The organism is Kitasatospora sp. NPDC114501 (assembly GCF_055633695.1).
Genome location: NZ_JBVKDS010000004.1, coordinates 335,093 through 430,198, shown reverse-complemented (window position 1 = coordinate 430,198; position 95,106 = coordinate 335,093). Strand labels below are relative to the sequence as shown.

Below are 95,106 nucleotides of genomic sequence, written 5' to 3'. Positions count from 1 at the left end.
GATCAACAGGCTGAAAGCATGGCGAGGCATCGCCACCCGCTGCGACAAGACACCCGACAGCTACCTCGCCGGCCTCCACCTCCGCGCCGCGATGACCTGGATCGACGACCTCCTACGAACGACTCGTTGATCACAACCTCACACAGGCCCTAGTCCCAACGCCGTTCAGTTAGGCATGGGGCTTGCTTGTAAAGGCCGGTAGGCACGGCAGCGGCTGCCGTAGAAGAGGTCTGTCACTCCAAGTCATCCTCACTACGGGAGTTGCTGTTGGAACAGGTTGCCACAGCACGGACGGTCGAGGTGGTGGCTGGTGCGTTCGCGCCGGGCCATATTGTCGGCGATCGTGCAATTCCCCATGACCTGCGGTTTCGTGTCGGCGTAATTCCCCACCCCAGTGGTCACGAGTCCTCATGGGGACGGTGACCGACGCCAGGCGAGTCCCGAAGTCATCCCCCGCTTCGGCGCCCGAGTTTCTGGCCGGCAGCGTTGTCACGGAACCACTGATCCACGAACACGACCGCCTCAGTGGAGTCGGCGGTCGCCAGCAGCACACGGATGCCCCGCCAGGGGGACGCCAGAACGGAATACAGACCGGCCCGGCATGGATGCCGGGGAACCCCTCCGCACCCCAGTTGCGAAAGCTCTGTGACATGGAGAAATTCAGGCTGCTGTGCGAGGTCCACGGATATATCGAGCGAAGCCGGGGCGCGGAAGCCTCGGCCTCAAAGGTCTGGTTGCTCATGTGTCTCAAGGTGTCCTCGGGCCTCGGCGCCGTCAAGCCGTCGAAGTGGAACCGTCGGCGAAGTGGACGGTGATAGCGGCGATCGCGCTGCGGGCCGCGAGGAAGCCGGTCACCGTCTCGATGCAAGTCACTTCGGTGGGCGGCGCGGTGATCAGCGCACGGACCTGCCACCACGGCTAAGAAATAGCAAAGCCCTCGCATCACACCAGACTGCGAAGGAGTCCTCTCCGCATCCGCGGGGGCCAACCGTACGAGTGGTCCGACCCCCTGAGCCCGGATCAGTCTTCCCCGCACCCCCGGGGGCGGTGGGCTGGTCTGCTTGCCGGGAATCGGATCGCCATCAACGGGGTTGGTAGGGGCTGAGCCGTTATCGGAGGGGTCATGCGAGCGATTCAGGTGTACGAAGTGGGCGGTCCCGAGGTGCTGCAGGAGGCCGAGGTGGACCAGCCGCGGCCGGGTCCGGGCGAGGCGGTCGTGGAGGTCGCCGCATCCGGGGTCAACTTCCTCGACGTCTACCACCGCGAAGGCCGGTACAGCCTACCGCTGCCCTTCACCCCGGGCGCTGAGGGCGCCGGCACGGTCGTCGAAGTCGGACCCGGCGTCGCTGACGTCGCAGTCGGGGACCGGGTCGGTTGGGTGGAGATTCCCGGCACGTATGCCGAGCGGGCCGTCGTGGACTCCTCCCGGCTGGTGCCGCTGCCCGACGATATCGGCTTCGAGACAGCCGCAGCCGTGCTCCTCCAAGGCATGACCGCGCACTATCTCGTCAAGGACGCCTACCCGGTTCAGGGGGGCGACACGGTGCTCGTGCACGCGGCTGCTGGCGGCATGGGGCTGCTCTTGACCCAGCTCATCACCCATCTCGGCGGCAAGGTGATCGGCACCACGTCGACCACGGCCAAGGCCGAACTGGCGAAGCGTGCCGGGGCCGCCGAGGTGATCCTTTCCTCCGCGGTCGACGATCTCGCAGCCGAGGTGAGGCGGCTCAACGGCGGTCAGGGACTGCCGGCTGTCTTCGACGGCGTCGGCGCGCACACCTTCGACGCGAGCCTCGCCAGTCTGCGAACCCGCGGCCATCTCGTGCTCTTCGGCGCGGCAAGTGGTGCCGTGCCTCCGTTCGATCCGATGTGGCTCGCCCACGGCGGTTCGCTGACCCTGATCCGGCCCAGCCTCGGGGACTTCATCGCCGATCGGTCCGAACTGCTCCGACGCGCCGCCGATGTGTTCGCGTGGGTGCGCTGCAAGGCGCTCGCGGTCACCGTAACGGGCCGCTACGCATTGTCCGAGGCCGCCCAGGCCCACAGCGATCTGGAAGCTCGGCGTACCACCGGCAAGCTGCTCGTCATACCCGACGCGGCCGCTATCGGACACCGCGAGGAGACGCAGAGCTGATCGCGGATGACGAGGTCGGGGATCTTGAAGACTGAGATGCCGAGGGCATGGCCGACCGTCATCGCCAAGATCCCCGACAGCACCAGGCACCCAGCAGTCCAAGATCAAGTTCTGGCGGGCTTCTGGCGTATCTGGGTCACGCCCCTTCAAGATCCCTCAGCCGAGACCTGACTCACCCGTCCACAACCTCCCGGGACAGAACACCGCACGAGCGGGGATCAATCGGTGTGGATCATCGCGCCCGTGTTCGGATGGCTGTCCTCCCCGCACCCGCGGGGGTCAACCGTGCTTGATCTCGATCCAGTCCCGCGAGCGCGCGGTCCTCCCCGCATGCGCGGGGTCAGCCGTCGCTGCTGACCGCCCATCCGGGCGGGGCGCTGTCTCCCAGATGGCGGCCTCTCCCCTTGCCGTGCGGAGGCAGCCAACCGGCGCACACCGGCGAGGCGTCGTGGGAAGCGTCCGTCATGAGCGGGACGGGACGGCGGATGCGGCCGCGCGTCCACGTCGCTCCCGCTGCGCCGAACGGTAATTCCTTGTCTCTCCTGTCCGGCGCTGGGATACTCGGCGATCATTAAAGTTCGCCGTCGACCGATGCCTGCCAGTGTCGGGCTCGGCAGGAGTGCTTCGGCCGTGACGGGGTCCGGTCGGTCATCGGGGGAGTGGTTCGGAATGGCGACAGGCGGCGTGTGGGGGGACCTGGAGGCGTACTGGCCCGCCGAGGAGCTGGTGCGTAACCGGCTGGGGCTGGTCGAGAAGATCGAGCGGTGCTACCGGGAGGCTCATCCCGAGGGCAAGGACCCGTCGACGGGCGATGTGACGTCGTGGCGGGAGAGTCTCTACGAGCTGGCGACCGTCCTGACCGACCTCGGGCGCGGCCAGGTGTGGATGTTCGTCGAGTACCGCGTCGCCCCCGGGATGAGCCCGATCGACGTCGTGCTCGCCGGCGACCACCCGTCGGGCGGGTTGAGCTTCGCGGCGATCGAACTCAAGCAGTGGAACGTCGTCGAGCGTCCCCGGGCGGACAAGACCAAGGGTCTGTGCGCGTCGTGCCGGTCCGGTGGCGGGTCCGGGCTGTGTGGCGGGTGCGCGGTCGACCGCGTCTTCGTGCCGGGTTACGACAAGCACAAGAAGCATCCGGCCGTTCAGGTGCGGGACAACATGGTGGCACTCAGGAAGCACCACAGCATGTTCGACAGCCGCTACGTCAACCTCGCCGGCGCCTCCTACCTGCACAACCTCAAGCGCCCGGACGCGCAGTGGATCGGCAACGTGGCGCCGTGCCCGGGCATCCCGACGTTCACGGCCCGCAGGCCCGCCGACCTGCGGAAGTTCCTCGAGGCCACCTTCGCCCGGGAGTCCGGTGCCGAGGCGGCCCAGACTCTCCTGGACCGCCGCCGCTCGGAGACGCTCCTCACCGACGAGATCGGCGCGATCATCGACGGCCACACCCGCTTCAGCCTGGTGGAGAACCAGCTGCGCGCGATGAACGACGTGATGGAGTCCGTCCGCGCCACCTCCGCCCCTGGCACCAAGAAGGTCTACGTGGTGAGCGGCCGTGCGGGCAGCGGCAAGTCGCTGGTCGCGCTGACCCTGCTGGGAGACGCGCTGTCCGAGGGCTACCAGGCCGCCTTCGTTTCCGGGGGGATCGCCTCACGTGACACGTTCCGACGCGCGGCGCCGGGTCGGCGCGGCGCGTTCACGACGCTGAACAGGGTCGCCGACGACCGGGCGGTGGACGAGCTCGACGTCATCCTGTGCGACGAGGCGCACCGGTTGTCGGAGCGCCCGATGCGGGGCTCCTTCCACATGCGTCCCGGCGAGTCGTCGGTCGAGGTGATCGTCTCCCGTGCACGGGTGCCGGTGTTCTTCATCGACGGTGACCAGCGGCTGTTCGCCGAGGAGGTGTGGTCGCCGGAGGCGCTCGTCGAGGAGATCCAGCGTCTCGGGGCGGAGGTCGTCCCGATCACCCTCGACCGGGTCCTGCGTGCCGTGGGCAGTGCGACGTACGACGCCTGGGTCCAGCCGCTCATGGCCGGTGCGCCGATCGTGTGGAGCCCCGACGACGGTCCGGATCCGGAGCCGTTCCAGCTCTACTACGCCGAGAGTGCGGGCGAGATGGAGGGGTTCCTGCGTGAGCGGCAGGAAGCGGGTGCCAGCGCTCGGATGAGCGCCGGCATGTGCTGGCCGTGGACCGACTCGAGCGGCACGGTGCCGGACGTGGCGCCGGAGGAGGGGTGGGCCCGTCCGTGGAACGCCGGTGACGACCACAGGACTCCCGGTGTCCCGAAGCGGAAGTACTGGGCGACGGATCCGGGGGGCTTCGGGCAGATCGGCTGTGTCCACACCGCGCAGGGGCTGGAGTACGAGTGGGGCGGCGTGATCATGGGGCCTGACCTCACGTGGGAGCACGGCGCCTGGACCGTCCACCGCGAGCACGTGCTCAGCAAGGCCGACCGGATACGGTCCGACGAGGAGCTCTCGCGGGCGATCCGCAACGCCTACGGCGTCCTCATGACGCGTTCCATCCGCGGCACGGTCCTGTACTCGGTCGACCCGGCGACCAGGCGGCTGTTCGCCGATCTCGGTCTCCAGAAGATCTGAGCCCCGATGACCGACGGCGCCCGCCGGGCCGCCCCCGGACGGCCCACGACGGGAAGCGAGAACCGGTTGCCCCCCGATCCACCGCTGCCGCCCGGCTGGACCCTCCGCCGGGTGGACGCGATCGCCACGGTCCAGCCCGGCCGGGGCACCTCCCGTTCGCGGGTCCCCGGCGCGCTCACGCGGCGCTGGCTGAGGTGCTCCAACATCGGCTGGGGCGTCCTGGACCTCACGAAGGTCGCGACCACGGAACTGACCCGGGAACAGGCCCGCAGGTACGATCTGCGCCCGGGCGACATCCTCCTGGCCGAGGCCTCCGGGAGCGTCGGGCGCATCGGCCGTCCGGTGCTGTGGAACGGCGAGCTCGAGGACTGCTCGTTCCACAGCGGTCTCATCCGCGTCCGTCCGGTCCCCGGGGTGGACCCCCGCTACCTCTGCCACGCCCTCTCCTACGACGCGTTGCGCGGCGAGTTCGGCCGCCGTGCCAGGGGCGTCACCGGGCTCAAGCACCTGGGCTCCGCCGCCGTCCGGGAGTGGCGCGTCCCGGTGCCGCCGCCGGCCGAGCAGCGGCGCGTCGCCGACGCCCTGGACGAGCTGCTGGGCCGTCTCGACGCCGGCGAGGCGGCCCACGATGCCGCGTGCCAGGGCCTTCCCCGCCTGTGGGACAGCGTCCTGAACGCCGTGGTCAGCGGACGTCTCACCGACGACGTCACCGCCGACGGCCCGACCGAAGCTCCCGCCACCGGGCCGCTGTCGCCGATCGCCGAGGTCGCCGAGGTCACCGCGGGGCTGCGGACACCCAAAGCCGCGGACAGGGGCTCCTCGCATCCGTACCTCGGCGTCGCGAACATCGCGCGCGAGAACCTGACGCTCGGTGACGTCCGCCAGGTCACCATCCCCGAGCACACCCTCGACTCCGTACGCCGCCACCTCGTCGACGCCGGCGACCTCCTGGTCGTCCGGCAGAACGGCAGCCTCGAACGAATCGGCCAGGCCGCCCTTTGGCACGGCGAGCTCGACGGTGCCATGTACCAGAACCACCTCGCCCGCATCCGGCCCGGCCCGCGGCTCCTCCCGCCGTTCCTCGAGCTCGCCTGGAACGCCCCCGCCACCCGCCGCCGCCTCCAGGAGCAGGTCAGGGCCACGACGGGCAGCCTCTCCGTCCGCCTCGAAGACATCAGGGCCGTCACTGTCCCCGTTCCCGCCCTGCCCGTCCAGGAACGGCTCATACGGGCGGCGGAGGTCTGGAGGAAGCACGTGAACACCACACGCGCGCGCGTGGACGACGCCCGCCGATCCGCTCCGGAGCTGCGGCTGGCGATCCTCGCCCACGCGTTGTCCGGCCGGCTCACCGGCCACGGGACGCCCGGCGATCCCACCCGGGCCGACGAACCGACGAGGTTCCCCGAGACCCGCTACGAGCAGCAGGAGTTCGACTTCCGATGAGCAGCAGCCGCTCCACCGACCCGTCCCTGCCGCTCTCGGAGACGGAACCGCCGAACGCTCTGGCTGACCGGCTGTGGAGCCGGTACGAGCGACTGCGCGAGGACGGCGTCCCCGGCTGGAGGTTCCTCGAGACGGTCTCCCACCTCCTCCTGCTCAAGCGGGCCGACCGACCGACCGCACCTCCTCCCGGGCACCCGGCCGACCCGGAACTCACCGCCGCGTCCGGCGCCTGGGCCACCCTCCGTGCCGCACCGGACGGCGATCTGCCCGAGGTGTACGAGCGGATCCTGAAAGAACTCGGCGACCGGCCCGACACCGCCCTCGGTCGCGCGCTCGCCGACGCACACGGGGCCGTCACCCACCCACTCCTGCTCCGGGAGCTGATCGACGACCTGGAGGAGGGCCTCACCCCGGGCCCCGGAGAAAGCGAGGAGGAGGGCGATGTCCTGGAGGCCTTGTTCGACCTCGCCGTCCAGGACACCCGGAGAAGCAGCCTCCACCACATCCCGCCTTCCCTCGTCGACACGATCGTGAGCCTCGCGGGACCGGGCCCGGCGGACAGCATCGCCGATCCCGCATGCGGAACGGGCGGCTTCCTCGTCGCCGCGCTACGCCACATCCGCGAGCAGCACCCCGGCACCGTGTTGCCGCCGTCGACCGAACGCCGCATCGAGGGCAACGAGCCGTCGCCCGCGAGCCGCCTGGCCGGCGCCAACCTGCTCCTGCGGGACACCGGCTGGTACGGCGCCCCGGTCCACGTCACCGGCACCGACCCGTTCGACGCGCGCCGCTTCACCCAGGCTGACGTCGTCCTCGGCAACCCGCCGTTCGGAATGCTGAGCACTCCGCCGGAACGCCCCGACTTCGCCGTCCGGACACGCGACAAGGCCCTCAACCACCTCCAGCACGTCATGTCGGTCCTGGCCCCCGGCGGCAGGGCGGCGGTGATCCTGCCGGACGGCGTCCTGTTCGGAAGCGGGCCCGCGGAGGCGGTACGGCGGCTGCTGCTGCGCGACTTCGACCTCCACACGCTCATCAGGCTGCCCACGGGGATCTTCCACAGCGTGCCAGGGGTCCGTACCAACGTCCTCCACTTCACCAAGCCGCAGTCGCCCTCTGGCACCCCCGCCACCACACACCTGTGGGTCTACGACCTGCGCACCGGCCACTCGTTCCACCCGACACAGCGCCCGCTGCAAGCGGAGGACCTGACCGGCGTCCTCGAGGCCCTGCTCCCCGGCGACCGCGCCTCCCGAACGGAGAGCCCGGACGGCCGTTTCACACGCTTCACCTACGAGGAGCTGATCAACCGGGACGACGCCAACCTCGACCTGCTCTGCCCCATCGCGCAGCCGGCCCCGCCGGACGACAGCCCGCCCGAGGTCATCGCAGCCGAGATCGCGCAGAACCTGCAGGCCGCGCTCGCCGAGTTCGAGGCCATCACCCACACGCTCGCCCAGGCGCCACCGGAATCCATGCCGACGACCTCGGCGGACGGAATCGTCCTCCCCGCACCCGCGGGGGTCAGCCGCAGACACAGCGGACTAACTACCTCACAGGCGTGTCCTCCCCGCACCCGCGGGGGTCAGCCGCTGTTCCCGGACGGAGGCCTCCTGGCGCAGGCGTCCTCCCCGCACCCGCGGGGGTCAGCCGTCAACCACCTTGGTCTGTCGGAGCCGCGGGAGGTCCTCCCGCACCCGCGGGGGTCAGCCGGTTGGACTTGCCCCACATCGTCGTGAGGACGGGTCCTCCCCGCACCCGCAGGGGTCAGCCGTTTTCGTGGGTGCGACTGGTCGGGCGCGCTTCGTCCTCCCCGCACCCGCGGGGGTCAGCCGGAGCAGGTACGGCAACAAGGAGGCCTGCCGCCTCGTCGGTGTCAACGAACGCACCGGGCGGGAGTGGAGGAACGGCCGGCCGGTAGGCGGCAAAAAGCGCCCTGTGGCGCCTGCACAGCGCGTGCGGGCGCCACGGGGCCCTTCTCGGTTCCTGACGGAGGACGACCGGATCCACATCGCCGACCGGCTGCGGGAGAAGGCCACGATCCGGACGATCGCCGCCGAACTCGACCGCAGCCCCTCAACCATCAGCAGGGAAATCCAGCGCAACCGCACCCGTGCTGCACGACTACGGGCGCTGGTACTACAGGCCGCACGCCGCACCACGCCGGGCCGACGCCCGCAAGCCCCGGCCCAAGCGCGGGAAGATCGGGCAGAACCCCGAGCTGCGAGACTTCATACAGGACCGCCTCACGCTCCGCTGGAGCCCCGAGCAGATCTGCCACGCGCTCCGTCGGCAGTTCCCCGACAGGCCGGAGATGCACGTGGCCCACGAGACGGTCTACCAGGCCCTCTACATCCAGGGTCGCGGCGAACTGCGCCGCGAGCTGACCAAGGCACTTCGCACCGGCCGCGCCATGCGTCGCCCGCACCAACAGTCCTACAAGCGCCAGCCGCGTGCGATCCGCAACATGCTGATGATCAGCGACCGTCCCGTCGATGCCGCGGACCGCGCCATCCCCGGGCACTGGGAGGGAGACCTCATCATCGGCAAGGACCACAAGTCGGCGATCGGCACGCTCGTCGAACGGACCACCCGCTACGTGATGCTCCTCCACCTGCCCGTTGACCACACTGCGGCGAGCGCACGCGACGCTCTGGTGGAGACGGTGAAGACGCTGCCGACGCACCTGCGACACTCCCTCACCTGAAACCAGGGCTCCGAGATGGCGGCTCACCGGGACTTCACCGTCGCCACGGATATCCCGGTCTACTTCTGCAATCCGGCCAGCCCCTGGCAACGCGGCTCGAACGAGAACACCAACGGTCTGCTGCGGCAGTACTTCCCGAAGGGCACCGACCTGTCCGCCCTACAGCCGCCAGGACCTGGAAGCCGTGGCCACTGAACTCAACAGCCGGCCACGCAGGACGCTCGGCTGGGAGACCCCAGCCGAGCGCCTGTCTGCTCGCGGCCTGATCAACCGACCACGTGTTACAACGACCCCTGGAATTCGCCAGAGCCGGAGCGGGGGCGCTTCGTGCGTTCGGTCAGTACGTCGGGCAGATGTGCTTGCGGACCACCGCCAGGATCGCCGCCGACTTCTCCGGCCCGAAGCCCTCCGGGTGCTTCGCCGAGGTGAAGCGCTTGCCCGCGAGGCCGACCAGCTTGGCCTGGTCGTTCGGCCACTCGGCCACAGAGCTGCACTGGTCGCGGCCGCGCGACACCGCGCGGTCCGGCTTGCTGTCCACGATCTCCGGGTCGATCGCCGTCAACGCCGCGATGTACTGCGTGGTTGTGGTCGCGTCCGGCTTCGGCGGCGGTCCGCTCGGCTTCGCCCCGGCGGCCGCGGGCGCCGTGGCCCCGGCCGGCGCCGGGGCCCCGGACGCAGCTGGAGCCGCCGCCGACGTCTGCGGGGCGGCGGCCGCGCTGCTCGGCGCCGCCCCCTTCGAGCTGGTGGTCGAACTGGAGCAGGCGGCCGAGCCGATGGCGAGCAGCGCGACGACGGCGGCTGCGGCGGTGGTACGGGTGCGCATGGTCCCCCCTGGAACTGGTGTGGTGTGCGCCGACGGTACCGAGCTACCGGTCGGTCGCGTACGGTCGTGGCCGACCTGTGATGCTCTGGCGCCCTTGGTCGACGGCTCTGGCAGGATGACGGCGATCATCCCGTCGAGCGCACGAGGTGCCCGTGAGTAGCGAGTGGACCGTCCACGGCAGCCGCACGATCTACACCAGCCCTTGGGTGCAGCTCGACCTGGTCGACGTCGAGCCTCCCGGCCGAGACCGCTACGAGCACCACCTGGTCCGCTTCGCGCCCGTCGCCGCCACGGTGGTACTCAACGCTCGGAGCGAGGTGTTGATGATGTGGCGTCACCGGTTCGCCACCAACACCTGGAACTGGGAGATTCCCAGCGGCATCGTCGAGCCGGGCGAGGCCTTGGAGACTGCGGCAGCACGGGAGGTACTCGAGGAGACGGGCTGGCAGGTGGACGCCGTCGAACCGCTCGCCTACAACCAGCCGATCGGGGGGATGTCGGATGCCGAGCACCATGTGTTCCTCTCCCGCAGTGCCACCTACGTCGCCCCGCCCGTCGACACCCACGAGGCCGATCGGATCGGGTGGATCCCACTCGACCGGATCCAGGGCATGATCGACCGGCGCGAGATCGTCGCCGGTGTCACCGTCACTGGCCTGCTCCAGGTCCTCGCCCGCCGTTAGCGGGTGAGCGCTGGTGCTTCCGAGACGAGCAACTCGCGCAGGTCCACGACAATCGGCATGCGGGCCGCCCGAGCCGACACCGCGTTCACGACGGCGGCGGCCCGGGCCAGGACGATGCCGGTCCGGTGTTCGGCTGGCAGCGAGCCGACGGCGTGCAGACCAACGTTGGCCGCAGTCCCGATCTCGCCCACGCGCAGCAGGCCCTCGGCGATCGTGTTGTCAGGCGGCCACGGGAACCTCCTCTGCGGGACCTTCAGGTAGGGCTGCCTGACCCGCGTGGGGAACCCGAACATGGGCAGCACGCCCGCGTGCGCGAGCCGCTCGCTGAGTTCTTCCGAGCCGGTGGGCTGGGCAGCCACCTCTGTGACCTTCTGCAGTAGTTCCTCCAGCCACTGGCTGGTGAGGATCTCGGTCGGCTGGAGCGGGGTGAAGGCGCTCAGCGCCCGTGCTGCCGCAGCCAGTACGCCGTCCTGCTGGCTGAGCCACTCCCGGACGGCTGGCTGGGCCGCGGTCCAGTCCCGGGCTTTGCCGAACTCTCCGTGCACGCTGCCTGAGCCGCCGTGTGCGTCGAGGTTGCGGAACGCGAGGCGCAGGACCTCGGCGGCCAGGGCGCGTTCCAGGATCTCCGGCCGTTGGAGGGTCAGGCAGGGAGGCGGCGAGGGGGCGTTGGTGATCGATGACGGGTTCGCGAAGTAGTGCTCGTCGTGGCTGCGTCCCCGGCAGACAGTCAGCGCGACCGCGACCGGCGAGGCCCGGCGCCCGGCCCGCCCGACGCGCTGCTGGTAGTTGAAGCGGCTGGGCGGCATGTTGGCCATCAGGACGGCGGACAGCGGTCCGATGTCGACGCCGGCTTCCATGGTGGTGGTGACCGCAAGGAGGTCGATCCCGTGCACGAGCGGGACCTCGGGCGGGTCGTTCAAGAAGACGTGCTGGAAGCGGGCCTGACGGGATTGGGCATCGAGACGGTCCGTCTGGCCCGTCAGCTCGGCGCAGTTGAGGCGGAAGGCGGCGCGGTCGCTGGCTGCCTTCCAGGCGTAGTAGTCGTCTGCTTCCGGGTCCCTGTCAGGTTCCGGCTGCGTGGGGAGGGCGCTGTGGCAGCGCGTGCAGGTCCCGGCGCTCGGGGTGAGGTGTCGGCGTCCGCACTGGCCGCACCGCCACGAGTGGCTGGGAGAAGGCTGGACGGCCGCCTTCCTCGGGGCGATGAGGTACTCCCGTGCCGTATCGCCCCACCCGGCCTCGGCGGCGATCTGCACGTCGTCCGGGTGCTTGTCCTGGTGTTGTGCGACGGCTTTCCAGTACTCCCGGAGCTGCGCCGGTGGCTTCTCCCTGCCGTCGCGGATGGTCTGGAAGCGGCGTAGTTCGGCGAGGATCCGCAGGCTGGCGCGGCCGAGGCCATCAGGGTCGGGGACAGCTGGTGAGGGCGCGACGGAGCCCAGTCCGAGTGATTCGATATCGCGTCCGGCACCGGAGAAGAGGGCTTCGAGGGTGTTCTCCAGGAGCCCGTTCTCGGAGCTCAGCGCAGCCTTCTGGGCGTCTGAGGTTCCCAGCTGAAGCGCGGGGGGCTGCAGGCCTGAGGCGTACACCTGGGGGACTTCCGCGCGGACCGGGGCGGTTCGTCCTCCTCCCAGACCGCCTTCGTCAGGAGGTCCGTGGAGACGGGGGTGGGGGTGGGGGTGGCCGTCAGCTGTCTTTCACGGGGCAGCCCAGGGCGCGGTCTTCGCCGGCGATGGTGGCGAAGTCGGTGTGGGCCGAGAGGGCGGTGAGCGTGCGGTGGTCCAGCGGGGCGCCCTCGAGGACGGCCGCCACGGCCTCCTCGTCGACGGTGTGCTCGCACTGGTCCTCGGCGTAGGCAGTGAAGGCCCAGGCGCCGTCGGTCGTGGTGAGGGGGTGGAACAGCCGGTCGGCACCGTCCGTGTCGCCGTCGGCGAACTCGACCGGCCCGCACCGCCAGGCGGTGGATCCGGTCTCGTACCAGGCGCACACGGTCGCGTCGAAGAATCCGTCGAACAGGAATTCCTCCGCCCGTGCGTAGGGCGCGAGCGAGGCGGGCAGGCCATCGAGCAGTCCGGGCCAGTGGGCGCGGTTCTCCTCACGCCACGGGGTGGCGTCGCTCTCGTGGTCGAAGCCGTAGAGGAACACGCCGGCCGGGTCGAAGACTACGGCGTACTGGTCACCGGAGCCGTTGTCCATGAAGGCCAGATCGACGCCCGGGCGCCATTCGACGGTGAAGCTGTGGCCGGGGGCGTACGGCACGGAGACGATCGTGTCGAGCACTGCCACCGCCCGGCAGCGGGCGCGCAGGTCGTGCGGTGGGGGCAGGGCGGCGACGAGGTCGTGGACGGTCATGACGCCTATCCGACACGACGCCACCGACAAGCCGCCCTCGCGCAGGTCGTCGGGGCAGCCGTGGGACGGGTGCCGGCCGGCTGGGCCAGGCCTGGACGACCTGCTGGCCGCGCTCGGGGCCGGCCGGCTGCCCGCCGACCAGGGCCGGGAGCGGTCCCGGGTCCGGCTCACGGCTCGGTCCCCGGGTGCTCGCCTCGTCAGGAGCCGGGCAGCAGGGAGGCGAGGTAGGCCTGGGTCTCGGGGTCGGTGGAGTAGAGGCGGGTGCCGCGGGTGGCCCGGGTCGCGAGGACGCGGTAGGTGTTCAGGGCGTAGAACCGGTAGCGCTCGGGCGGGAGGGTGCGCAGTTGCCGGGCGTCGTGGCTGGCTTCGGGGTGGGCCTGCCAGCGGTCGCGGCGGCGGACGAGGTCGGGGCCCAGGATGACGGCGCCGAAGGCGTATTCGAGGCCCTGGGCGGTGTAGATGCAGCCGACCTGGTCGTGGCCGCCGCGGTCGGTCGCCCAGTAGGGGCGGGCCGGGACGTCGGGGAAGCCGGGGACGGGCTGTTCGGCGCGCAGGTTCCAGGGGCGGGCCCAGGAGCGCTCGTCGTGGTCCGGGCCGTGCCAGCGGATGGCGACCTCCGGTTCGAGCGGGGGGACGTCGGCCGCGTTCCAGGGCCAGCAGAAGCCGGCGGTGATCCGGGCACCGTGGCCGCGCGCGGTGTGGCCGTCGACCCAGGAGGCGAGCGCGTGGGGGTCGTCGGCCAGGGCGAGGTCGTAGCCGCTGCCGCTCCATGGTGGTGGGGTGCCGGTTTCGGAGAACAGGGTGTCGACCCAGTGGTGGTAGGCCTGGGAGCCGTTGCAGCGGAACTGGGTGTCGAGGTCGATGCGCCGGAACCTCGCCCCGGCGGCGTGCGCGTGGTGTTCCAGTTCGTCGGCTCTGAGGCCTTCGGTGGGGCGCACGATCTGGCGCTCGTCGAGGAAGAGGACGAGGACGGCGACCTGTTCGAGGAGCTTGCGCAGGACGATGGGGAAGCCGGGTCCGCGCTGGTCCGGGTAGGTGGCGGCGCGGTGGGCCTCGTCGAGGAGGACGACGCTGTTCTCGTCCAGACCGCCGGGGTTCTTGTTCTTGAACGTCGCGACGAGGCCGCGGGCGTCGTCGCTGAGCAGCCGCTGGAGCTGGCGGGTGAGGGTTCCGGAGGGGGTCAGCAGGCGGGGGTCGCTGCCGGGCGTGCCGCACAGGTCGCCCATGACGCGGGCGGCGATGGCCGTCTTGCCGGTGCCGGGCCCGCCGGTGACGAGGACCATAGCGCCCGGCCGGGATTCCCCGTCGGCGGGGGTCCGGTCGGCGGCCGCCTGTCTGACGGCGTCGAGGATCGCCAGGCGGGCCCGGTCCTGTTCGCCGATGAGGTAGAACCGGCGGCGGTTCTCGATGCTGGCGGCCAGCCGCTCCAGGACGCGCTCGGAGGGCCGGTGGCGGCCTTCGAGGAACCGGTCGACGGCGTCCTGCGGTGCGGGCCTGAGTCCGGCGCAGCCGAGGCGCAGCGCGAGGTCCTCTGGGGGCACGCTGCTCGCGAGGTCGTCGCGGCCCAGGAGGGGGAACTCGGCGCTCGGTCCGCCGGGGGGCGCCATGGTCCGCAGGAGGTCGATCAGGTCGGCGGGGGCGTTGTGCAGGACCACCGTGCCCTTGGCCCGTACGCCGCTGCCGCCGACGGCCCAGTCCCGCAGGTAGTGGACGTAGCCGCCGACTTGGCGGGCGGGATGGGAGACGGTCCGCCCTCCGACCTCCAGCGACCCTGGGAGTCCTGGCGAAGGCCGCGCCCGCGTCCACTGCTTCAGCTCGACCGCCACGACCGTCAGGACGCCGTCCGCGTCCTGGCCGACGACGGCGGCGTCGACGCGCTCGCCCGTCGCCGGGAGTGAGAACTCCAGGAGTACGGCAAGGTCCCCGAGCCCGGCGCGGACCAGCGCGTCGAGGAGCACCGGCCAGCTGCGCTGCCAGCTGCCGACCTCCTCCCGGCTCGGGTCCGCGCCGTGCAGGGCTTCGAACCGCGCCACGCACGTGTCGATGAACTCCGGCTGCGCGGCCCGTCGTACGACGTCGCCGATGACCCCCCGGTGTACGTACATGACCGATACATATCACCGGCGTCTGACAGGGCGTCGCGGGGAGGGCGCCGACGGCGGCGAGGGCTTCGAGGCGTCGGCGCCCTCCCCGCGTGGTGTTCAGAGGGCGGGTGCGCCAGGTCCGGTCGAGGCGGGTTGGACGGCCGACGGCGCGGCGGAGTGGTTCCGGTGCCAGTCGAAGTACTCCGCGCTCTCCGGTGTGTGGGCGGTGCAGCGTCGGCCTTCGAGGGTCTTGGCGACGGTGAGGAGGTCGGCGGAGGCGGCGCCCTTGGGTGAAACCTCCACGATGCCCTCGGGCGACACCTGAATGAAGCCGTCCTCGAACAGGGCGTCGCAGCCGAGCAGGCAGGCGGCCATCAGGTTCGCGAGGTGGGAGCGCTGTTCGAGGTTGCACCGCGACCTCCTGCGCACGTGCGCCGCGCGGACGAGCCCGGCGGGAAGCGTCCGTCCGCAGAGGTCGCAGCGGATGGAGCCGGCCCCGTTGAATTTCTCGCGGCGGAGCCGGGCCTGTTCGCGGCGGGCGAAGGTGACCACGGCCCGGTCCAGGTTGTCGCCCAGGTCGAGGTAGCGGTCCTGGCTCTGGGCGGAGGTCGGGCCGTGCCAGGGGATGGGGAGCGGCGGCTGCTCGGTGGCCGGGGCCTCGGGGGAGGTCGGTCGGTGCTCGATGGAGTCGACCAGCCGGGTCATGACCTCGGGGTCGGCCACGGGGACCGGGGCTCCCTGCTTGTTGGCGGAGAGGCGGAAGGACTCCATGGCGACGGCCCCGAGCTGTGCTCCGGCTACGGTGGACTCGAGGTCCAGGACGTCGAGGGGGACGCGCACGGGGTAGGTGTCGTCGGGCCAGACCTCGCGCTGGTCGGGGTAGACGGTCCCGGTGACCTGGGCCACGGCCAGTTCGCGCAGGACGGCGTCGGCCCATCCGCCGGCGGGGACGCGGGCGTTCGGTCCCCGGTGGCCGAACAGGATGTAGTCGCCGGGCTTCAGCGCGGCCAGGATCTCGGGGGTGCCCGCCTTGTCGGCGGTGTCGCGCTTCCAGCCCCATATGGACTCGCGCAGGCCGATCTGGAAGTTCCGCTTCGACGGAGCGGGAACGTACACGGCGACGACGGACACGTCGTGGTCCTCCACGGCTCGACTCCCCCGCTCGCGGCGGGGAGTTCGGTGGTTCGGTTGGGATGGTGACGCGGGTCCCGTCGAACGGGAGATGGCGTCACCGCGGTCAGGTCTACCAGACGGGGCTGACGGTACGGAAGCGGATTCCCTGACGAAGGGGCACCGGACCGGAGTGTCCCGGCCTCGGTCGCTTGAGTCGCTTTTCGGGAGTTGCGCGGCCACCGACATCGGACATCTCCGTACCCGGGTCGCTGGGAATTCCTGGCTGGGGACGGGCTCGAGGAGCGACCGTTCCCGGGGAACAGCCTCAGCGACCGAAGCGACCCACTCGTCGCTGTCGTGGTGCGCTGGGTGCCGTCAGACCTCCCGGCACATCACCAGTGCTCCGGCGGGCACGGGCGGGCGACCGGAGCGACTGAAGCGGCGGCTTCCCCGGACACCGGTCTGCCGGCGAACGGCAGTCCCAGTGTGGCGGGCACAGTGCCTTCCGGGCCGGTGCGGAGCGACTGAAGCGACCGAACCCGGCGCTCACGCGCGGTCCTGACGCGCGCGACACGCCGGGCGACCGGGCGCGAGAGACTCGGTAGCCCCAGTCGCTGAGCTTCAGTCGCTGATTCGGCGCTCACCAGTGCCCTGACCTGGGTTTTCGCCCCTCAGCGACTGAACGAGCGACCGAACGTCGGACAGCTACCGAGCGACCGAAGCAGCTGCAGCAGCTACTGAACCAAGGGGGAGGGACCCGCGTGACGGCGCCGCAGGCCGTGGGGAGCGACCGAACGGGCCGCCAGCCGGACGCGCTGGCCGTCGCCCGCTGGTGTGCCGCCCAGGCCTGGCCGGTCCATCCGCTGGCCCCCGGCCGCAAGACCCCGCCCGCCAACTGCCTGGCCTGCCAGGAATCCCCCCACTCCCCCGCGGACTGCTCCTGCCCGGCATCCCGATCCACGAGCACGTCGACCTCGAAGGCCTGGAGAACGGCTACCACACGCTCGCGCTGCTGGCCGCCCTCCGCCGCTCCCCCTCCCCCGCGGACGACGCCTCCACGCTGCGCGTACGCACGCCCTCCGGCGGCCTGCACGTCTGGTACCGGGACGACGACCACCGAGGCTTCACCTGCTCCACCGGCTCCTCCACCGGACGGGCCCTGGCCTGGCAGGTCGACGTCCGCGCCCACGGCGGCTACATCGTGGCCCCCGGTACCACCACGAGCGCCGGCACCTACACCGCCCTCCCCGGCGCCTGGACCCCGGCTCCACTCCCCCGGTGGCTCGCCGAGGAACTCGTCCGCACCGGCCACCTGAAGGACAGACAGGACGCCCAGCCGCCCGTCCAGGCCCCCGTCCCCGACCGTGCCCGCCAGGCGGTCGTGGCCGCGGGCGGCGGCAAGCGCGGAGCCGAACGCGTCCTCGACACCGTCCTGCAGGACGTCACCGACTGCGCGACCACGCCCGAGGGAGCCGGCTTCACCGGCAAGCTCAACCGGGCCGCCTACACCGTCGGAGGACTCGTGTCCGCCGGCCACCTGACCCACACCGCCGCCGAGCGGCTCCTCCTCGACGCCGCCCGCACCGCCCGGCCCAGCCAGGACCGGCACAGCTCCGCCCTCATCCGTTCCGGTCTCGCCGCCGGCGCGCGGCAGCCCCTGCACATCGGGAAGGCCGCGGATGACCGACAGCTCCCGCAAGAGGACGGTCTTCGATCCCGTGGCCGCAGCCCAGCAGATCCTGGAGTACCCGCCGTTGCCCGGCCCCTCGCCTGCGCCCTGGCAGGGCGCCGCTGTCCAGGAGAGTCTCCTCGACTCCCCCAACGACACTCTCCAGACACCCCCGCAGCCGCCGTTCCACACCACAGCGTGCTCGCGGCACAGAGCACACCGGCGGCCCGGGCCGCCCAAGCCTAGGCCGGCCCGCAGGCGAGCTCCCACGGCCTGCTGCCCGACTCCCTCTCCGACCGCGGCAACGCCAAACTCTTCGTCCACCTCTACGGCCGCGACTACCGCCATGTCCCCGGCATCGGCTGGTACCGCTGGTCCACCCACCGCTGGCAGCTCGACGAGGACGACACCGTCCTGTGGGCCGCCGGAGAGATGGCCGAGAGCGTCGCCACCCACGACCCCCGCGGCGTCTACACCAACGCCGACCTGCGCCGGCACCGCCGCCGCGCCCTGTCCACCTCCGGAATGAACGCCATGCTCGCCCAGGCGAAGTCCGCCCCCGGCATGGTCCTCAACGCCGCCCTCCTCGACGCCGACGCCTACGCCCTGTGCACCCCCGGCGGCGTGGTGGACCTGCGCACCGGAGCGATCGTCCCGCCGGACCCGAAGGTCCACCACCACTCCCGCTCGACCACCCTCGCCCCGGCCCGGATGCCCACCCCGCGCTGGGACCGCTTCCTCACCGACACCTTCGGCGACGACAAGGAAGGCCGCCAGACCCGCGACTTCCTCCACCTGCTGCTCGGCTACTCCATCAGCGGCGACGTCGGCGCCCAGGTCATGCCCTCCTCTACGGCCAGGGCAAGAACGGCAAGTCCGTCCTCCTCGACGTCATGATCCAGCTGCTGGGCGACTGCGCCGACGCGGCCCCGCCCGGTTTCCTGATGGCCAAGACCTTCGACGGCCACCCCACCGACCTCGCCGAGCTCCACGGCCGAATCAAGATCCAGGTCCAGCCCCTGGGCGACCACGAGCACCTGGTCCGGGTACGCGAGGGGGCTGCCGAGGCCGAGACCCGGATCCGGGTCACCGACGGCGTCCTCGACCAGCCGCAGGTCACCGGCGCCGACGAGGCCAGGATCGTCCACGAGACGGTGGCCTTCCTGGTCGAGCGCCAGCCCGTGATCGACATCCCGCCGATGATCGACCTGGACGACCTCGCCGACGCCTACGGCACCTCCTACCTGGACGACCTCGGCCGCCGCCTCACCGCGCAGTGAGCCACCGCGGCCGCGGCCGTCGCGCTGTCGGCCGGTGCGGGACTCGGCGGGACTCGGCGGGGGCGCCGGGGCCGGCTCGGGGCGGTCCGCACGGCCCCGGCCCGGGCCGCCGGTCGGGCCGTCACGACTGCTCCCCCGCCCGCAGTTCGGTGGCGATCTGGCGCCGGCCGGCGACCAGCGTCTCCACCACCACACCGAGCCCGACCAGCAGGGCCAGGCCCACGGTGGGCAGCAGCACCGGCAGCAGCGTGGGGGTGATGCCGTCCCCGACCGTGGCGCCGACCAGCGTCGAGATGTCGAAGGCGCCGCCCAGCAGGGCGACCGCCACGGCCGCGACCAGGCCGCCGCCGACGGCCGCCGCCAGGGTCTGCGGCAGCGACTCGGCGATGATCAGCGCCAGGCCCTGCCGGGGCCGCAGGCCCATGGTGCGCAGCCGGGCGAGCACCGCCGTACGGTCCGGCGCGGCCCGCAGCAGGGTCAGCAGCACGGCCAGCAGGGCGAACCCGGCGGCGGCGGCTGCCGCGTACCAGAACAGCCGCTCGGTGGCGTGCTGGAGCGGGTCGTCGCCGAGCGCGGCGGCGGTTTCCCGGCTGCTGTGCACCGTGTAGCCGGCGGGCAGACCGTGGGTGTCGTTGCCGACGGCCGTGGCGTTGTCGGCGATCAGCTTGGCCAGTCCGACCGGCCGGGCCCCGCTGTTGTCCCGCAGGGCCGTCCTGACCCGGTCGGGGTCGACGTCGCCGACGGCGAACCACTCGTTCGCCCGCCTGGTGCCCGGCAGCCGTTCCCAGGTGGGGCCGGCGGGGACGACGACGAACGGCTTGCCCGGGTCCGGCAGCGCCGGGGTGGCGCCGACGGTGCCGGCGACGGTGAGGTGCAGGTCGTTGCCGTTGGGCGTGCGCACCTTGGCCGGCCCCGTGGCCAGGCGCCGGGCCAGGTCGCGGCTGGCCAGGGCGGGCACCGGGGTGTCCCGGCCGCCGGACGTCCCCGCCAGCTTCGCCGGGTCGAACTCGCCGACGCCGAGGGCGCGGGCGATCTCGGCGTACGCCGTCGGGTCGTCCACCACCACCAGGTAGGCCTCGGTGTCGTCCTGGTCGGCTCCGACGAAGCGGGCCCTGGACTCGATCCAGGCCCCGGTCGAGGCCCGCACGCCCGGCAGGGCGGCGGCGGCCTCGGTGAACGGCCCGGTCAGGGTGGCGTAGTCCGGCAGGGAGACGCCGATGTCCCCGCCCGTGGTGATGCGCGCGGCACGGGTCCGCACGTGATCGACGGTGTCGAGCACGGTGGCGCCGAAGCCGGTCGTGGTGACGGCGATCAGCAGGGCGAGCAGCGGCAGCACGGAGGGCTTGCGGCGGCCCGAGCCGTCGCGCGCGGCCCGGGCCAGGCCGAGGAAGCCGATCAGGCCACGGCCCCGGCCGGCGAGGGCGGCCAGCCGGCCGACCGCCACCGGCTCGATCCGGGCCAGCACCAGTCCGCCGGTGACGGCGAGCAGGAGGGGCGCGGCGACCAGCAGCGGGTCCACCCCGGTCCCGTGGCCGATGCCCCGGCGCCGGACCTCCGCCACGGCCGCGACGGTGACCGCCAGGACGGCGAGCTCGCCGACCAGCCGGCGCCGACCGCCGACCGGCCGCCGTCCGGACCACAGCCGGGCCGCGCGCACCGGGAAGGCCAGCAGCGCGATCAGGGTGGCGGCCAGGGCCGCCAGCACCGCGCGGTCCCACCGGACCGTGGGCAGCAGCGCCAGGGCGAGGGCCGTACCGAGCACGGCGGCGGGCAGGACGGTGACCGCGCCCTCGGCGATCAGCCGTCGCGCCACTCCCGCGCGGGAGCCGCCGCGAGCCCGGAGCAGCCGGATCTCGGCGGCGCGCCGGTCGGTGGTGAGCGCGGCGGCCAGGCACAGCACCACGGTGGCGACGCCCGCGACGCCCGCCGGGCCGATCGCGCCGAGCGGCAGCGATGCCCGGTAGCGCTCGTCCGCCCGGGTGAGGATCCCGGGCAGGCCCGAGGTGGTGTGCAGGTCGGCGCGCCTGGTCGCGTCGATCAGGGCGGTGGCGTCCTGTCCGGCCAGGAAGGAGCTGATGACGCCGCGGGTCCGGTCGAGCTGGTCGGCGTGCAGCGAGGCGGGGTCGACGGGCAGCCGCCAGAAGTTCTCGGCGTTGGGACCCCAGCGGAGCATCGCGGGCAGACTGCCGCCGGCGACGAACCCGCTGGTCGTCCAGTGCTCGTGGTCGGGTTTGGCGTTCAGGCAGGCGCGGGCCGGGCAGCCGAGGGCGTCCCAGAACGGGTCCTGGGGGTCGTTGACCTGGTAGAGGCCGACCACCACGGTGGTCCGCGCGGCGCCGGAGCCGTCGACGCCGTTGTCGATGACGTCACCGAGCTTGATGCCGATGGTCTCGGCGGCCTTGCCGCTGACCACGATCGGCAGCGGATCGCCGACGGCGCCGGGGGTCGGCCAGGTGCCGGCGGTGAGGGTGGCCCGGGCGGCCAGGTCGGGCAGGTAGAGCAGGCCGAGCACCGGGTAGGGCTCCTTGTCCGAGATGTGGGCGTACCCCGGATTGGCCATGTGGTGGTCGCCCAGGGCGCGGGCCCCGTAGGCCTGGCCCGGCTGGGCCAGCGTCAGCCGTCGGCCGAACTGCTCGACGAGCTGCCGCTGCACCCGGTCGAGTTCGGCGGCGGTGTCGTCGTCCCGCGTCCTGGAAGTGGTCTGCAGGCTGGTCGGGTTGACGCCCTTCTGACGGACGAAGTCCTGGAGCGCGGTGTCCGCGCCCCGGTCCGCGACGCGGGGGAAGGCCGCCGCCAGGAAGACGGTGACGAACGCCAGGGCCGCCATGAGCAGTGCGGCCAGCGGGTCGGCCCGCAGCCGGGTGCGGATCCAGGGCGCGGGGCGGTGGGCAGGCGCGGGCCCGGACGCGGGCGCCGGCTCGGGGGCGGGCACGCGGGTGCCGGCCTGGGTGGTCACATCTCCTCCACGTGGCGCGGCCGGTTGGCCGCGTCTCGACGGCGGCGTCCGATGAGGAAGGCCATCGATCCGATCCGGGCGGACATCGGCCACAGCCGGACACCGCACGGGCACACCGACACAGCGATCACCGGCATGCGATCGCCGGATAGCGGACGATGCTGTCAGATTCGATCCGCAGGCGGAAGGGATTTGCGCACATCACGTAAGCGGTCGGGCGAAATTCAGGGAGAAGCCGCTGGAATACCGTGCACACGTCACAACTCCGGCTCCACCGAACGGCTTTGACCTGGGAACTCCCTTTCGTGCATTCTCCTGCCCGAGCGCTGAACCGCGAGGCCGCGGTATCCGTTCCCGCGCGAAACCCGTACCGGCTTTCCGGAGGCTCCGGTCACCTTCGCTCAGCAGCGAAAAGCGCCCCCGCACCCGAAGAAGTGACGGGGCGGGGGCGCCGGGCGGTGGGGTGTGGCCCGGTCAGCTCCGGGTGGCCACGAGCTGGCTGGAGCCGTCCGGCAGGCCGGCGATGGCGGCGCGCTGGGCCGGGAAGGTGCTCGCGCCGTACGGGCCCTGGACCGCGGCGAAGCCGGACCAGCTGCCGTTGGAGAAGCGGGTCTCGTGGTGGACGTTCCCGTCGTTGGCGATCACCGCCACCTGGGACGAACCGTCCGGCAGACCGGCGATGGCGACCGTCCGCGCGGCCAGGGTGGGCGTGCCGTTGCCGGGGAGCGCCGCGAAGCCCGACCAGTTCCCGTCGGCGAAGCGGGACTCGTGGTAGACGTTCGCGTCGCTGCCGATCACCAGGACCTGCGAGGAGCCGCCCGGCAGACCGGCGATGGCCACCCGCAGGGCCGCCATCCGGGAGCTGTTCACACCGGGCAGCGGGGCGAAGCCGCTCCAACTGCCGTTGGAGAAGCGGGTCTCGTGGTAGACGTTGCCGTCGCTGCCGATCGCGAGGACCTGGGCGGACCCGTCGGGCATACCGGCGATGGCGACGTCCGCGGCCGCCATGGTCGGGGTGCCGACACCGGGGAGCGCGCCGTAGCCGGACCAGCTGCCGTCGGCGAAGCGGGTGCGGTGGTAGACGTTGCCGTCGGCGCCGACGGCCAGCACCTGTGCGGAGCCGTCCGGCAGGCCCGCGATGCCGATCCGGCGGGGCCGCGATGACGGCGTGCCGTCGTCGGGCAGCGCGGCGAAGCCGCTCCAACTGCCGCCCGCGGCGCGGACACCGTGGTACAGCCGGCCGTCCAGGCCGATGCCCAGTTCCTGCGAGGAGCCGCCCGGCAGACCGGCGATCGCGGCCTCCGAGCCGCGGAACACGCCCGCTCCGCCCGTCAGCGGACTGAAGCCGGGCCAGGCGCCCGAGCTCTGGCGCACGCCGAGGAAGAACGCGGAGGTCTGGGACGGCGGGGCGGCGGTCAGCTGGATGTCGAGGTAGTCCTGGTCGATCCCGATCGAGTAGCCGCCCCAGGTCTCCGGGTTCTGCGGCGAGGCGTACTGGTGGGCACGCTGGTGGTCGGACCAGTAGCTCGCCGGTATCGCCGGGTCCTCGGTGTCCTCCCTGCCGTTCCAGTTGGCGCTGAAGACGGCGTCGGGCATGGTGTAGGCGCTGTTGCCGGCGTTGGCGACCAGGTCCTTGATGCCGGACGAGGAGCTGCTGTAGACACCGGAGTTGTAGCCCCAGGCGTGCAGTTCGTTGGTCCAGGCGGTGAGGAACCCGAGCGCCGCGGCCGAGTACTGCGGGGTGGTGTACGCCTCCATGTCGTAGTAGAGGATCGTGCCGGGGCCGAAGCCGAGGGCCTGGGCCTGGCTCACCGCGTCGTCGGCGGCGTTGGCGCCCTCCGTGGCGGGGTAGACGATCTTCGGGGCCTGCACGCCGACGTACAGCGGCATGAAGGCCCAGCCCGCGGCCTGCTGCTGCTGGACCCACGAGGCCGTCAGGTTCGGCTGGGCGCAGGCCCGCTTGGCGCCGCCGATGTAGATGCCCACCGCCCGGTACGGGGAGGAGGTCATCCACGCGTTCATCGCGGCGGCGGAGGGCGCCGTGCAGGCGTCGAACCCCTTGCCGGTGTAGTTCGTCGCCGACGCGGGTATCGACGCCACCGCCGACGGCGCGGCCGGTGCGGTCACGGCCTGGCCGGACGGCGCGGCCGAGGCGGCGGCGGACCGCGGGGCGGGGGCCGTCGGGGATCCGGCGGGCGCCGGCTCCGGTCGGTGCGCCGGCGCGGGGGTGAGCCCGGCGTCGGTGACGATCCGCCGCACCAGCGGCTGGTCCGTCTCGTACGTCGCGGTCACCGCGACGACGCCGTCGTTCGCCCGGATCGTCCGTGCGACGGGGTTGGACCCCTCCCGGTCCGCTACGGCGCCCGCGGCGGGCTCGACCAGCAGGGCCTCCGTACGGCCGATCAACCGCGGCGGGCAGACCTGCTGTTCGCCCGGGTGACCGAGGTACACCGCGTGCTGGTCGAAGCGGACGCAGGCCTGCGGGTCCACGGCCAGATCCACCACCGGCCAGGCCGCGGGCACCCGGAACACCCGGCCCTGGTACGTCACCGCCTTGGTGTCCGGACTTCCGGTGGGAGCTGCTGCGGCGGAGCCTGTGGCGGCGGGCGCCGCCACGAGCACGGCCACCACGACGGCCGCGGCGCTCCGGAGCGCTGTCATTGGGGACTTCACCCAGATCTCTCCTGACGTGACGAAGGCCGCACGCCGAGGAGTCGGCGTGCGGCGTCGGCCACGATATCCACGCCGGGTGCGGGGGCTGCCAGAGGCCCCACCGGCCGGCTCGTCGCCCTGATCCTCCGTCAACAGCCCTTCCGGGAGCGTTCGTCCGGTCGCGCTCCCCCGGAGGGGGCCGGGCGGTCGGGCTCGCCCACGCGTTCCCACCCGCCGTCATCAGCCCGTTCCAGGCGGCTTCCCTGTCCCGTCGCGGCGTTCCACGCAGCGGCGAACGCGCAGGTCAGGGCCCATTTCGTCGTTCCAGCGTCCCGGATCACCCGGCGGTGCTGGCCGGCGGGACGGATTCCGGGGCAGTCTGCGGTCCGGCGGCACCCGGTGCCGGGCCCGGCCGACCGGCCGGGCCACCACCTGGCACGACCACCGGGCGCGACCTCCGGACGATCCGGCCCCGCCGCCTCCCCTCCGATCCCAGAAGGAAGCCCTCACATGCGCACCTCGAACCGACGCCCGCTCGCCGTCCTCTCGGCCGCGGTCGGGCTGATCGCCGCCGCGGCCGCACCGGCCGCCGCCGTCCACGGCGGCTCGGACACCACGACCAGGTCCCACCCGTCCGTCGTGGCCCTGGAGACCGCCTCGGGCGAGCAGTGGTGCACGGGCGCGCTGATCGCGCCGACCAAGGTGCTCACCGCGGGCCACTGCGTCGCCGAGTCGGCCGACCCGGGCTCCCTGCGGGTCGTCGCCGGGCGGACCGACCTCACCGGCTCCGGCGGCCAGGTCCGCCGGGTGAAGGCCTACCGGGTGGACCCGCGGTACACCCCCGGCCTGGACCACGACTCCGCCGTCCTCACCCTGGACCGGCCGCTGCCGCAGCGGACGGTCCGCGTGGCGGGGCGGGGGGACGCGGCGCTCTACCGGTACGGCAGCACGGCCACGCTGCTGGGGTTCGGACGCACCGGCTCGGACGACCCGTACACCTCGCCCGACGACTCGCCGCTGCTCAAGGTCTGCGGCCTCCCCCGGGCCGGCACGACGGACAGCGTCTGCAAGGGGGACTCGGGCGGCCCGCTGGTGGTCGGCGGCGTGGTGATCGGTGTGGTCTCCACGGGCAACAAGTACTGCGACACCCAGCACCCGGTCTCGGTGTTCACCCGGGCCACGGACGTCCCCGCGGAGCTGCTGTCCTGACCGGGACGTTCCACGCCTCCACCCTCCCGCCACCCGCTCGCCGCGGCGGGGCCCTGCCCACCGGGCCCTGTCCCCCGCCGCCCGGTGCCGTGCACCGCCATCGCGCAGGGCCCGTCGTCAGGGGCGGCCTCCGGCGCGCTCGGCCGGTCCGGCCGTGGGAGCGCCGAGGGCGGCGAGCGTGTCGTGGAGGGTCTGTTCGAAGAACGGCTCGGGGTCCGCGAGGGTGAAGTCGAGGTGGCCGAAGGCCTCCAGGGCGACGAGGCCGTAGATCCGGGTCCGCGCCTGGACGAAGGCGGCCAGCACCGGCAGCGGGACGGGCTCGGTGAGGTGTTCGCGCAGGTCTTCGAACTGGGCCCACCACGACGGGGCCGGGTCCGGGACGGCTGTCGGGCGGATGACGCCCTCGCGCCACAGCCGGGTCATCAGGCCGAGGAAGACCTGGCCGAAGCGCCAGCCGGCGTCGTGGGCGGGGTCCTCGGGCGCGGTGCCGGCGTCGGGGACCGGCTTGCCGAAGATCAGGGTGAACTCGGCGCGGTGGGTGAGCGCCCAGCGGCGCAGCGCGCGGGCCGCGTCGGCGAGGCGTTCGAGGGTCGGGGCGTCGGGGTGGCGGTCGCGGGCGGCTTCCAGGTCGGCGGCGAGGTCGAGGTAGAGGTCGGCGACGACGGCCTGGACCAGGGCGCGGTGGTCGGGGAAGTAGCGGCAGACGCCGGGGGCGGTCATGCCGACCGCCCGGGCGGTGGCGCGCAGGGTGAGCGCCGTGGGGCCCTCCTCGGCGAGGAGGGTGCGTGCGGCGGCGACGATCTCGGCGGCGGTCCGCTCACGCTGGCGCTCGCGTCGGGTGGGCTGCTTCTCGGGCATCCGGTCTCCCCGGCTTGACTTTGTTAACGGTGTCAGCTGTAGCTTACATCGTCAGCACTTCGAGGCGGCAGCCACGGCCGAACGGGCCGTCACCCCGTCGCGACCCCAGGGGGATCCATCCGATGTACATGATCGTTCTCGGCTACTCGTTCACCACCCGGTGGCTGGCGCTGCCCCGGCCCGAGCGCAACCGCCTGCGCGAGACCCACCTCGCCCCGGTGGTCGCGAAGTACGCGGACCGGGTGCGGACGCGCTTCTTCGACGCGGAGGCCTTCCAGACCCGCTTCACCGACTTCGCCCTGCTGGAGACCGAGGACCTGACGGCCTACTACCACCTGGTCGAGGAACTGCGGGACACCCCGCTGATCCACCAGGGCTACGTCGAGTTCAAGGACGTCGTGCTGGGCGTCGAGGACGGCTACCGGCACTTCGAGCGCACCCTGGCGGAGGGCGCCGCATGAGCACGGCCACCGTCGCGCCCGCGGGCCGCCCGCATGATCGGCGCCCGGTCACGCTCCTGCGGGCACTGACCTGCGCGTCCCTCCTCGACACGCTCGTCCAGGCCGCCCGGCCGGGCTGTCCGTCACCGGCGACGTCGACCTGCTCGCCTGGCACGACGCGAGCGCCCGACTCCCCGCCGCGCTCGCCGCCGGGCGCGGGGACATGGCGATGACGGCCACCTTCGACGTCGTCCAGCCGGCCCGGCGTCCGGCCCCGTCCGGACGCCGCCACAGGCGCAGGACCGGGCCGGACGGGGTTCACCGGTCGCGCAGCAGGACCGACAGCGGACGGGCGGTCGCCTGCGCGGCGGGCCGGGTCAGGTGCAGGGCGGTGTGGAAGAAGCCGTCGGTCTCCTTGCCGCGGGGATCGTCGCCGGCCGCGGACACCGCGGCGACGGCGAACCGCTGTTCGTCGGCGTCGGTGAAGCGCCGCTGCGGGTAGGTGCGGGAGGTGTCCCGCTCCGTGGTCAGGCCCAGCGGGGCCAGCCCGTCGGCGATGCCCCGGTAGGGGACCGTACGCAGCGCGAAGGCGGCCACCCACGGCGGCTCCTGCCGGCCTTCCAGCAGCGGACGGAAGGTGCGGGCGGACAGGAAGCTCGCCCCGCCGGTCACGGTGATCAGTCGGGTGTCCCGGGTGGCCTGGGACAACTCCGGGCTGGGGGCGCCGGTTTCCAGGTTCTCGACGAACCCGGCGTCGAGCAGGCCGGAGGCGAGCCCGTAGGCGACGGCCGGCTCGGAGATGTCGAGGCCGATGACGGGTACGGCGTCCGGACGACGGCGCTCCGCGAAGAACTTCCGGTCCGACTCGACCAGTTCGGCGGTGGTCAGCCGGGCGATCCGCGGCGAGGTGTAGCGGTCGTACAACTCCTCCAGCGTGACCCGGTGGTTGAGCAGGGCCGCGTTGATGCCGTACGAGCAGCAGACGTCCAGGACCGTGCCCCCCGACTCGCGGCCCGGGCGGCCCGCCGCGTGCTCGGGACCTCCGGGGAGGCCGGCCAGGGGCAGCAGGCCGCGGAAGACGCGCTGGGCGTGATGGGGTATCTGGTACTCCAGCGCCCCCAGGACGCCGAAGTACGACCGGGGGTCCGGTCGGCTGTAGAGGTCGTCGAACCGGGTCATCTGCGTCGGCGTACCCGGGGTGTGCTCGTTGCCGGCCGCGCTCATCGGGGCACCTCCTCTTTCGGATGGACCATCCATAACGCGCTGTCCGCCGATTGGAAAGGGCGCCGATCCGGCCACCGGGCACGGCCGCCCGACCGGTCAGCCGGGAACGGCGGCGTCCCGCTTCCCGCCCTCCACCGGCGCCAGGACCGGGGCCGTCCGCCCGGGCACTCCGCGCCAGGCGCGGGCGGCCAGCACCCCGGAGGCCAGGGCGACGACGCCGAGCGCGGCGGAGGCCGCGGTGAGGCCGAGAGCCGCCCCGAGCCAGCCGGCCAGCGGGTAGGTGAGCAGCCAGCACCCGTGGGAGAGGGAGAACTGGGCGGCGAAGACCGCGGGGAGGTCCTCCGTGGCCACCGAGTCGCGCAGGACGCGGCCGGTGGGGGTGAGGATCAGCGAGCCGACCGCACCGAAGGCGGCCCAGACGGCGAGCAGGACGGGCCAGCGCCAGGCACCCGGCCCGGCGGCCGTGAACGCGGCGAGCAGGGCGAACAGGCCGACGATCCCGAAGGCCGCCGGGATCATGACGATCCGGTCCGGGAGCCGGTCCAGCACCTGGGGCAGCAGCAGGGCCACGGCCATCGACCCGGCCCCGTAGGCGCCGAGCGCGATCGGGACGTCGGTGGCGGGACGGCCGAGCCGGCCTCGGACGTAGACGACGGTGTTGACGATCACCATGGCGCTGCCGGCGGCCGCCGCGAGGTCCAGGGCGAGCATCGCGCGCAGCCGGGGCACGGCGAGGAACAGCCGGGTGCCGCGGACGGACCTGGCGAGGACGCCCCCGCCCGCCTCCACCCGCTCCTCCGCCCGCTCCGCCCGCTCCACCCGCTCCGGCGCGACCGGCTTGGGCAGGACGGCGGAGACCACCAGGGCGGCGGAGGCGAGGAACCCGGCGGCGGTGCCCCAGAACAGCCAGTTGTAGCTGATCAGGGCGAGCAGGGCGGCCGCGAGCGCCGGGCTGACCAGGCTCTCGGTGTCGTAGGCGAGCCGGGACAGCGACAGGGCGCGGGTGTACGCCCGCTCCTCGGGCAGCACCTCGGGGATCACCGACTGGAAGGCCGGGGTGAAGGCCGCCGAGGCGGACTGCAGGACGAAGATCAGGACGTGGACCTGCCACACCTCGGTCACGAACGGCAGGCCGAGGGCGACGGCGGCCCGGGTGAGGTCGGAGGCGGCCATCAGGCGCCGGCGCGGGATGCGGTGGGCCAGCGCGGTGACCACCGGCGCGATCCCGACGTAGGCGAGCATCTTGATCGCCAGCGCGGTGCCGAGCACCGATCCGGCGTCCGCTCCGGCGAGGTCGTACGCGAGGAGGCCGAGCGCCACCGTGGCGAGGCCGGTGCCCACCAGGGCGACGATCTGGGCGGCGAACAGGTGCAGGTAGGTGCGGTTGCGCAGCACGGACAGCATGTGGGACCCCCGCTCGGACCGGGCACGGCAGGACGACACCACCAGGATAGGTCAACATGTGCACGCATGTGCACGTGTTGACCGAAAAGCGGCCCGCACCCCTCAAGGCCACGGCCCGAACGGAACGGGTCAGTCGTGCGGCGGGAGTCCGCCGATCTGGTGGTCGGCGACGCTCAGCGCCTCGTCGACCAGCCGGCGCAGATGACCGTGGCGCAGCGCGTACACGACGCGTCGGCCGTCCTTGCGGGCGGTGACCAGGCCGGCCAGCCGGAGCTTGCCGAGGTGCTGGCTGACCGAGGTCCGGGGGGCACCGGTCGCCTCGGTGAGCGTGGTCACGTCGGCCTCACCGGCGCTCAGCCGCTGGAGGAGGGCGAGCCGGGTGCGGTCCGCGAGCAGCGCCAGGATGCCGGCCGCGGCATCCAGCCGCTCGTCGTTCCGACGCTCCTGCGCATGGTGCGCACCTGATACCTGAAGGCTCCCGCTCATGGCGCCATCGTAGGGCCACGGCGTCCCGGAACGCCGTCCGGGCCGTGACAGCACGCGGACCGGACGTGCCGAAGCGCCCGGGGCACGGGCCCCGGGCGCTTCGGGCCGGAGGAGCCGCCGTCGGCTCCTCCGGCCAGGTCGTCGGATCAGGCGTTCGCGCCCCACAGGGCACCCGGCACGGCCGTGTGGCGCACGGACTCACGCCAGTCGTCGCCCGGCGGGCAGGGGGTGGGCGGACACGGCGGCGGCGGGCACTCCTGCCGGTCCTCGACCGTGATCGCCACGCACGGGCAGTCCTCGGTCAGCTCGACCGTGCTCACCGCGGGCTGCGACAGCTCGTACCCGGGCGGCGCCGCGGTCTCCTGCCAGTAGTACGTGCCCAGCGGCAGGCCGCTCGCCGAGCAGACACCCGTGGCCGGGGTGACGCACGGCGAGCCCACGGCGGTGTCCGGGTTGACCCCGGTGGTCTGCAGGCCCGGGATGCCGTTGGTCTCGTGCCACAGCTGGAAGGTCGCCCCGGCCAGCGGGTGGCCGGTGTCGGCGTCGACCTTGGTGACGGAGGTGGAGCCGGTCGGGACGACCGTCTTCACGTCCTTGACGGTGACCTGGACGTTCGGCCGGCGCCCGTCGAGGACGACGGTGGTCACCGCGGGCCGCGGCAGCTCGTACCCGGGCGGCGCCACGGTCTCCTGCCAGTAGTACGCACCCAGCGGGAGGTCGTCCGCGGAGCAGACACCCGTGGCCGCGGTGACGCACGGGGCGCCGACCATGGTGTCCGGGTTCGTCCCGGTGGTCTGCAGGCCGGGGACGCCGTTGGTCTCGTGCCACAGCTGGAAGACGGCGCCGGCCAGCGGGCGGCCGGTCTCGGCGTCGACCTTGGTGACGGTGGTGGAGCCGGTCGGGACGACCGCCTTCACGTCCTTGACGGTGACCCTGATGTGCTGCCCGTCGGTGTCCAGCACCACGGACGTCACGGCCTGCTGCGGCAGGTCGTACCCGGGAGGTGCGTCGGTCTCCTGCCAGTAGTAGGTGCCCAGCGGCAGCCCCTCCGCGACGCATTCACCCGTCGCCGGGGTCACGCACGGCGAGCCCACGGCGGTGTCCGGGTTGGCCCCGGTGGTCTGCAGACCGGCCACGCCGTTCGTCTCGTGCCACAGCTGGAACGTCGCCCCCGCCAGCGGCCGCCCCGTGACGGAGTCGACCTTGGTGACGGTGGTGGCGCCGACGGGAGCACTGGTCCTGGCGTCCTGGACGGTGACCGGGACGTTCTGCCCGTTCGCGTCCAGGACCACGGTGGTCACGTTGAGCTCGGGCAGGTCGTACCCGTTGGGGGCCGAGACCTCCTGCCAGTAGTACGTGCCCAGCGGCAGGCCGCTCGCCGAGCAGACGCCCGACGCCGGGGTCACGCACGGCGAACCCACGGCGGTGTCCGGGTTGGCCCCGGTGGTCTGCAGACCGGCCACGCCGTTCGTCTCGTGCCACAGCTGGAAGGTCGCCCCCGCCAGCGGCTGCGAGGTCGCGGAGTCGACCTTGGTCACGCTGGTGGACGCGGTCGGCGCGGCGGTCTCGGTGTTGTCGACGGTGACCGGGACGTTCTGCCCGTTGGTGTTCAGCACCACGGTGGTCACGTTGAGCGCGGGCAGGTCGTAGCCGGGAGGAGCGGCGGTCTCCTGCCAGTAGTACGTGCCGAGCGGCAGGCCGCTCGCCGAGCAGACACCCGACGCCGGGGTCACGCACGGCGAGCCCACGGCGGTGTCCGGGTTGGCCCCGGTGGTCTGCAGACCGGCCACGCCGTTCGTCTCGTGCCACAGCTGGAACGTCGCCCCCGCCAGCGGCTGCGAGGTCGCGGAGTCGACCTTGGTCACACTGGTGGACCCGGTCTCGACGACCGGGCTCAGGGTGTCCCGGACGGTGACCGGCACGTTCTGCCCGCCGGTGGTGAGCACCACGGTCGTCACCGCGGGCTGCGGCAGGTCGTAGCCGGGAGGAGCGGCGGTCTCCTCCCAGTAGTAGGTGCCCAGCGGAAGGTCGGCCGTGGAGCAGACGCCGTCCGCGCCGGTGGTGCAGGGGGCGCCGACCTTGGTGTCCGGGGTGGTCCCCGAGGTCTGCAGGCCCGCGACGTCGTTGGTCTCACGCCACAGCTGGAAGGTCGCGCCCGCCAGCGGCTGCGAGGTGACGGAGTCGACCTTCGTCACACTGGTCGAGCCGGTGGGCGCCGGGGGGTTGCCGCACTCCGGGAGGTCGCCGTTGAACGGGTAGGCGTGGAACTCGGTCCCGGTCATCCCCGAGCCCGAGTTGTGCAGCAGCGAACCGGTGGTGAAGAACCGTCCGTTCAGGCCGGGCAGGTTCATGGTGGCGGTGCTGGCCGGGTTGCCGACCAGCACGCTGCCCTGGAACTGCCCCGAGCCCGTGAGGGTCACGGTCGTCGCGGTGGGGAAGTTCCACAGCAGGCGCTCGCGCAGCTGGTTCCAGGGGTCGGTGTCCACCAGGCCGCCGCTGTAGGTGTTGATGGTGCGGGCGCCGCCCACGAGGTTGACCAGCACCGTGGCGTTGGCGGGGATGCCGGCGAACGCGATGCCCTGGGTGCCGCCCCCGTTCCCGACCAGGTCGAAGTCGACGTTGAAGACCTGGAGGGCGGAGCTGCCGTCACCGGTGAACAGGGTCTGGTACCCCTGGTTGACGGCGGTCCCGGTGGCGGGGCGGGGCGTGCCGACCCCGGCGTAGCACTCGCTCGCCGTCTGCAGCTGGCCGCGCAGCGGCGTGTAGGCGGCCACGGCCTGCGGGTCCTGGACCTTCGTACCGGTGATGGTGCCCGTGGCGGTGCCCGCGTAGCGGACCACGCCCCCGTCCGCCAGGAGGGTCTGGCCCGGGGCCACGGTGACGTTGCCGCCGGCGGTGAGGAAGTCGGCGCCGTCCGGCGGGGGGACGCGTGAGCCCACGCCGACGATGCCGATGTTGTACACCGAGCTGACCCCGGCGGCCTTGTTCATGTCGAAGTTGCCGAGGGTCACCACATGCCCCTCGGCCTCCGCGGCCGAACCCCTGACGTCGAAGTCGCCGCCGACGAAGATGTTCACGCCGGCGTCGCGTCCGGCGAAGGGGCCGTTGTTGACCGGCGGGAACGTGGCCGGACAGTCCGCGCCCAGGCAGGGCCCGAGGCCTCCGGGCAGGCCGGCCGCGTGGGCGGCCGTCGGTGCGACGAGCGACATGCCGAAGGGGACGAGCGCCAGGGCCAGGGCGGAGCCCATCGCCCTGCCGAGTCGGCGTCTCCAGGTGACGGCGGTCGCCGGATTCTGACTGGGCTTCACCTCGGTCCTTTCATCTGTGGATGCAGTGCGGCCCTCGGAGTGTCCTGGGCCGGAGCGCCGGGCGGCGGTGACACGCGAACGGTTTCGCCTGAACGCCGCGCCGGTGCACCCGGTCGGCGGCACCGGGCCCGGCGGGCCGGACCGGCTGGGTCTCCCGGCCCCAGGCCGCACCGGGCCGCCGCCGAGGACCTCGGCGGCGGCCCGCGGCTATCCGGGGCTCCCGCCCGTGACGGCGGGGGCGTCGAACTCGGCGAGGGTCTCGCGGGTGAAGCCGAAGAAGTACGTGGCCAGGAAGCCCGCGAGGTAGCCGGTCAGCAGCCCGCCCCCGTAGACGGCGGCGCCCACCAGGAGTCCGTGCGAGTCGGCCAGCAGCGGGAACAGGGCCCAGCCGGAGGGCCCGATCGCGGTGGAGCCCACCGCGTCGCCGAGCTGGCCGGCCGCCCCGACGAAGGCGCCGCCCGCGGCTCCGCCGACGCAGGCCGTGACGAAGGGGCGCCCCAGCGGCAGGGTCACCCCGTAGACCAGGGGCTCGCCGACGCCGAGCAGGCCGGCCGGGAGGGCGGACCTGATGGTGGCCCGGAGGGGGGCGTTGTGCCGCAGCCTCAGGTAGACGGCGACCGCGCAGCCGACCTGCCCGGCGCCGGCCATCGCGAGGATCGGCAGCAGGACGGTGGAGCCCTGCTGTTGGATCAGGGTGGTGTGGATCGGGATCAGCGCCTGGTGCAGGCCGAGCATGACCAGCGGCAGGAAGAGGCCGCCGAGCACGAGCCCGGCGAGCAGGCCGCCGTGGGCGAGCAGCCAGGTGGCGCCGCGGCCGATGGCGGTGGAGACCTCCCCCGCGACGAACATCAGCCCGAACAGCGCGGCCAGCCCGCCGAGCAGGACGGTGACGGTGGGGGTGACCAGGACGTCCAGGGCGGCCGGCACCAACCGGCGGGTCCAGCGCTCCAGGTGGACCGCCAGCAGCGCGGCGCCGAGCGCCCCGACCACCCCGCCCTGCCCGGGGGTGAGGTGGTGCCCGAAGGCCTCCACCTTGGCGACCCCGGCGTAGACGATCACACTCGCCACGGCCCCGCCGAGCACGGGTGTGCCGCCGAACTCCTTCGCCGTGTTGTAGCCGACGAAGACGGCGATCAGGGACATGAACCCGGAGGAGACCGGGCCCAGGGCGGTGACCAGGGCCGGCGCCCAGCCGAGGTTGGCGAGGGCGCCGGAGAGGCCGGCGACGATGCCGCAGCCGATCAGGGCGGGGATCAGCGGGACGAAGATGTTCGCGATCCGCCGCAGCGCCAGCTTCACCGGGGTGGCGTTGCGCTGCCGGGCCTCGGCCCGGAGGCGCTCGCCGCGCCCGGCGAGCGCCTCGGCGGTGGGGGCGTCCCGGGCTCCCGGTCCGGCTGCTCCGGCCGGTGCGGCGGCGGGCTCCAGGAGGCGGCGGAGCCGCGCGGTGACCCCGGCGACGGCGGCGGGCCCGAGCACGATCTGGTAGGTGTCGTCCTCGACCGTGCCCAGGACCGCCGGCAGCGCCCGCAGCGCCTCGGTGTCGACCAGGGAGCGGTCCGTCAGGCCCAGCCGCAGCCGGGTCATGCAGTGGGCGACCGAGTGGATGTTGGCGGCGCCACCGACCAGCGGGAGGATCGCCTCGGCCACGGCGCGGTTCTTCTCGTCCGACATGCCCGGGGACGTACCCGGGCGCTCCCCGCGCTCAACCGCCGTCGTGCGCGGCGGTGCTGAGCCGGGCGGCCGTCGCCGGGGGGCGGGCGGCGCCGTCCGCCCGGTCCGCGAGCGGGTCGTCCTCGGCCTGCATGGTGCGCACCCGGTGCACGTAACGGTCGATCAGGTGGCGCAGCACGCTGACGGTGGCGGCGACGTCCGGCTCGGGGACGCCGTCCAACGCCCCGGCGAGTCCGGCGATGTTGGCCTGTTTCAGACGGTCGAGCAGTTCCCGTCCGTCGGGGGTGATGGCCACCTGGCGGGCCCGCCGGTCCAGCGTGTCCTGGCTGCGTTCCACCAGCTGCTGGCCCTGGAGGCGGTCGATCTGGCGGGTCACGTGGGAGGGCTTGACCATCAGGCGGTCGGCCAGGTCGCTCACCCGGCTGGCGCCCGCGCCCTCGGCGAGCGCGCGCAGCAGGTAGACGTCCGAGCGGGCGGCGGTGATGCCGGCCCGCGCGGTGCGGCGCTCGTGCTCCTGTGACCGCGTCAGCAGGTAGGTCAGCGTGGCCAGGACGTCCTCCAGGCCGTCCAGGCACTCCGGCGGGGAGGCGGTGGTCCGGGCGTCCTCGGCGTCTTCTTCGTCCGACATGGGGGAACTGTAGCGATCGGGTGCCGACGGCGGCCGGGGCGGGGAAGCATGGCCGGATTCCGGACAGATTCGGCCGACACCCGGCACGCCCTTTCGCCACCACGGAACGCGAGTTAGCGTGACGTTCAGTTAGTTGCTTTGGGCACGTAAATACGCCCGGCCCAACTCCCGGAAGGGGACGCACCGATGGCCACCACCGAGAGGACCCCGCGCTTCACCCACCCCGCCGCCCGCGGCACCTGCCCGTTCGACCCGCCGCCCGCCTACGGGCGGGCCCGGCAGGAGGAGCCGGTCAGCCGCGTCTCCCTGTGGGACGGCTCCACCAGCTGGCTGGTCACCCGCCACGAGGACATCAAGGCGGTCCTCTCCGACGCCCGGTTCAGCTCCGACTCCACCCGGCCCGGCTTCCCGTTCATCAGCGCGGGCGCCCGGCAGCTGAACACCGGCCGGCCGACCATCATCCGGATGGACGAGCCCGAGCACTCCCGCTTCCGCCGGATGCTGACCGGCGAGTTCATGATCAAGAAGGTCGAGGCGCTGCGCCCCGAGGTCCAGCGGATCGCCGACGACCTGCTGGACCGGATGACCGACGGCCGCTCGCACGCCGACCTGGTCCGCGAGTTCGCCCTGCCGCTGCCGTCCCTGGTGATCTGCCTGCTGCTCGGCGTCCCCTACCAGGACCACGACTTCTTCCAGGAGCGCAGCCGCGTCCTGCTGCACCGTTCCGCCACCCCCGAGCAGGTCACCGCCGCCCAGGCCGAGCTCGCCGACTACCTGACCCGGCTCACCGAGGCCAAGCGCGCCCGGCCCGACGACGGCATCCTCAGCCGGCTGCTGGAGCGCGGCGAGCTGAGCACCGAGGAGATCGGCTCGATGGGCCGGCTGCTGCTGATCGCCGGACACGAGACCACGGCGAACATGACCGCGCTCTCCGTCCTCGCCCTGCTGCGCAACCCCGACCAGCTCGCCCACCTGCGCGAGCACCCCGAGGCCGTACCCGGCGCGATCGAGGAGCTGCTGCGCTACCTGACCATCGTGCACTCCGGCCTGACCCGGGTCGCCACCGAGGACGTCGAGCTGGACGGCGTGCGGATCAGGGCGGGCGAGGGCGTCATCTGCATGGTCAACACCGCCAACCGGGACGAGCGCGAGTTCCCCGGCGGCGACGAACTCGACCTGACCCGCGACGCCCGTCGCCACCTGGCCTTCGGCTTCGGCGTCCACCAGTGCCTGGGACAGCCGCTGGCCCGGCTGGAGCTGCAGATCGCGCTGACCACCGTCCTGCGGCGGCTGCCCGGACTGCGCCTGGCCGTCCCGTTCGAGGAGGTCCGCTTCCGCGGCGAGATGCTGGTCTACGGCGTCCACGAACTGCCCGTCGCCTGGTGACCCCAGCCGTCCCGACCACACCGACCCAGCCGCCCCGCAGCGGAGTTCGCGGCCGCGGCACCCGTTCCGAAGGGAAGACCATGCTCGTCCGGATCGACCAGGAGAAGTGCTGCGGCGCCGGGCACTGTGTGCTCGCCGCCCCCGACGTCTTCGACCAGCGCGACGAGGACGGCATCGTCGTCCTGCTCGACGCCGAACCGCCCGCCGGGCTCCACCAGGCCGTCCGGGACGCCGCCGCGGTCTGCCCGGCCTCGGCGATCAGCCTGGAGCAGGTGTGACCGCACTGCGGGAGGTGGCCGTGGTCGGCGCCGGCGCGGCCGGGCTGCACGCAGCCGAGGCGCTGCGCCGGTCCGGCTACGACGGCCGCCTCACCCTGATCGGAGCCGAACCGGAGCCGCCGTACGACCGGCCTCCACTGTCCAAGCACCTGCTCGGCGGGGAGTGGCAGCCCGACCGCCTGGCCCTGCGCGACCCCGAGGCGCTGGACGGGCTCCGGCTGGACCTGCGCCTCGGGGTCCGCGCCGAGCGGCTGGACCGCCGGGAACGCACCGTGCGGCTCTCGGACGGCCGGCGGGTGCGCTGCGACGCCGTGGTCGTCGCCACCGGGGTCCGCCCGCGCCGGCTCCCCGGCGCCGACGCGCCCCGGCCCGGGGCGCACGTGCTGCGCACCCTCGCCGACGCCCTCGCCCTGCGTGAGGAACTGCGGGCGGGCGTACGGCTGTTGGTGGTCGGCGGCGGGCTGCTCGGCGCCGAGGCGGCGGCCACCGCCGTCGGGCTCGGCGCCGAGGTGACCTGGCTGACCTCCACCGCCACACCGCTGGCCGCCGTCCTGGGCACCGAGACGGCCGCGCTGCTGACCGGCCTGCACCGCGAGCACGGGGTGCGGCTCCACCGGGGCGTGGCCACCGCGCTGCTCGAACGGTGCGGCCGGGCCGTCGGCGTCCGGCTGGCCGACGGCTCCGAACTGACCGCCGACGCCGTGCTGATGGCCGTCGGCTCCGAGCCGGCCACCGAGTGGCTGGCCGGCAGCGGCGTCCCGCTGGACGACGGCGTGGTCTGCGACGCCTACTGCGCCGCCGGCCCCGGCGTCTGGGCGGCCGGGGACGCCGCTTCCTGGCCCGACCCGCGCACCGGCCGCCACCGGCGCCTCGAACAGCGCACCAACGCGACCGAGCAGGCGATGCACGCGGCCCGGAACCTGCTGGCCGGCCCGGACGGCGCCCGGCAGGCCTACCGGCCGGTCCCCTACCTGTGGACCGACCAGTACGGGCTGCGGGTCCAGGTGTTCGGCCGGCCCGGCGGCGCGGAGCGGTTCGAGGTGGTCGACGGCAGCCTGGCGGAGCACCGGTTCGCCGCCGTCTGCGTCCGGGACGGCCTGGTCACCGGCGCGGTGGGGATCGCCTCCGCCCGGGCGCTGCGCGGGCTGCGCGCCCAGGTGGCGGCGCACGGCCCGTGGCCGCCCGAGGCCGGCTGAGGCCCCGGGCGGCTGCGTCCACCCACCGACCGGGCGGGTGCGGACCGCCCCGCCAACCGGGCGAGGCGGCGGGCGGAGCGGCATGGTGCGCGGGCCCCGGGACGGCGGGGCCCGGAGACTGGTGGCCCGCAGCCGGCCAGGGGAGAGCGCACATGGACGACCGCAGCCGCCGAGCCGCCCCGGGCCCTTCGGCCCCTGCCCCCGTCCCCGCCCCGGGGGCGCGCTCACGGGCCGGGGTCCTGGGCACCGCGCTGGCCGCCGTGCTGGCCTTCTCGCTCTCCTCCGGCTCGTGGCAGTGGTTCTCCGCCTACATCGGGCTGACCCTCCTGGCGGTGGTCCTGTCCTCCACCCACCCGCCGGCCCGCGCGACGGACGCGGGGGCCGGCTACGCCCGGAGCCTGGCCGCCTACGCGCTGGTCGTCGGGCTGAGCACGGCCCTCGCCCTGGCCCCCGCGATGCAGCGCTGGTCCTGGCTGTTCCCGATGCCGGGCACCCGCCGCACCTGCCCCCACCTGGGCGACTACGCGCGGCTGCAGGCGCAGTCCGTCCTCGGCGACCTGGCCGCCCAGGACGGCGCCGCGCTGGCCGCCGCCCAGGACGAACAGGCCCGGCAGGCCGTCGCCGGCTGCCTGTCCGCCACCACCACGCTCTGGCTGCCGGTGTACGCGCTGGGCGCGGCCCTGCTGGCGGCGCTCGTCGTCCGGCTGCTGGACCGGTCCCGTCCGCTGACGGGGTGACGCCCGGCGCTTCCCCCGGGCTACGCCTGCCCGGGCCAGGGCACCGAGGTCTCGACCCCGGCGGTGTAGTCGACGCCGGGGACGTCCCAGCCGTACAGCTGCCGGAACTGGTTGTAGAACCAGGCGGCCCCGGCCGGGTCGGCGGCCAGCGCGGCCGCCGGGTCGGCCCACAGCTCCCGCACCCGGTCCTGCACGGCGGGGTCGAGCTCCCAGCCGTCCAGGCGGATGCGGCCCTGCGCGTCCAGGGTGAGCTCCTTCGCTCCGGTCAGCTGCTCCCACAGGTCCACGGCCTGGTCGTCGGTGGTGCGCCAGCCGTCCTCGCCGAGGACGTTGCGCAGCAGCGAGGTGTACAGGGCGATGGAGGGGATGGCGGTGGACGCCTGGGTGACGGCGGCGCCGGCGACGACGGTGAACGCCCGGCCGCGGTCGGCGAGCAGCCCGGTCTGCAACTCACGCGCGGTGGCCTCCAGGTGCTCCTTGGCGGCGCCGATCGTGCCCTGCCGGTAGACCGGCGCGGTGATCTCGGAGCCGACGTAGGACAGGGCCACCGTGGTGAAGCCGGGGCCGAGCAGGTCCGCCTCGGCCAGCGCCCGCACCCACAGCCGCCAGTCCTCGCCGCCCATCACCTTGACGGTCGCCACCCGCTCGGCCTCGTCGGCCGGGGTGAGGTCGACGGTGCCGATCTGCGGGGCCCCGTCGTCGAAGAGCAGGGACGGCGAGGTGTACGGGGCGGTCAGCGGCTTGATCACCGAGTGGTGGACCTCCCCGGTGGCCGGGTCGGTGCGCCGGGGCGAGGCGAGCGAGTAGACCAGGTAGTCGACCGGGCCGTAGCGCTCGGCGAGGAGCTTGAGCACCCCGGCGCGGGTGGCGTCCGCGTAGGCGTCGGCGTTGACGAAGGTGAAGTCTCCGCCGTTCCGCTCGACCAGGTCCGAGGTCGCGGCGGTGCGGTACCAGCCGGCGGTGGCGGTGCGCCGTTCGGTGGCGGCGGCCTCGTAGCCGACGCCGATGCCGCGGATGCCCTGGCGGCGCAGCCCGGCGAGCAGGAGCGCCTGGCCGTATCCGGCGCTGGCGCCGAGGACCAGGGCGACCGGGGCCCGGCCGGCCGGTGCCGCGGGCTCGATGCGCTGCCACTGGCGGTCGACGGTGGCCGCGCTGCCGGCGGGGTGGGAGTTGACGATCAGGTAGCCCCGCTGCTTGGGGGTGATCTGCTGGATGCTCACGCGGTGGCGCCCTCTCCGATCCGGAGATCGTGATCATGGTGTCGTTCGTCCGGAGCCTATCCGCGTCGACGGGCGCGTCCTTTGCCATGCCGTCACGGAAGATCCGGCCCGCGCTTGTCGGAGGTCGTCATTGCGGCGCGGTCCCGCCTCGGCTATCCCGACCGCCCGGGGCGCCCGGCCGGCAGCGGGTCAGCCGGTCAGCCCCCGGGGCGGTCGAGCCGCCAGACCACGGCGGTCCCGCTGCCGGCCGGGGCGACCGGCACCGCCGCCGGCTCCCGCCGGAGCTCGGTGAAGCCCAGGCGGCGCGGGACGGCGGCGCTGGCGGTGTTGGCCCGGTCGTGCACGATCTCCAGGTACGCCACCTCCGGCAGGGTGAACATCTCCTCGGCCAGCGCCGCCACCGCCCGGCCGGCGAGGCCACGCCCGGTGGCGGCCGGGTGCAGCCAGTACCCGACGCGCCGGCCCCCGGGCTCGGCCGCGCGGGCGGCCTGGCACATGCCGACCGGGGCGCCGTCCTCGGCGATCGCGTAGTTGTACACCTCGCCGCTCACCCACCAGGTGTCGCACCTGGCGAGCAGGGCGCGGGTGTGCTCCTCGGAGTGCCCGGCCACCCATGGCTCCCAGGGGCGCAGGTGGTCCAGGGACTCCTCGATCAGCGCGAAGGCCACCGCGAAGTCCCGTTGCCCCCGCCAGCGCCGCAGCACGAGGTCCCCGCGGTCGATGACGTTCCCCGGTCGCACCATGACGGCCATGGTCCTTTCCCGCGCGGCGACACGCAACGGCCCGCCACGCGACGGCCCCCGTGCCCGCCCGGCGGGTGAACTGCCCCGCGCCGCCCACCCGTTGGGTGTCAGTGGCCGCCCCGGGGCTCGTCGCAGCCGGTGTGGTCCGGGTACCCGGAGAAGGCCTCCACCCGGACGGAGTCGGGGACCATCGTCCCGGTCAGGCACATCCCGGTGGCCTGGACGGTGAAGCCGACGGCGGTCCGCGCGCTGGCGTACACGTTCACCTTCTCCGCCGGGTAGCCGAGGCCGATGAGCCGGCCGCGGGTGCTGTCCGGGGCGTAGTCGTCGCCCGTGCGCAGCGGTTCGAGCGCCGCCTTGACGCGCCGCACGGCCGCCAGTCCGTCGCAGCGGCTCTGGCCGTACAGCGGGATGGGCACCTTGAAGCCGTGGTTCTCGGCGTAGTGGTCGAGCGGCGGTGCGGGCGGCACGGTGGGCACCTCCGTACGGTCGGGCGTCGGGGTCGGGGTCTCGCCGGGGCAGGGGAAGTCGACCGGCTTGCCCCGGGCCGTGGTCGCGGCCGCCGCCGTCGGCGTGCCGGTGCCGCCGCCCCCGCTCTGGGCGGTGTCCACGTGCCTCGTCCCGCAGCCCGCCGCCAGCACGGCGAGCACCGCCAGCGCCGGAAGGCCGAGGCGCCCCCGCCGGGTCCTGATCGTCGTCATCCCGCGATCATGCCCCGGCCGACCGGACCGCGCCACCCTCCGCGGCCGCGCCGCCGACGAACTGTCCAGCCATGCAACGGAGTTGTGGAGATTGCGTGCCCGTCGACTGCGCCCCGGTACACCGGGTAGGCGCCGGTCAGGGTTCCCGGACCGCCCGGGACCGGCGCCACGGCCACAGGAGGGTCGCTCGATGCAGATGCCCGTCCACCCGATGCCCGTCACCTTTCCCGACAGCCCGCTTCCCGACGTCCCGGTCGTCGCGGAGCTGCGGTTCGATCCCCGCCTGCCCTACGCGGCCTGCCTGGCGTTCCCGCTGACGCCCTGCGAGTGCGTACCGGCCGAGGCCCAGGTGTGCTGGTACTTCAGCCGGGAGCTGCTGAACGAGGGCCGGCACGCGCCGACCGGGAGCGGCGACGTCCTGGTGAGCCCGGGGCACGAGGGGGAGGTCCTGATCACCCTGCGGGGGCCCGACGGCGCGCAGGCCGTCCTCAGCGCGCCGGAGGGGGAGGTCACCGCGTTCCTGTCGGACTCCTTCCTGCTGGTGCCGGCCGGCGCGGAGTCCGAGCACCTGGACGTGGACGCCGCGCTGACCCGGCTGCTCGCGGAGGACTGACCGCCCGGCCGACCGGCCCGCGCCGCACGGGCCCACCCCGCCGTTGCGCCGTTGGAGTGCTCTGCCCCCGCCCGCCACGGCAACCGCGGCGCTCGGCCGCCCCGGGCCCCGCGAGGCCCACTAGGTTCCTGCCGTGGACGAAACCAGGGCTTCGAACGGGCGCGAGCCGTCCGCCGGCGAGCGCGTCACGGCCGGCCTGGACGGGCGGCTGCCGGTCACGGAGGCGGGCCGGGAACTGCTGCGCAAGGTCTTCCCGGACCACTGGTCCTTCCTGCTCGGCGAACTCGCGCTGTACAGCTTCGTGGTGCTGCTGCTGACCGGCGTCTACCTGACGCTCTTCTTCCAACCGAGCATGGACGAGGTCGTTTACCGGGGCGCCTACCTGCCGCTCAGCGGCGTACGGGTGTCCGAGGCGTACGCGTCCACCCTGCGGATCAGCTTCGAGGTGCGGGGCGGACTGCTGATCCGCCAGATCCACCACTGGTCGGCGCTGCTGTTCGCCTCCGCGATCGGCGTGCACCTGCTGCGGGTGTTCTTCACCGGGGCGTTCCGCCGCCCGCGCGAACTCAACTGGGTGATCGGGGTGACGCTGTTCAACCTCGCGCTGCTGGAGGGGTTCTCCGGCTACTCGCTGCCGGACGACACCCTCTCCGGCACCGGCCTGCGGATCGCCGAGGGCGTGCTGCTCTCGGTGCCGCTGGTCGGCACCTACCTCACCCTGTTCGCCTTCGGCGGCGAGTTCCCGGGGCACGAGGTCATCCCCCGGCTGTTCACCGTGCACGTGCTCCTGGTCCCCGGCCTGCTGCTGGCCCTGGTCGGGGCGCACCTGACCCTGGTGGTGGTGCTGAAGCACACCCACTGGGCCGCCCCCGGCCGCACCAACCGCAACGTGGTGGGGATGCCGTTCTTCCCCCAGTTCCTGACCCGCACGGTGGGCCTGCTGTTCGCGGTGGGCGGCGTGATGGCGCTGTCGGCCTTCCTCGCCGAGGTCAACCCGATCTGGCGGTACGGCTCCTACCGCCCCGACGTGGTCGCGACGGGCGCCCAGCCGGACTGGTACATCGGCTTCATCGAGGGGGCGCTGCGGCTGATGCCGGCCGCGGAGACCAGGGTGCTCGGGCACACCGTGTCGTGGAACGTCTTCCTCCCCGCCCTGGTGGTGCCCGGCCTGCTGTTCGCGGCGCTGTACGCCTACCCCTTCGTCGAACGGTGGCTCGACCCCGGCAGCGGCGAGCACCACCTGTGCGACCGCCCGCGCAACCGGCCCACCCGCACCGCGCTGGGCGCCGCCGGGATCACCGTCTACGCGGTGCTGCTGGTCGCCGGCGGCAACGACGTGATCGCGTACGCCTTCGAGGTCTCCGTCAACGCGCTCACCGTGGTGCTGCGGGCGGCGCTGGTCGTGCTGCCGCCGGTGGTCTTCGTGCTCACCCGGCGGCTCTGCCTGGCCCTTCAGGACCGGGACCGCGCCCGGCTGCTGCACGGCGACGAGACCGGCCGGATCGACCAGTCCCACGACGGCGGCTTCACCGGCCACCACCGCCCGGTGCCCGCCGCCGAGCGGTACGTGCTGCTGGCGCGCGCCGCGACGGACCCGGTGACCGCACCGGAGGGGGCGCCCCGGCGCCGACGGGTGCGCGCCGCGGCCAGCTCCTGGTTCCACCGCGACCGGGTCGAACTGCCTTCCACCGAGCGGGAGTCGGCGCACATCACGGCCGTCCTCACCGCCCCGGCACACCCCGCTCCCCCGGCCGTCCGGCCGCCCGGGCCGGTCCCGGGCGGCCCGCTCCGGCGGCTGCTGCGCCGCCTCAGCCCGCGCCGTGGTCGCGGTACTGGAAGATGAAGCCGGCCACGGCGAGCGCGAGCACCAGGGCGCCGACGACGATCAGCCACCGGGCGAACACCAGCCCCAGGGCGAAGACCGTCACACCGACCGCCGCGAGGACCGGGTAGCCGCTGCGGGCCGGGAAGAACCCCACCGGCCCGGCGGCCTCCGCGATCTCGGCCTCCTCGCGGTCCTGCGCCCGTCCGCCGCCCAGCCGCTGGTGCTGGACGAACCAGAACAGCGCGACCAGGCCGGACATCAGGAACGCCACCGTCAGGATCGCCTTGCCGGCCGGCTCCTGCGCCCAGAAGCCGTAGACCAGCCCGGTCACCGCGAAGAACGCCGTCATGACGGCGAACAGCCATCCCTCCGCCTTCACCGCCCGCTCCCCCGCTCACCGCTGCGGCCGTGCGGCACCCCGGCGGCGGCGCCCGACGACTCCTCCGCGGGCACCTCCGGATGGTGCAGGTCGAAGGCCGGCGACTCGGAGCGGATCCGGGGCAGCGCGTGGAAGTTGTGCGCCGGCGGCGGGCTGGAGGTGGCCCACTCCAGCGACCGGCCCCAGCCCCACGGGTCGTCCTCGGCGACCTTCTCGCCGTACCGGGTGGTCCGCCAGACGTTGTAGAAGAACGGCAGGTTGGAGACCCCGAGCAGGAACGACCCGATCGAGGCGCACACGTTCAGGGCCGTGAAGCCGTCCACCGCCAGGTAGCTCGCGTAGCGGCGCGGCATCCCCTGGGCGCCCAGCCAGTGCATCACCAGGAAGGTGGCCTGGAAGCCGGTGAACAGGATCCAGAAGTGCACCTTCCCCAGCCGCTCGTCGAGCATCTTCCCGGTGAGCTTCGGCCACCAGAAGTAGAAGCCCGCGAAGGTGGCGAAGACGACCGTGCCGAACAGTACGTAGTGCAGGTGGGCCACCACGAAGTAGCTGTCGGTGACGTGGAAGTCGATCGGCGGCGCCGCCAGCAGCACCCCGCTCAGCCCGCCGAACAGGAAGGTCACCAGGAAGCCGATCGACCAGAGCATCGGGGTCTCGAAGGACAGCGAGCCGTTCCACATCGTTCCGACCCAGTTGAAGAACTTCACCCCGGTGGGCACCGCGATCAGGAAGGACATCATCGAGAAGAACGGCAGCAGCACCTGGCCGGTGACGAACATGTGGTGCGCCCACACCGACATGGACAGCGCGGTGATGGCGATCGTCGCGCCGATCATCCCGTAGTAGCCGAACAGCGGCTTGCGGCTGAACACCGGGATGATCTCGCTGACGATGCCGAAGAACGGGATCGCGACGATGTAGACCTCGGGGTGGCCGAAGAACCAGAACAGGTGCTGCCACAGCAGTGCCCCGCCGTTCGCCGCGTCGAAGGCGTGCGCACCGAACTTGCGGTCCGCCTCCAGGCAGAGCAGCGCGGCGGTCAGCACCGGGAAGGCCAGCAGCACCATGACCGAGGTGAACAGCACGTTCCAGGTGAAGATCGGCATCCGGAACAGCGTCATGCCCGGCGCTCTCAGGCAGGTGATGGTGGTGATGAAGTTGACCGAGCCCAGGATGGTGCCGAGGCCGGCCACCACCAGGCCGAGCGCCCACAGGTCCCCGCCCGCCCCGGGTGAGAACAGCGGCCCGTTCAGCGGCGCGTACGCGAACCAGCCGAACGAGGGCGCGCCCCCGGTGGTGAGGAAGCCGCTCAGCACCATCAGCCCGCCCAGCAGGAAGGCCCAGTAGGTGAAGGCGTTCAGCCGGGGGAAGGCGACGTCCGGCGAGCCGATCTGCAGCGGCATGATCGCGTTGGCGAACCCGGCGAAGGTCGGGGTGGCGAACAGCAGGAGCATGATCGTGCCGTGCATGGTGAACAGCTGGTTGTACCGCTCGTTCGACAGCAGCCCGGTGTCCGGCCCCATCAGCTGGGCCCGCATCAGCAGCGCCATCGCTCCCCCGGCCAGGAAGAAGCCGAAGGCCGTCGCCAGGTAGAGGTTCCCGATGACCTTGTGGTCCGTGGTGAACAGCCAGCGCAGCAGCGTGCCGCCCTGCCGGACGCGCGCCCGGGTGCGGTGCCGCGCCCGGGGCGGCGCGGTGGACGAAGCGCTCATGGAACCTCCGCAGCGGAGCCGGTGACGCCCCCCCGGTCGCGGCGCCGATCCCCTCCCCGGCCCGGCGGAGGGCCCGCCCTCGCACGCCATCGCCGACCCTAGCGGCGGCGGCCCGGGCCGCCCGGGCGCCACGCGGTACGGCCCGGCGACCGGGTGCGGCGCCGCCCGTGGGCGGCGCCGTCCGTGGGCGGCGCCGTCCGGAGGCCGTGGCTCAGCGCTCCCGGAGGTCCGGGACCACCTCTCGCAGGCGCTCGGCGCCGATCGCGCCCGCCCGCAGCAGCACCGGCACCTCGCCGGTGACGTCCACGATCGAGGAGGGCACGGCGGCGGCGGTCGGGCCCCCGTCGAGGTAGACGGCGACCGAGTCGCCGAGCATGCCCTGGGCGGCGTCGCAGTCCTGCGGCGAGTCCTGCCCGGTGAGGTTCGCGCTGGAGACCGCCAACGGCCCGGTGGCGTTGAGCAGTTCGATGGCGACCAGGTGCGCGGGCATCCGCACCGCGACCGTCCCGTTGGTCTCACCGAGGTCCAGGTCGACCGACTCCAGGTGGCGGGCGACCACGGTCAGCCCGCCCGGCCAGAACTCCTTGACCAGGTCCCGCGCGCGCTCCGTCACCTCGACCAGTCCGTCCAGCGCCTCCGGGGAGCCGACCAGCACCGGCGAGGGCATGTTCCGCCCGCGGCCCTTGGCCCGCAGCAGGCGGTCCACGGCCTGCGGCACGAAGGCGTCCGCGCCCACGCCGTACACGGTGTCCGTGGGCAGCACGACGAGCTCACCGCGGCGCACCGCGGCCACGGCCTCGCGCAGCCCGGCTGCGCGCTCGGACGGGTCCGAGCAGTCAAATCGACGAGTCATCAGGGTCTCCACCGGCGGGCCGCCGGCCCGCCCCTTTCCTCCGGCCCGGCCACCTCTCCGGCCGGACACGACCTGGTCAGCCTACCCGCCCCGGCGGGCCGTGGCGGGCGGACGTAGGTTGCGGACATGACCAGTAGTGACGAGACGGTCCCGGCCGTGGGAGTGCGGCCGCTGGACGAGGTGTTCGCCGCGATCGACAAGGTCAACCGGCGCCCCCGGCCCTGGAGCGGCTTCGAGCACGGCGTGCTCGGCGCCTACCGGTGGGCCGCCGGCGCCCAGGTCGCGGCGCCGGTCACCGCCGCCGCGACGGCCGGCGCCACCGGGCCGGGCCACGCCCAGCTGCTGGCGGAGTGCCAGGCCGCCGCCGTCCACCTCCACCGGGTCCGTGCCCAGGGTGCGGACCACAGCTACGTGCTCGGCGTCCACCGGGCACTGGCCTGGCTCTGCGGACTGCACGAGGACCGCCCCTGAGACGGGCGGTCCTCGTGCGGCGGGAATCAGGCGCGGGGCGCTGAACCGGGGTCAGGACGGTCAGTAGTAGTGACGGCGGCCGCCGACGGCGTGCCCGAGCGCCCCGGCGACCCAGAGGACCAGACCGATGACGGCCAGCACCAGGCCGATGGTCCACAGGATCGAGATGCCTGTGACGAAGCCGATGATGAGCAGGATGACGCCGAGGAGTATCACGAGGGTCTCCCGGGATTGACGGGTGGGCTGTCGGCGGAGGCGGCCACGTCGGTCGGAACCGGCGGGGGCCGCCCCCGGGAGCCGGGCCGGTCTCGCCGGCCCGGTTCCACACCCACGCGTCTACCGCGGCATCGCCGGGGCAAACCGGTCGGCGCGCCTCCGTCGTCGTCGTCACCTCCGGTGGCGGCCGCCCCGGCGGCGGGGCGGGGCGGGAACCCGGGGCGGGGGCAGGAAGAGCCGGGCCAGCTCGCGGCCCAGGTTGACGCCGATGGCGAGGGCCATCGCCATCGCGCCGGCCCGTCCGATGCCGCTCAGCCCGACCTCGGGCTCTCCCCGGACGAAGGCGAGCATCCCGAAGTACAGCACCGAGCCCGGCAGCAGCGGCCCCAGCGCGGCGGTGATGTGCGGCAGCGCCGAGCTGCCCCGGCAGCGCGCCATCAGCTGGCCGGACAGTCCCACCAGCCCGGCCGCCAGCCCGGTGGCCAGGATCGGCTCGCCGCCCGCGTTCACCAGCACCCCGTACGTGGTCCAGCCGGCCGCGCTGTTCAGGAGGACCGCCGGCAGCGTGGCCGGCTCGGTGTTCAGCAGCACCGCGAACGCCAGGGTGAGCAGCACCGCGGCGGCGAGCTGCAACGGCGGGTTCACCGCCCCGGGCGGAACGTCCTGGGCGGCGAGGTCGGCGCCGTTGTTGACGCCGACGTAGAGCACCGTCATCACCCCGATCACCACGCCGGCCATCAGGTACAGCGCTTCGAGCAGCCGGGCGGCGGCGGTGAGGTAGAAGCCCGCCAGGCCGTCCTGGGCCGCCGCCACCATGGGCCACCCCGGCAACACCGCGTACAGCCCTCCGGTGATCACCACCGATCCGCGCAGGTGCAGCCCGTTGAACGACAGCAGGATGCCGATCACCGCGGCGGGCACCGCCGCCACCACGAACTGGTAGAACGCCGGGAGGTCGTAGCGCGCCACCAGCGCCGAGAACCGCTCGCCCGCCAGCGCGGCGACGACGGCGCTGGCGAACACCAGCCAGGCCCGCGCGTCGGCGCGGCCTCCGATCAGCAGCGTGGCGGCCCCGGCCATCCCCCCGCAGCAGAGCACGAACAGCCGGCCGGAGTAGCGGTGGCTGCGCCTGCGCGCCGCCGTCAGGCGGTCGTGCGCCTCGGGGACGGCCATCCCGCCCACGGTGATCTCGGTGACCAGCCGGAAGACGGCGGCCAGCCGTGCGTAGTCGACGGCCGGGCGGCGGACGGAGCACTCGGCCGTCAGCGAGGGCTCCGCCGGGCCGGGCTGGTACGAGATCGCCACCCGGGTGAAGGTGACCTGCGGGTCGCAGGGGTGGAGCCGGTAGGCATGGGCGACGGCGAGCATCGCGGCCTCGACGTCCTCCGCCGCCTCTCCGCTGGCCAGCAGCAGTTCGCCGACCAGCAGCGCGAGGTCGAGCACCTGCGCCGGCTCGACACCGGCCGGCGGCTCCGCGCCGGCCGCGTCCGGTGCGGGCTGCCGGTCCGCCGTGGGGGTGCGCAGCAGCGGCAGCATCATGTCGGGCCAGGGCGCCGCGGTGCCGTCACCGTCCGGGCCGGGCCGGGCGCCGGTCTCCCGCTCCCCGGGTGCGGGCGCCTGGGGTGGCACCCGTTCGGGCCGGGTGGGGTGACCTTCCGGGCCGGCGGGCGCGCCGAGCTGCTCGTGTTCCGTCATCGTGACTCCCTGACCCCACCCCCTCCGTCATCACCGTGCAGCCGTTCAACTACCCGGAGTGATGCTGTGGCGAACGCGCCACACCCGGCACACCCGTCCGAACCGGAGCACGACCGGCCGTACACGCCCCACCGCCCCGCGCGTGCCGATCCCGGGGCGGGGCGGGCCGGCCGCCGGGCTGCGTGCGGGGCACGGGCGGCCCCGGTCACCGGATTCACGGCGGCGACGGCGGGTAGGCGCGCCTTCGCAACGACCCCGAACAGACAGGGAGGCGCGGGCCATGCCGCGAGGATCCAGCCCCAAGCGGGAGCGCCAGTACGAGCACATCAAGGACAGCGCGCTCGACCGGGGCGAGAGCGAGAAGCGGGCCAAGGAGATCGCTGCCAGGACGGTGAACAAGGAGCGCGCCCGGCACGGCGAGTCGAAGACCGCCAGCCGGAGCTCGATCCATGACATGTCCTCCGGTCGGCGCGGCGGACAGCGCTCGCACCAGGGCTCCCAGGGCCCGACCTATGACCAGCTGTACAACGAGGCCAAGCAGCGCAACATCAAGGGCCGCTCGAAGATGAACAAGCGCCAGCTGGCCAGCGCGCTCGGCCACTGACCGGTTGCGCTCCTCCGAGGAGGTGCCTCGATGACCGTTCCGATGCCCCCGGACCCTGACACCCGACCGACGCCCGAGCCCCACCCCGACCCCGTGCCGGGGCCGGGCGAGCCGGACCCGGCGCCGCCGCCGGTCCCGCCGTTCCCACCGCCGGAGCCGTTCCCGGGCACCGACCCGGCGCCGCTTCCGCAGCCGCACCCCGGGCAGGCCTGACGGGCCGCCCGGGGGCGCCCGGCGCCGCACCGGTGAGCGCCCTGGCCGTGACGGTGAGCGCCCTGGTCGTGCCGGTGGGCGCCCTGGTCAGAACCGCGGTGCCAGCAGGCTGTCCAGCTCGGCCTCGAAGAGCAGTTCGGGCCGGAAGCCCATGCCGGTGAAGTGCCCGGCGAGTTCCAGTGACAGCACACCGTGCAGCCGGGTCCAGAAGGCCAGGAAGCGGTGGAGCACCTCGGGCGGGGCCGGCTGCTCGCCCACCCAGTCCCGGTGGCCCAGCAGGTGGGTGGCGAACGGCTCCTGCCCGGCGTCCGGCCCGGCCGGGGCGAGCGCCGCGCAGGCGTCGACCAGCGTCCGCATGACCTCGTCGGCGACGGCGGTGGTGTCCGCGGGTGCGTGGTAACCGGGCACGGGGGTGCCGTAGACCAGGAAGTAGCGCTGGGGGTCGGCCAGGGCCCAGTCGCGCAGGGCGTGGGCGAGCCCGGACAGGTCGGCACCGCCGGCGGCGGCCGCGCCGAGGGTGTCGGCGAGGCTGCGGTAGGCGTCCCGGACGAGTTCGGTGATCAGCTCGTCGCGGCCGGCGAAGTACCGGTAGAGCGCGGGGCCGCTCATGCCCATCCGCTTGGCGATCGCGTTGACGGACAGCGCCGAGGCGCCGGCCGTCGCGATCTGCTCCCAGGCGTGCGCCTTGATCTCCTCGCGCACCTGCGACCGGTAGCGCTCGCGCGGGGTCTCCGCGCCCGTCCCGCCCGTCCTCGCCATCGGCCTTCGTCCGCTCCCCGGCTCACGCAACTACATGCTCACGCTTCCGTTAGAAGGTATCACGGAACCTGTTGACCGCTCGGCGCTTGCGAGTTACAACTTCTAACGAAGGCGTGAGCATCTAGCTCGCGGCGCCGTGCCGTCCCGACGGCCGACCAGTGAACGGGGAGTTCCATGTCCGCCAGCCGCAGCACCGGCTTCCGCACCACCCTGCTGACCGTCCCGCTCGCCCTCGGACTGCTCGCCGCCGCCGCGCCGGCCGGGGCCGCCACCGCCCACCGTCCCGGCTCCTCGCTCACCTGCCGCGGGGCGGGCGTCGACCCCGCCGCCCGCGTCCGCCACCGGACCGAGGCCGTGATCCACGCACCGCTGCGGACCGTCTGGCGGCTCCAGACCGACGTGGAGCGCTGGCCCGACTGGCAGATCCCGGTGCGGAGCGCCGAGCGCCTCGACGGCGGCCCCCTGCACCCGGGTTCGGCGTTCCGCTGGACCACCCCGCTGCCGCCGAACCCCGCCTCGACCGACCCGGTCCTGGAGATCACCTCCACCGTCCGGCAGCTGCGGCCCGGCTCCTGCGTCCGCTGGACCGGCCCGGCGGTCGCGACCGGGCTGCGCATCGACGGCGTCCACGTGTGGACCTTCACCGAGGTCCCGGGCGGCGTCCTGGTGCGCACCGAGGAGACCCACACCGGCCCCCAGGTCGACGCGAACGTCCCCGTCGCCACCGACATCCTCCGCCAGGGCCTCGAAGGCTGGCTGCGGGACCTGAAGGCCGCCGCCGAGGCCCGGGTCCGGTAGGACGGCCCCGCCGAACCGACCCGCGTGCCCGCGCATGGAAGCGCCCGGCCGGGGCAGACGCCGCGCGGGGCGGACTTCGCCCCGTCGACCGAGAGGAGGCACCCGCCGTGGGTACCGAGGACAAGATGCGCAACATGGCGGAGAAGGCGAGTGGCAAGGCCAAGGAAGCCGCCGGGAAGGCCACCGACGACCGCTCGACCGAACTCAAGGGCAAGGCCGAGCAGGCGAAGAGCGACCTGAAGCAGGCCGCGGAGAAGGTCAAGGACGCGGGCAAGCACTGACCCGGCACCCGGCGGTCGCCCCCGGACGACCGCCGGGTGCCCCCGTCCCCCTACCGCGCCCGGGAGAGGAGTTGGACCCGATGACCGACCAGCACGAACCCGTCCCCAAGGACCCTCCCGTCCCGGTCGAGACCCCCGAGTCCCGGATGACCGGCGAGGGCTCGCCGCCGCCCGAGCACGAGGAGCGGAAGGGACCGCGGAACGGCCCTGAGTACGAGACCACCGAGCCCGCCCACGACCCCGATCCCCACGAGCCGCCGGACTGAGCGGCGCCCCCGCGCCGTCCGGCCGGTGAGGCCGGCCGCCGTGGCCGCCGGTCTCACCGGCCGCACGCCGGTCAGTGGGCGAGCAGTCCCTGCCGTCCCGCGTAGGCCGCGAGGCCGTCGGCCGTCGCGCCGGCCCAGCCGAGGTAGCCGTCCGGCCGGACCAGGAACACACCGGTGCCGTACGCCCGGTAGGCCGGGATGCGGACCACCGGGGCGGTGACGGCCGGCAGCGGGGTGTCCGTGCCGACGGTGAGCAGCGTCCAGTGCGGGCCGCGGAACGCGTCGAAGAGCCGGGTGCCGCCCCGGCGGCCGTCCGGGGCACGGTCGCCGGCCCGCAGCGCGTCCGCCGGGAGGTCCGGGCGGGTCTCCACCGCGAGCGTGGACTCCCGGTAGCCGAGGTCGAGTTGCTGGGTCGCCCGGCCGCGGCGCTGCTCCCCGCGGTGGACCCGGGTGGACAGCTCCAGCATCGCCGCCGCGTTGGCGCGGCGCTCCTCCTCGTAACTGTCCAGCAGTTCCAGGCCAGACCGGCCGGCCAGGACGGCGGCCAGCTTCCAGCCCAGGTTGTAGGCGTCCTGGATGCTGGTGTTCAGGCCCTGCCCGCCGGCCGGCGAGTGGACGTGCGCGGCGTCGCCCGCGAGGAAGACCCGGCCCGCCCGGAAGCGGTCCGCGAGCGCCGCGCGCGGACGGAACTCGGAGATCCAGCGCAGTTCGGTGACCTGCTCCGCGGCCAGGTGGGAGCGGGTCGCGACCACCTTGCGCAGCCCGTCGAGGGTGAGGTCGAGGGCCGTCCCCTCCGGGAACTGGGCGACCAGCTGGAAGTCCTCGGTGCCGCCGAGCGGGCAGATCGCCAGCAGCCCCTCCTCCGCCCGGAACACGTGCCAGTGGTCGCGGCCCAGTCCGTCGACCCGGACGTCCGCGACCAGCATCGGGCTCGGGTCGACGGTCTCGCCGGTCATCCCGATGCCGAGCAGCCGCCGCACCGTGGAGCGCCCGCCGTCCGCCGCGACGAGGTACCGCGCCCGGACCGGGCCGCCGGCGGCGAACTCGGCGGTCACGCCCTCCTCGTCCTGCGCCAGGCCGACCAGCTCCCGCCCGAACGCGACCTCGCCGCCCAGCTCGCGCAGCCGCCCGTACAGCACCTGCTGGGTGCGCCACTGGGGCAGCATCAGGGTCTCGGTGTACGGCTCGGCCTCGGAGGGCTCGGTCGGGTCGTACATGGTGCGCTCGCCCTGCGGTTCGCCGTCCTGCCAGAACAGGTTGGGCGGGTAGGGCCCCGCCACCGCGCGGACCCGGTCGAGCACGCCGAAGTCGTCCAGCACCTCCAGCGTGCGCGGCTGGAGGCCCTTGCCGCGCGAGCCGGGGAAGAGGTCCGCGCCGCGCTCGACCACCAGCGCGGCGACGCCGTGCCGGGCGAGGTCCAGCGCCAGGGCGAGGCCGGTGGGCCCGGCGCCGATGACCAGGACGTCCGTGTGCATGCCGTGAGAAGCCACGACAACCTCCTTAACGTTGTTAAGTAGCCGTTGCCGACAGCCTGCACTTAACGGCGTTAAACTGTCAACCGTGACCCCGCAGAGAACCCCCAAGCTCGACCGCGCCCAGGTCGTCGACGCCGCGCTGAACCTGCTGAACGAGGCCGGCCTGGACGGTCTGACGCTGCGCGCCATCGCCACCCGGCTCGACGTCAAGGCGCCCGCGCTGTACTGGCACTTCAAGGACAAGCAGGCGCTGCTGGACGAGATGGCCACCGAGATGCTGCGCCGCCTGACCAGCCGGGCCGGGGAAGGCCGGTCGGAGGGCGACTGGCGGGACGCCTACCTGGGGACCATGCGCGCCCTGCGCGCCGAGCTGCTGCGCTACCGCGACGGCGCGAAGGTCTACAGCGGCGCCCGGTTCACCGACACCGACTACGCGGCCGGCCTGGACGCCTCGCTGCGCCTGCTGGTCGAGGCCGGCTTCACCCCGGCGGCGGCCGCCCGGGCCTGGCAGACCGCGTACAGCTACACCATCGGCTACGTCATCGAGGAGCAGGCCATGGGCCCCAACCCCTTCGACGGCGGCGAGGGCTACGACGTGGACGCCCGCGCCGAGCGCCTGGCCGCCCACCCACTGGCCGCCGAGTCGGGCCGGGTGATGTTCCAGGACTTCGACGAGGGCTTCGAACAGGGCCTGGCGGCGGTGCTGGCCGGGGTCGAGGCCACCCTGCTGGGCTGACGGCTCCGCCCGCCCGCCTTCCGGACCCACGGCACCGCCGGGCCCGCACCGGGGCCCGCGGTGTCCGCCCTCCGGGGCGGCCGCGGCCAGGTGCTCAAGCGGTCAGACGGTCCAGCGGTCAGGCGGTCAGACGGCCAGGGCGTCCGCGCCCCTGCCGTGTGCCGCCCCGGGTGCGTGGGCGCGCGGACCGGCCGTAGAACGGAAGGGGACGGCGGCGGTCGGCGTCCGTCGCCGAGTTCAGGAGGTGGCTGCGATGGGACTTCCCCTGGCAGCCGGGCACGTGCTGGTACGGCTCGGCGAGGGCCCGCGGGAGTCGGCGGAAGCGGTGCTCGACGCGCTGGAGGCCGTCTTCCCGACCCACACCGGGCGCGGCCGGACCGTGATCGGCAACGCCTGGGAGGACCCGGCCACCGTGACCTCGGAGGGCGTCCGGGTGGTGGCCGAGCCCCGGATCGCCCGTGCCCCCACCCACCCTGCGGCGAGCCCGTCGGCGAGCCTCTCCCAGTCCTTCGACGCCCACCGGGCCGGCCGGCCGGGGCCGCCGGTCGTCCTGCCCGGTGGACTCGCCGCGGACCTGCTCGGCGGCCCCGCGGAGGTCGAACGGGTGCTGCACGCCCTCGCCGAACTCTGCCGGACCCGCGAGGAGGGCCGTGAGGAGCGCGGGCCGCAGCTGGCGGTGCGACTGCGGCTCGATCAGCGCGGGTGAGCACCCCTCCGGCGTGTGCCGGCGCGGGACCGGGGTAGGCGCGTCGGCGGAACACCACCGGCCGACTCCGCTCGGGGGCCGTCATGGCCGTACAACGCAGACCAGGCACGCAGCACGGGGGCAGGGCCCGCCGCGCGGGCGGGGAGCGCCACGACTTCCCGCACGCCCCGCAGGGGCCCGGTCGGACGACGCCGCAGCTCCGGCCGCAGGAGACGGTGCGCCGGGGCACCGAGCCCGTGACCGCCCGTTCGGACCTGGAACTGCGGCGGCTGCTGTCCCGGGTCTTCCTGGTCCTGTTCGTCGGCGGGACGGCCGCCTTCGCCGTGCTGGCCGCGCTGGCCGACCCCGGCCCCGCGCCCAACCAGGGGACCTTCGCCTTCTTCGCCGCCCTGTGCGCCGGTTTCGCCGGCCTCGCCGCGCTCGACCTGGTGGTGATCCGGCGCCGCCTGTCCGCCGGGCAGGGCCGCGATCGGGCCGGCGCTCCCGGGGCCAGGACTGCGCGGCGGCCGGGCGCCACCGACCGTCGGGAGTGAGCGGGGCCCGCCTTTCGGATGGCCGCGCTCCTCGGTTTCGCCCGCTCTTCGGCTCCCCCGGATGCGGGATCGCGGATGCGGGCGTTCGCGAGCGGAGGACGGACGGGCGGTGGGCGTCGTCCCGCTCGGCGACCTCGCGACGGACCGGGACGTGGAGGCGGCCGGCCTGGGCTCCGCACTCGCCGACATCCGCGCCGCCGCGTCCGCCCCCCGCCGCCGACCCGTCCCCCGACGGGTGGCTCCCGAACCGATTTCCCCGGCCTCCCGGACGACCCCGGAGCCCTCGTTCCCCGGCTCCGCCGGGCCACAACCATCCCACCGGGTCTGGCCCGGTGGCCGTTCGGCAGACCCCGGGTTTGCATGGAGTCACCGAGCCCCCTGCGATCCGGAGGTAGCGCCGTGTACGAGATGTGGGCCGAGCACGACCCGGCGGTGTCCCCGCCCGCCGTGGTCTGGCACGTGGTGGCGAAGGACGACGCGTCCTCCTCGCTGTGCGGGCGGTTCCTCGAGCCTTCCCAGCGCGTCGTCCCGGTAGCCGACGGTACCGGTGCGGCCGCCGGGCCGGACCGGTACTGCGACCCCTGCCTGGTCACCGTGCGCGAGGCCCTGGCGGCCAGCGCACGGTGACCGTCCGTCGCGACGTCCGCCCTTGTCGCCCTCTCCTTCTCTCCTCCGTCGTGCTCGTTCCGGCGCGCCTCACGGGCGCGCGCTCATGGCAGCGGCACTGCCATCAGGCACGGGTGCCGGCTGCCGGTTCCGGGAGCCGCCAGGACGGTGGCGACCTCACCGGTGATCTCCACCCGCAGACCGCCGTCCGAACTCTCCCAGACCGGGCCCCCGTGGGGCCCGGTGGCCTGCGTCTCGTGCACCACGACGACGGACGGTGGAGCATGCCCGCCGATCGGGCCGGGGAGCGTCACCGCGTAGCGGCGGGTGAGGCTTCTCATCTCGGCCTCCTTCTCTCCCCACCCTGCGCCATCGGTTCTCCCCCGATCCGACCGCTCGTACACGGAGGACCTTCGCTGTTCCGGGGGGAGACCGGACTCCGTTCCGCGTCTTCCCCGAACCGGCGCGCTTACACACCGGGTAGCCGGGGATCCTGGCGCCCGGGCGGTGGGACCGGGCGGCGCCGCGAGCGAGCCGCCGGGGCAGGGGTGACCGTGCCGTGGGAGTGAACCCGGCCGATCCCGAGGAGGCCGCACCGTGGGAGTGAACGGCGCCGGGCCGGACCGGCGTCCCGTGCCGCTGGGCAGCCGCCGTCCCCGGGTGCCGACGCGCCGGACCGGGGCGCCGGGGCCGGGCCGGGCTCCGTCCGGGGAGCGCGTCCCCACCGGGCTGCGGACGGCCGCCGGCTACACCTGGCGGCTGGCGCTGCTCGGGCTCGCCGTCTACCTGGTCGTCGACGTCCTCACCCGGCTGGAACTGCCGGTCGTCGCGCTGTTCGTGGCGCTGGTCATCACCTCCGTGCTGCGCCCCCCGGTCGACCTGCTGGCCCGGGTGACGCCCCGCTCGCTCGCCGTCCTGATCGCCCTGCTCTGCACCGTCGCGGTCGTCGGCGGAGTGCTGACACTGGTCGGTACGACCGTGGCCGACGAGTGGAGCCGGCTGGGCAACGAGCTGCGCGGCGGTCTGTCCCGGATCGACCGCTGGCTCACCGGCGCCCCTTTCCACCTGCGCCCCGGCACCGTCACCGATCTGCGGGCCAAGATCGGCGCGTTCATCGCGGCCCACCGCTCCACGCTGCTCAGCACCGCGCTCAGCGGCGCCGGCCGGATCGTCGAGCTGGTCACCGGGCTGGCGCTCGCGGTGTTCTGCTCGGTGTTCTTCCTGCACTCCGGCGACCGGATGTGGTCCTGGGCGCAGAGCCAGCTGCCGCTACGGACCGGCTCTGCCTGGGACCGCGCAGGCCGCGCCGCCTGGCGCACCTTCGCCGGCTACACCCGGGGCGTGCTGATCGTGGCGGCCTCCAACGCCGTGCTGGTGGGCATCGCGCTGGCGATCCTGCGGGTGCCGCTGGTCATGCCGCTGATGGTGCTGGAGTTCGTGGCGACCCTCGTCCCGCTGGTCGGTTCCCCGATCGCCCTGGCGATCGCCTCCGTGGTCGCGCTCGCCGCCCGCGGCCCGGTGATCGCCCTGCTGGTGCTCGCGCTGATCGTGGTCATCGGCCAGATCGAGGGCCACCTGCTGCATCCGCTGGTGCTGGGCTGGTCCGTCCGCATCCACCCGGTGGTGATCGCCCTGTCGGTGGCCGGCGGCGCGGTACTGGCGGGGGTCCTGGGCGCGGTGGTGGCGGTGCCGGTGGTGTCGGTCGCCTGGGCGGTGCTCGGCGAGCTGCGCGCTGGTGGCCGGTCCGGCCGCTCAGCGCCGCAGCCCCCCGCGGCGGGCGATCGGTCTCGTCGCCGAAAGGACGAAGGCCGGGGCCCTGACCAGGGCGAACGCGGTCAACAGGGCGGCTGAGTGCGCGTTGGCGCTGACCAGCGGCAGGCCGGCCGACAGCGCCGGCAGCACCGACAGCACGGAAACCGGCACCCGCGCGGCGGCACCCAGGTCGCGGCCCAGCCCCCGGCGGGGGCGAGGCTGGTCGGGACCCCCGGTGACCTGGCAGGATTCCCGCTGACCTGTGCCGACGGCGCCCTCGCGACGCTCCGACGGCACGCCCCGCGACCGAAAGGCCACCCCGTGACCACTCCCAGCACCGTCGTCGTCGAGCCGGCGGAGGACCGGAACCGGTACGAGATCTCCGTCGACGGCCGGCTCGCCGGCTTCACCGAGTACCGGGACCACGAGGCGCAGCGCGTCTTCTTCCACACCGAGATCGACGAGGCCTTCGCCGGCCAGGGCCTCGCCTCGCGGCTGGTGCAGGAGGCGCTGACGGAGGTGCGCGCGGCCGGGAAGCGGGTCGTGCCGGTCTGCCCGTACGTCGCCAAGTTCCTGCTGAAGCACGAGGAGTTCGCCGACATCGCCGACCCGGTCACCCCGGAGGTCAAGGGCTGGCTGCGTACCCAGCTGTACTGACCGGGGGTGTCGTGGCGCTCCGCGGCTGACGGAGGCACAGGCCGTCGACCGGCTGGCCGGCGCGGAGCTGCCGTTCCTGTTCTTCGCGCACCCGGTCAGCGGGCGGGGCCGACTGCTCTACCGCCGCTTCGACGGCCGGCTCGGCCTGATCGGCGGGCGTGCCTGACGGGCCGTCCCCGGAATGCCGCCGCGCCCCCGGCGGGCAGTCGCCCGACGGGGGCGCGGCGTGCGCGGGGATCGGCGCGTCACATGTTGATCATGTGCCCGGCGAGGCCGTGGATGGCCTCCTTGACCGCCTCGCCCAGGGTCGGGTGGGCGTGCACGTTGCGGGCGACCTCGTGGACGGTCAGGTCCCACTGCTGGGCCAGCGTCAGCTCCGGCAGCAGCTCGGTGACCTCGGGGCCGATCAGGTGGGCGCCGAGCAGCTCGCCGTGCGTGTTGTCGCTGATGACCTTGACGAAGCCGATCGGGTGGCCGAGGCCGTGCGCCTTGCCGTTGGCGGTGAACGGGAACTTGGCGACCTTGACGTCGTAGCCCAGGTCGCGGGCCTGCGCCTCGGTGTAGCCGAAGGAGGCGATCTGCGGCTGGCAGTAGGTGGCGCGCGGGATCATGGCGAAGTCGACCTCCATGGTCTCGGCCCCGCCGATGGTCTCGGCGGCGATCACGGCCATCGTCTCGGCGGCGTGCGCGAGCATCAGCTTGGCGGTCACGTCGCCGATCGCGAAGATGTGCTCGACGCTGGTGCGGCCGCGGCCGTCCACCGCGATCGCGTTGCGGTCGGTGAGCTTGACCCCGGTGTTCTCCAGGCCGTAGCCGTTGACCCGCGGCGCGAAGCCGATCGCCTGGAGCACCTTGTCGGCCTCCAGCACCTGCTGCTGCCCGTCCTTGGTGACGGTGACCCGGACCTTGGCGTTCGGGTCGCTGTCGTCGATCGACTCGACCCGGGTGGAGGTCAGCACCTCGATGCCCAGCTTGCGGTACTGCTTGGCGAGTTCGGTGGAGACCTCGACGTCCTCCAGCGGCACCATGCGGTCCAGGAACTCGACGATGGTGACCTTCACGCCGTAGTTGTGCAGCACGTAGGCGAACTCGACGCCGATCGCGCCGGCGCCCGCGATGATGATGCTCTCCGGCAGCTGCTCGGTGAGGATCTGCTCCTCGTAGGTGACCACGCGCTCGCTCAGGCTGGTGCCGGGAAGCAGTCGGGTGGTGGCACCGGCGGCGATGACGCAGTGGTCGAAGGTGACGACCTCGAAGCCGCCGCCGCTCAGCGCGACCTGGAGGGTGTGGTCGTCGACGAAGGTTCCCCAGCCGTCGTACTCGGTGATGCCGTTCTTCTTCATCAGGTAGTGGACGCCCTTGACCCGGCCGTCGGCCACCGAGCGGCTGCGGCGGAAGGCCTCGCCGAAGTCGAAGGTCACCTTGCCCTCGACCTTGATGCCGAAGGTCTTGGCCTCCTTGGTGAAGATGTGGGCGAGCTCGGCGTTGCGCAGCAGGGCCTTGGAGGGGATGCAGCCGACGTTGAGGCAGACGCCGCCCCAGTACTTGGCCTCGATGACCGCGACCTTCAGGCCCAGCTGGGCCGAGCGGACGGCGGCGGTGTAGCCGCCGGGACCCGCGCCCAGGACGACGACGTCGTAGTGCGTGCTCATGTTGCTGATTCCTCCGAGGATGTCACCGTGGCGTGATCTCGGTCCCATGGTGTCAGGACCGGGCTCGGCGCACCCACCGGGTCTCGGCTGATGCGCTCCGCGCGGCACCGTACCGGCCCGGGACCGGATTTGTCAGTGGTCTCCGCTACGGTGACCGCACCCGTGGCCACCAGGGGCGATGACGGAGCGAGGTCGCGGTTGGAGGGATCCCGGACGGAGCAGTCGGGTACGGCGGTCGGGTGGGCCCGCCGGGCCGGGAGCGGCGGGCCCACCCGGGCGTCAGGCCGTCACGCCCTGGGAGCGGTCGGCGCTCGTGCCGCCGGTCCCCGTCGCGTCGGTGCCGGGCGCCGCCTTCGCGGCCGGGCGCTGGGCCGGGACGGGCCGGTGGAGCGAGGAGAGGTCCCAGGCGTAGGTGCCGACGGCGTTCGCGATCACGTCGATGTTGACGTCGAAGGCGCCCATGTCGATGTTGCCCAGGTCGTCGCAGGCCTTGTGGTAGCACGCGTCGTACGCGACGCCGGCCGTGCCGCCGTAACGGGCCGCCTGCTCCGGGGACTTGACCTTCTCGGCGCCGGTGTCGGTGCCGCCGGCCGGGATGCCCGCGTCGATGAACGGACCGTAGTCGGAGCGGCCGTCGAAGGCGGTCGGGTCGTGCGGCAGGCCCCGGCCGTCCAGGTATCCGTTGATGTCCCGCTCCAGTTGCGCCGAGCCCTCGGGGCCCGCCTCGCCGCCGAGGCTGCCGGAGCCGTTGTAGACGAACTGCGCGTAGTTGGGGGATGCGATCATGTCGAAGTTGAGGTAGAGGCCGATCTGCTTCTTCTCCGCGTCGGAGAGGGAGTTCACGTACTTCTCGGCTCCCTTGAGGCCGAACTCCTCCGCCGACCACCAGGCGAACCTGACCTTGTTCCTCACCGGGTGCGCACTGAGGTTCTTCGCGACCTCCAGGATGCCGGCCGAGCCGGAGCCGTTGTCGTTGATGCCCGGCCCCTCGGGGACGGAGTCCAGGTGCGCGCCGACCATCACGGTGTGGTCCGGGTCGCCGCCGCGGGTCTCGGCGAGGACGTTCCAGGTCTTGCGCGGCTCCATGAAGGTGCGGATGTCCAGGTTCACCCGGACGGGCCCGGCGGCCGCCTCGGCGGCCAGGGCCTCGCCCGCGGCCCTGGTGATCCCGCCGGTCGGGATCCTCCCGGCGGTCGGCTCGCCGAGCGTCCCGTTGAGGTTCCCCTCGGTGTTGTTGTAGATGATCGCGCCGGTCGCACCCACGGCGGCCGCGGCGGCCTGCTTCTCGGCGAAGCTGCACCCGCCGCGCCGGATCAGGGCGATCTTGCCGGTGAAGGCGCCCGCCGGGTAGTCGGCGGGCGTGCAGCCGGTGGTGGCGCCGACCGGAGCGACCGCCAGGTCCGCGGCCAGCCCCGCCTCCGGGCCGCTCACCGAGTACGTCATGGCGATCACCGGCACCGACTCGGCCTGCGGGGCGAGCACGTCGAGGCGCTCGGAGCGGGCCTCGAAGAAGGTGTAGACGAACTCCTGCTTGGACACCTTGAGTCCGGCCCGCCGGGCCTGCTCGTAGACGTACTGCGCGGACTGGTCGTGTCCCGTCGAACCGGCCACCCGGGTACCGCCGTTGCGGTCCGCGATCAGCTGGAGCGCGGCCAGCGTGGCCCGGGCGTCCCGGGCGCTGCTCGCCTCGACCAGCCGGGAGGCCAGCTTGGCGCCCTTGCGCGCCGGGTCCGGGTCGGCCGACGCGGTGCCCGCGCCGGCCAGCAGCAGTGGGGTGACCAGAGCGGCGACGGTCAGGGCGGCGCCCGCGCCACGCCGGTTGACGGCGATGCGCGGGCGTCCTGTGGAGGCGGTGCGGTCGTACGGGGTGGAACGGTCGAGCGGGGAGGTGGGGCGACGGGTGCGCAGCATCAAGGCAGCTCCTTCCGACGGGCCGTGAGGTCACGATTGGACATGATCGGAATCCCGTTGCCAAGCCTTTGCGCACACCCGCGGGATGCGGTCCGCGGCGCGCGCGGCGATATTGGAGGAGTGGGGGCGTCTCATCCAGGAGTGTGACCAGATGTCCATGATGGATAAGCTCAAGAACCTGCTGAAGGGCCACGAGGAGCAGGCCGACAAGGCCGTCGACAAGGCGGGCGACACGGTCGACCAGCGCACCCAGGGCAAGTACAGCGGTCAGGTGGACGCCGCCCAGGACCAGCTGAAGAACCAGTTCCGCGACCAGCCGCCGTCCCAGCAGTAGCGGGCAGCGACAGCGGGATCCGCGGGGCGCCGCACCTGGCGCCGTCCGACCGGCTCACCCGCCCCGGTCCGGCCGCCCGGCCGGACCGGGGTTCAGCCTTGCTGCGGCCCGGGTTCGGCCTCGCCGGGACAGGGTTCGGCCTCGCCGGGGCGGGGTTCGGCCTCGCCGGGGCGGTCGTGGCCGCGCTCCTGCTCGCCGTCGTTCGCGTCGCCGTCCGCGCCGCAGTTCTCGCAGGGCCCCGGGCCGGGGCGCTCGCGCAGCCGCCCGCACTCCGGGCATACCCGGTCCAGCCAGCAGGCCGGCTCGCCGCCTTCGTCCATACGGCCGATTCTGCCCGGAGCACTTCCGGGAGCGCGAGTAGACACTGTCTACGGACACCTGGTAGACAGTGTCCATGACCGAACAGGAACGGGACCTGCGGGCCCGACTGGTGGCCGCAGGCGTCGAGTTGGTGGCCGAGGGCGGCGTCCAGGCGCTCGGCCTGCGCGAGATCGCCCGCCGCGCCGGGGTCTCGCACGGCGCGCCCCGCCGCTACTTCCCCACCCACCGCGAGCTGCTCGCCGCCGTCGCCCGGCAGGGCTTCGGCAGGCTCACCGACACCCTCGCGGGTGCCGACGCCGTCGCCGCCGCCACCGGCGCCGACGCGCGCACCCGCCTCGACGCGCTCGCCCGCGCCTACCTGGGTTTCGCGGCCGCCAACCCCGGCATGTTCGAGCTGATGTTCCGCCACGACCTGCTGGAGGGCAGCGGCGTCGAACTGCGCCGCACCACCCTGCCGCTGTTCCTGACCTTCGTCGGACTGGTCTCCGAGGTGCGCCCGCAGTCCGACGACCCGGCCGCCGCCACCGCCGCCCTCTGGTCCAACCTGCACGGCCTCGCCCAGCTGCGGACCTGGGGCAGCCTGCGGCTCATCACCGGCGACGACTCCGTCGAACCGCTGCTGCGCACCGCGCTGGACGCCCACCTCGGCCCGGCCGCCCGGTGAGGCCGCGGCACCGCCGGGGTCTCGCCCTGGCCGCGAGCATCACCGGAGCCGTCCTGGTCGCCCTCGACGGCACCGCGCTGACCGTCGCCCGGCCGGCCCTCCAGCACGACCTGCACGCCTCCGTCGCGGCCGTCCAGTGGGCCAGCACCGGCTACCTGGTCACCGTCGCCGCCCTGCTGGTCTTCGCCGGCCGGCTGGGCGACCGGTACGGGCACCGGCGGATCTTCGCGCTCGGCGTGGCCGGTTTCGCCGCCAGCTCGCTCGGGATCGCCGTCGCGCCCGGCATCGGCTGGGTCGTCACGCTGCGCGTTCTCCAGGGCGTGGCGGGCGCGCTGCTGCAACCGGCCACCCTCGGCATGCTGCGGGCCGCCTGGCCCGCCGACCGGCTCTCCGGGCCGATCGCGATCCGCACCGCAGCCATCGGGCTCGCGGCGGCGGCCGGGCCGCTGGTCGGCGGGGCGCTGACCGCCCACTTCGGCTGGCGGTCGGTCTTCCTGCTGGGCCTGCTGCCCGCCGCGGCCGCCCTCCTGGCGGCCCTCGCGGTGCCGACCGGGCCGGGTTCAACCCGGACCGGTCCGGCGGGGGCCGCCCTCGGCGCCGGGCTCGACCTGCCCGGCGCGGCCCTGCTCGCGCTCGCGCTGGCCTGCCTGGTGCAGAGCCTGGTGGCGCTGCCGGAGTCCGGCTGGTCGGCCGGACCGCTGCTCGGCCTCGCCGCGGCCGGAGTCCTCGCCCTGGTCCTGGTCCGGCACGAACGCCGGACCGCCGACCCGCTGCTGCCGCCCGCACTGCTCCGGTCGACGGCGGTCGCACCGCCGCTGCTCGTCCTGCTCGCCGCCTCGGCGGCGCTCCAGGGCGCTCTCTTCCCGGCCACCTACTACCTCCAGGACGTGCTCGGGCTCGACCCCTTGCAGAGCGCCCTGCGGGCGGTGCCGCTCGCGGCGGCGATGATCCTCGCGGCGCCCGGCTCCGCCTGGCTGGCGAAGCGTCACGGCGAACGGGCGGTGGTGCTGTCGGGGATGGCGCTGGTCACCGCGGGGGCACTGCTCACCGCCGGGCTCGGGCCCGGCTCCGGGACGGTCGCGATCGGCGGCTGCTTCGCGCTGCTCGGCACCGGGTTCGGCTCGGTGATGGCCACCGCCACCGCGGTGGTGGTCCGGGGAGCGTCCGCCGGCAGGGCCGGGGTCGCGGGCGGCTTGCAGCAGACCGTGCTGAACGTCGGCCCGGCACTGGGCATCGCCCTGGCCACCACCGCCGCCGGCCGTACGGACCCCGGCGCGGCGCTCGCACCGGCCGCGCTGGCCATGGCGGCGGTGGCCGGCGCCGGGACGCTGCTCGCCACGCGGCTGCCCGGCCGGGCGGCGGAGGTGGTGATGGCAGCCGGTCGGACGGCAGGTCAGGCCGGTCAGGCCGCGCCCGGATGGCCGGAGTCCGCCGGTCGTCCGTGAGCAACGGCCTTGTCGTCAGCCGCCGGTGGCGCCGTCGACCACAGCCGGTGGCGTTCGTAGACCGTCTTCCACGGACCGTACCGCTCGGACAGGGCGGGCCGGTGGACACCGGTCCGCACCCGGTGCGGAGCCCCGTCGACCGGCCGGGCGAGCGGGGTCCGCTGGAAGCCCGACCAGCCCTCCGGGGTGGCGCGTTCAGGTGCGTGCGCGGGCGCGATCGGCCACCCGTCCGGGGCCACTGCCATGGGCCCCACTCCGGCGCACCGCCACGCTCTCCCCTCTCGAACTCCGCGGCCGTGTCAGGGTGATGAGCAGCGCGAGCTGCACGGCCGCACCCAACGCCGGTCCGAGCCACACGCCCGTCACGCCCAGCGGCCCGGACAGGGCGGCCGAGGCGGCGAGTTGGGTGCCGAGCCCGAGCACGACGGCGACCACCAGCGGACGGCCGGCGCCCGCCGCCTGGTGCACCCCGCCGACGGCCACCACCAGGGCGTACGGCAGCAGGTAGAGCGCCGCCGCACGCAGGAAGCCGACGGACTGCGCGGCCACCGCCCGGTCCGCCGTGAACAGTTCGGTCAGCGGGCCGGCGAGCGTCGCGGACAGCACCGCCGCCCCCGCGCCGAGCAGTGCGGCCAGGCGGGCGGTGGCGCGCCGCAGGGTGCGCAGTGCGGCGCCCTCCCCCGCGCCGGCCAGTCGGGCGGCCTCGATCGCCGCGGCCTGCCGCAGGGCGTAGAAGGCCATGGTGACGACCAGCAGGACCCGGTAGCCGACGCCGTACCCGGCCACCGCCGCGACGCCGAAGCCCGCGACCAGGGCGAGTTGGGCGGTTCCGACGGCCATCCGGGCGGTGAAGTCCAGGCCGAACGGCGCGCCCGCGCGCAGGATCCGCACCGCCGCCGGGCCCACTCCGCCGGTTCCGTCGGGGGCCTGCGGCCTCGGCTGCGGCTGCGCGCGGTGCCGTCGTCGCCGCAGCCGCAGGGTGGCGGCGAGGGCGATCGCCCGGGAGAGGGCCAGGGCGAGGGCCGCGCCCGGCACGCCGAGGGCGGGCAGCGGCCCGGGGCCGAGGATGAGCAGCGGGTCGAGGAGGAGCAGCAGCGCGTTGGAGAGCAGGGCGATCCGCATCGGCGTGCGGGTGTCGCCCGCGCCCTTGAACAGCTCGTCGGCGACGCGCTGGCCGAAGAAGAGCGCGAAGGCCGGGAACGCGACGGTGAGGTACTCGGCGGCGTGCGCGGCGGCCTCGCCGTCCAGGAAGGCGCCGGCCAGCCGGTCGCGCAGCAGGAAGCCGGGGACGGTGAGCAGCACACTGCCTGTGACGCAGAGCCACCGGGCCGCGCGGACGGTGCGGGCGGCATCGGCGTGGTCGCCCGCCCCGAGGGCGTGGGAGAGCCGGACACTGGTGCCGGAGCCGACCACCAGCACCAGTCCGAGCAGGAGGTTCTCGACGGTGCCGGCCAGGGTCACGGCGGCGACCGCGGCCCCGCCGAGGCCGGCCACCCAGAGGGTGCCGATCACCGAGGCGACCACCCCGGACAGCAGCTCCGCGTACACGGGTACCGCCAACGCCGTGAGTCGGCGCAGCTGCTCGCGCATGATGTCTCCCCCTTCGCCCGTGGCGTTCTCGCCTCTTGCGTGTCCTCCGCCTGCCGCGGCTCGGCTCGGCTTGGTTCGGCTCGGCCCGGACTGCGGCTTGCCTCGAATAGAGATACATCGTTTAGAGGCACATCGACAAGAGGTAAGATGAGTGGCTCTTACAGGGCGCACTCCGACCGAAGGGCTCCAGCCGTGTTGACGCTCGCGATCCTCGGCTTCCTGTACGACCAACCGCTGCACGGTTACGAGCTCAAGTCCCGGATCACCGGACTGACCGGCCATGTCCGGCCGGTGAGCGACGGCGCGCTCTACCCCGCCATCGCCCGGCTGGAGAAGGCCGGGCTGCTGCACCGCCGCACCGAACCGGGCAGCGGCGCGGCGCCGCGGCAGACGCTGGAGCTGACGGCGCAGGGGCGGGCCGAACTGCTGCGCAGGCTGGCCGATCCGGAGCAGGCCGAGATCACCGACCAGATCCGCTTCTTCACCGTCACCGCCTTCCTGCACCACCTCGCCGATCCGCCCGGGCAGGCCGCCGTCCTCCGGCGCCGGCTGGCCTTCCTGGACGCGCCGAGCAGCTTCTTCTACGACGGAGCGGGGCAGCCGGTGACCGCCGAGCGCGAGCCGAACCCCTTCCGGCGCGGGATGCTGCTCGTCGCCCGCGCGTCCACGGCCGCCGAGCGGGCCTGGCTGACCGACACCATCGCGGAGCTCCAACGACCGTCGGGGTGAAGCACCCGGAGCCCCCGACGCACCGACGGATTCCCGGCCCTCGAAACGCAAGGGCCTGTGCCGACCAGGCGATTCGAGAGCGAAAACGAAGGCCCGCGCCCCTGCCGAACGGCAGAGCGAAGTATCGGATCCAGACCGCTGCACGCCTGGTTCCCCCCGGCCCCGGCGTCGCTATGATGATCCGCCTCACGTCCTCGGCATCCCCCTCCGCGACGTGAGCCGCCACCGCGTCCCGCCGTCCCCCTGGAGGCCGCCGTGCCCGTTCCCGAGACCGCGGCCAAGGCCGCGAACCCCTCCGCGCCACTGAAGCGGGACGACATTCCCGGCTGGTTCTTCAGCCTCGACCGGGCCGCCTTCAGCCACCTGCTGGCCGCCCAGAGCGCGGCCGGCGTCACCGGCGACATCCTGGAACTCGGCAGCTACCTGGGCCGCAGCGCGGTCCTGCTCGGCGACCACCTGCGGCCGGGCGAGCGGCTGACGGTCTGCGACCTGTTCGACTCCGAGGCGGGCGACGCCGAGAACGCCGCCGAGATGGACATGTCCTACCGCAGGACCCTCACCCGCAGCGCCTTCGAGGCCAACTACCTCGCCTTCCACCCCGAGCTGCCCGAGATAGTGCAGGCCCCCACCTCCGTGCTCGCCGACGGCCGCATCCGGGCGGACAGCTGCCGCTTCGTCCACGTCGACGCCTCCCACCTCTACGAGCACGTCGCCGGGGACATCGCCGTGGCCCGGGCCGCGCTCGCCGGGAACGGCCTGGTCGCCCTGGACGACTACCGCTCCGAGCACACCCCGGGCGTCTCCGCCGCGGTCTGGGAGGCGGTCTTCACCGGCGGGCTGCGCCCGGTCCTGCTCACCCCGATGAAGTTCTACGGCACCTGGGGCGACCCCGCGGCCTCCCAGGCGGTCCTGCGGGAGCGCGACTGGCCGGCCGAGGGGTTCACCATCGACGAGGACACCATCGCCGGCGCCCGGGTGCTGCGCCTCAACTACCAGGTCAAGGCCCCGGTCCAGCGCTCCACGCCGCGCCGGATCGCCCTGGAGCTCCTGCCCCCGGTCGCGACCAAGGCCACCCGCCGGATGCTCCGGACGCTGCGCGAGCGCCGCGCCGCCCCGCCGCTCCCCAGCGCCTGACCCCTCGTCGGCGCCCGCCCCGCACGGTGCGGGCGCCGACGCCGTCCTGGCCCCGCACGCCCGCACGCCCGCACGCCCGTACGCGTGCCGGGCCGCGCACCCCTGCCCGGCCGCCGCTCCGCCGACGAGTGGACCCATTGGGGATCACCATATTTTCGGGCTTTCTTATTGTCTCCGATGTTTCACCCACACGAGGGAACCTCCTTTAAAGATTTGCCCACGGAACATTAAAGGGCGCATAGTGATGACACCTCAGTTCGGTCTGATGAACACCAAGTTCAGGCAAAGTCATCCCCAGCAAGGAGAAGACCTTGTTCCACGGAAACACGGCATCGGACAGCCCCGGGCAGCGGCTGCGCGCGGAGATCGCGGGCCCGGGAACCACGCCGTTGATCGGCGTCTACGACATGTACTCGGCCTCCATCGCGGCCGAGCACTACAACGGCATGTTCGTCTCCGGCTTCGGCTTCGCCGCCTCCTACTACGGGCTGCCCGACATCGGCTTCATCGCCTGGCCCGACATGGTGGGCTTCGTCGAGCGGCTGCGCGGCGCCTTCCCCCGGCACCACCTGCTGGTCGACATCGACGACGGCTACGTCGATCCGGAGGTCGCCTGCCACGTCGTGCGCAGGCTCGAACGGATCGGTGCGTCGGGTGTGATCCTGGAGGACCAGAAGCGGCCGCGCCGCTGCGGGCACGCGGACGGCAAGATCGTGCTGCCGCTGGACGAGTACCTGGAGAAGCTGGAGCTGGTCCTCGCCAACCGGACGGACCTGGTGGTGGTCGCGCGCACCGACGCCACCGAGGAGGACGACATCCTGCGCCGGGCCCGGGCGCTCGCCGCCACCGACGCCGACGTGGTGCTGGTGGACGGCGTGCGCAGCGAGGAGTGGATCCGCCGGATCCGCCGGGTGGTCGGCGACAAGCCGCTGCTGTTCAACCAGATCGCGGGCGGCAAGTCGCCCCGGCTGTCGCTCTCGGAGCTGTCGGACCTCGGGGTGGACGTGGCCATCTACAGCACGCCGTGCCTGTTCGCCGCGCACCGGGCGATGGACGAGGCGCTGGCCGGGCTGAAGGACGCCGACGGGCGGCTGCCGGCCCCGGCCGGGGGCCGTGAACAGGTCGGGGTGCGGGAGTCCACGGAGCTGCTGGAGCGGAACATCTCGCGCTCCCGCGGGCTGATGGCGGTGTCGGCGTGAGCGCCGGGCTGCGGGGGCCCGCCCCGCCCTCGCCGGCCGCCGCTCTGCGGGCCACCGCGCTGGGGCTGGCCGGGGCCTGCGCCCTGCTCGCGGGCTCCGCGGCGCCCGCGGCGGCCGGCGGCGCGCTGATCACGGTCGTGGACAACTCGCACGCCGACTCCTGGCTGGAGGTCGACCGTACGGCCAACCTCCAGAACGGCAGCGGCTCGGCGGGCAGCGACCACGATGGCGCAGGCTCGCTGGTGGGCGGTCTGCTCGGGCCGGCTTCCTCCTCCGGGCCCTCGCTCCGCCCGGCGACGGGAGGCGGCCCGTGACCGACCGCCTGGCGCGCCCGGAGCAGCCACCAGAGCTCCGGGCGCGCGGGGAGCGGACGCCCGGGGCCCGGACGCCTGGGGAGCGGACATCCGGGCCCGGGGCCGGGGCGCACCGCGGCCCCGGGCCCCGCCCGCGCGGGCTGCTGCCGCGCTGGCTGGACCCGTACATGGCGGCGCTGGCCGGGACGGTCGGGCTGGCCGCGCTGTTCCCGGCCTCGGGCAACTCGGCGCGGGTCGCCGAGGTGGCCTGCGACGTCGCGGTGGCGTTGCTGTTCTTCCTCTACGGCGCCCGGCTCTCCACCCGCGAGACGCTGGCCGGGCTGCGCCACCTGCGGCTGCACGGGCTGGTACTGGCCGCCACCTTCGTGCTCTTCCCGCTGCTCGGCGTGGCGACGGCGCTGCTCACGCCCGTCCCGCTGACCGGGCAGTTGCAGACCGGGGTGCTGTTCCTCTGTCTGGTGCCCTCGACGGTGCAGTCCTCGGTGGCGCTCACCGGCGCCGCCGGGGGCAACGTCCCGGCGGCGATCTGCGCGGGCACCTACTCCAGCCTGGCGGGGCTGGTGCTGACGCCGCTGCTGGCGGCCTGGCTGCTGGGTTCGCACACCCAGCTGTCCGCCGACGGGTTGCTGCGGATCGGTCTCCAGTTGCTCGCGCCGTTCCTGCTCGGGCAGTTGCTGCGGCCGTGGCTCGGCGGTCCGCTGTCCCGGCACAGACGGGTGCTCACCCCGGTGGACCGCGGCTCGATCCTGCTGGTCGTCTACACGGCGTTCAGCGCGGCGGTGTCCCAGGGCATCTGGGGCCTGGCCACCCCCCTCGCGCTGCTCGGGCTGCTCGTGGTCCTGCTCGCCCTGCTGGCCGCCGCCCTGGCGGCCACCGCGCTCGGCGCGCGGTTGCTGGGGCTCGACCGGGCGGCCGCCGTCGCGGCGGTGCTGTGCGGTTCGCAGAAGAGCCTGGCCAACGGCCTGCCGATGGCCACCGTTCTGTTCGGAGCCCAAGCCGGGCTGATGGTGCTGCCGCTGATGCTCTACCACCAGCTCCAGCTGATCGTCGGCACCGTCCTCGCCGGCCGCTGGTCACGGGTGCCCTCGGCCGACGGAGCGCCCGACCCGGCACCGGCCGCGCTCACCGGTCCGGGCGCTCCGCCAGCGCCCGGCTGATCCCCCGGCGCAGCCTCGCCGAGGCGCCGGGCTGTCGGCCGAGCCGGTGCAGCCGTTCGGCCGACAGCTCCGGTCGGCGCGCCAGCTCCAGCACCGCCGCGAACGGGCGGTCACCCTCCTCCAGACGATCACCCACCAGACCGACCAGGCCGTCCAGCGCCTCGCCCGTGACGGCGGGGTGGGCCGCGAGCAGCCGCAGGAGGCGGTTGTCGTTCCACGTGCTGTTGCGCCGGGCGGACAGCGAGGCCAACAGGTCGGCGGGCGCGGCGGCGTTGGAGGCGATCGCGTGCCAGACGAACGGGTACTCGCCCCGGGCCAGTCGGCGCAGGACCTCAGGGCTCGACGTGCGTTCGGCCAGCCGCCGGTAGTCGCCGCCGTCGTGCAGCTGCTCCAGCGCCTCGGCGTCGTCCGGTGAGAACGTCGCGCCCTCCCTCGTCCGTCTCGTTCGTGGCGGGCGCGACCCTAGCAGGTGGGCTGCCACTGCCCCCAGCCCCCTTCGGCGGGGGTGCTGAGGGCGGTGGCGAGCGCGGCGACGTCCCGCCGTACGGCGGTGCCGCCCGGGGCGAAGAGCGGGGCCGTCACCGGACGTAGTAGGCCCGGTTGTGGGCGGCGACCGGCGGGGACTGGTAGGTCCAGACACCGGCGGCCGGGGCGTCGGCGATCAGGTGGGCGAGGTCGCGGGCGGACTCCTCAGCGGGGTTGCCGAGGTCGAGCCGGACGCGCTCGGCGGTGCGGTCGTCCAGGGCGTAGTAGCGGTACGGCTGGTAGACGTTGAGCGGTCCGGCCAGCAGCTTGCCCTCGTCGTCGGTGCCGTAGCCGGTGATCGGGGTGTTGTTGACGGACTCGGGGGTGAGGCCGACCAGGTTGACGTCCAGGGCGAGGAGTTCCTCGTCGTGGCGGCTCAGTCCGTCCTGCCCCAGGGTGGCCCGACGGCAGGAGACCGACCAGCGCTCGCGCACGTCGGGCGCGTTGAGGGAGGGCAGGGTGGTCTCGAACCAACCCGGGTGCTTGGGTTCGGCGTACAGCCGGCGCCCGGCGTCGATGGCGAGCGGGTTGTCGCAGAGCACGTGCAGCCGGGCGATGCCGAGCAGTTTGGTCTGGTCGTAACCCCGGGCGTACTGGCCGTAGTTGACCACCGGCATCCGCTCCTCGGCGAAGACCGGGTGGGCGATCAGGTTGATCTCCAGCTCCTGGGTGATGCCGCCGCCGTTCGGGTACTGGGCGAAGTAGAGCTGGTAGTTGAGCGAGACGCACGCCCCGCCGTCGAAGGCCGCGACGTTCAACCCTGGGTGGCGCTTGGCGAGGAGTTCGCGCGCCCGCCCGCGGTCGACCAGGTAGTCGACACCGATGTTGTGCAGCGCGCCGTAGTGGAAGGGCAGGTGGTACGGCTCCGGGACGGGCGGCAGCGGCAGGCCGGTCATGAGGGCTCCGAGGGCGAGGAGGACAAGGAGGGCGACGAGGACGGCGAGGGCGGTACGGGCGTGCGGGCGACCGCCGGGCGGTGCAGCTCCAGCAGGTCGTGGTGCATCCGCTCGGCGCTGCGCAGTGCGAGGGCGGCCATGGTGAGCGAGGGATTGGAGGTGCCGAGGGAGGGCATCGAGCCGCAGCCGACGGCGTACAGGTTGGGGTGGTCCCAGCAGCGCTGCCAGTGGTCGACCACCGAGTTCGCGGGCGAGTCGCCCATGACGTGGGTGCCGCCGGCGTGGCCGGCGCCCCGGTAGCCGTGGACGGTTCCCCGGTGTTCGAGCCGTCCCGGCCACCCGGCCGCCGGGTAGGCGGTGTGGTCCTCGGCGCCGAGCAGGGCGAACAGTTGGTCGGAGACGGCCCGGGCGGAGGCCATTCCCTCGCGGACGTACTCCGAGAGGTCGTAGCGGACGGCCGGGCTCGGTAGACCGAGCGGGTCACGGTGGTCCCGGTCGAGCGTGACCCGGTTGGCCGGGTCGGCGGGCTGCTCCAGTTCGAACTGGAGCGAGAACTGACGGCCCAGCCGCCCGCCGAGCTGCTCGCGCAGCTCCTTGCCGCGCAGGCCGGCCGAGAGCAGCGCCGCCGCCTCGGCCTCCGGCGCGCCGCCCGCCCAGGACCAGCCCCAGTTGCCGATCTCGATCCGGAACGGCGCCCGGCGGTCGCGCCCGGGGCCGAGGCGGAACGCCTCCAGGCCGCTGGTGGACCCGGGCCCGCGGTAGGGCCCGACCGGGCGGGGCATCAGCCCCCAGGTGAGCAGGGCCGGGTGGTCCATCAGGTTCCGGCCGACCTGGTCGCTGCGGTTGGCCAGTCCGGAGAGGAGCAGCAGCCGGGCGTTCTCGATCGCGTGCGCGGCGAGGACGACCAGGTCCGCCTCCACCCGGTGGGCCGTGCCGCCCGCGAGGTACTGGACTCCGGTGGCCCGCCCGGTCTCCGGGTCGGCCAGTACCCGGGTGACGACGGCCTCCGTGCGCAGTTCCACCCCGGCCGCCCAGCGGGCCTGGGTGCGCAGCGGGGTGTACTTGGCACCGCTCGGGCAGGCCGGGACACAGCTGGCACTGCCCGCGCAGAGCGGGCCGTCGGCGGAGCCCGGCCGGGTCGGCACGCCGTTGCGGGCGTGCGGGGTGGCGGTGACGGCGAGCCGGGCGGGGTCCGGTGCGGCGGGGTCGCGGACGGTCCGGCCGTCGAGGGCGCGGGCCAGCTGCCGATCGAGGTAGCTGGCCGGGATGGCGCGCATCGGGAAGTCGTAGCCCTCCGGGAGGGGCAGTCCGACGGCGCGGCGCTGCTCCTCGGCGTCGGCGGCGACGCCGAGTTCCCGTTCGGCCTCGCGGTAGTGGGGCTCCAGGTCGTGGTAGCCGATCGGCCAGTTGCGGCCGTGGCCGAGGTCGCCGGTGCGGAAGTCCTCGGGGTGCATGCGCGGGGTGAGCCCGGTCCAGAGCAGTCCGGTGCCGCCGTTGGCTCGCAGGTAGCCGCTGGCGTAGGGCAGCGGCCCGTACTGGCGGAGGTGGCCGGTGGCGGTGAAGCCGCCGTCCGGGTGCCCGGTGACGTCGGTGACGTCGGGTGACGGCGCGTCGGGGCTGTGCGGGTAGGGCGAGGTGGGCGGTCCGCCGCCGGCCGCCCGGTGGGCGGTGGCGGCCTCGGCGCCGGTGGGCGCGGCCCGTCCGGCCTCCAGCACGAGGACCCGCCGGCCCCGGGCTCCGAGGCGGTGGGCGACCAGCGTCCCGGCGAAGCCCGCGCCGACCACGACGGCGTCCCACCGGGCGTTCACCGGCCCTCGCCGGCGGTGTCCGGTGCGGCTGCTCCTCGGGTCTCCGCTCCTCCCCTGGCTTCCGCTCCTCCGCGAGCCGCCGGACCTCCCCGGGCCTCCACCCCTCGCGGTGCCTCGGCCCAGCTGCCGTGTCCGGGGGCGGCGGCGCCGGGTGGGACGGCGCGGAAGGTCCGCCAGACGAGTCCCTGGTCGCGGGCGCGGGCGGAGGAGGGCGCCTCGCCGGGCCAGGCGCCGACGTACCAGAGGTGGACGAGGGCGTGCTCGTCGCGGACCCGGTGGGCCAGCGTGGTGCGGTGGTGCTCGTCCGCCATGCCGGTGGAGCGCAGTTCGGGCACGTCGAAGCCGGTCAGCTCGGCGCAGATGCGCAGGAACTCGTCCAGGTCGGCCAGGGCGTCGACGTACTTGTTCGCGACGGGGTCCCAGCACTCCGCCAGGTCGTAGTCGGCCGGGCGGTCGTCGGACACGGGCACGCGGGCACCCCCATGATCGGCAACAGGTGGCCGAGGCATGACAGGCCGTTCGGCACGGTGGTCCGTACGGCGCGGCAGGCCCCACAACGCGGCGGGCCAGGAGCGTCGGTCTCCGCCGAACGGCCCGGCCCGCCACCGCGATCCTGCCGCCCGGCGCCACCACCGGAAACGCGTTGCGCGAATCTGCCCGGACTTCGTCGCCCTTGCCCGGTCAGCCGCCCACTGCGATCACCCGGCGTCCGCTTCCGCTCGGCCCGCTGCCCGTACCGCCGCCAGGACGTCCAGGCCCAGTTCCGGGTCGGCGTCCTCGGGCAGGCTGACGGACAGCCGGGTGACCAGGCCCGTGTACCGGTGGTGGATCTCCCGGGCGACCTCCTCGGCCGGACCGCAGACCGCGAAGGTGTCGAACACCTCGTCGTCGATCAGCGCGGCCATCTCCGCCCAGCGCCCGCGCACCGAGTGGGTGTGCAGCTCCTCCTGGAGCCCCTCCCAGCCGTGCTGCGCCAGCACCGGGCGGTAGGCCGGTGTGGAGGCGTAGAACGCCAGCCGCTCGCGGGTGGCCGCCCGGTTGGCCGCCAGCTCCTCCTCGGTGCGGCCGGTGGCGGTGAGCACGCTGCCGACGATCTCGAACGGCCGCTCGGTCCACGCGGCGCCCTCCGCCTCGGCCCGGGCCCGCTCCTCGGTCAGGCCGGGCAGCACCTGCTCGGTCAGGTAGGCGGTGGAGGTGAACGGGTGGCTCAGGAAGCCGTCGGCCACTGCCCCGGCGGTCCTGGTCATCAGCGGCCCGACGCCGGCCAGCAGGATGCGCGGCACTCCGGACGGGACCGGGTCCGGCGAGAACACCGGCGTCATCACCGTGTGGGTGTAGAACTCGCCCCGGAAGCGCAGCCGTTCGCCGGTCTGCCAGCTGTGCCAGATCGCCCGCACCGCGTGGACGTACTCGCGCATCCGGGCGGCCGGCCGGTCCCAGGGCATCCCGAAGCGCTTCTCGATGTGCGGCTTGACCTGCGAGCCCAGTCCGATGACGGCCCGTCCGCCGGAGGCCGCGTGCAGCCCCCAGGCCTGGTAGGCGAGCGTCATCGGCGTCCGGGCGAAGGCCACCGCGATGCCGGTGGCCAGCTCGATCGACTCGGTCCGGTCGGCCGCCCGGGCGAGCTGGAGGAACGGGTCGTACGCGGTCTCGGCGACCACCAGCCGGTCCATGCCCCGGCGTTCGGCCCGCTCGGCGGCGTCCAGGATGCCCGCCGGGTGTCCGGAGGCGGTGGCGTCGAGGCGCAGGGCCTCGGGACGGAGGCCCTCGAGGCGGAGGGCGGCGGGTCGGTCCATGGCGGTGCTCCTGGTCGCGGGCTGCGGTGTCACCCGGGAAGCCTGCCATGCCCCGGACCGGCGAACAGCCGGTCCAGGTGCCGGTCGACGGCGGCGAGGACGGCGGCGGGCTCGACCACGTCCAGCTCCAGCAGGGTGGTGAACCCGGTCAGCGCGAGCAGCAGGTCGGTCTCCACCACCGGGTCCCGGTCGGCCGCCAGGTACCCGTCCGCGACGGCCTGCCGGACCACCTGCTCGACCATCGCCCGCCCCTGGAGCAGGCCGCCGCGCGCCCGTGCGTGGACCTCCTCGTCGTGCAGCGCCTCCAGCACGTAGGCGGCGCTCATCCGGCTGGTCGCCCGCGCGTCGGCGTGCAGCGGCAGCAGTTCGACCAGCATCGCCCGCAGCACCTCACGCGGGTGCGGCCGTTCACCGAGCGCCGCCATCGCCCGGCCGACCCGCAGCGCGCTCTGCTCGCCGGCGAAGTCCATCGCGAAGGTGAGCATCTGCGCCCGGGAGCGGAAGTAGTGCTGGAGCTGCCCGAGCGAGATGCCGGCCTCCTGAGCGACCTCGCGCATCGTCAGGTGCGTGGCGCCGCGCCGCTCCACGACCCGCCACAGCGCACGGGCGATCGTCTCCCGGCGTTCCCGGTGGTCGACCTGCTTCGGCATGAACGGCGGCTCCTCGGACTCGCTCCGCGCGGTGGCGGACTCCTTTTCCATACGCTTGACATAATACAGCTGACCTATAACGTGGGAAGCCTTCCGAGGGAGGAGCGTCCCCATGCCAGAGCAACCCGTCGTCCGCACCACCGAGGGACTCGTCCGCGGCCGCTGGGAACCGCAGCGCCGCCAGGACCGGCGGAGCGGTCAGGAGCAGCAGCCGGAACAGCGTCGACCGGAACAGCAGCGGGAACAGCGGGAGGGCCGGGAGCTCGCGGTCTTCCGCGGCATCCGCTACGCCCAGGCGCCCGTCGGGGCGCTGCGCTTCGCCGCCCCGGTCGAGCCCGAGTCCTGGGACGGCGTCCGCGAGGCGGCCGCCTTCGGGCCCGTCGTCCCGCAGTCCGGGCCGATGCCCACCGGGGCCGGCCAGGCCTCCGAGGACACCGACTGGCTGACGCTCAACGTCTGCACGCCCGATCCGGGCGCGGGCGGGCTGCCGGTCCTGGTCTGGATCCACGGCGGCGGGTACATGTCCGGGGCCTCCGGCGACCCGCTGTACGACCCGACCGCCCTGGCCGCCGCCGGGCTGGTCGTGGTGACCGTCAACTACCGCGTGGGCGCCGAGGGCTTCGCGCTGCTGGAGGGAGCCCCGGCCAACCGGGCCTTCCTGGACCAGATCGCCGCCCTGCGCTGGGTGCGGCGCAACATCGCCCGGTTCGGCGGGGACCCGGCCCGGGTGACCGTCGCCGGGCAGTCCGCGGGCGCCGGGGCGGTCGCCGCCCTGCTGTCGATGGACGCGGCCCGCGGCCTGTTCCGGCGGGCCGTGGCCCACACCGTGCCGGGCAACCACTGCACCCCCGCCCTGGCCGCCGAGGTCACCGCCGAGCTCGCGAAGCTGGTCGGCACGGCCCCCACCGCCGCCGCACTGGCCGAGGTGCACCCCTGGCGCCTGGCCTCGGCGGTCACCGAACTCGGCGCCGCGCTGCCGCAGCACCTCGCGCGCTGGGGCCGGCTGGCGCAGAGCGGCATCGCCACCGTCCCGGTGGTCGACGGCGAGGTGCTGCCCGGCTCGCCGTGGTCGGCGCTCACCGACGGCGTCGAACTGCTGGTCGGTCACACCCGGGACGAGTTCCGGCCGTTCAGCGTCCTCAGCGGTCGGCACGGCACCTTCACCGAGGAGGAGGCCCGGCTCGCGCTGGAGCTGTTCGCCCCGCCGCCGGACGGGCCGGACGCCTACCGGGCCGCCTTCCCGGGGGCGACGCCCTCCGACCTCCTGGACACCGTCAAGTCGGACGCCCTGTTCCGGGTGCCGTCGCTGCGCCTGGCCGAGGCCAACGCGGCGGCCGGCGGCACCTCGTACCTCTTCGAGCTGGCCCTGACCGCCCCCGCCCTCGGCGGCGTCTTCGGCGCCTGCCACGGCCTCGACGTACCGCTGGCCTTCGGCAGCCTGGACAGCCCGATGGCGCGGCAGGTCCTCGGCGACCAGCCCCCGCCGGAGGTGTTCCAGCTCTCGGCGGAAATGCGGGGGGCCTGGGTCCGGTTCGCCACCACCGGCGACCCGGGGTGGCCCGCCTTCGATCCGGACGGGCAGCTCACCCGGGTCCTGGACGCCCGCTCGGAGACCGCCCGCTACCCGGAGCAGGCCACCCGCCGGATCTGGGCGGGGCACCCGCTCACCGCCTACGACCTGCACTGACGGCGGTTTCGCGGCAGGGGGGCCGGGGCCCGACCGAGGGAGCAGGCGCCCCTGCCGGCTCGGGCCCGGGCCAAGAACCGGACGGGCGGGCGACCGGGAGGAACCCCGCGTCGCCCGCCCGTCCGGGTGGAGCCGCCGTCCGGCCGTTACGAGGCCGAGGCGTTCAGCAGCTTCAGCAGCTCGGTGGCCACCAGCGCCGAGGAGGCGGGGTTCTGGCCGGTCACCAGGTTGCGGTCGACGACCACGTGCGGCGCCCAGGCCTCGCCCTCCTCGAAGTCCACGCCCAGCTCGACCAGCCGGTCCTGGAGCAGCCACGGCGCCCGGTCGGCCAGGCCGGCCTGGGTCTCCTCGGCGTTGGTGAAGCCGGTCATCCGGTACCCGGCGAACGGCGAGCCGCCGTCCTCGGCCCGCGCGGCGAGCAGCGCGGCCGGGCCGTGGCAGACCACCCCGAGCGGACGCCCGGAGGCGAGCGCCCGGGTGAGCAGGCGGCCGGAGTCCGGGTCGACCGCCAGGTCCTCCATCGGGCCGTGGCCGCCGGGGTAGAACACCACGTCGTAGTCGGCCGGGTCGACCTCGGCCAGCGCCAGCGGCTGCCGGAACTCGGCGATCTTCTCCAGCTCCTCGGCCATCGCCGGGTCGGTCAGGCTGGCCCCGTCGGCGACCGGGACGACACCGGCCGGGGTGGCGACGGTGACCCGGTGGCCGGCCTCGGTGAAGGCGCGGTACGGGACGACCGCCTCCTCCGCCCAGAAGCCGGTCGGGTGGGCGGTGCCGTCGTTCAGGGTCCAGAACTTCGCGCCGGTCAGAACGAACAGGATGTCGGCCATGGGGTGTGCCTCCAGGGGTGCCGCGGTCCGTGCCGCGACGGTCCGCCGCGGCGCTCACGGCATCGACGCTAGACGCGCCCGGCCCGCGCGAACCAATGGGCCACGCGATGTGAGGCATCGGAATCCCGATACCTCACCCGGACCGTCCAGCCATCGGAATCCCGTAGGCTCGTCCACATGAGCGATCGGCCGACCACCGGCTCCGGCCCGCTGGACCTCAACCAGCTGCGGACCTTCCTCGCCGTGCACCGGGCCGGCTCCTTCACCGCGGCCGGGCACCTGCTGGGCCTGTCCCAGTCCACCGTGACCGCGCAGATCCGGGCGCTGGAGCAGCGGCTCGGCCGGGAGCTGTTCGAACGCCGGGCGCGCGGGGTCAGCCCGCTGCCGTACGCCGACGACCTCGCCACCCGCCTCGCGATGCCGCTGGACCAGCTCGCGGGCGTCGCCGACGGGCGCGGCGGCGGCGCGCCGGAACCGGTCCACCTCGCCGGACCGGCCGAGTTCCTCGGCACCGTCCTGCTGGCGGAGCTGGCCCCGCTGGTCGCGGAGGGCGTCCAGCTGCGGGTGACCGCCGGGCTGACCGACCCGCTGCTGGCGGAGCTGCGGGCCGGGCGGCACGACCTGGTGGTCGCCACCCGGCGTCCGCGCGGCCGGACGCTGCTCGCCGAACCGCTGGCCGACGAGGAGTTCGTCCTGGTCGCGGCCCCGGTCTGGGCCGAGCGGCTGGCCGGCCGCGAGCTGCCCGGCGCGCTGGCCGAGGTCCCGTTGCTCAGCTACGCCGAGGACCTGCCGATCGCCCGCCGCTACTGGCGGCACGTCTTCGACCGGCGGCTGCACGCCCGGGCCGCGGTCACCGTGCCGGACCTGAGGGCGGTGCTCTCGGCGGTGACCGCCGGCGCGGGCTGGAGCGTGCTGCCCGGCTACCTGTGCCGGGCCGAACTGGCCTCCGGGGCCCTGCGGCTGCTGCACGAGCCCGCCGATCCGCCGATCAACACCGCCTACCTGGTCCGCCGCCCGGCCGGCTCGGCCAACCCGCACGTGGCCCTGGTCCGCGAACGGCTGCTGGCCACGGCCCGCGACTGGTTCTGACCGGCCGCCGCGCCCGCCCCCGCCTCAGACCGCCAGGTCCCGCCGTTCCAGCAGCCGGAACGCCACCGCCAGCCCGAGCAGCCCCACCCCGAGCAGCACCCCGAAGGCCGCCCACGGCACCCCGCCGTGGCCGAGCACGTCACCCGGCGCGTAGTAGTGGAACGGGCTGAGGTAGCGCAGCGGCCTGGCCGGGGACCAGGCCAGCGCGACGAAGTTGAGCGCGAAGCCGACCGCGCCGAAGGCGACGGCCGCGCCGATCACGTGGGCCCGCCGCCGGCTGAGCGCGGAGACCGCCAGCACCGGTCCGGTCAGGCAGAACGCGAGGGCGCAGCCGAGCAGTCCGGCGGTGAGCACCGCGCTCACCGGGACGGCCGCGCGCAGCCGCGCGGAGAACGCCACCCCGAGCGCGAGGGTCAGCGTGGCGGCGGCGTTGAGCAGCACGGTGGCGCCGACCAGGGCGCCGGTCCGCTCGGCGAGCAGCCTGCGGCGGGAGACCGGGCGGGTCATCAGCAGCTCGATGGTGCCGGACTCGACGTCGGCCGCGACGGCGGCGGCGCCGAGCGAGCCGATCACGGTGAGCTGGAGGGCGATCCAGAAGGGGTGGGTGAGTCCGGCACCGAGCAGGCCGGGGTAGCTGGCGATGGAGACGTCGCCGTTGGAGCCGCTGAAGGCCCTGAACGCGCCGGGCGGGTTGCGGCGGGCGCCGAACAGCTCGCCGGACGGGACGGTCCCGGCGATCACCACGATCAGGGTCTCGAAGACGACCATGCCGAACAGCAGGGAGAGCAGCATCCGGCGGCGCCGGTGCAGGGCGAGCCAGACCAGCGGCAGGCGGCGGTTGACGGATCCCGGGTTCACGGCCGCCCCTCCGGTTCCGGCCGGCGGACGCCGCCGGGCGCCTCCGCGGCACCGGCGGGGCCCTCGGTCCCGACGGACCGGTAGAGGTCGAGGAAGGCCTCGTCGAGGCCCGCCTCCTCCACCGTCAGGTCGGCCACCGGGTGGTCGGCGAGCAGGGTGCGCACCGCCGCGACAACCTCGTCCGGCGGCACCAGCAGCTCGACCCGTGGGCCGTCCCAGCGCGGGGACCACCGTTCGGCGGCGCCGAGCGGCCTGGCGCCCCGCCCGTCGTCGAGGAGCAGCCGGACCCGGCGGGCCCGGGCCTGGCGCAGTTCGGCCACCGAGCGGACGGTGACCAGCCGGCCGTGGCGGACGATGGCGACCCGGCCGCAGGTGCGCTGCACCTCGGGCAGCACGTGGCTGGAGAGCAGGACGGTCCGTCCGGCCGCGGTCTCCTCGGCGAGCAGTTCGTAGAAGGTCTCCTGGACCAGCGGGTCGAGCCCCTCGCTCGGTTCGTCCAGCACCACCACCGGCGGGCGGTGCTGGAGCGACTGGACGAGTCCGAGCTTCTGCTTCATGCCGCGCGAGTACTCCCCCACCGGCCGGGCCAGGTCGGCCCGGGAGAGCTTCAGCCGCTCGCACAGTTCGCGCTGGCGCGGCACCGGTGCGCCCTGGAGGGCGGCGAGCAGGTCGAGGGTCTGCTGACCGGTGAGCTCGGGGTAGAGCCGCAGTTCGCCGGGCAGGTACCCGATCGAGGGGGCCAGCCGGCGGTGGTCGGCCACCGGGTCCAGGCCGAGCACCCGCACCCGCCCGTCGGTGGGTCCGAGCAGGCCGACCAGGCAGCGCAGCGTGGTGGTCTTGCCGGCGCCGTTGGGGCCGAGCAGGCCGAACACCTCGCCGGCCTCGACCGAGACGTCCAGCCCTTCGATGCCGACCGTGTCGCCGTAGCGCTTGGTGAGCGCGCGCAGTTCGATCACCGGGCCGGCCGGGGTGCCCCGGCGCTCCACTGTTCCGTCCGGGTTCCCCGGCATGACGACCTCCTGTGGCGGGTGCGCTTCGGTGACCGCTGCGCTCCGGCGGCGGACGCGGTCCGCTGACGGACCCGGGTCCGGTGACGGACGCGTCCGACATCCAAGCGCGCCCGGCCGGGCGCGTCGAGGGACTCGCCCGGACCGGTGCGGCGGACTCACCCCTTGCACACGCCCAACGGCACCAGCCGGGCGACCTGCCGGGCGAGACCGGCGGCCTCGGTGACGGCGGCCACCGCGTCGACGTCCTTGTACGCCTCCGGCGTCTCCTCGGCCAGTGCCCGCCAGGAGGCCGGCCGCACCGCGACCCCCCGCGCCTCCAGCTCGCTCTTCAGCCGCTCGCCGCGCACGGTGCGCAGCGCCTGGTGGCGGCTCAGCACCCGCCCGGCGCCGTGGCAGGCGGAGCGGAAGGCCTCGTTGCCGGGCAGGCCGACCATGACGTACGAGGCGGTGCCCATGGTGCCCGGGACCAGGACCGGCTGCCCGGCCTCCGCCAGGTCGGCGGGCAGGTCGGGGTCGCCGGGCGGCAGCGCCCGGGTGGCGCCCTTGCGGTGTACGCACAGCGTCCGGGGCTCGCCGTCCACCTCGTGGGTCTCCAGCTTGGCGAGGTTGTGCGAGACGTCGTAGACCAGTTCCAGTCCGACGCCGAGCGCGGTGGCGAAGGCCCGGCGGGCCGCCTCGGAGAGCAGTTGCCGGTTGGCCCGGCCGTAGTTGGCGGCGGCGGTCATGGCGCCCAGGTAGGCGCGGCCGCGCGGGGAGTCGACCGGGGTGCAGGCGAGCTGGCGGTCCGGCAGTTCGATCCGGTAGCGGTGCAGCTCGCGGTCCATGGCGCGGACGTGGTCGGTGCAGATCTGGTGGCCGAGGCCGCGCGAGCCGCAGTGGATCATGACGCAGACCTGGCCGGGCCGCAGTCCGAAGGCGGCGGCGGTCCGCGCGTCGTACACCCGGTCGACGGCCTGCACCTCCAGGAAGTGGTTGGCCGAGCCGAGGCTGCCGACCTGCTGCAGTCCGCGCTCGACGGCCCGGGTGCTCACCTCGCCCGGGGCCGCCCCGGCCAGCACACCGCGGTCCTCGCAGCGCTCCAGGTCGCGCGGCACGCCGTGGCCGTGCTCGACGGCGTAGCGGGCGCCGCCGAGCAGCAGGTCGTCCAGCTCCTCCGGTCCGGACAGCTGCCACAGCCCGCCGCGGCCCAGGCCGCGCGGGACGGTGCGGTCCAGCAGGTCCATCAGCCGGCCGATCCGTTCCGGGTCGAGCTCGTCCCGGCCGATGCCGGCCGCGAGCAGCCGGACCCCGCACGAGATGTCGAAGCCGACCCCGCCGGGCGAGACCACCCCGCCCCGCTCGACGTCGGTGGCGGCGACCCCGCCGATCGGGAAGCCGTAGCCCCAGTGGACGTCGGGCATCGCGTAGGAGGCGCGGACGATCCCGGGCAGCGTGGCCACGTTCGCGACCTGCTCCAGCGCCTTGTCCCCGGCGGCCTGCGGCAGCAGCGCACCGGTCGCGAACACCACGCCGGGCACCCGCATCGGCGGGCGCCGCTCGATCCGCCAGCGGTACCGGCCCGCCTCGACCAGTGCGATCTCCACCTTCGCTCACCCCGTTCCCGCGGGTCCGGTCCGCCGCGCTCGGGCCGGGCTCAGACGTCCATGGTGACCTGGCAGGTCCAGCCGTCCGGCCCGGCGCTCAGGTCCAGGCCGTGCAGGGAGACGGCCTTCGGCACCGCGCCGACCAGCGCGGCCGTGGCGGCGTCGGCCATCCGGAAGCGGACCGCCACCCGGCGGGCGCCGTCCAGGCCCTCGATCGGGCCGACCGCCACCGCCACCGGCAGTTCGCCGTCGGCGTCCATCCGGTAGACGACCTCCTCCAGAACGCCCGCGAGCAGGTCCGGGTCGCTCACCGCGAGGACGGTGCAGCCGCGCTCGCCGACGATCCGCGCGTCGGCGAGATCGGCGAAGCTGCCGACGACGGCGCGCACCAGCTCGCCGATGCAGCCCTCGGCTGTCGGCGCCCAGGCCTCGACCCGCAGGTCGGCCGTGTGCGGCACGCTCCGGTGGCCGCTGGCGGACCGGCCCGCGGGCTCGTGTCCGTCCACGACCGACGCCTCCCGCACCCGTTGCCGTCCCTCCCCTCCAGCGTCGTCCCGCGGACCGTCCGGGGGCAAGTGCGGTCGGATGCTCCGGGACGGGCCGGCTACTTCGAGACGGAGGCCAGGTAGGCGGCGGTGAGCTCGGGGGTGGCCAGCCAGGCGGCGTGGTCGCTCGGCTCGGCGTAGGTGTTGGCGAGCCGGCGGCCGACCTCCGGGTGTTCGGCGGCGGCCACGAACACGGCTTGGACGTGTTCCGGAACGGTCAGCATCGCGGCCGTGAACTCCACGCTGTGACGGGCCTGTTGCTGCCAGAACCGCTCGGCGGTGCGACACATCCAGTCGGCCGTGAACGGGGCGTCGCCGTGTTCGACGACGGCCCGGCGGTAGGCCTCGGCTGCCCGGGCGGCGTTGTTGGCGCCCTGCCCGGTGATCGGGTCGGTGACCACCACGGCGTCGGCGAGGCCCAGCACGTGGACGGCGTCCACGCCCGAGCCGAGTTCCGCCACCGGCCGCCGGACCACCGGGGTGACCGCGCCGAACAGCCCGGCCCCGGCGTCGGTCGGCTCGGCCTCCGTCCAGAGCTCCGCCTCCCAGGGCAGGTACTCGCCCAGCAGCTCGCGGATCCGGGCCAGTTGGACGTCCGGCGGCGGGCAGTCGCCGAAGGCGTCCAGCGGGCTGCCGGGCAGCGCCTCCCAGAGCAGGATGTCGCAGGGGCCGGAGAGGGTGAGCGCCGGTTGCAGGTACAGCTCGCCGAGGCCGGGCAGGGCGTTCATCCGGGCCCTCGGCCCGGCGGCCGGGTCCGGCGAGCCGACGCCGTGCGCGTACAGGCAGGACAGGGCCCGCTGCGGCCGGTCGAAGGGCGAGCGGGCGGCGTCGCGCTCGAAGATCCCGGACAGTGCTCCGCGCCCGGCCGCGACGACGGTCAGCTCGTGCCGGCGGGCCAGCTCGTGCAGCCCGTCGCGGTCCAGCGTGCGGTACTCGACCTCGCCGCCGCGCTCGGCCAGCAGCTCCAGCCAGCCGGCCAGCTTGAGCCGCTGGTCCACCGACTGGGCGGGCTCGTCCAGCGTCATGGTGTACTCCAGCGCCCGCACGCCCGGGGGCGCCGCCAGCACCGCCTCCACCGAGGAGACGGCCGGCGCCGACCGCGCCCAGAGGTCCAGCCCGGCCGCCGCCTCGATCCGCAGCGCGGGGCCGAACATCGCCTGGGTGGACAGCACCCGGCCGCCGCGCAGCTGCTCCGGGGTGCGCTCGGCGACCAGTGTCACCCGGTACCCGTCCGCCACCAGTCCGAGCGCGAGTTGGAGGCCGGCCTGGCCCGCTCCGACAACGGCGATCCGGCGCACGGCTGCCTCCCGGTGGTCTGTTGACGATCCGTCAAGCAGGCACAGTAGCCGAGCGGGCACGCTCCGGTCACCGCCACGGGGCGGATCGCCCCGGAGGCGGGTGCGAAGGGCGGTGCGGTGTCCGGTTCGCGCCCCCGGCGGCCGGGCCCGGCCCGGCGCCCGCCCGACCGGCCCCTGTCGGCTCAGCCGCGCAGGTGCGCGGTGAGCACCTCCACCACGTCCGTCGTCCGCTCGGCCAGGTAGAAGTGCCCGCCCGGGAAGACCCGCAGGTCGAAGGCGCCGGTGGTGTGCCGCTCCCACTGGCCGACCTCGTCGACGGTGGCGTGCGCGTCGGACTGCCCCGCCAGGGCGGTGATCGGCAGCGACACGGTGGCGTCCGGGGCGCTGCGGTAGGTCTCGACGGCCGTGTAGTCGGCCCGCAGGCTCGGCAGGATCATCTCGCGCAGCGCGGGCAGGGCGAGCACCCGGTCGTCCGTGCCGCCGAGCGCGAAGATCTCGGCGAGCAGTTCGTCGTCCGGCAGCAGGTGGACGGTGGTCGTCCGGGGCAGCGAGGGCGCGCGGCCGGCCGAGACGAACAGCCGGTCGGGCCCCTTCACGCCGTCGCGCTCGAAGCACCGGACCGTCTCGAAGGCGACGGCCGCGCCCATGCTGTGGCCGAAGAAGGTGAGCGGACGGTCCGCCCACTCCCGCAGCTCCCGGGCGAGCTGCTCGGCGAGCCCGGTCACCGAGCCGATGGTCGGCTCGGCGATACGGTTCTGCCGGCCCGGATACTGGACGGCGAGCACGTCGGCATGCGGCGCCAGCGCGTTGGCGTACTCCAGGTAGTAGCTGGCCGAGCCGCCGGCGTGCGGGAAGATCACGATCCGGGCGGGCGCGGAGTCGGACGGGTTGAACCTGCGGAACCACGGATTCTCGACGGCGGCGATGCTGGACATGCGGGGTGTGACCTCTCTCCGTGACGGACTCTCCGGTCCCAGTCTGGCAGTGCCGGGGCCGGCCGTGGGGGCGTTGTGACGATCATCGTCCCGGGGGGCCGGTTCCCACCCGGGCTCCTCCCTGCCCGACCACCTTCCCGCCGCCCGGAGGCATCCGCCGGGCCTCGCGCGGACGTTCAGCCCGCGCCCCCGAAGCGCACCGACTCGGCGCGGGAGCGGGAGACGGCGTCCAACAGCAGGACGGACGAGGCCTCCGGCGTCGGCACCGGCCCGCCGGCGCGCACGTGCCGGGTGAAGGCGGCCAACAGCCGCTCCAGGCCGCGGCGGTGGCGGGCGAAGACCCCGGTGGAGGCGTACCGGCCGCGCGCCCGCTGGCCGTCCAGGGCGGTATCGGCGCCGACGTCCAGCAGCACCAGGTGCAGTTCCCGGCCCCGACGGCCCGCCTCCCGGGCGAGCCAGCGCCGCATCCAGGCCCGGCTGCCGCAGTCGTGGACCAGCAGCGGCCCGCCGCCGCGCACCGAGGAGCGCAGCAACCGGAAGTGCTCCAGCCGGGCCCACGGCCGGTACACCGCGTACGGCAGGGCGGCGGGCATCACCGCCTCGCAGGCCTCGTGCACCGTTCGCGCGTCCACGGCCCGGACGGCCGCCCCGGACCAGCGCCGCAGCAGCGTGCTCTTCCCGGCCCCCGGCAGCCCGGACACCACCACGACGGCGTCGGCCGGGTAGACGGTGACGAACCCCGCCCCGGCCTCGCCCCGCAGATCGACCACGCCGCACGGCGCCACGACCGCATCCACCATGTCGCCCACCAGCCCGAACCCCCGTTCACGTCCGACCGGGAACCCTAACAACAACCCCCGGCCCGCCGCTCACCCCTGCCCGTGGCCGCGAACCTGCTGGGCTGCGGCTGTCCGACGGTGGCCGGGCGGCGGGCGCGCGGCGTGGGTACGTGCGCCCCTGAATCGCTCCTGGTGCTGCCCGCGATCCCGTTGAACGGCCTCGGGAAGCCGGACGTCGGCACCCTGAGAGCCCAGGTGGAGGACAGGGCCGGACGGGCGGCGGCTGCCGCAGGGGCGTGCGACAAGGTGTGACGCGCCCTGCGATTGCTTCGAGCGCCCACGCGGGCGACCTCTTGTGCCTCACCCCGCGGGAAGAACCGTCCGTGGGCACTCGACCGTGCGGCCCGACCTGCCGATACCTCCCCGGCGGCGTCGCGCACGTCGGTGCGGGCCGCACCGTCCCCCAGGAGGCACTACCTTGACCTGGCTACGCGTCCTGACCGCACTGGGCATCCTCGCCGTGGCGGCCAGTGCCCTGATCGTCTTCGCCCTCTGCACCGCCACCTCCCGCGGCGAGCGCGCCGCCGAGGAGGCGCCGCCCGACCTCCGTACGGACGCCGAGGGCAGCGGCCTCTTCCAGCGGACGGGCGGCGACGGCTGACCCTCCGGGGAGGCGGCGGCCGCCGCCTCCCCGTCCCGAACTACCCGGAGCGCCCCGGGTCAGTGGCCCGCGATGTCGTCCGGCCGGACCTCGATGTGGTCGGCCGCGAGGTCCACCGCCACCCGGTGCTCCATGCCCAGCGACTCCAGGAACTTGACCGGCAGCTGCACCCGGCCGCCGCGGTCCAGCATCACGTACTCGCGCTCGTTCACCGACTCCTCGCCGTGCTCGTCCGTCACCGTGCGGCGCAGCACCTCGCTGGCGGTGCGCCCGTCCCGGATCGCGACCGTGCGGCGGACCTCGCCCGCGACCATCGGGTCGTGGGTGACGATCACGACGGTGGCGCCCAGTTCGCGGTTGACGGTCCGGAAGGACTCGAAGATGATCCCGGCGGTCTCCGAGTCCAGCTCGCCGGTGGGCTCGTCGGCGAGCAGCACCGGCGGGTTGTTGGCCATCCCGACCGCGATCGCCACCCGCTGCTGCTGGCCGCCGGAGAGCTCGTGGGGCTTGCGGTGGGCCAGCTCCCCGATGTCCAGCGCCTCCATCAGCTCGGCCACCCGGGCGGCCTGCCGCTTGGCCCCGCCGGCGCCCGAGCGGCCGCGCAGCTGCATCGGCAGCGCGATGTTCTCGGCCGCGGTGAGGAAGGGCAGCAGGTTGCGGGCGGTCTGCTGCCAGATGAAGCCGACCACCTCGCGCCGGTAGCGCAGCCGCTCCTTGACCGACATCTCCAGCAGGTCGCAGCCCGCCACGGTGGCGGTGCCGGCGGTCGGCACGTCCAGCCCGGCCAGGATGGTGAGCAGGGTGGACTTGCCGCTGCCCGAGGCGCCGACCAGGGCGACCAGGTCGCCCTGCCGGATGGTCAGTTCCAGGCCCTGGAGCGCCTGGACCTCGACCCCCTCCGCGCTGAAGATCCGGACCAGCCGGTCGCAGACGATGGCCGCTCCCTCGCCGTACGCCTTGGGCGAGGCGGCGGCCAGGGCCCGCTGCTGGAGCTCCTGGAGGCTGGGGGCCTCGGCGACCGTCCGCTCCTGGGGAGTGCTCATCACCGCTCGTCTCCTGTCTCGACTGTCCGCTTCATCGCACCGCTCTCCACTGTCCTGGGGGATCCGGGGCCCGGCAGGGCCCCTGCACCACTCCCGGCCGCCGGTCGCGGCCTTCCCGCCGCGTCACCGGCCGCCGCCGTTCCCGGCCTCATTGCCGCTCCCCCGCTCGCAGTTCGGTGGCGATCTGGCGCCGTCCGGCGACCAGCGTCTCCAGCACCACGCCGAGGCAGACCACCAGGGTCAGACCGGCGGTGGGCAGCAGCACCGGCAGCACCGCCGGGGTCAGGGTCTCGCCGACCGTGGCGCCGACCAGCGCCGAGAGGTCGAAGGCACCCCCGAGCAGCGCGACCGCGGCCAGGGCGACCAGGCCGCCGCCGACGGCCGCCGCCAGGGTCTGCGGCAGCGACTCGGCGATGATCAGCGCCAGGCCCTGCCGGGGCCGCAGGCCCATGGTGCGCAGCCGGGCGAGCACCGCCGTACGGTCCGGCGCCGCCCGCAACAGCGTCAGCAGCACGGCCAGCAGGGCGAACCCGGCGGCGGCGAAGCCCGCGTACCAGAACATCCGTCCGGCGGCGTGCTGCACCGGGTCGGCGGCCAGCTCGGCGATCTTCTCGCGGCTGCTGTGCACCGCGTAGCCGGGGGGCAGTCCACCGGAGGTCTTCCCCGCCGCCCTGGCCTCCTCGTCGACCAGTTTGGCGTGCTTCCCCAGGTTCACGCCGGTGGCGATGCCGCGCTCGATGAGCAGGGCGCGGACCCGGTCGGGGTCGACGTCGCCGACCGCGAACCACTTGTTCACCTTGGTCGCCCGCCTGAGTTCCGGCAGGCGTTCCGTGGCGGGGCCGGCCGGCACCACGACGAACGGCTTGCCGGGGTCCGCCAGGGCGGGCGTGGCGGTGACGATCCCGGCGGCGGTGACGGCCATCTGGCTCCCGGTGGGCGTGCGCACCTGCGGCGCACCCGTGGCCAGCCGGTCGGCCAGGTCCCGGCTGAACAGCGCGGGCACCGGGGCGTCCTGGCCGGCCGGCGCGGCGGCCAGCGCGGCCGGGTCGTACTCGCCGACCCCGGCGGTGCGGGAGATCTCCGCGTAGGCGTGCGGATCGACCGTCACCAGGATGGCGTCGGTGCTGGCCCGGTCGCCGCCGATGAAGGTGGCCCGCTCCTCGACCCAGGCGCCGGTCGCGGCCCGGACGCCGGGCAGTTCGCCGGCCGCCTTGGTGAAGGCCTCCGGCAGGCCGGCGTAGGTCGGGACGCTGACGGACACGTCACCGCCGGTGGCGATGCGCGCGGCACGCGTCCGGGAGTGGTCCACCGTGTCGAGCACGGTGGCCCCGAAGCCGGTGGCCGTGACGGCGATCAGCAGGGCGAGCAGCGGCAGCGCGGAGGGCCGGCGCCGGCCCGAGTTGTCGCGGGCGGCCCGGACCAGGCCGAGGAAGCCGACCAGTCCACGGCCGCGGCCGGCGAGTGCCGCCAGCCAGCCGACCACGACCGGCTCGATCCGGGCCAGCAGCAGGCCGCCGGAGACGGCGAGCAGCAGCGGGGCGGCGACCAGCAGCGGGTCCACCTCACTGCCCGGGTGGCCGACGCCGCGTCGGCGGACCTCGGCGACGGCGGCCGCGGTGACGCCCAGCACGGCGAGTTCGCCGATCACCCGGCGCCAGCCGCCGGCCGCCCGCGGACGCGCCCAGAGCAGCGCGGCCCGGGCCGGGAAGGCCAGGATCGCGAACAGGGTCACGGCGAGGGCGAGCAGCACCGAGTTGCCCCAGCGCGGGGCGGGCAGCAGCACCAGCGCGAGGGCCGTGCCGAGGACCGCGGCGGGCAGCACCGTCACCGCGCCCTCGCCGAGCAGTCGCAGCAGCACTCCGCCGCGCGAGCCGCCGCGGGCCTGGAGCAACCGGATCTCGGCGGTGCGCCGGTCCGTGCTGAGCGCCGCGGCCAGACAGAGCACGACGATCGCGACGCCGGCGACCCCGGCGGGTCCGATGGCGCCCAGCGGCCCCGCGGCCTGGTAGCGGTCGGCGGCCCGGGCGAGGACGTCCGGCATCAGCGAGGTGGCGTGCAGGTCGGCCCGGAGCGTCGAGTCGACCAGGGCGGTCATGCCCGGTCCGGCCATGTACGAGCCGAGGGTCGCGCGGGTCCGGTCGAGCTGGTCGGCGCGCAGCGGACCGGGGTCCACGGGCAGCCGCCAGAAGTTCTGGCCGCTCCCGCCCCAGCCGGCCAGCGCGGACAGGCTGCCGCCGTCGACGAAGCCGGTGGTCCAGTACCACGCGGCGTCGCCCTTGAGGCCCAGGCAGGCCCTGGCCGGACAGCCGAGACCCTCCCAGAACGGGTCCTGGGGATCGTTGACCCGGTAGAGGCCGACCACGGTGCTGCGCAGCGTGAGGGGTCCGTCGGTGCCGCTCTCGATGACGTCGCCGATCTTGATGTTGACGGTCTCGGCGGCCTGCTGGCTCAGCACGATCGGCAGCGGGCCGTCGGCCGGGGCGGGGCCCGGCCAGGTGCCCGCGGTCAGGGTCGCCCGGTCGGCGAGGCCGTGCAGGTAGTACAGGTTGAGCGCCGGGACGGCGTTGTCGGAGATCCGGGTGAACCCCCGGTTGAACATCTTGCGCTCGGTCTTGACCCGGGTGCCGTAGGTCTGGGCCGACGGCAGCAGCGGGAGGTCCCGTCCGATCCGCTGGTTCAGCTTCCGCTGGATCGCCTCCAGGTCCGCCCCGGTGTCGCTCCGGGCCGTCTCGGCGGTGTACTCCATGTTGGTCACGTTGGCGCCCAGGCTGCGGGTGAACTCCTGGAGCGCGGTGTCCGCGCCCCGGTCCGCGACGCGTGGGAAGGCCGACGCCAGGAACACGGTGACGAGGACGAGGGCCGCCGTGAGCAGCGCGGCCAGCGGCATCGCGCGCAGCCTGGTACGGATCCAGGGCGCGGGCCGGTGGGCACGCACGGGCCCGGACGCGGGCGCCCGCTCGGGGGTGGGCACGGTGGTGCCGGACTCGGTGGTCACATCTCCTCCACGTGGCGCAGCCGGGAGGCCACGTCCCGGCGCCGGCGTCCGAGCAGGAAGGCCGACAGCAGCGGGACGACGGCGATCGCGGCCGCGAACAGCAGCGCCTGACCGAACGGCAGCTCGACCAGGGCCTCGGGCAGCGGGCGGCGGGCGGCGGGGGTCAGCACCACGAAGGGCACGATCAGCCGCACCAGCAGGGCGCCCAGGGCCAGACCGACGATCCCGCCGAGGCCGACCAGCACCGCGTTCTCGGCGGCGACGGTGCGGGTGACCTGCTTGCGCGGGGCGCCCAGGGCGAGCAGCAGCGCGGAGTCCCGGGAGCGTTCGTGGGCGGAGCCGGCCACGGCGGCGGCGAAGCCGATCGCGGCGAGGATCCCGGTGACGATGGCGATCGCCATCAGCGCGCTCTGCGGGGCGGCCCCGACGGGGTCGCCGAGGAGGCCGTCGGCGACCTCCTCGTAGAGCGCGAGGTCCTGGCTCCCCGGGGCGCCGCGCAGGGCGGCGGCGGTCTCGGCCGGGGCACGGTCGCCCGGCCCGGCGGCGGGCAGCCACCACTCGGTGCGGGTGGGCAGGTTGCGGTCCTGGAGGGACAGCACCCGGGCGACGGTGCCGAGGTCCATCACCAGGGCCCGGCGGCCGGCCACCGGCACGGCCTCGGCCGCGGCGGTCACCTTGACCGGGACGACGACCCCGCTGAACGGCACCTGGAGGGTGTCGCCGACCGACGCTCCGACGGCCTTCAGGTAGTCACGGGTGGCGACGGCGTTGACGGTGGCCGGAGCGGCCGTCCCGATCGACCCGGCCGGGCTCAGCACGGCGCGCACCGCGTCGCCGATGCCCCTGCCCGAGCGGTAGCGGACCGTGAACAGGCTGTCGGCGGCGGCCTTCTCGGAGTCGAGCGCGGCCACCGGCGAGCCGTCCACGGTGGAGCGGGACGCCGGGGGCTTAAGGCTCCAGGCGGCACCGGCCGGTACCGGCACGGCGGTCGACGGTCCGTCGGCGGACTCCGAGACGGCCAGGTTCCGCACGGTGACCTCGCCCGCGCCGCGGTCGCTGAAGGCGACGGTGGCGCCGACCACGGTCAGCGGAGCGGCGACCGAGCCCACCGGGGCGTCGACCAGCGGGCCGAGCCGGACCGAGGTGCGGACCTGGCCGTTCAGCGGGAGGTCGCCGAACGGGACCTTGTAGACCAGGCCGAAACGGTCGCGCAGCAGCAGCCGGACCTCGGGGTGGACCGGGCTGCTCCAGGCGGCGGCCGGCTCCGGCTGGCTCACCGCGATGTCGGCGTCGATCCGCAGCGGCCGGCCCGGCAGCGGGATGCCGGCCACGGCCGGTGCGGCGAGGTTGCCGAGGACCTCCGCCCCGGAGCGGCCGTCGATCAGGTCGGAGCGGACCGGGACGCGCTCCGCGGAGGCGGCGGTGTCCACGGCCAGCAGCTGGCCGGCGCCGCCCTGGAGCGGCTGCTCGTCGCGCACCACCGGGAGCATCCGGTCGCCGCCGGGCAGGCTGCCGTAGCGGCCGCCCTGGCCCATCACGGAGTTGTGCGAGCCGGAGATCCGCAGGCCCCCGGCCGTGGTGAAGGCGGCCTGGTCGCGCTGGGAGGAGGTCCAGGTGGCGTGCTGGCCGAGGGCCAGGACACCGGTGGCCACGGCCATCACGAGCAGCAGTACCGGGCCGGTGGCCCGGCCGGGCCGGCGGGCCAGCTGCCAGCCGACCATGGCGGGGCCGAGGCCTCGGCCCCGGGCCGCCGCGCGGGCGCCGAGCCGGGCGACGAGCGGGAGCAGCCGCAGCACCACCAGGGTGCCGGCGCACAGGGCGAGGGTCGGGGTGGCGACCAGCAGCAGGTCCACGTCGAGCCGGCCGCTGGAGTCGGGGGACAGCCCGCCGCCGTACTGGTCGAGCTGCTGGTAGGCGAGCACGGCCAGGGCGAGCACGGCGAGGTCGCCGCCGTTGCGGGCGACGCCGGAGACCACGGCCTGGCGGCGGCCGGCCCGGCGGCGCAGGGCGGCGCCGAAGCCGCGCACCACGCTGGGCACGGTGGCCAGCAGGATGCAGGCGAGCGCGCAGACCAGGGCCACCGGCCAGAGCGACCAGCTGACGCCGGTGTCCAGGGCGATCTGCCGGGAGCTGCCGAGGCCGGCCAGCGCGCGGACCAGGACCGGGGTCAGCAGCGGCGCGAACACCGCTGCGGGCAGGGCCAGCAGCAGCGACTCCAGGGCGGTGAAGGCGCCGAGCCGGACGGCCGAGGCGCCGCGCGCGGCGAGCATCTCGTTCTCGGACTCCTGCCGCGCGGCGATCAGGTGGACGACCAGCAGCAGGGCGGCGGCGGCGAGCACCGCCAGCTGGAGGGCGCCGATCAGCAGGGTGGACCGGGCGACGACCATGCTGGCGGACAACTCGTTCATGATGTCCGGCAGTTCGGTCGACGCGCCGAGCGAGGCGGTGCGCCGCAGTTCCTCGGCGAGGCTCCGGGCGCGGTCGCCGACGGCCTGCGCGGTGGCCCGGTCGGTGCCGGAGAAGTCGGCGTCCAGCGACCAG

Annotated in this window: 82 protein-coding genes and 2 pseudogenes (1 of these 84 running past the window's edge); 38 read left to right on the top strand and 46 right to left on the bottom strand. The window is 74.3% G+C overall.

Going from position 1 to position 95,106, the window contains the following annotated elements; genetic code table 11:
• Positions 1-1,123 precede the first annotated feature (1,123 nt).
• From ACZ7RU_RS11025 to ACZ7RU_RS11005, 5 genes and pseudogenes are all read left to right on the top strand, one after another.
• A complete protein-coding gene (locus ACZ7RU_RS11025) occupies positions 1,124-2,134 on the top strand; it encodes a quinone oxidoreductase family protein (protein WP_470340581.1) in 1,011 nt (336 codons plus the stop codon).
• A 669-nt stretch (positions 2,135-2,803) separates the two neighbouring features.
• Entirely contained in the window at positions 2,804-4,735 is a 1,932-nt protein-coding gene (locus ACZ7RU_RS11020; RefSeq protein WP_470340580.1) for a DNA/RNA helicase domain-containing protein, read from the top strand.
• Between the two features lie 111 nt (positions 4,736-4,846).
• Positions 4,847-6,178 (top strand): hypothetical protein, encoded by a 1,332-nt coding sequence (locus tag ACZ7RU_RS11015; protein ID WP_470340579.1) that lies wholly within the window; start codon positions 4,847-4,849, stop codon positions 6,176-6,178.
• Positions 6,175-7,917, top strand: coding sequence for an HsdM family class I SAM-dependent methyltransferase (locus ACZ7RU_RS11010; protein WP_470340578.1), 1,743 nt, complete (start codon positions 6,175-6,177; stop codon positions 7,915-7,917). Before ACZ7RU_RS11015 ends, ACZ7RU_RS11010 begins: the two co-directional genes overlap by 4 nt.
• A gap of 40 nt (positions 7,918-7,957) precedes the next feature.
• Positions 7,958-9,138: pseudogene (locus ACZ7RU_RS11005) on the top strand (IS30 family transposase); the annotation flags it as partial.
• 84 nt (positions 9,139-9,222) lie between these two features.
• Here ACZ7RU_RS11005 and ACZ7RU_RS11000 read toward each other — a convergent pair.
• Positions 9,223-9,708 (bottom strand): hypothetical protein, encoded by a 486-nt coding sequence (locus ACZ7RU_RS11000; RefSeq protein WP_470340596.1) that lies wholly within the window; start codon positions 9,706-9,708, stop codon positions 9,223-9,225.
• 152 nt (positions 9,709-9,860) lie between these two features.
• Between ACZ7RU_RS11000 and ACZ7RU_RS10995 the strand changes: the two genes are divergently transcribed.
• Positions 9,861-10,391, top strand: coding sequence for an NUDIX hydrolase (locus tag ACZ7RU_RS10995; protein WP_470340577.1), 531 nt, complete (start codon positions 9,861-9,863; stop codon positions 10,389-10,391).
• Here the strand turns inward: ACZ7RU_RS10995 and ACZ7RU_RS10990 are convergent.
• The 4 genes from ACZ7RU_RS10990 to ACZ7RU_RS10975 all read right to left on the bottom strand — a co-directional run bounded on the left by ACZ7RU_RS10990 (position 10,388) and on the right by ACZ7RU_RS10975 (position 15,967).
• Entirely contained in the window at positions 10,388-11,974 is a 1,587-nt protein-coding gene (locus tag ACZ7RU_RS10990) for a helicase-related protein (protein WP_470340576.1), read from the bottom strand. The genes ACZ7RU_RS10995 and ACZ7RU_RS10990 overlap by 4 nt on opposite strands.
• A gap of 97 nt (positions 11,975-12,071) precedes the next feature.
• Complete coding sequence (locus ACZ7RU_RS10985) at positions 12,072-12,737, bottom strand: hypothetical protein (RefSeq protein WP_470340575.1); 666 nt, start codon at positions 12,735-12,737, stop codon at positions 12,072-12,074.
• 197 nt (positions 12,738-12,934) lie between these two features.
• Complete coding sequence (locus ACZ7RU_RS10980) at positions 12,935-14,842, bottom strand: DNA/RNA helicase domain-containing protein (RefSeq protein ID WP_470340574.1); 1,908 nt, start codon at positions 14,840-14,842, stop codon at positions 12,935-12,937.
• Positions 14,843-14,938: 96 nt separating this feature from the next.
• A complete protein-coding gene (locus ACZ7RU_RS10975) occupies positions 14,939-15,967 on the bottom strand; it encodes a hypothetical protein (protein ID WP_470340573.1) in 1,029 nt (342 codons plus the stop codon).
• A gap of 799 nt (positions 15,968-16,766) precedes the next feature.
• Between ACZ7RU_RS10975 and ACZ7RU_RS10970 the strand changes: the two genes are divergently transcribed.
• Both ACZ7RU_RS10970 and ACZ7RU_RS10965 read left to right on the top strand, forming a co-directional pair.
• Positions 16,767-17,849 (top strand): bifunctional DNA primase/polymerase, encoded by a 1,083-nt coding sequence (locus tag ACZ7RU_RS10970; protein WP_470340572.1) that lies wholly within the window; start codon positions 16,767-16,769, stop codon positions 17,847-17,849.
• Positions 17,850-17,876: 27 nt separating this feature from the next.
• A pseudogene (locus tag ACZ7RU_RS10965) lies at positions 17,877-18,655 on the top strand (DNA primase); the annotation flags it as partial.
• A gap of 349 nt (positions 18,656-19,004) precedes the next feature.
• Here ACZ7RU_RS10965 and ACZ7RU_RS10960 read toward each other — a convergent pair.
• Both ACZ7RU_RS10960 and ACZ7RU_RS10955 read right to left on the bottom strand, forming a co-directional pair.
• On the bottom strand, positions 19,005-21,839 hold the full coding sequence (locus ACZ7RU_RS10960; RefSeq protein ID WP_470340571.1) for a hypothetical protein: 2,835 nt from the start codon (positions 21,837-21,839) through the stop codon (positions 19,005-19,007).
• Positions 21,840-22,313: 474 nt separating this feature from the next.
• On the bottom strand, positions 22,314-24,500 hold the full coding sequence (locus ACZ7RU_RS10955) for a glycoside hydrolase domain-containing protein (protein ID WP_470340570.1): 2,187 nt from the start codon (positions 24,498-24,500) through the stop codon (positions 22,314-22,316).
• 501 nt (positions 24,501-25,001) lie between these two features.
• Between ACZ7RU_RS10955 and ACZ7RU_RS10950 the strand changes: the two genes are divergently transcribed.
• Positions 25,002-25,700, top strand: a complete 699-nt coding sequence (locus ACZ7RU_RS10950; RefSeq protein ID WP_470340569.1) for a S1 family peptidase — start codon at positions 25,002-25,004, stop codon at positions 25,698-25,700.
• A 117-nt stretch (positions 25,701-25,817) separates the two neighbouring features.
• On the opposite strand, the gene ACZ7RU_RS10945 is transcribed toward ACZ7RU_RS10950, so the two are convergent.
• Complete coding sequence (locus ACZ7RU_RS10945) at positions 25,818-26,558, bottom strand: TetR/AcrR family transcriptional regulator (protein ID WP_470340568.1); 741 nt, start codon at positions 26,556-26,558, stop codon at positions 25,818-25,820.
• A gap of 122 nt (positions 26,559-26,680) precedes the next feature.
• On the opposite strand from ACZ7RU_RS10945, the gene ACZ7RU_RS10940 reads away from it, so the two are divergent.
• The gene (locus ACZ7RU_RS10940) at positions 26,681-27,019 is read left to right on the top strand and encodes a darcynin family protein (protein WP_470340567.1); all 339 of its coding nucleotides are present in this window, start codon (positions 26,681-26,683) and stop codon (positions 27,017-27,019) included.
• A 297-nt stretch (positions 27,020-27,316) separates the two neighbouring features.
• Here ACZ7RU_RS10940 and ACZ7RU_RS10935 read toward each other — a convergent pair whose 3' ends face one another.
• The 6 genes from ACZ7RU_RS10935 to ACZ7RU_RS10910 all read right to left on the bottom strand — a co-directional run bounded on the left by ACZ7RU_RS10935 (position 27,317) and on the right by ACZ7RU_RS10910 (position 35,719).
• The gene (locus ACZ7RU_RS10935) at positions 27,317-28,222 is read right to left on the bottom strand and encodes a hypothetical protein (RefSeq protein WP_470340566.1); all 906 of its coding nucleotides are present in this window, start codon (positions 28,220-28,222) and stop codon (positions 27,317-27,319) included.
• Positions 28,223-28,318: 96 nt separating this feature from the next.
• A complete protein-coding gene (locus ACZ7RU_RS10930) occupies positions 28,319-29,626 on the bottom strand; it encodes an MFS transporter (RefSeq protein ID WP_470340565.1) in 1,308 nt (435 codons plus the stop codon).
• A 129-nt stretch (positions 29,627-29,755) separates the two neighbouring features.
• On the bottom strand, positions 29,756-30,112 hold the full coding sequence (locus ACZ7RU_RS10925) for an ArsR/SmtB family transcription factor (RefSeq protein ID WP_470340564.1): 357 nt from the start codon (positions 30,110-30,112) through the stop codon (positions 29,756-29,758).
• Between the two features lie 146 nt (positions 30,113-30,258).
• The gene (locus ACZ7RU_RS10920; RefSeq protein WP_470340563.1) at positions 30,259-33,420 is read right to left on the bottom strand and encodes a SpaA isopeptide-forming pilin-related protein; all 3,162 of its coding nucleotides are present in this window, start codon (positions 33,418-33,420) and stop codon (positions 30,259-30,261) included.
• 207 nt (positions 33,421-33,627) lie between these two features.
• Entirely contained in the window at positions 33,628-35,091 is a 1,464-nt protein-coding gene (locus tag ACZ7RU_RS10915) for a PTS transporter subunit EIIC (protein ID WP_470340562.1), read from the bottom strand.
• A gap of 31 nt (positions 35,092-35,122) precedes the next feature.
• Complete coding sequence (locus ACZ7RU_RS10910) at positions 35,123-35,719, bottom strand: MarR family winged helix-turn-helix transcriptional regulator (RefSeq protein ID WP_470340561.1); 597 nt, start codon at positions 35,717-35,719, stop codon at positions 35,123-35,125.
• Positions 35,720-35,905: 186 nt separating this feature from the next.
• On the opposite strand from ACZ7RU_RS10910, the gene ACZ7RU_RS10905 reads away from it, so the two are divergent.
• From ACZ7RU_RS10905 to ACZ7RU_RS10890, 4 genes are all read left to right on the top strand, one after another.
• The gene (locus ACZ7RU_RS10905; protein ID WP_470340560.1) at positions 35,906-37,105 is read left to right on the top strand and encodes a cytochrome P450; all 1,200 of its coding nucleotides are present in this window, start codon (positions 35,906-35,908) and stop codon (positions 37,103-37,105) included.
• Positions 37,106-37,185: 80 nt separating this feature from the next.
• Complete coding sequence (locus ACZ7RU_RS10900; protein WP_401115539.1) at positions 37,186-37,383, top strand: ferredoxin; 198 nt, start codon at positions 37,186-37,188, stop codon at positions 37,381-37,383.
• Positions 37,380-38,579 (top strand): NAD(P)/FAD-dependent oxidoreductase, encoded by a 1,200-nt coding sequence (locus tag ACZ7RU_RS10895; RefSeq protein WP_470340559.1) that lies wholly within the window; start codon positions 37,380-37,382, stop codon positions 38,577-38,579. Before ACZ7RU_RS10900 ends, ACZ7RU_RS10895 begins: the two co-directional genes overlap by 4 nt.
• A 152-nt stretch (positions 38,580-38,731) precedes the next feature.
• Positions 38,732-39,316, top strand: coding sequence for a hypothetical protein (locus tag ACZ7RU_RS10890; RefSeq protein WP_470340558.1), 585 nt, complete (start codon positions 38,732-38,734; stop codon positions 39,314-39,316).
• Positions 39,317-39,336: 20 nt separating this feature from the next.
• On the opposite strand, the gene ACZ7RU_RS10885 is transcribed toward ACZ7RU_RS10890, so the two are convergent.
• The 3 genes from ACZ7RU_RS10885 to ACZ7RU_RS10875 all read right to left on the bottom strand — a co-directional run bounded on the left by ACZ7RU_RS10885 (position 39,337) and on the right by ACZ7RU_RS10875 (position 41,980).
• Entirely contained in the window at positions 39,337-40,536 is a 1,200-nt protein-coding gene (locus ACZ7RU_RS10885) for an enoyl-[acyl-carrier-protein] reductase FabV (protein ID WP_470340557.1), read from the bottom strand.
• A gap of 197 nt (positions 40,537-40,733) precedes the next feature.
• Entirely contained in the window at positions 40,734-41,279 is a 546-nt protein-coding gene (locus ACZ7RU_RS10880) for a GNAT family N-acetyltransferase (protein WP_470340556.1), read from the bottom strand.
• Positions 41,280-41,386: 107 nt separating this feature from the next.
• The gene (locus ACZ7RU_RS10875) at positions 41,387-41,980 is read right to left on the bottom strand and encodes a hypothetical protein (protein WP_470340555.1); all 594 of its coding nucleotides are present in this window, start codon (positions 41,978-41,980) and stop codon (positions 41,387-41,389) included.
• A 190-nt stretch (positions 41,981-42,170) separates the two neighbouring features.
• Between ACZ7RU_RS10875 and ACZ7RU_RS10870 the strand changes: the two genes are divergently transcribed.
• Together ACZ7RU_RS10870 and qcrB are read left to right on the top strand one after the other, a co-directional pair.
• Positions 42,171-42,593 (top strand): SsgA family sporulation/cell division regulator, encoded by a 423-nt coding sequence (locus tag ACZ7RU_RS10870; RefSeq protein WP_470340554.1) that lies wholly within the window; start codon positions 42,171-42,173, stop codon positions 42,591-42,593.
• Between the two features lie 133 nt (positions 42,594-42,726).
• Positions 42,727-44,436: a cytochrome bc1 complex cytochrome b subunit gene (gene qcrB, locus ACZ7RU_RS10865; protein ID WP_470340553.1), complete on the top strand. Its 1,710-nt coding sequence runs from the start codon at positions 42,727-42,729 to the stop codon at positions 44,434-44,436.
• Here the strand turns inward: qcrB and ctaF are convergent.
• The 3 genes from ctaF to ACZ7RU_RS10850 all read right to left on the bottom strand — a co-directional run bounded on the left by ctaF (position 44,402) and on the right by ACZ7RU_RS10850 (position 47,362).
• Positions 44,402-44,797 carry an aa3-type cytochrome oxidase subunit IV gene (ctaF, locus tag ACZ7RU_RS10860; protein WP_470340552.1) on the bottom strand — a complete coding sequence of 132 codons (396 nt, stop codon included), beginning with the start codon at positions 44,795-44,797 and terminating at the stop codon, positions 44,402-44,404. The genes qcrB and ctaF overlap by 35 nt on opposite strands.
• A complete protein-coding gene (ctaD, locus tag ACZ7RU_RS10855) occupies positions 44,794-46,509 on the bottom strand; it encodes an aa3-type cytochrome oxidase subunit I (protein WP_470340551.1) in 1,716 nt (571 codons plus the stop codon). The genes ctaF and ctaD overlap by 4 nt, the downstream gene beginning before the upstream one ends.
• A gap of 211 nt (positions 46,510-46,720) precedes the next feature.
• Positions 46,721-47,362 carry an L-threonylcarbamoyladenylate synthase gene (locus ACZ7RU_RS10850; protein WP_470340550.1) on the bottom strand — a complete coding sequence of 214 codons (642 nt, stop codon included), beginning with the start codon at positions 47,360-47,362 and terminating at the stop codon, positions 46,721-46,723.
• 126 nt (positions 47,363-47,488) lie between these two features.
• Between ACZ7RU_RS10850 and ACZ7RU_RS10845 the strand changes: the two genes are divergently transcribed.
• Positions 47,489-47,833: a hypothetical protein gene (locus tag ACZ7RU_RS10845; protein ID WP_470340549.1), complete on the top strand. Its 345-nt coding sequence runs from the start codon at positions 47,489-47,491 to the stop codon at positions 47,831-47,833.
• Between the two features lie 60 nt (positions 47,834-47,893).
• Here the strand turns inward: ACZ7RU_RS10845 and ACZ7RU_RS10840 are convergent, their stop codons facing one another.
• Positions 47,894-48,049: a DUF6131 family protein gene (locus tag ACZ7RU_RS10840; RefSeq protein WP_470340548.1), complete on the bottom strand. Its 156-nt coding sequence runs from the start codon at positions 48,047-48,049 to the stop codon at positions 47,894-47,896.
• A gap of 171 nt (positions 48,050-48,220) precedes the next feature.
• Entirely contained in the window at positions 48,221-49,744 is a 1,524-nt protein-coding gene (locus ACZ7RU_RS10835; protein ID WP_470340547.1) for a threonine/serine exporter family protein, read from the bottom strand.
• Positions 49,745-50,024: 280 nt separating this feature from the next.
• On the opposite strand from ACZ7RU_RS10835, the gene ACZ7RU_RS10830 reads away from it, so the two are divergent.
• Entirely contained in the window at positions 50,025-50,348 is a 324-nt protein-coding gene (locus tag ACZ7RU_RS10830; RefSeq protein ID WP_470340546.1) for a plasmid stabilization protein, read from the top strand.
• 300 nt (positions 50,349-50,648) lie between these two features.
• Here ACZ7RU_RS10830 and ACZ7RU_RS10825 read toward each other — a convergent pair whose 3' ends face one another.
• Positions 50,649-51,320, bottom strand: a complete 672-nt coding sequence (locus ACZ7RU_RS10825) for a TetR/AcrR family transcriptional regulator (protein WP_470340545.1) — start codon at positions 51,318-51,320, stop codon at positions 50,649-50,651.
• A gap of 174 nt (positions 51,321-51,494) precedes the next feature.
• On the opposite strand from ACZ7RU_RS10825, the gene ACZ7RU_RS10820 reads away from it, so the two are divergent.
• The 3 genes from ACZ7RU_RS10820 (at position 51,495) to ACZ7RU_RS10810 (ending at position 52,665) form a co-directional block, all read left to right on the top strand.
• Positions 51,495-52,118 (top strand): SRPBCC family protein, encoded by a 624-nt coding sequence (locus ACZ7RU_RS10820; RefSeq protein ID WP_470340544.1) that lies wholly within the window; start codon positions 51,495-51,497, stop codon positions 52,116-52,118.
• A 107-nt stretch (positions 52,119-52,225) separates the two neighbouring features.
• A complete protein-coding gene (locus ACZ7RU_RS10815) occupies positions 52,226-52,399 on the top strand; it encodes a CsbD family protein (RefSeq protein ID WP_470340543.1) in 174 nt (57 codons plus the stop codon).
• 80 nt (positions 52,400-52,479) lie between these two features.
• On the top strand, positions 52,480-52,665 hold the full coding sequence (locus tag ACZ7RU_RS10810; RefSeq protein ID WP_470340542.1) for a hypothetical protein: 186 nt from the start codon (positions 52,480-52,482) through the stop codon (positions 52,663-52,665).
• Between the two features lie 71 nt (positions 52,666-52,736).
• Here ACZ7RU_RS10810 and ACZ7RU_RS10805 read toward each other — a convergent pair whose 3' ends face one another.
• Positions 52,737-54,140: an FAD-dependent monooxygenase gene (locus ACZ7RU_RS10805; RefSeq protein WP_470340595.1), complete on the bottom strand. Its 1,404-nt coding sequence runs from the start codon at positions 54,138-54,140 to the stop codon at positions 52,737-52,739.
• 85 nt (positions 54,141-54,225) lie between these two features.
• Between ACZ7RU_RS10805 and ACZ7RU_RS10800 the strand changes: the two genes are divergently transcribed.
• The 4 genes from ACZ7RU_RS10800 to ACZ7RU_RS10785 all read left to right on the top strand — a co-directional run bounded on the left by ACZ7RU_RS10800 (position 54,226) and on the right by ACZ7RU_RS10785 (position 56,742).
• Entirely contained in the window at positions 54,226-54,876 is a 651-nt protein-coding gene (locus tag ACZ7RU_RS10800) for a TetR/AcrR family transcriptional regulator C-terminal domain-containing protein (protein WP_470340541.1), read from the top strand.
• A 253-nt stretch (positions 54,877-55,129) separates the two neighbouring features.
• Entirely contained in the window at positions 55,130-55,582 is a 453-nt protein-coding gene (locus tag ACZ7RU_RS10795; RefSeq protein WP_470340540.1) for a hypothetical protein, read from the top strand.
• Between the two features lie 236 nt (positions 55,583-55,818).
• Entirely contained in the window at positions 55,819-56,115 is a 297-nt protein-coding gene (locus tag ACZ7RU_RS10790) for a DUF6343 family protein (RefSeq protein WP_470340539.1), read from the top strand.
• A 399-nt stretch (positions 56,116-56,514) separates the two neighbouring features.
• The gene (locus ACZ7RU_RS10785; protein WP_470340538.1) at positions 56,515-56,742 is read left to right on the top strand and encodes a hypothetical protein; all 228 of its coding nucleotides are present in this window, start codon (positions 56,515-56,517) and stop codon (positions 56,740-56,742) included.
• A gap of 83 nt (positions 56,743-56,825) precedes the next feature.
• On the opposite strand, the gene ACZ7RU_RS10780 is transcribed toward ACZ7RU_RS10785, so the two are convergent.
• The gene (locus ACZ7RU_RS10780) at positions 56,826-57,062 is read right to left on the bottom strand and encodes a DUF6296 family protein (protein WP_470340537.1); all 237 of its coding nucleotides are present in this window, start codon (positions 57,060-57,062) and stop codon (positions 56,826-56,828) included.
• A gap of 262 nt (positions 57,063-57,324) precedes the next feature.
• Between ACZ7RU_RS10780 and ACZ7RU_RS10775 the strand changes: the two genes are divergently transcribed.
• Positions 57,325-58,572, top strand: coding sequence for an AI-2E family transporter (locus ACZ7RU_RS10775; protein ID WP_470340594.1), 1,248 nt, complete (start codon positions 57,325-57,327; stop codon positions 58,570-58,572).
• A 222-nt stretch (positions 58,573-58,794) separates the two neighbouring features.
• Positions 58,795-59,130 carry a GNAT family N-acetyltransferase gene (locus ACZ7RU_RS10770; RefSeq protein ID WP_470340536.1) on the top strand — a complete coding sequence of 112 codons (336 nt, stop codon included), beginning with the start codon at positions 58,795-58,797 and terminating at the stop codon, positions 59,128-59,130.
• A gap of 245 nt (positions 59,131-59,375) precedes the next feature.
• Here the strand turns inward: ACZ7RU_RS10770 and lpdA are convergent, their stop codons facing one another.
• Positions 59,376-60,782: a dihydrolipoyl dehydrogenase gene (gene lpdA / locus ACZ7RU_RS10765; RefSeq protein ID WP_470340535.1), complete on the bottom strand. Its 1,407-nt coding sequence runs from the start codon at positions 60,780-60,782 to the stop codon at positions 59,376-59,378.
• A 279-nt stretch (positions 60,783-61,061) separates the two neighbouring features.
• The gene (locus ACZ7RU_RS10760; protein WP_470340534.1) at positions 61,062-62,693 is read right to left on the bottom strand and encodes a M28 family peptidase; all 1,632 of its coding nucleotides are present in this window, start codon (positions 62,691-62,693) and stop codon (positions 61,062-61,064) included.
• 151 nt (positions 62,694-62,844) lie between these two features.
• Between ACZ7RU_RS10760 and ACZ7RU_RS10755 the strand changes: the two genes are divergently transcribed.
• Positions 62,845-63,027, top strand: coding sequence for an antitoxin (locus ACZ7RU_RS10755; RefSeq protein WP_470340533.1), 183 nt, complete (start codon positions 62,845-62,847; stop codon positions 63,025-63,027).
• A 92-nt stretch (positions 63,028-63,119) separates the two neighbouring features.
• Here the strand turns inward: ACZ7RU_RS10755 and ACZ7RU_RS10750 are convergent, their stop codons facing one another.
• A complete protein-coding gene (locus ACZ7RU_RS10750; RefSeq protein WP_470340532.1) occupies positions 63,120-63,347 on the bottom strand; it encodes a hypothetical protein in 228 nt (75 codons plus the stop codon).
• Between the two features lie 74 nt (positions 63,348-63,421).
• On the opposite strand from ACZ7RU_RS10750, the gene ACZ7RU_RS10745 reads away from it, so the two are divergent.
• A complete protein-coding gene (locus ACZ7RU_RS10745; RefSeq protein ID WP_470340531.1) occupies positions 63,422-64,012 on the top strand; it encodes a TetR/AcrR family transcriptional regulator in 591 nt (196 codons plus the stop codon).
• Complete coding sequence (locus tag ACZ7RU_RS10740) at positions 64,009-65,457, top strand: MFS transporter (protein ID WP_470340530.1); 1,449 nt, start codon at positions 64,009-64,011, stop codon at positions 65,455-65,457. Before ACZ7RU_RS10745 ends, ACZ7RU_RS10740 begins: the two co-directional genes overlap by 4 nt.
• A gap of 195 nt (positions 65,458-65,652) precedes the next feature.
• Here ACZ7RU_RS10740 and ACZ7RU_RS10735 read toward each other — a convergent pair whose 3' ends face one another.
• Positions 65,653-67,047 carry an MATE family efflux transporter gene (locus tag ACZ7RU_RS10735; protein WP_470340529.1) on the bottom strand — a complete coding sequence of 465 codons (1,395 nt, stop codon included), beginning with the start codon at positions 67,045-67,047 and terminating at the stop codon, positions 65,653-65,655.
• Between the two features lie 192 nt (positions 67,048-67,239).
• Between ACZ7RU_RS10735 and ACZ7RU_RS10730 the strand changes: the two genes are divergently transcribed.
• From ACZ7RU_RS10730 to ACZ7RU_RS10710, 5 genes are all read left to right on the top strand, one after another.
• The gene (locus tag ACZ7RU_RS10730) at positions 67,240-67,776 is read left to right on the top strand and encodes a PadR family transcriptional regulator (protein ID WP_470340528.1); all 537 of its coding nucleotides are present in this window, start codon (positions 67,240-67,242) and stop codon (positions 67,774-67,776) included.
• Between the two features lie 255 nt (positions 67,777-68,031).
• On the top strand, positions 68,032-68,910 hold the full coding sequence (locus ACZ7RU_RS10725; RefSeq protein WP_470340527.1) for a class I SAM-dependent methyltransferase: 879 nt from the start codon (positions 68,032-68,034) through the stop codon (positions 68,908-68,910).
• 311 nt (positions 68,911-69,221) lie between these two features.
• Positions 69,222-70,109, top strand: a complete 888-nt coding sequence (locus ACZ7RU_RS10720) for an isocitrate lyase/PEP mutase family protein (protein ID WP_470340526.1) — start codon at positions 69,222-69,224, stop codon at positions 70,107-70,109.
• On the top strand, positions 70,106-70,423 hold the full coding sequence (locus ACZ7RU_RS10715; RefSeq protein WP_470340525.1) for a hypothetical protein: 318 nt from the start codon (positions 70,106-70,108) through the stop codon (positions 70,421-70,423). The genes ACZ7RU_RS10720 and ACZ7RU_RS10715 overlap by 4 nt, the downstream gene beginning before the upstream one ends.
• 167 nt (positions 70,424-70,590) lie before the next feature.
• Positions 70,591-71,580: a bile acid:sodium symporter family protein gene (locus tag ACZ7RU_RS10710; RefSeq protein WP_470340593.1), complete on the top strand. Its 990-nt coding sequence runs from the start codon at positions 70,591-70,593 to the stop codon at positions 71,578-71,580.
• Here the strand turns inward: ACZ7RU_RS10710 and ACZ7RU_RS10705 are convergent.
• From ACZ7RU_RS10705 to ACZ7RU_RS10680, 6 genes are all read right to left on the bottom strand, one after another.
• A complete protein-coding gene (locus ACZ7RU_RS10705; protein ID WP_470340524.1) occupies positions 71,546-72,061 on the bottom strand; it encodes a hypothetical protein in 516 nt (171 codons plus the stop codon). The two genes, ACZ7RU_RS10710 and ACZ7RU_RS10705, sit on opposite strands and share 35 nt — an antisense overlap.
• Before the next feature lie 97 nt (positions 72,062-72,158).
• Entirely contained in the window at positions 72,159-73,001 is an 843-nt protein-coding gene (locus ACZ7RU_RS10700) for a hypothetical protein (protein WP_470340523.1), read from the bottom strand.
• Positions 72,998-74,809 carry a GMC family oxidoreductase gene (locus ACZ7RU_RS10695; RefSeq protein ID WP_470340522.1) on the bottom strand — a complete coding sequence of 604 codons (1,812 nt, stop codon included), beginning with the start codon at positions 74,807-74,809 and terminating at the stop codon, positions 72,998-73,000. Before ACZ7RU_RS10695 ends, ACZ7RU_RS10700 begins: the two co-directional genes overlap by 4 nt.
• Positions 74,806-75,279 carry a hypothetical protein gene (locus ACZ7RU_RS10690; RefSeq protein ID WP_470340521.1) on the bottom strand — a complete coding sequence of 158 codons (474 nt, stop codon included), beginning with the start codon at positions 75,277-75,279 and terminating at the stop codon, positions 74,806-74,808. The genes ACZ7RU_RS10695 and ACZ7RU_RS10690 overlap by 4 nt, the downstream gene beginning before the upstream one ends.
• A gap of 228 nt (positions 75,280-75,507) precedes the next feature.
• Positions 75,508-76,605, bottom strand: coding sequence for a TIGR03617 family F420-dependent LLM class oxidoreductase (locus ACZ7RU_RS10685; protein ID WP_470340520.1), 1,098 nt, complete (start codon positions 76,603-76,605; stop codon positions 75,508-75,510).
• Between the two features lie 29 nt (positions 76,606-76,634).
• Positions 76,635-77,306, bottom strand: coding sequence for a TetR/AcrR family transcriptional regulator (locus ACZ7RU_RS10680; protein WP_470340519.1), 672 nt, complete (start codon positions 77,304-77,306; stop codon positions 76,635-76,637).
• Positions 77,307-77,367: 61 nt separating this feature from the next.
• Here ACZ7RU_RS10680 and ACZ7RU_RS10675 point away from each other — a divergent pair, with 61 nt between their 5' ends.
• Positions 77,368-78,942 carry a carboxylesterase/lipase family protein gene (locus tag ACZ7RU_RS10675; protein WP_470340518.1) on the top strand — a complete coding sequence of 525 codons (1,575 nt, stop codon included), beginning with the start codon at positions 77,368-77,370 and terminating at the stop codon, positions 78,940-78,942.
• A gap of 146 nt (positions 78,943-79,088) precedes the next feature.
• Here ACZ7RU_RS10675 and ACZ7RU_RS10670 read toward each other — a convergent pair whose 3' ends face one another.
• Complete coding sequence (locus tag ACZ7RU_RS10670; RefSeq protein WP_470340517.1) at positions 79,089-79,769, bottom strand: type 1 glutamine amidotransferase domain-containing protein; 681 nt, start codon at positions 79,767-79,769, stop codon at positions 79,089-79,091.
• Between the two features lie 177 nt (positions 79,770-79,946).
• On the opposite strand from ACZ7RU_RS10670, the gene ACZ7RU_RS10665 reads away from it, so the two are divergent.
• Positions 79,947-80,858, top strand: coding sequence for a LysR family transcriptional regulator (locus tag ACZ7RU_RS10665; RefSeq protein ID WP_470340516.1), 912 nt, complete (start codon positions 79,947-79,949; stop codon positions 80,856-80,858).
• A 24-nt stretch (positions 80,859-80,882) separates the two neighbouring features.
• Here ACZ7RU_RS10665 and ACZ7RU_RS10660 read toward each other — a convergent pair whose 3' ends face one another.
• From ACZ7RU_RS10660 to ACZ7RU_RS10630, 7 genes are all read right to left on the bottom strand, one after another.
• Positions 80,883-81,716, bottom strand: coding sequence for an ABC transporter permease subunit (locus tag ACZ7RU_RS10660; RefSeq protein WP_470340515.1), 834 nt, complete (start codon positions 81,714-81,716; stop codon positions 80,883-80,885).
• Positions 81,713-82,726: an ABC transporter ATP-binding protein gene (locus tag ACZ7RU_RS10655; RefSeq protein ID WP_470340514.1), complete on the bottom strand. Its 1,014-nt coding sequence runs from the start codon at positions 82,724-82,726 to the stop codon at positions 81,713-81,715. Before ACZ7RU_RS10655 ends, ACZ7RU_RS10660 begins: the two co-directional genes overlap by 4 nt.
• Positions 82,727-82,881: 155 nt before the next feature.
• A complete protein-coding gene (locus ACZ7RU_RS10650) occupies positions 82,882-84,309 on the bottom strand; it encodes an RtcB family protein (protein WP_470340513.1) in 1,428 nt (475 codons plus the stop codon).
• A gap of 50 nt (positions 84,310-84,359) precedes the next feature.
• A complete protein-coding gene (locus ACZ7RU_RS10645; protein WP_470340512.1) occupies positions 84,360-84,815 on the bottom strand; it encodes an archease in 456 nt (151 codons plus the stop codon).
• Positions 84,816-84,913: 98 nt separating this feature from the next.
• Positions 84,914-86,152, bottom strand: coding sequence for a styrene monooxygenase/indole monooxygenase family protein (locus ACZ7RU_RS10640; RefSeq protein ID WP_470340511.1), 1,239 nt, complete (start codon positions 86,150-86,152; stop codon positions 84,914-84,916).
• 182 nt (positions 86,153-86,334) lie between these two features.
• A complete protein-coding gene (locus tag ACZ7RU_RS10635) occupies positions 86,335-87,087 on the bottom strand; it encodes a thioesterase II family protein (protein ID WP_470340510.1) in 753 nt (250 codons plus the stop codon).
• Between the two features lie 176 nt (positions 87,088-87,263).
• Positions 87,264-87,887: an AAA family ATPase gene (locus ACZ7RU_RS10630; protein WP_470340509.1), complete on the bottom strand. Its 624-nt coding sequence runs from the start codon at positions 87,885-87,887 to the stop codon at positions 87,264-87,266.
• 457 nt (positions 87,888-88,344) lie between these two features.
• Between ACZ7RU_RS10630 and ACZ7RU_RS10625 the strand changes: the two genes are divergently transcribed.
• On the top strand, positions 88,345-88,527 hold the full coding sequence (locus tag ACZ7RU_RS10625) for a hypothetical protein (protein ID WP_470340508.1): 183 nt from the start codon (positions 88,345-88,347) through the stop codon (positions 88,525-88,527).
• A 59-nt stretch (positions 88,528-88,586) separates the two neighbouring features.
• Here the strand turns inward: ACZ7RU_RS10625 and ACZ7RU_RS10620 are convergent, their stop codons facing one another.
• From ACZ7RU_RS10620 to ACZ7RU_RS10610, 3 genes are all read right to left on the bottom strand, one after another.
• Complete coding sequence (locus tag ACZ7RU_RS10620) at positions 88,587-89,570, bottom strand: ABC transporter ATP-binding protein (RefSeq protein WP_470340507.1); 984 nt, start codon at positions 89,568-89,570, stop codon at positions 88,587-88,589.
• 148 nt (positions 89,571-89,718) lie between these two features.
• Positions 89,719-92,565 (bottom strand): hypothetical protein, encoded by a 2,847-nt coding sequence (locus ACZ7RU_RS10615; protein WP_470340506.1) that lies wholly within the window; start codon positions 92,563-92,565, stop codon positions 89,719-89,721.
• Positions 92,562-95,106: the 3' portion of an ABC transporter permease gene (locus tag ACZ7RU_RS10610; protein ID WP_470340505.1), read on the bottom strand. It continues 800 nt past the right edge of the window; the window shows 2,545 of its 3,345 coding nt (coding positions 801-3,345); the start codon falls outside the window, past its right edge; it ends in the stop codon at positions 92,562-92,564. Before ACZ7RU_RS10610 ends, ACZ7RU_RS10615 begins: the two co-directional genes overlap by 4 nt.

Excerpts from the sequence above, each read along its gene's own strand:
- ACZ7RU_RS10635 (WP_470340510.1), bottom strand. The coding sequence starts at position 87,087 with ATGTCCAGCATCGCCGCCGTCGAGAATCCGTGGTTCCGCAGGTTCAAC.
- ACZ7RU_RS10905 (WP_470340560.1), top strand. The coding sequence starts at position 35,906 with ATGGCCACCACCGAGAGGACCCCGCGCTTCACCCACCCCGCCGCCCGC.
- ACZ7RU_RS10925 (WP_470340564.1), bottom strand. The coding sequence starts at position 30,112 with ATGAGCGGGAGCCTTCAGGTATCAGGTGCGCACCATGCGCAGGAGCGT.
- ACZ7RU_RS10745 (WP_470340531.1), top strand. The coding sequence starts at position 63,422 with ATGACCGAACAGGAACGGGACCTGCGGGCCCGACTGGTGGCCGCAGGC.
- ACZ7RU_RS10675 (WP_470340518.1), top strand. The coding sequence starts at position 77,368 with ATGCCAGAGCAACCCGTCGTCCGCACCACCGAGGGACTCGTCCGCGGC.
- ACZ7RU_RS11000 (WP_470340596.1), bottom strand. The coding sequence starts at position 9,708 with ATGCGCACCCGTACCACCGCCGCAGCCGCCGTCGTCGCGCTGCTCGCC.
- ACZ7RU_RS10985 (WP_470340575.1), bottom strand. The coding sequence starts at position 12,737 with ATGACCGTCCACGACCTCGTCGCCGCCCTGCCCCCACCGCACGACCTG.
- lpdA (WP_470340535.1), bottom strand. The coding sequence starts at position 60,782 with ATGAGCACGCACTACGACGTCGTCGTCCTGGGCGCGGGTCCCGGCGGC.
- ACZ7RU_RS10835 (WP_470340547.1), bottom strand. The coding sequence starts at position 49,744 with ATGACGGAACACGAGCAGCTCGGCGCGCCCGCCGGCCCGGAAGGTCAC.
- ACZ7RU_RS10825 (WP_470340545.1), bottom strand. The coding sequence starts at position 51,320 with ATGGCGAGGACGGGCGGGACGGGCGCGGAGACCCCGCGCGAGCGCTAC.
- ACZ7RU_RS10630 (WP_470340509.1), bottom strand. The coding sequence starts at position 87,887 with ATGGTGGATGCGGTCGTGGCGCCGTGCGGCGTGGTCGATCTGCGGGGC.
- ACZ7RU_RS10710 (WP_470340593.1), top strand. The coding sequence starts at position 70,591 with ATGGCGGCGCTGGCCGGGACGGTCGGGCTGGCCGCGCTGTTCCCGGCC.
- ACZ7RU_RS10620 (WP_470340507.1), bottom strand. The coding sequence starts at position 89,570 with ATGAGCACTCCCCAGGAGCGGACGGTCGCCGAGGCCCCCAGCCTCCAG.
- ACZ7RU_RS10870 (WP_470340554.1), top strand. The coding sequence starts at position 42,171 with ATGCAGATGCCCGTCCACCCGATGCCCGTCACCTTTCCCGACAGCCCG.
- ACZ7RU_RS10750 (WP_470340532.1), bottom strand. The coding sequence starts at position 63,347 with ATGGACGAAGGCGGCGAGCCGGCCTGCTGGCTGGACCGGGTATGCCCG.
- ACZ7RU_RS10655 (WP_470340514.1), bottom strand. The coding sequence starts at position 82,726 with ATGCCGGGGAACCCGGACGGAACAGTGGAGCGCCGGGGCACCCCGGCC.
- ACZ7RU_RS11020 (WP_470340580.1), top strand. The coding sequence starts at position 2,804 with ATGGCGACAGGCGGCGTGTGGGGGGACCTGGAGGCGTACTGGCCCGCC.
- ACZ7RU_RS10950 (WP_470340569.1), top strand. The coding sequence starts at position 25,002 with ATGCGCACCTCGAACCGACGCCCGCTCGCCGTCCTCTCGGCCGCGGTC.
- ACZ7RU_RS10915 (WP_470340562.1), bottom strand. The coding sequence starts at position 35,091 with ATGTCGGACGAGAAGAACCGCGCCGTGGCCGAGGCGATCCTCCCGCTG.
- ACZ7RU_RS10760 (WP_470340534.1), bottom strand. The coding sequence starts at position 62,693 with ATGCTGCGCACCCGTCGCCCCACCTCCCCGCTCGACCGTTCCACCCCG.
- ACZ7RU_RS10700 (WP_470340523.1), bottom strand. The coding sequence starts at position 73,001 with ATGACCGGCCTGCCGCTGCCGCCCGTCCCGGAGCCGTACCACCTGCCC.
- ACZ7RU_RS10670 (WP_470340517.1), bottom strand. The coding sequence starts at position 79,769 with ATGGCCGACATCCTGTTCGTTCTGACCGGCGCGAAGTTCTGGACCCTG.
- ACZ7RU_RS10880 (WP_470340556.1), bottom strand. The coding sequence starts at position 41,279 with ATGGTGCGACCGGGGAACGTCATCGACCGCGGGGACCTCGTGCTGCGG.
- ACZ7RU_RS10945 (WP_470340568.1), bottom strand. The coding sequence starts at position 26,558 with ATGCCCGAGAAGCAGCCCACCCGACGCGAGCGCCAGCGTGAGCGGACC.
- ACZ7RU_RS10890 (WP_470340558.1), top strand. The coding sequence starts at position 38,732 with ATGGACGACCGCAGCCGCCGAGCCGCCCCGGGCCCTTCGGCCCCTGCC.
- ACZ7RU_RS10875 (WP_470340555.1), bottom strand. The coding sequence starts at position 41,980 with ATGACGACGATCAGGACCCGGCGGGGGCGCCTCGGCCTTCCGGCGCTG.
- ctaD (WP_470340551.1), bottom strand. The coding sequence starts at position 46,509 with ATGAGCGCTTCGTCCACCGCGCCGCCCCGGGCGCGGCACCGCACCCGG.
- ACZ7RU_RS10935 (WP_470340566.1), bottom strand. The coding sequence starts at position 28,222 with ATGAGCGCGGCCGGCAACGAGCACACCCCGGGTACGCCGACGCAGATG.
- ACZ7RU_RS10940 (WP_470340567.1), top strand. The coding sequence starts at position 26,681 with ATGTACATGATCGTTCTCGGCTACTCGTTCACCACCCGGTGGCTGGCG.
- ACZ7RU_RS10680 (WP_470340519.1), bottom strand. The coding sequence starts at position 77,306 with ATGGAAAAGGAGTCCGCCACCGCGCGGAGCGAGTCCGAGGAGCCGCCG.
- ACZ7RU_RS10665 (WP_470340516.1), top strand. The coding sequence starts at position 79,947 with ATGAGCGATCGGCCGACCACCGGCTCCGGCCCGCTGGACCTCAACCAG.
- ACZ7RU_RS10755 (WP_470340533.1), top strand. The coding sequence starts at position 62,845 with ATGTCCATGATGGATAAGCTCAAGAACCTGCTGAAGGGCCACGAGGAG.
- ACZ7RU_RS10685 (WP_470340520.1), bottom strand. The coding sequence starts at position 76,605 with ATGGACCGACCCGCCGCCCTCCGCCTCGAGGGCCTCCGTCCCGAGGCC.
- ACZ7RU_RS10845 (WP_470340549.1), top strand. The coding sequence starts at position 47,489 with ATGACCAGTAGTGACGAGACGGTCCCGGCCGTGGGAGTGCGGCCGCTG.
- ACZ7RU_RS10820 (WP_470340544.1), top strand. The coding sequence starts at position 51,495 with ATGTCCGCCAGCCGCAGCACCGGCTTCCGCACCACCCTGCTGACCGTC.
- ACZ7RU_RS10830 (WP_470340546.1), top strand. The coding sequence starts at position 50,025 with ATGCCGCGAGGATCCAGCCCCAAGCGGGAGCGCCAGTACGAGCACATC.
- ACZ7RU_RS10780 (WP_470340537.1), bottom strand. The coding sequence starts at position 57,062 with ATGAGAAGCCTCACCCGCCGCTACGCGGTGACGCTCCCCGGCCCGATC.
- ACZ7RU_RS10805 (WP_470340595.1), bottom strand. The coding sequence starts at position 54,140 with ATGCACACGGACGTCCTGGTCATCGGCGCCGGGCCCACCGGCCTCGCC.
- ACZ7RU_RS10900 (WP_401115539.1), top strand. The coding sequence starts at position 37,186 with ATGCTCGTCCGGATCGACCAGGAGAAGTGCTGCGGCGCCGGGCACTGT.
- ACZ7RU_RS10850 (WP_470340550.1), bottom strand. The coding sequence starts at position 47,362 with ATGACTCGTCGATTTGACTGCTCGGACCCGTCCGAGCGCGCAGCCGGG.
- ACZ7RU_RS10955 (WP_470340570.1), bottom strand. The coding sequence starts at position 24,500 with ATGACAGCGCTCCGGAGCGCCGCGGCCGTCGTGGTGGCCGTGCTCGTG.
- ACZ7RU_RS11025 (WP_470340581.1), top strand. The coding sequence starts at position 1,124 with ATGCGAGCGATTCAGGTGTACGAAGTGGGCGGTCCCGAGGTGCTGCAG.
- ACZ7RU_RS10810 (WP_470340542.1), top strand. The coding sequence starts at position 52,480 with ATGACCGACCAGCACGAACCCGTCCCCAAGGACCCTCCCGTCCCGGTC.
- ACZ7RU_RS10735 (WP_470340529.1), bottom strand. The coding sequence starts at position 67,047 with ATGCGCGAGCAGCTGCGCCGACTCACGGCGTTGGCGGTACCCGTGTAC.
- ACZ7RU_RS10795 (WP_470340540.1), top strand. The coding sequence starts at position 55,130 with ATGGGACTTCCCCTGGCAGCCGGGCACGTGCTGGTACGGCTCGGCGAG.
- ACZ7RU_RS10980 (WP_470340574.1), bottom strand. The coding sequence starts at position 14,842 with ATGTACGTACACCGGGGGGTCATCGGCGACGTCGTACGACGGGCCGCG.
- ACZ7RU_RS10910 (WP_470340561.1), bottom strand. The coding sequence starts at position 35,719 with ATGTCGGACGAAGAAGACGCCGAGGACGCCCGGACCACCGCCTCCCCG.
- ACZ7RU_RS11010 (WP_470340578.1), top strand. The coding sequence starts at position 6,175 with ATGAGCAGCAGCCGCTCCACCGACCCGTCCCTGCCGCTCTCGGAGACG.
- ACZ7RU_RS10930 (WP_470340565.1), bottom strand. The coding sequence starts at position 29,626 with ATGCTGTCCGTGCTGCGCAACCGCACCTACCTGCACCTGTTCGCCGCC.